At 65.9% G+C, this 114852-nt stretch carries 99 protein-coding genes (1 of these 99 only partly in view); 38 read left to right on the top strand and 61 right to left on the bottom strand.

Translation table 11 applies throughout. The annotated features are described in order from the left end of the window. Nucleotides 1-50: 50 nt before the first annotated feature. The 5 genes from HV681_RS10205 to HV681_RS10225 all read left to right on the top strand — a co-directional run bounded on the left by HV681_RS10205 (nt 51) and on the right by HV681_RS10225 (nt 5296). Nucleotides 51-1265, top strand: coding sequence for an ABC transporter substrate-binding protein (locus HV681_RS10205; protein WP_056568137.1), 1215 nt, complete (start codon nt 51-53; stop codon nt 1263-1265). 99 nt (nt 1266-1364) lie between these two features. Continuing rightward, on the top strand, nt 1365-2252 hold the full coding sequence (locus HV681_RS10210; protein ID WP_175122983.1) for a branched-chain amino acid ABC transporter permease: 888 nt from the start codon (nt 1365-1367) through the stop codon (nt 2250-2252). Further along, complete coding sequence (locus HV681_RS10215) at nt 2249-3232, top strand: branched-chain amino acid ABC transporter permease (protein WP_175122984.1); 984 nt, start codon at nt 2249-2251, stop codon at nt 3230-3232. Before HV681_RS10210 ends, HV681_RS10215 begins: the two co-directional genes overlap by 4 nt. A gap of 110 nt (nt 3233-3342) precedes the next feature. After that, nucleotides 3343-4365, top strand: coding sequence for an ABC transporter substrate-binding protein (locus tag HV681_RS10220; RefSeq protein ID WP_175122985.1), 1023 nt, complete (start codon nt 3343-3345; stop codon nt 4363-4365). Between the two features lie 88 nt (nt 4366-4453). Beyond that, entirely contained in the window at nt 4454-5296 is an 843-nt protein-coding gene (locus tag HV681_RS10225) for a branched-chain amino acid aminotransferase (RefSeq protein WP_175122986.1), read from the top strand. Nucleotides 5297-5395: 99 nt separating this feature from the next. Here HV681_RS10225 and HV681_RS10230 read toward each other — a convergent pair whose 3' ends face one another. The 7 genes from HV681_RS10230 to HV681_RS10260 all read right to left on the bottom strand — a co-directional run bounded on the left by HV681_RS10230 (nt 5396) and on the right by HV681_RS10260 (nt 12512). Further along, entirely contained in the window at nt 5396-6157 is a 762-nt protein-coding gene (locus HV681_RS10230) for an ABC transporter ATP-binding protein (protein ID WP_175122987.1), read from the bottom strand. Beyond that, the gene (locus tag HV681_RS10235; RefSeq protein ID WP_175122988.1) at nt 6157-7992 is read right to left on the bottom strand and encodes a branched-chain amino acid ABC transporter ATP-binding protein/permease; all 1836 of its coding nucleotides are present in this window, start codon (nt 7990-7992) and stop codon (nt 6157-6159) included. The genes HV681_RS10230 and HV681_RS10235 overlap by 1 nt, the downstream gene beginning before the upstream one ends. A gap of 3 nt (nt 7993-7995) precedes the next feature. Then, nucleotides 7996-9033, bottom strand: coding sequence for a branched-chain amino acid ABC transporter permease (locus HV681_RS10240; RefSeq protein WP_105237747.1), 1038 nt, complete (start codon nt 9031-9033; stop codon nt 7996-7998). A 178-nt stretch (nt 9034-9211) separates the two neighbouring features. Beyond that, nucleotides 9212-10375, bottom strand: a complete 1164-nt coding sequence (locus tag HV681_RS10245) for an ABC transporter substrate-binding protein (RefSeq protein WP_175122989.1) — start codon at nt 10373-10375, stop codon at nt 9212-9214. Nucleotides 10376-10646: 271 nt separating this feature from the next. Further along, nucleotides 10647-11204, bottom strand: a complete 558-nt coding sequence (locus HV681_RS10250; protein WP_175122990.1) for a biotin transporter BioY — start codon at nt 11202-11204, stop codon at nt 10647-10649. Nucleotides 11205-11241: 37 nt separating this feature from the next. Then, the gene (locus HV681_RS10255) at nt 11242-11838 is read right to left on the bottom strand and encodes an energy-coupling factor transporter transmembrane component T family protein (protein ID WP_175122991.1); all 597 of its coding nucleotides are present in this window, start codon (nt 11836-11838) and stop codon (nt 11242-11244) included. Then, the gene (locus tag HV681_RS10260) at nt 11835-12512 is read right to left on the bottom strand and encodes an energy-coupling factor ABC transporter ATP-binding protein (RefSeq protein ID WP_175122992.1); all 678 of its coding nucleotides are present in this window, start codon (nt 12510-12512) and stop codon (nt 11835-11837) included. Before HV681_RS10260 ends, HV681_RS10255 begins: the two co-directional genes overlap by 4 nt. A gap of 52 nt (nt 12513-12564) precedes the next feature. On the opposite strand from HV681_RS10260, the gene msrB reads away from it, so the two are divergent. From msrB to HV681_RS10280, 4 genes are read left to right on the top strand one after another with little or no spacing between them, the layout of a single operon-like run. Beyond that, nucleotides 12565-12963 carry a peptide-methionine (R)-S-oxide reductase MsrB gene (msrB, locus tag HV681_RS10265; protein WP_056568221.1) on the top strand — a complete coding sequence of 133 codons (399 nt, stop codon included), beginning with the start codon at nt 12565-12567 and terminating at the stop codon, nt 12961-12963. Then, on the top strand, nt 12963-13547 hold the full coding sequence (locus tag HV681_RS10270) for a septation protein A (protein ID WP_175122993.1): 585 nt from the start codon (nt 12963-12965) through the stop codon (nt 13545-13547). Before msrB ends, HV681_RS10270 begins: the two co-directional genes overlap by 1 nt. 4 nt (nt 13548-13551) lie before the next feature. Beyond that, a complete protein-coding gene (locus HV681_RS10275) occupies nt 13552-13821 on the top strand; it encodes a BolA family protein (RefSeq protein WP_175122994.1) in 270 nt (89 codons plus the stop codon). 17 nt (nt 13822-13838) lie between these two features. Then, complete coding sequence (locus HV681_RS10280; protein WP_175122995.1) at nt 13839-14615, top strand: peptidylprolyl isomerase; 777 nt, start codon at nt 13839-13841, stop codon at nt 14613-14615. A gap of 208 nt (nt 14616-14823) precedes the next feature. Here HV681_RS10280 and ligA read toward each other — a convergent pair whose 3' ends face one another. Genes ligA through smc form a run of 3 tightly spaced genes read right to left on the bottom strand, consistent with a single transcriptional unit; the run spans nt 14824 to nt 21576 of the window. Next, nucleotides 14824-16923, bottom strand: coding sequence for an NAD-dependent DNA ligase LigA (ligA, locus tag HV681_RS10285; RefSeq protein WP_175122996.1), 2100 nt, complete (start codon nt 16921-16923; stop codon nt 14824-14826). Beyond that, nucleotides 16923-17996, bottom strand: a complete 1074-nt coding sequence (locus HV681_RS10290; RefSeq protein ID WP_175122997.1) for a cell division protein ZipA C-terminal FtsZ-binding domain-containing protein — start codon at nt 17994-17996, stop codon at nt 16923-16925. Before HV681_RS10290 ends, ligA begins: the two co-directional genes overlap by 1 nt. 46 nt (nt 17997-18042) lie before the next feature. Continuing rightward, nucleotides 18043-21576 (bottom strand): chromosome segregation protein SMC, encoded by a 3534-nt coding sequence (gene smc / locus HV681_RS10295; protein ID WP_175122998.1) that lies wholly within the window; start codon nt 21574-21576, stop codon nt 18043-18045. 264 nt (nt 21577-21840) lie between these two features. Here smc and lplT point away from each other — a divergent pair, with 264 nt between their 5' ends. Beyond that, nucleotides 21841-23154, top strand: a complete 1314-nt coding sequence (gene lplT / locus HV681_RS10300) for a lysophospholipid transporter LplT (RefSeq protein WP_175122999.1) — start codon at nt 21841-21843, stop codon at nt 23152-23154. A gap of 74 nt (nt 23155-23228) precedes the next feature. On the opposite strand, the gene HV681_RS10305 is transcribed toward lplT, so the two are convergent. Both HV681_RS10305 and tsaB read right to left on the bottom strand, forming a co-directional pair. Next, entirely contained in the window at nt 23229-24248 is a 1020-nt protein-coding gene (locus tag HV681_RS10305) for a uracil-DNA glycosylase (RefSeq protein ID WP_175123000.1), read from the bottom strand. Beyond that, nucleotides 24245-25501, bottom strand: coding sequence for a tRNA (adenosine(37)-N6)-threonylcarbamoyltransferase complex dimerization subunit type 1 TsaB (gene tsaB, locus HV681_RS10310; RefSeq protein ID WP_175123001.1), 1257 nt, complete (start codon nt 25499-25501; stop codon nt 24245-24247). Before tsaB ends, HV681_RS10305 begins: the two co-directional genes overlap by 4 nt. A 131-nt stretch (nt 25502-25632) precedes the next feature. Here tsaB and risA point away from each other — a divergent pair, with 131 nt between their 5' ends. The 4 genes from risA (at nt 25633) to HV681_RS10330 (ending at nt 29003) form a co-directional block, all read left to right on the top strand. Then, complete coding sequence (gene risA, locus HV681_RS10315; RefSeq protein WP_003813882.1) at nt 25633-26367, top strand: response regulator transcription factor RisA; 735 nt, start codon at nt 25633-25635, stop codon at nt 26365-26367. A 34-nt stretch (nt 26368-26401) separates the two neighbouring features. Continuing rightward, complete coding sequence (gene risS / locus HV681_RS10320; protein ID WP_437340380.1) at nt 26402-27799, top strand: sensor histidine kinase RisS; 1398 nt, start codon at nt 26402-26404, stop codon at nt 27797-27799. Between the two features lie 60 nt (nt 27800-27859). Continuing rightward, nucleotides 27860-28408 carry a peroxiredoxin gene (locus HV681_RS10325; RefSeq protein ID WP_006217982.1) on the top strand — a complete coding sequence of 183 codons (549 nt, stop codon included), beginning with the start codon at nt 27860-27862 and terminating at the stop codon, nt 28406-28408. 76 nt (nt 28409-28484) lie between these two features. Then, complete coding sequence (locus tag HV681_RS10330; RefSeq protein ID WP_013392160.1) at nt 28485-29003, top strand: carboxymuconolactone decarboxylase family protein; 519 nt, start codon at nt 28485-28487, stop codon at nt 29001-29003. A gap of 139 nt (nt 29004-29142) precedes the next feature. On the opposite strand, the gene HV681_RS10335 is transcribed toward HV681_RS10330, so the two are convergent. The 3 genes from HV681_RS10335 to ispD all read right to left on the bottom strand — a co-directional run bounded on the left by HV681_RS10335 (nt 29143) and on the right by ispD (nt 32621). Beyond that, nucleotides 29143-31272 carry a DUF4344 domain-containing metallopeptidase gene (locus HV681_RS10335; RefSeq protein WP_175123002.1) on the bottom strand — a complete coding sequence of 710 codons (2130 nt, stop codon included), beginning with the start codon at nt 31270-31272 and terminating at the stop codon, nt 29143-29145. A 177-nt stretch (nt 31273-31449) separates the two neighbouring features. Continuing rightward, the gene (gene ispF / locus HV681_RS10340; RefSeq protein ID WP_175123003.1) at nt 31450-31941 is read right to left on the bottom strand and encodes a 2-C-methyl-D-erythritol 2,4-cyclodiphosphate synthase; all 492 of its coding nucleotides are present in this window, start codon (nt 31939-31941) and stop codon (nt 31450-31452) included. Then, on the bottom strand, nt 31938-32621 hold the full coding sequence (gene ispD, locus HV681_RS10345) for a 2-C-methyl-D-erythritol 4-phosphate cytidylyltransferase (protein ID WP_175123004.1): 684 nt from the start codon (nt 32619-32621) through the stop codon (nt 31938-31940). Before ispD ends, ispF begins: the two co-directional genes overlap by 4 nt. Nucleotides 32622-32650: 29 nt before the next feature. On the opposite strand from ispD, the gene mfd reads away from it, so the two are divergent. Both mfd and serB read left to right on the top strand, forming a co-directional pair. Continuing rightward, nucleotides 32651-36133: a transcription-repair coupling factor gene (gene mfd, locus HV681_RS10350; RefSeq protein WP_175123005.1), complete on the top strand. Its 3483-nt coding sequence runs from the start codon at nt 32651-32653 to the stop codon at nt 36131-36133. A 25-nt stretch (nt 36134-36158) separates the two neighbouring features. After that, nucleotides 36159-37016: a phosphoserine phosphatase SerB gene (gene serB, locus HV681_RS10355; protein ID WP_175123006.1), complete on the top strand. Its 858-nt coding sequence runs from the start codon at nt 36159-36161 to the stop codon at nt 37014-37016. A gap of 110 nt (nt 37017-37126) precedes the next feature. On the opposite strand, the gene HV681_RS10360 is transcribed toward serB, so the two are convergent. From HV681_RS10360 to HV681_RS10440, 17 genes are all read right to left on the bottom strand, one after another. Next, nucleotides 37127-39388, bottom strand: a complete 2262-nt coding sequence (locus tag HV681_RS10360) for a TonB-dependent receptor (RefSeq protein ID WP_175123007.1) — start codon at nt 39386-39388, stop codon at nt 37127-37129. 290 nt (nt 39389-39678) lie between these two features. Beyond that, the gene (locus HV681_RS10365) at nt 39679-40008 is read right to left on the bottom strand and encodes a DUF2818 family protein (RefSeq protein WP_105237731.1); all 330 of its coding nucleotides are present in this window, start codon (nt 40006-40008) and stop codon (nt 39679-39681) included. Between the two features lie 16 nt (nt 40009-40024). Further along, nucleotides 40025-41509, bottom strand: a complete 1485-nt coding sequence (nuoN, locus tag HV681_RS10370) for an NADH-quinone oxidoreductase subunit NuoN (protein WP_175123008.1) — start codon at nt 41507-41509, stop codon at nt 40025-40027. Nucleotides 41510-41518: 9 nt separating this feature from the next. After that, nucleotides 41519-43021: an NADH-quinone oxidoreductase subunit M gene (locus HV681_RS10375; RefSeq protein ID WP_175123009.1), complete on the bottom strand. Its 1503-nt coding sequence runs from the start codon at nt 43019-43021 to the stop codon at nt 41519-41521. After that, the gene (gene nuoL, locus HV681_RS10380) at nt 43018-45063 is read right to left on the bottom strand and encodes an NADH-quinone oxidoreductase subunit L (protein WP_175123010.1); all 2046 of its coding nucleotides are present in this window, start codon (nt 45061-45063) and stop codon (nt 43018-43020) included. The genes HV681_RS10375 and nuoL overlap by 4 nt, the downstream gene beginning before the upstream one ends. Nucleotides 45064-45080: 17 nt before the next feature. Next, nucleotides 45081-45389, bottom strand: a complete 309-nt coding sequence (nuoK, locus tag HV681_RS10385; RefSeq protein WP_006217969.1) for an NADH-quinone oxidoreductase subunit NuoK — start codon at nt 45387-45389, stop codon at nt 45081-45083. After that, nucleotides 45386-46036: an NADH-quinone oxidoreductase subunit J gene (locus HV681_RS10390; protein ID WP_175123011.1), complete on the bottom strand. Its 651-nt coding sequence runs from the start codon at nt 46034-46036 to the stop codon at nt 45386-45388. The genes nuoK and HV681_RS10390 overlap by 4 nt, the downstream gene beginning before the upstream one ends. A 17-nt stretch (nt 46037-46053) precedes the next feature. Continuing rightward, nucleotides 46054-46542 carry an NADH-quinone oxidoreductase subunit NuoI gene (gene nuoI, locus HV681_RS10395; RefSeq protein WP_008161196.1) on the bottom strand — a complete coding sequence of 163 codons (489 nt, stop codon included), beginning with the start codon at nt 46540-46542 and terminating at the stop codon, nt 46054-46056. Between the two features lie 20 nt (nt 46543-46562). Then, nucleotides 46563-47636 carry an NADH-quinone oxidoreductase subunit NuoH gene (nuoH, locus tag HV681_RS10400; protein WP_175123012.1) on the bottom strand — a complete coding sequence of 358 codons (1074 nt, stop codon included), beginning with the start codon at nt 47634-47636 and terminating at the stop codon, nt 46563-46565. Then, nucleotides 47636-49963, bottom strand: a complete 2328-nt coding sequence (nuoG, locus tag HV681_RS10405) for an NADH-quinone oxidoreductase subunit NuoG (RefSeq protein WP_175123013.1) — start codon at nt 49961-49963, stop codon at nt 47636-47638. The genes nuoH and nuoG overlap by 1 nt, the downstream gene beginning before the upstream one ends. A 15-nt stretch (nt 49964-49978) precedes the next feature. Beyond that, nucleotides 49979-51346, bottom strand: a complete 1368-nt coding sequence (nuoF, locus tag HV681_RS10410; protein WP_175123014.1) for an NADH-quinone oxidoreductase subunit NuoF — start codon at nt 51344-51346, stop codon at nt 49979-49981. Continuing rightward, nucleotides 51343-51837, bottom strand: a complete 495-nt coding sequence (gene nuoE / locus HV681_RS10415; protein WP_056321718.1) for an NADH-quinone oxidoreductase subunit NuoE — start codon at nt 51835-51837, stop codon at nt 51343-51345. The genes nuoF and nuoE overlap by 4 nt, the downstream gene beginning before the upstream one ends. 47 nt (nt 51838-51884) lie before the next feature. Next, nucleotides 51885-53141 carry an NADH-quinone oxidoreductase subunit D gene (locus HV681_RS10420; RefSeq protein ID WP_175123015.1) on the bottom strand — a complete coding sequence of 419 codons (1257 nt, stop codon included), beginning with the start codon at nt 53139-53141 and terminating at the stop codon, nt 51885-51887. A 3-nt stretch (nt 53142-53144) separates the two neighbouring features. Beyond that, on the bottom strand, nt 53145-53771 hold the full coding sequence (locus HV681_RS10425; RefSeq protein WP_175123016.1) for an NADH-quinone oxidoreductase subunit C: 627 nt from the start codon (nt 53769-53771) through the stop codon (nt 53145-53147). Nucleotides 53772-53850: 79 nt separating this feature from the next. Then, nucleotides 53851-54327, bottom strand: coding sequence for a NuoB/complex I 20 kDa subunit family protein (locus tag HV681_RS10430; protein WP_006217960.1), 477 nt, complete (start codon nt 54325-54327; stop codon nt 53851-53853). Between the two features lie 39 nt (nt 54328-54366). Next, the gene (locus HV681_RS10435) at nt 54367-54726 is read right to left on the bottom strand and encodes an NADH-quinone oxidoreductase subunit A (protein WP_006217959.1); all 360 of its coding nucleotides are present in this window, start codon (nt 54724-54726) and stop codon (nt 54367-54369) included. A gap of 293 nt (nt 54727-55019) precedes the next feature. After that, the gene (locus HV681_RS10440) at nt 55020-56141 is read right to left on the bottom strand and encodes a porin (RefSeq protein ID WP_175123017.1); all 1122 of its coding nucleotides are present in this window, start codon (nt 56139-56141) and stop codon (nt 55020-55022) included. 456 nt (nt 56142-56597) lie between these two features. Here HV681_RS10440 and HV681_RS10445 point away from each other — a divergent pair, with 456 nt between their 5' ends. Genes HV681_RS10445 through HV681_RS10455 form a run of 3 tightly spaced genes read left to right on the top strand, consistent with a single transcriptional unit; the run spans nt 56598 to nt 58083 of the window. Continuing rightward, nucleotides 56598-57212, top strand: coding sequence for a TetR/AcrR family transcriptional regulator (locus tag HV681_RS10445; RefSeq protein WP_175123018.1), 615 nt, complete (start codon nt 56598-56600; stop codon nt 57210-57212). Beyond that, nucleotides 57209-57652 (top strand): PaaI family thioesterase, encoded by a 444-nt coding sequence (locus HV681_RS10450; protein WP_175123019.1) that lies wholly within the window; start codon nt 57209-57211, stop codon nt 57650-57652. Before HV681_RS10445 ends, HV681_RS10450 begins: the two co-directional genes overlap by 4 nt. Then, complete coding sequence (locus tag HV681_RS10455) at nt 57649-58083, top strand: NAD(P)-binding domain-containing protein (RefSeq protein WP_175123020.1); 435 nt, start codon at nt 57649-57651, stop codon at nt 58081-58083. The genes HV681_RS10450 and HV681_RS10455 overlap by 4 nt, the downstream gene beginning before the upstream one ends. On the opposite strand, the gene HV681_RS10460 is transcribed toward HV681_RS10455, so the two are convergent. From HV681_RS10460 to HV681_RS10515, 12 genes are all read right to left on the bottom strand, one after another. Continuing rightward, a complete protein-coding gene (locus HV681_RS10460) occupies nt 58054-58821 on the bottom strand; it encodes a phosphatase PAP2 family protein (protein WP_175123021.1) in 768 nt (255 codons plus the stop codon). The genes HV681_RS10455 and HV681_RS10460 overlap by 30 nt on opposite strands. 45 nt (nt 58822-58866) lie before the next feature. Continuing rightward, on the bottom strand, nt 58867-59658 hold the full coding sequence (locus tag HV681_RS10465) for a metallophosphoesterase family protein (protein WP_175123022.1): 792 nt from the start codon (nt 59656-59658) through the stop codon (nt 58867-58869). Beyond that, nucleotides 59655-60629 (bottom strand): diacylglycerol/lipid kinase family protein, encoded by a 975-nt coding sequence (locus tag HV681_RS10470; protein ID WP_175123023.1) that lies wholly within the window; start codon nt 60627-60629, stop codon nt 59655-59657. Before HV681_RS10470 ends, HV681_RS10465 begins: the two co-directional genes overlap by 4 nt. Before the next feature lie 81 nt (nt 60630-60710). Beyond that, nucleotides 60711-62510 (bottom strand): gamma-glutamyltransferase family protein, encoded by a 1800-nt coding sequence (locus HV681_RS10475; RefSeq protein ID WP_175123024.1) that lies wholly within the window; start codon nt 62508-62510, stop codon nt 60711-60713. A gap of 160 nt (nt 62511-62670) precedes the next feature. Beyond that, complete coding sequence (locus HV681_RS10480) at nt 62671-64164, bottom strand: ABC transporter substrate-binding protein (protein ID WP_175123025.1); 1494 nt, start codon at nt 64162-64164, stop codon at nt 62671-62673. Nucleotides 64165-64388: 224 nt separating this feature from the next. Beyond that, nucleotides 64389-65288 carry a LysR family transcriptional regulator gene (locus tag HV681_RS10485; RefSeq protein ID WP_175123026.1) on the bottom strand — a complete coding sequence of 300 codons (900 nt, stop codon included), beginning with the start codon at nt 65286-65288 and terminating at the stop codon, nt 64389-64391. Next, nucleotides 65285-65944: a helix-turn-helix transcriptional regulator gene (locus tag HV681_RS10490; RefSeq protein WP_175123027.1), complete on the bottom strand. Its 660-nt coding sequence runs from the start codon at nt 65942-65944 to the stop codon at nt 65285-65287. Before HV681_RS10490 ends, HV681_RS10485 begins: the two co-directional genes overlap by 4 nt. Before the next feature lie 30 nt (nt 65945-65974). Beyond that, the gene (locus HV681_RS10495; RefSeq protein ID WP_175123028.1) at nt 65975-67459 is read right to left on the bottom strand and encodes an efflux transporter outer membrane subunit; all 1485 of its coding nucleotides are present in this window, start codon (nt 67457-67459) and stop codon (nt 65975-65977) included. Between the two features lie 10 nt (nt 67460-67469). Beyond that, nucleotides 67470-70571 carry a MexW/MexI family multidrug efflux RND transporter permease subunit gene (locus HV681_RS10500; RefSeq protein WP_175123029.1) on the bottom strand — a complete coding sequence of 1034 codons (3102 nt, stop codon included), beginning with the start codon at nt 70569-70571 and terminating at the stop codon, nt 67470-67472. A 15-nt stretch (nt 70572-70586) separates the two neighbouring features. Next, nucleotides 70587-71717 (bottom strand): efflux RND transporter periplasmic adaptor subunit, encoded by a 1131-nt coding sequence (locus tag HV681_RS10505; protein WP_175123030.1) that lies wholly within the window; start codon nt 71715-71717, stop codon nt 70587-70589. A gap of 176 nt (nt 71718-71893) precedes the next feature. Further along, nucleotides 71894-73867, bottom strand: coding sequence for a BCCT family transporter (locus tag HV681_RS10510; protein ID WP_175123031.1), 1974 nt, complete (start codon nt 73865-73867; stop codon nt 71894-71896). A gap of 149 nt (nt 73868-74016) precedes the next feature. Then, the gene (locus HV681_RS10515) at nt 74017-74640 is read right to left on the bottom strand and encodes a TetR/AcrR family transcriptional regulator (RefSeq protein WP_175123032.1); all 624 of its coding nucleotides are present in this window, start codon (nt 74638-74640) and stop codon (nt 74017-74019) included. Between the two features lie 232 nt (nt 74641-74872). Here HV681_RS10515 and HV681_RS10520 point away from each other — a divergent pair, with 232 nt between their 5' ends. The 3 genes from HV681_RS10520 to HV681_RS10530 are packed head-to-tail and all read left to right on the top strand — an operon-like array spanning nt 74873 to nt 80609. Next, nucleotides 74873-75964 carry an efflux RND transporter periplasmic adaptor subunit gene (locus HV681_RS10520; RefSeq protein WP_175123033.1) on the top strand — a complete coding sequence of 364 codons (1092 nt, stop codon included), beginning with the start codon at nt 74873-74875 and terminating at the stop codon, nt 75962-75964. Beyond that, nucleotides 75961-79146 (top strand): efflux RND transporter permease subunit, encoded by a 3186-nt coding sequence (locus HV681_RS10525; RefSeq protein WP_175123034.1) that lies wholly within the window; start codon nt 75961-75963, stop codon nt 79144-79146. The genes HV681_RS10520 and HV681_RS10525 overlap by 4 nt, the downstream gene beginning before the upstream one ends. Nucleotides 79147-79148: 2 nt before the next feature. Next, the gene (locus HV681_RS10530; RefSeq protein WP_175123035.1) at nt 79149-80609 is read left to right on the top strand and encodes an efflux transporter outer membrane subunit; all 1461 of its coding nucleotides are present in this window, start codon (nt 79149-79151) and stop codon (nt 80607-80609) included. 119 nt (nt 80610-80728) lie between these two features. On the opposite strand, the gene HV681_RS10535 is transcribed toward HV681_RS10530, so the two are convergent. The 3 genes from HV681_RS10535 to ytfE all read right to left on the bottom strand — a co-directional run bounded on the left by HV681_RS10535 (nt 80729) and on the right by ytfE (nt 82902). Further along, nucleotides 80729-81646 (bottom strand): DUF808 domain-containing protein, encoded by a 918-nt coding sequence (locus tag HV681_RS10535; RefSeq protein WP_175123036.1) that lies wholly within the window; start codon nt 81644-81646, stop codon nt 80729-80731. A 113-nt stretch (nt 81647-81759) separates the two neighbouring features. Continuing rightward, nucleotides 81760-82170 carry a hemerythrin domain-containing protein gene (locus HV681_RS10540; protein ID WP_175123037.1) on the bottom strand — a complete coding sequence of 137 codons (411 nt, stop codon included), beginning with the start codon at nt 82168-82170 and terminating at the stop codon, nt 81760-81762. Between the two features lie 60 nt (nt 82171-82230). After that, nucleotides 82231-82902 (bottom strand): iron-sulfur cluster repair protein YtfE, encoded by a 672-nt coding sequence (gene ytfE, locus HV681_RS10545; RefSeq protein WP_175123038.1) that lies wholly within the window; start codon nt 82900-82902, stop codon nt 82231-82233. Nucleotides 82903-83054: 152 nt separating this feature from the next. Here ytfE and norR point away from each other — a divergent pair, with 152 nt between their 5' ends. Further along, nucleotides 83055-84584, top strand: coding sequence for a nitric oxide reductase transcriptional regulator NorR (gene norR, locus HV681_RS10550; RefSeq protein WP_175123039.1), 1530 nt, complete (start codon nt 83055-83057; stop codon nt 84582-84584). A gap of 169 nt (nt 84585-84753) precedes the next feature. Here norR and HV681_RS10555 read toward each other — a convergent pair whose 3' ends face one another. Together HV681_RS10555 and HV681_RS10560 are read right to left on the bottom strand one after the other, a co-directional pair. After that, nucleotides 84754-85011 (bottom strand): hypothetical protein, encoded by a 258-nt coding sequence (locus HV681_RS10555; protein ID WP_175123040.1) that lies wholly within the window; start codon nt 85009-85011, stop codon nt 84754-84756. Nucleotides 85012-85052: 41 nt separating this feature from the next. Then, the gene (locus tag HV681_RS10560; RefSeq protein WP_129242965.1) at nt 85053-85256 is read right to left on the bottom strand and encodes a cold-shock protein; all 204 of its coding nucleotides are present in this window, start codon (nt 85254-85256) and stop codon (nt 85053-85055) included. A gap of 360 nt (nt 85257-85616) precedes the next feature. Between HV681_RS10560 and HV681_RS10565 the strand changes: the two genes are divergently transcribed. Both HV681_RS10565 and HV681_RS10570 read left to right on the top strand, forming a co-directional pair. Beyond that, on the top strand, nt 85617-86093 hold the full coding sequence (locus HV681_RS10565; protein WP_175123041.1) for a hypothetical protein: 477 nt from the start codon (nt 85617-85619) through the stop codon (nt 86091-86093). A gap of 108 nt (nt 86094-86201) precedes the next feature. Then, a complete protein-coding gene (locus tag HV681_RS10570; protein WP_175123042.1) occupies nt 86202-87488 on the top strand; it encodes a serine/threonine-protein kinase in 1287 nt (428 codons plus the stop codon). 35 nt (nt 87489-87523) lie between these two features. Here the strand turns inward: HV681_RS10570 and HV681_RS10575 are convergent, their stop codons facing one another. Both HV681_RS10575 and HV681_RS10580 read right to left on the bottom strand, forming a co-directional pair. After that, nucleotides 87524-87877, bottom strand: a complete 354-nt coding sequence (locus HV681_RS10575) for a hypothetical protein (protein ID WP_239213093.1) — start codon at nt 87875-87877, stop codon at nt 87524-87526. 75 nt (nt 87878-87952) lie between these two features. Next, nucleotides 87953-88855 carry a LysR family transcriptional regulator gene (locus tag HV681_RS10580; RefSeq protein WP_175123043.1) on the bottom strand — a complete coding sequence of 301 codons (903 nt, stop codon included), beginning with the start codon at nt 88853-88855 and terminating at the stop codon, nt 87953-87955. Between the two features lie 101 nt (nt 88856-88956). Here HV681_RS10580 and HV681_RS10585 point away from each other — a divergent pair, with 101 nt between their 5' ends. From HV681_RS10585 to HV681_RS10595, 3 genes are all read left to right on the top strand, one after another. Beyond that, a complete protein-coding gene (locus HV681_RS10585; RefSeq protein WP_175123044.1) occupies nt 88957-90288 on the top strand; it encodes an arylsulfatase in 1332 nt (443 codons plus the stop codon). A 41-nt stretch (nt 90289-90329) separates the two neighbouring features. After that, a complete protein-coding gene (locus HV681_RS10590) occupies nt 90330-91298 on the top strand; it encodes a tripartite tricarboxylate transporter substrate binding protein (protein WP_175123045.1) in 969 nt (322 codons plus the stop codon). Nucleotides 91299-91374: 76 nt separating this feature from the next. Then, the gene (locus HV681_RS10595; protein ID WP_175123046.1) at nt 91375-91779 is read left to right on the top strand and encodes a GCN5 family acetyltransferase; all 405 of its coding nucleotides are present in this window, start codon (nt 91375-91377) and stop codon (nt 91777-91779) included. Nucleotides 91780-91804: 25 nt separating this feature from the next. On the opposite strand, the gene HV681_RS10600 is transcribed toward HV681_RS10595, so the two are convergent. Both HV681_RS10600 and HV681_RS10605 read right to left on the bottom strand, forming a co-directional pair. Next, nucleotides 91805-92545 (bottom strand): SDR family oxidoreductase, encoded by a 741-nt coding sequence (locus tag HV681_RS10600; protein ID WP_175123047.1) that lies wholly within the window; start codon nt 92543-92545, stop codon nt 91805-91807. A 41-nt stretch (nt 92546-92586) separates the two neighbouring features. Continuing rightward, complete coding sequence (locus HV681_RS10605) at nt 92587-93927, bottom strand: CitMHS family transporter (RefSeq protein WP_175123048.1); 1341 nt, start codon at nt 93925-93927, stop codon at nt 92587-92589. Nucleotides 93928-94168: 241 nt separating this feature from the next. Here HV681_RS10605 and HV681_RS10610 point away from each other — a divergent pair, with 241 nt between their 5' ends. Genes HV681_RS10610 through HV681_RS10620 form a run of 3 tightly spaced genes read left to right on the top strand, consistent with a single transcriptional unit; the run spans nt 94169 to nt 97390 of the window. Next, nucleotides 94169-94873: a response regulator transcription factor gene (locus HV681_RS10610; protein WP_175123049.1), complete on the top strand. Its 705-nt coding sequence runs from the start codon at nt 94169-94171 to the stop codon at nt 94871-94873. A gap of 14 nt (nt 94874-94887) precedes the next feature. After that, a complete protein-coding gene (locus HV681_RS10615) occupies nt 94888-96327 on the top strand; it encodes a sensor histidine kinase (RefSeq protein WP_175123050.1) in 1440 nt (479 codons plus the stop codon). Next, nucleotides 96320-97390 (top strand): ABC transporter substrate-binding protein, encoded by a 1071-nt coding sequence (locus HV681_RS10620; RefSeq protein WP_175123051.1) that lies wholly within the window; start codon nt 96320-96322, stop codon nt 97388-97390. Before HV681_RS10615 ends, HV681_RS10620 begins: the two co-directional genes overlap by 8 nt. Before the next feature lie 19 nt (nt 97391-97409). Here HV681_RS10620 and HV681_RS10625 read toward each other — a convergent pair whose 3' ends face one another. Both HV681_RS10625 and HV681_RS10630 read right to left on the bottom strand, forming a co-directional pair. Continuing rightward, a complete protein-coding gene (locus tag HV681_RS10625; protein ID WP_175123052.1) occupies nt 97410-98186 on the bottom strand; it encodes an SDR family NAD(P)-dependent oxidoreductase in 777 nt (258 codons plus the stop codon). A 25-nt stretch (nt 98187-98211) separates the two neighbouring features. Beyond that, nucleotides 98212-98955, bottom strand: a complete 744-nt coding sequence (locus tag HV681_RS10630) for an SDR family oxidoreductase (RefSeq protein ID WP_175123053.1) — start codon at nt 98953-98955, stop codon at nt 98212-98214. Nucleotides 98956-99120: 165 nt separating this feature from the next. Between HV681_RS10630 and HV681_RS10635 the strand changes: the two genes are divergently transcribed. The 5 genes from HV681_RS10635 (at nt 99121) to HV681_RS10655 (ending at nt 104869) form a co-directional block, all read left to right on the top strand. Continuing rightward, nucleotides 99121-100089, top strand: a complete 969-nt coding sequence (locus HV681_RS10635; protein WP_175123054.1) for an AraC family transcriptional regulator — start codon at nt 99121-99123, stop codon at nt 100087-100089. 62 nt (nt 100090-100151) lie between these two features. Next, nucleotides 100152-101840 carry a DUF6138 family protein gene (locus HV681_RS10640; protein WP_175123055.1) on the top strand — a complete coding sequence of 563 codons (1689 nt, stop codon included), beginning with the start codon at nt 100152-100154 and terminating at the stop codon, nt 101838-101840. Between the two features lie 296 nt (nt 101841-102136). Next, complete coding sequence (locus HV681_RS10645; RefSeq protein ID WP_175123056.1) at nt 102137-103222, top strand: LuxR C-terminal-related transcriptional regulator; 1086 nt, start codon at nt 102137-102139, stop codon at nt 103220-103222. A 284-nt stretch (nt 103223-103506) separates the two neighbouring features. After that, the gene (locus HV681_RS10650; protein WP_175123057.1) at nt 103507-103839 is read left to right on the top strand and encodes a DUF4148 domain-containing protein; all 333 of its coding nucleotides are present in this window, start codon (nt 103507-103509) and stop codon (nt 103837-103839) included. A gap of 208 nt (nt 103840-104047) precedes the next feature. Beyond that, nucleotides 104048-104869 (top strand): hypothetical protein, encoded by an 822-nt coding sequence (locus HV681_RS10655; protein ID WP_175123058.1) that lies wholly within the window; start codon nt 104048-104050, stop codon nt 104867-104869. A 12-nt stretch (nt 104870-104881) separates the two neighbouring features. On the opposite strand, the gene HV681_RS10660 is transcribed toward HV681_RS10655, so the two are convergent. Then, nucleotides 104882-105931, bottom strand: a complete 1050-nt coding sequence (locus HV681_RS10660) for a hypothetical protein (protein WP_175123059.1) — start codon at nt 105929-105931, stop codon at nt 104882-104884. Nucleotides 105932-106259: 328 nt separating this feature from the next. On the opposite strand from HV681_RS10660, the gene HV681_RS10665 reads away from it, so the two are divergent. Continuing rightward, nucleotides 106260-108722, top strand: a complete 2463-nt coding sequence (locus HV681_RS10665) for a penicillin acylase family protein (protein WP_175123060.1) — start codon at nt 106260-106262, stop codon at nt 108720-108722. A 170-nt stretch (nt 108723-108892) separates the two neighbouring features. After that, nucleotides 108893-109336: a CopD family copper resistance protein gene (locus HV681_RS10670; protein ID WP_175123061.1), complete on the top strand. Its 444-nt coding sequence runs from the start codon at nt 108893-108895 to the stop codon at nt 109334-109336. Nucleotides 109337-109415: 79 nt separating this feature from the next. On the opposite strand, the gene HV681_RS10675 is transcribed toward HV681_RS10670, so the two are convergent. The 5 genes from HV681_RS10675 to HV681_RS10695 all read right to left on the bottom strand — a co-directional run. After that, nucleotides 109416-110144, bottom strand: a complete 729-nt coding sequence (locus tag HV681_RS10675) for an META and DUF4377 domain-containing protein (protein ID WP_217467847.1) — start codon at nt 110142-110144, stop codon at nt 109416-109418. Nucleotides 110145-110503: 359 nt separating this feature from the next. Further along, nucleotides 110504-111331 carry a lysozyme inhibitor LprI family protein gene (locus HV681_RS10680; RefSeq protein ID WP_175123063.1) on the bottom strand — a complete coding sequence of 276 codons (828 nt, stop codon included), beginning with the start codon at nt 111329-111331 and terminating at the stop codon, nt 110504-110506. Nucleotides 111332-111458: 127 nt separating this feature from the next. Then, nucleotides 111459-113540 carry a DUF4387 family protein gene (locus HV681_RS10685; protein WP_175123064.1) on the bottom strand — a complete coding sequence of 694 codons (2082 nt, stop codon included), beginning with the start codon at nt 113538-113540 and terminating at the stop codon, nt 111459-111461. 135 nt (nt 113541-113675) lie between these two features. Continuing rightward, a complete protein-coding gene (locus tag HV681_RS10690; protein ID WP_175123065.1) occupies nt 113676-114602 on the bottom strand; it encodes a LysR substrate-binding domain-containing protein in 927 nt (308 codons plus the stop codon). 13 nt (nt 114603-114615) lie between these two features. Beyond that, on the bottom strand, nt 114616-114852 hold the 3' portion of the coding sequence (locus HV681_RS10695) for a VOC family protein (RefSeq protein ID WP_175123066.1). 192 nt of this gene lie beyond the right edge of the window; the window shows 237 of its 429 coding nt (coding positions 193-429); its start codon lies off the right edge, out of view; its stop codon occupies nt 114616-114618.

Genomic DNA, 114852 nt, shown 5'->3' on the forward strand with positions numbered 1-114852 from the left:
TCCGCCGGAACCCCGGCAAACACCACACTGTAGGGAAGAGGAGTCATCCCATGAAGCTGCACACCATCACTGCTGCACTGGCCATGGCGGGCCTGGGATTCGCGGGGGCAACCGCCCACGCTCAAGGTATCTCCGACGATGTCATCCGCATCGGCTTCATCACCGACATGTCGGGCGTGTACTCCGACATCGACGGCAAGGCAGGCCTGGAAGCCGTGCGCATGGCTGTCGAGGACTTCGGCGGCACGGTCAACGGCAAGAAGATCGAAATCGTCTCCGCGGACCACCAGAACAAGGCCGACGTCGCCTCGGCACGCGCCCGCGAATGGTTCGACCAGCAGAAGGTCGACGTCATCATCGCCGGCACCAACTCGGCCACCAGCCTGGCCATGGCAGCGGTTGCCGCTGAAAAGAAGAAGCCCTTCATCGCGGTGGGCGCCGGCTCGTCCGACCTGACCAACGCGCAATGTTCGCCCTACACCGTGCATTACGCCTACGACACCGTGGCGCTGGCGCGCGGCACGGGTTCGGCAGTGGTGAAGGACGGCGGCAAGAGCTGGTTCTTCCTGACTGCCGACTACGCCTTCGGCCACGCGCTCGAGCGCGACACGATGGCGGTCGTCAAGGCCGCGGGCGGCGAAGTGAAGGGCCAGGTGCGCGCACCGCTGGGCGCCTCGGACTTCTCGTCCTTCCTGCTGCAGGCGCAATCGTCCAAGGCGCAGATCCTGGGCATGGCCAACGCCGGCGGCGACACCATCAACACGGTCAAGGCCGCCAACGAATTCGGCGTCACGCAGACCATGAAGCTGGCCGGCCTGCTGGTGTTCATCAACGACGTGCACTCGCTCGGCCTGGATGCCACCAAGGGCATGTACCTGACCGACGGCTGGTACTGGGATCAATCCGACGCCTCGCGCGCCTGGTCCAAGAAGTTCGAGTCCAAGGTCGGCCGCAAGCCGTCCATGCTGCAGGCGGGCGATTACTCGTCGGCGATGTTCTACCTGAACGCCGTCAAGGCCACCGGCTCGGATAACGGCGACGACGTGATGAAGTGGATGAAGTCGAACAAGGTGAACGACTTCTTTGCCCAAGGCGGCGTCGTGCGCGAAGACGGCCGCATGGTCCACGACATGTACCTGATGCAAGTGAAGACCCCGGCCGAATCCAAGGGCCCGTGGGACTACTACAAGGTGGTGGCGACGCTGCCTGGCGACGAGGTCTACACCAAGTTGTCCGAGTCCACCTGCAAGCTGGTCAAGAAATAAACCGGCCACTGTGATCCCGGATGCGGTCCGGGCCGATGGCCCGGCCGCATTCCTCCTGACTAGCTCGCTTCCTTCCGTACCGCGCAGGACTTTCACAAGATGACTGACATTTTCGGCATCCCCATACAGGCCTTGTTCGGCCAGCTGTTACTGGGCCTGGTCAACGGTTCCTTCTATGCAATGCTGTCGCTCGGACTTGCCGTCATCTTCGGGCTGCTGAACGTCATCAACTTCGCCCACGGCGCTCTCTACATGCTGGGCGCCTTCGTCGCATGGATGGGGCTTTCGTACTTTGGCCTGAACTACTGGATCATGCTGATCCTGGCGCCGCTGATCGTGGGGCTGTTCGGCATCATCATTGAAAAACTGCTGCTCAAGCATCTCTACAAGCTCGACCACCTGTACGGGCTGCTGCTGACCTTCGGGCTGACGCTGCTGATCGAGGGGCTGTTCCGCAGCTTCTACGGCGTGTCGGGCCAGCCCTATCCCACGCCCGAGGCCCTGCGCGGCGCCACCAACCTGGGCTTCATGATCCTGCCCAACTATCGCGGCTGGGTCGTGGCGGCGTCCATCATCGTCTGCTTCGCCACGTGGTACGTCATTGAACGCACCCGCCTGGGCGCCCTGCTGCGCGCCGGCACCGAGAACCCGCGCCTCGTGGAATCCTTCGGCGTGAACGTGCCGCGCATGATCACGCTGACCTACGGCTTCGGCGTGGCGCTGGCGGGCTTTGCCGGCGTGCTGGCCGCGCCGGTGCTGCAGATTTCGCCGCTGATGGGCTCGAACCTCATCATCGTCGTATTCGCGGTGGTCGTGATCGGGGGCATGGGGTCCATTTTTGGCGCCATCGTCACCGGGCTGGGCCTGGGCGTAATCGAGGGCCTGACCAAGGTGTTCTGGCCCGAAGCGTCCAGCACGGTCGTCTTCATCATCATGGCCATTGTTCTGTTGATCCGCCCGGCCGGGCTGTTCGGAAAAGAAAAATGAATCGTCAATTCCTGGGCTATGCGGTCCTGGCCATCGTGGTGGCCTTGCTTCCCTTCGCCGGCGTGTATCCGATCTTCGCCATGAAGGTCATGTGCTACGCCCTCTTCGCGTGCGCCTTCAACCTGCTTCTGGGCTTCACGGGGCTGCTGTCCTTCGGCCATGCCGCGTTTCTGGGCAGCGCGGCCTACGCGGCCGGACACAGCATGAAGGTCTGGGGCCTGCCCACCGAACTGGGGCTGCTGTTCGGCGTGGCCGTGGCGGCGCTGCTGGGGCTGGCCATGGGCGCGCTTGCCATCCGTCGCAGCGGCATCTACTTCTCGATGATTACGCTGGCGCTGTCGCAGATGGTGTTCTTCTTCTTCCTGCAGGCCAAGTTCACGGGCGGCGAAGACGGCCTGCAGAGCGTGCCGCGCGGCACCTTGCTGGGACTGGTCGACCTGTCCAAGGACATCAACCTGTACTACCTGGTGATGGCCATCTTCATCATTGGCTACTTCATCATCTGGCGCACGGTGAACTCGCCCTTCGGCCAGGTGCTGCAGGCGCTGCGCGAGAACGAGCCGCGCGCGATCTCGCTGGGTTACGACGTGGACCGCTTCAAGCTGGTGGCCTTCGTGCTGTCGGCCGCGCTGGCCGGCCTGGCGGGCGCCACCAAGACGCTGGTGTTCGTGTCGGCCACGCTGTCGGACGCCACCTGGCAGATGTCCGGGCTGGTGATCCTGATGACGCTGATCGGCGGCCTGGGCACCCTGACCGGCCCCGTGCTGGGCGCGTTCATCGTGGTGCTGCTGGAAAACAAGGTGGGCGACTTCGGCCAGATGATGGCCAACCTGACCGGCGTCGAATGGTTCCTGCGTCTGGGCGAATCGGTCACGATCGTCAGCGGCCTGATCTTCGTGATCTGCGTGCTGGCCTTCCGGCGCGGCATCGTGGGCGAGCTGGGCGCCCTCTTCAACCGCCGCCGCACCGCCCGCGCGTGAGCTGACGCTTCGGTGGATTGACCCTCGGGGCCGCGCATCGCGGCCCCGTTGCATTGGGACGCGCCATCGCCTCGTACAATGGCAGGCACCCCACTACACAGGTGCCGACCATGCGCATCACGCATCTCGTTCCCGGCCTCGGCGCGCTCGCGCTGGCCGCCGCCCTGCTGTCCCCCGCCGCGGCCCAGGCCGCCCCCGCCGCCCCGGCTTGCGAAGTCGACCGGCCTATCCGTTTCAGCGGCCTGAACTGGGAATCCAACCTGGTGCTTGCCGGCATCGAGCGCTACGTGCTCGAACACGGCTACGGCTGCAAAACATCTGTCGAAATCGGCGAAACCCTGCCCATGCTGGCCGCCTTGCAGCGCGGCGACGTCGACATCACGCCCGAAGTCTGGCCCGGTCAGATCGAAGGCGCCTGGAAGAAGGCGCTGGCCAGCGGCAAGGTGCTGGGCGTGGGTCACGTCTATGACGCAGGCGAAGGCTGGTATGTGCCCCGCTACACCGTGGAACGGCATCCCGAGCTCAAGTCCGCCGCCGACCTGGCGCGCTTCAAGGAAGTGTTTGCCGACCCCGAAGACCCGGGCCGCGGCCGCATCTATGGCTGCCCGGCGGGCTGGGCCTGCGGCACGCTGAACGACAACCTGCTGCGCGCCCTGAAGCTGGACAAGGATTACTCCCTGTTCGCCCCCGGCTCCGGCGCCGCGCAAAAGGCGGCGATCGTGTCGGCCTACAAGCGCAAGCGCGATATCGTCTTCTACTACTGGACGCCCACGTCGCTGGTTGGCGCGCTGGACCTGGTCAAGCTGGAACTGCCTGCGTTCGACCAGGCTGCCTACACGTGCATGACCGACCCCAAGTGCGCCAATCCCGTGGCCACGCAGTTCAAGCCCAACCCGGTCGTCACCGGCATGAATGCTGAATTCGCCAAACAGGCGCCGCGCGTGACCGAGTTCCTGACCAAGCTGACGGTGCCGGACGACGCCATCGATGCCACGCTGGGCTGGCTGGAAAACGAGGGCAAGGAACCCGAGGACGCCGCGCGATACTTCCTCAAGCAGTACGCGTCTGTGTGGCGGCAGTGGGTGCCTGCGGATGTCGCCGACCGCGTGCAGGCAGCGCTGGCCAAGGAATAACAGCCCCGCTCATGTATTCTGGCGATTCGGCGTTCCGGACCCGCTCCGCGCCCGATCGCCAACCCGATTCAAGCCAAGGAAAACAATCATGGATGCCTTGTTCTGGCACAACGGTCACTGGACCACTGAAAACCCCAAACTGCTCGGCCCGGCCGACCACGCCTTCTGGATGGCCAGCATGGTCTTCGACGGCGCACGCGCGTTCCGCGGTCTGACGCCCGACCTGGACCTGCATTGCCAGCGCGTCGTGCGCTCGGCGGAAAAGATGCTGATGAAGCCGCAACTGGCCTGGGAAGAAATCCAGGACCTGTGCCTGCAGGCCGTGGCGCGCTTCCCCGAGGGCTCCGAGCTCTACATCAAGCCGATGTTCTTCTGCGCCGATGGCTTCCTGCTGCCCGACGCCGAAAAGACGCAATTCGTACTGCACGTGTTCAAGGTGCCGATGCCGGGCGACCAGGGCTTTTCCGCCTGCTTCTCCAGCTTTGCGCGCTCGTGGCCGAACATGGCGCCCACCGACGCCAAGGCCTCGTGCCTGTACCCCAACGGCCAACGCGCCATCCGCGAAGCCGCCGAAAAGGGCTTTGACAACGCCATCATGCTGGACGGCGCAGGCAACCTGGCCGAGTTCGCCACCAGCAACCTGTGGCTGGCCAAGGACGGCGTCGTCTCCACGCCCGTGGACAACGGCACCTTCCTGAACGGCATCACGCGCCGCCGCGTGCTGGCGCTGCTGAAGGCCGACGGCATTGAAGTGCAGGAACGCAGCCTGACCCGAGCCGACGTCGAAGCGGCCGACGAAGTGTTTTCGTCGGGCAACTACGGCAAGGTGGTGCACGTGAACCGCGTTGAAGACCGCCCGCTGGAATACGGCCCGATCGCGCGCCGTGCGCATCAGCTGTACATGGAATACGCGGAAAGTACGCGTCGTTGATTTGCCGGAACTGGCCAGCTTGCGTCAGCAGCCGCGCCAACGCAAAACGCCGGGGCCTTATCGGCCGCCGGCGTTTTTTTGTCCCATCGGGTGGGTAATTCAGGCCGCCTCGGCGCCCTTGCCCAGACCCAGATAGCTCTCAATCACCTTCGGATCGCCAGCCAATTCGCGCGCCGGGCCGTGCAGGATGACCTCGCCGGTTTCCAGCACATAGCCGTAATCGGCCACCTGCAAGGCCGCGCGGGCGTTCTGCTCGACCAGCAGGATCGCCACGCCGGTCTCGCGCAGGCGCGCAATGATGTGGAAGATCTCGCGCACGATGCGCGGCGCCAGACCCAGGCTGGGCTCGTCCAGCATCAGCAGCGTCGGTTTGGCCATGAGCGCGCGGCCCACGGCCAGCATCTGGCGCTCGCCGCCGGACAAGGTGCCGGCCTGCTGGGCGCGGCGCTCGCGCAGCCGCGGGAACAGATCGAACACTTCATTCAGTGTGTCGCGCCAGCCGCTTTCGCGGGCACGATACCGCCGGAAGCCGCCCAGCAGCAGGTTGTCTTCGACGGACATGGTGCCGAACAGCTCGCGGCGCTCGGGCACCAGTGACATGCCCGCCGCCACGCGGCGTTCGACCATCCAGCCCGACACGTCCGACCCGGCGTAATGCACGGTGCCGGCGGCGTGGCCGGTCTGCGGCAGCGACCCCATGATGGCGTTGAGCATCGTGGACTTGCCGGCGCCGTTGGCGCCGATCACAGTGACGATGCTGCCGGCCGGCACGCTGAGCGTGGCGCCGGCCAGTGCGCCGACCTTGCCGTAGCGGGCCGACAGGTTGCTGACTTCAAGAACGGGGGAATTCGTTGTGCTCATCACACGCCCCCCGCCGACACGGGCTTGGCCTGGTCCGCTTCGGGCAGGTCGTCGTCGATGCCGCCCAGGTAGGCTTCGAGCACCGCCGGGTTCTTTTGCACGTCGGCCGGCACGCCTTCGGCCAGCTTCGTGCCGAAATCCATCACCACGAGGTGGTTGGTCAGGCGCATCACAAAATCCATGTCGTGTTCAACGAGCAGAATGCTCATGCCTTCCGCGCGCAGCTGTTCCAGTACGCGCGCCAGGTCCTGCTTTTCCTTGTAGCGCAGGCCGGCGGCCGGTTCGTCCAGCAGCAGCAGCACGGGATCGCACGCCAGCGCGCGGGCGATTTCCAGGATGCGCTGCTGGCCCAGGGCCAGGTTGCCTGCCTGTTCGTACAGGTATTCGCCAAGGCCCACGCGCTTGAGCTGCTCGGCCGCTTCATGCAGGAGCTGCGCTTCGCGGGCGCGGTCCGAATGCAGCGCGCCCGACAGCACGCCCACGTCCGAACGCAGGTGCGCGCCCAGCGCCACGTTTTCCAGCACCGTCATGCCCGGCAGCAGTTGCACGTGCTGGAACGTGCGGCCCACGCCCATCTTGGCAATCTCGCGCGCCGAGCGGTTGTCGATGCGCTGACCCATGAACGTGACCTGGCCGCGCGTCACTGGCAGCACGCCGCTGATCAGGTTGAAGGTCGTGCTCTTGCCGGCGCCGTTGGGGCCGATGAGGCCCATGATTTCGCCGGAGCTGACCTTGAAGGTGATGTCGTTCACGGCGACCAGGCCGCCGAATTCCTTGCGGATGGCATCCACTTCCAGCACGACCTGACCAGGCTGCGGACGCTCGCGCGTCGGCAGGGCCGGGGCCGCGGCAGGCGGCGCCAGGTTGCGGCGCGAACCATTGGCGCCCGTGATGTTGCCCCACCAGCCCGCCAGGATCGGCCACAGGCCGTTACGCGCGTATTGCAGCATCAGGATCAGCAGCACGCCGAAGACGATCATCTCGAAGTTGGCGTTGGTGTCCAGCAGCTTGGGCAGGAGGTTCTGCAACTGATCCTTCAGCACCAGGATGACGCTGGAGCCCAGCAAGGCGCCCCACACGTAACCCGCGCCGCCGACCACCGCCATGAACAGGTACTCGATGCCGTAGTTCAGGCCGAACGGGCTGGGGCTGACGGCGCGCTGCATGTGCGCATACAGCCAGCCCGACACGCAGGCCAGCAGGGCCGCCCACACGAAGATCACGATCTTGTAGGCAGCGGTGTTGACGCCCATGGACTCGGCCATGCCCGCCCCGCTCTTGAGCGCGCGGATGGCGCGGCCGGGACGCGAGTTGAGCAGGTTGCGCGTGGCCCACAGCGCCAACAGGACGCAGACCCAGATCAGGTAATAGATGTGGCGGCCGTTGGCCAGCGAGATACCGAAGATGCTGATGGGCTCGATGCCGGCGATGCCGTCATGCTTGCCCAGCCAGTCGATATTGCCGAACAGGTAATACAGCGACAGGCCCCAGGCGATGGTGCCCAGCGGCAGGTAGTGGCCCGACAGGCGCAGCGTGATCGCGCCCAGCAGATAGGCCACGACGGCGGTCAGGATCAGCCCCGCAGGCAGCGCCAGCCAGGGCGACACGTCGTACTGCGTCGTCAGGTAGGCGGTGGTGTAGGCGCCCAGGCCGACGAACGCCGCCTGGCCGAAGGACGTCAGGCCGCCGACACCGGTCAGCAGCACGAGGCCCAGCACGACCAGGCTGGCCAGGCCGATGTAGTTCAGTTGCGTCACCCAGAACTCGGGCGTGGCCGACACCATCGGCAGGCCCGCCAGGACGACGAGAAAAACGGCAAGCAGAATGCGGTTCATGGCTTATTCCTCTTCGTCCGCGTGATGGGTGCTGAACGAACGCCAGACCAGAACCGGGATGATCAGGGTGAAGACGATCACTTCCTTGTATGCGCTGGCCCAGAACGACGAGAAGGATTCCAGCACGCCGACCAGCAGCGAGCCGGCCGCGGCGATGGGATAGCTGGCCAGGCCGCCGATGATGGCGCCGACGAAGCCCTTCAGGCCGATCAAAAAGCCCGTGTCGTAATAGACCGTGGTGATGGGCGCGATCAGCATGCCGGACATGGCGCCGATGCCCACGGCCAGCGTGAACGTCAGCGAGCCCGACATGTTGGTGCTGATGCCCACCAGGCGCGCGCCACGGCGGTTGACGGCGGTGGCGCGCAGCGCGCGGCCATACAGCGTCTTGCCGAAGAAAACCCACAAGGCAATGATGAGCAGCGCGCACGTGGCGACCACGAACAGGCTCTGCGCGGACCACGTCATGAAGCCCAGGTCGACCTGCCCGCTCACGAATGCCGGGGTGCGCCAGCCTTCGGCGCCAAAGAACACGAGCGCCAGGCCCATGAGCGCAAAGTGCACGGCGACCGATACGATCAGCAGCACCAGCACGGTGGCTTCGGCGAGCGGCTGGTAGACGATGCGATAGACCATCGGACCCATCGGAATCACCAGGAACAGCGTCAGCAGCATGTTCAGCCACAGCGAGTTCTCGGGACCGGTGTAGCTCTTGGTCAACCAGAACAGCGCCAGCGGCAGCACGACGCACGTGGCGATGGTCTTGGGCAGGGCCGCGGCGCTGCGCGTGCGCACGGCGCGCACCAGCTCAAGCGCCAGGCACACCAGGCCCAGCAACGGCAGCAGATAGGCGGTGCCCGGCACTTTGCCGTCCACCAGCATGGCCAGGGTCAGGGCGCCGAACGCCACAAACTCGCCCTGGGGAATGAAAATGACGCGCGTGACGGCGAAAACCAGCACCAGAGCCATGCCCAGGAGGGCATAGATGGCGCCGTTGACGACACCGTCTTGCAGCAGGATCAGCGCAATTGAGGAATCCATCTAACAACTACCTTGTGGTTTCTTGGTGTCCCGACCCCATCCGGAACACTGATACGACACACCGGCCGGAAAGGCCGGTGCGAAGTCCTGCCGGGCGCGGCGCGGCGGGCGGAGAGCCGCCCCCCGCGCGATCGGGCGCCCGTCATCGGGCGGCCCGCGCTCGGGCGATCCAGGGGATTTACAGATCGGGCTGGTAGACCCACTTGCCGTTTTCCACCTTGACGATGACGCGCGAGCGCTCGTCAAAGCCGGCGTGGTCCGTGGGCGACATGTTGAACACGCCTTGCGACACGGCCAGGTCCTTCACGCCTTCCAGCGCATCGCGCATCGCGGCACGGAACTCAGGCGTGCCGGGCTTGGCGCCCGACTTCAGCGCCACGGGCAGCGCGGCGACGACCAGTTGGCCGGCATCCCACATGTGGCCGCCGAACGTGTTGGTCGAACCGGCGCCGTTGGCCTTCTCATAGGTTTCCACGTAGGCCAGCGCCGACTTCTTGACCGGATTGCTGTCGGGCAGTTGCGCCGCGACCAGCAGCGGGCCGGCCGGCAGGTACATGCCGTTGCAGTCCTTGCCGCAAACGCGCAGCACGTCGTTGTTGGCGGCGCCGTGGGTTTGATAGATGGTTCCGCCGTAGTTGCGGGCCTTCAGTTCCTTTTGCGGCAGCGCGGACGGGGTGCCGGCGCCGGCGATCAGGATGGCGTCGGGCTTGGCGCCGACCAGCTTGAGCACCTGGCCCGTCACGCTGGTGTCGGTGCGGCCATACTTTTCGATAGCGACGATCTCGATGCCCTTGGCCTTGGCGGCCTTCTGCATCACGTCGAGCCAGCCGTCGCCGTAGGCGTCGGCAAAGCCGATGAAGCCCAGCGTCTTGACCTTGGACTTGGCCATCGCGTCGGCCAGGGCGCCAGCCATCAGCGCGTCGTTCTGCGGGGTCTTGAAGACCCAGCGGCGCTTGTCGTCCACGGGTTCGACGATCTTGGCGCTCGCGGCCACGCTGATCATCGGCACCTTGGCTTCGGCAGCCACGTCGACCATTGCCAGCGAGCCCGGCGTGATGGACGTGCCGATCAGCACGTCGACCTTGTCGTCGGAAGCCAGCTTGCGCGAGTTCTTGACGGCCTGCGTGGTGTCCGTGGCGTCGTCCAGCACGATCCATTCGATCTTCTGGCCGGCAACTTCCTTGGGCAGCAAGGCCACGGTGTTGCGCTCGGGGATGCCCAGCGAGGCGGCGGGGCCGGTGCTGGACACCGTCACGCCAACCTTGACCTGTGCGCTCGCCAGAAGCGGCAGAGTCAGGGCTACAGCGGCGGCGGCCGCGGACAAGCCGAAGTGCTTGCGCATGTTTTTGTCTCCTGTGGTTGGCTCTTATGTGCCTCGAACGAGGCGAAGCGAGCCTGTTTAAAGTTATACAGAAAAAAATATTATATGGTTAAAACAGTATCAGATGACGTAGCGCAACTACGGTAATTCCCTGATGTGCTACGTAAATCGTGATTTGGCGAACGCATTTGTTAATGGCGAACTTGTACTTGAAAGGGTCGCGGGCGTCATGTTGGGGGATTCCCTTGGGGCGATTGGGGTCTTTCGCCGTACGGTCTGCGGCCCGCCGTGATCAACGGCCAAGCATGGGCCACACCCGCTCGACGCGCGAAGCGACCCACGCCGCCACCACGGCCTTGACGAGGTCACCCGGCAGGAACACCACGACCGCGCCGGCGGCCTTCGCCATGCCCATCTTCGTCACCGCCGACAGCCAGGGCACACCGAAGGCATACACCACCGCAACGCCGCCAACGACGCAGGCCGCCACATACCCCGCCAGCCCCACCCACGTGCCGGTTCCGCGCGCGGCCAGGCGGCGCGCCAACCAGCCCGTCACGAATGCGCCTGCCACCATGCCGATGAGAAACCCGCCGGTCGGGCCAAAAAACGCCCCCAGCCCGCCGCGCCCGCCCGGCAGCACCGGCAGGCCGATCGCCGCGAGCGCCAGATACAGCAGGCACGCCAGCGCGCCGCGCACGGGGCCAAGCATGGCGCCGGCCAGCATGACGCCGAGCGTCTGCAAGGTGATGGGCACCGGAATGCCGGGCATCGGAATGGGCGGCATCAGGCTGAGCACGACGATCAGCGCCGCAAACAGCGCCACCAGCACCGTATTGTTCGATTTCATGGTCTCCCCTTTTGAATGAGTTCAGGGCGCGCGGCCTTCAGACGCTGCGCGCGTCGATCGCTTCAGAGACTTCCTGGGCCCGCTTCAACGTCAGCACGATCAGCGGCACGATCAGCGCGACCGGATTAGCCCCCAGCCCGCGCGCGGCCTGCGCCTCGCGGATCTCCTGGAAATTGCGCCAGATCTCGGGCACGAAGCGCAGCGTCAGCGCGAGCGCCAGCGCCACCTTTTCGGCATCGACCAGCCCGGTGCGTTCCAGCGGCCGCAATGTCCGCTCGCAGACGGCAATCAGGTCCGACGTGCGGGTCGCCAGCGTGACGGCCAGGGCCAGACCCACCATCGCCGCCACGCGCAGCACGACCGCCAGCGCCTCAAGCGGCCCCTGAAACCAGCCGGTGAAGAGCGCGACGGCCAGCAGCACCCAGAGCAGTCCGCGCACCTGACGCCAGACAGCCGCGGCGGCGACGCCCGTGGACCAGACCAACGCCACCGAAAAGCCAAAGGCGAACGCCAGCCAGAGCGGATCGCGCAGCACGAACAGACCCGCGCCGGCCGCCATCAGCGCCAGCAGTTTCACCCACGCTGGCAGCCGATGCAGCGGCGTGTTGCCCGCAACGTACAGGGGCTCCATCATCCGCAGTGTTCCCGGTACCAGCGCAACGCCGCGGCGGGCGTGTCGTCGGCCGCGATCGCGCCGTCGCGCACGACCAGCACGCGGTCGAAGTCTTCGAGCAATTCCAGGTCATGGCTGACGACGATAGCGTCGTGGGGCAGCCCATCGATGGCGGCGCGCACCCGGTTGCGATTGCGCAGGTCGAGCTGGGTGGTGGGTTCGTCAAAGACGATGAGGGCCGGCTCCATGACCAGCACGGCGGCCAGCGCCACCAGCTGGCGCTCACCGCCGGACAGCGTGTGGCTGCTGCGGTCGGCCAGGTGGCCCACGCCCAGGCGCGACAGTTGGCTGTCGATGCGCGCCTCGCGCTGCTGGCGGTCGGGCGCCAGACGCTTCAGACCAAACGCCAGGTCTTCGCGCACGATGGGAAAGACGATCTGGTTTTCGGGGTTCTGGAACACGAAGCCGACGCGCGCACGCACGGCTTTCAGATCCTGGCGTGTATCCAGCCCGTCCACGCGGACGCTGCCGGAAGACGGCATCACCAGGCCGTTGACCAGGCGCGCCAGCGTACTCTTGCCGGCGCCGTTGGGGCCCACGATGCCGATGCGGCGTTCGGCCAGGGAGACGCTCACCCCGCGCAACACTTCCGCCTGGGGCGTCGACACTACCGCCTGGTCAAACTCGATTAACATGGGGCGGGATTATGCCCGAACCATTTCGGGCATCGCGACTCCAAGAGCTCATATGGAAAAAGTACGCAAAACCGACGCCGAATGGCGCGCCCAGCTTTCCCCCGAAGAATACGTGGTCACCCGTCAAAAAGGTACCGAACGCGCATTCACCGGGCGCTACTGGGATACGTTCACCCCTGGCATCTACCGTTGCGTCGGCTGTGGCACGGCGCTGTTCGCATCCGACACCAAATTCGACGCCGGCTGCGGCTGGCCCAGCTACTTCCAGGCGCTGGACCCCGAACTCGTCCGCGAAGAACGCGACACCACGCACGGCATGGTGCGCACCGAAGTGCTGTGCAACGTCTGCGACGCACACCTGGGCCACGTCTTTCCCGACGGCCCCGAGCCTACCGGCTTGCGCTACTGCATCAATTCCCTGTCGATGACGTTTGAGCCCCTAGAAGACTGATGAAGAAGTTCCTGTTCGACCTCTTTCCGCTGCTCCTGTTCTTCATCGCCTACAGGTACACGGACATCTTCACGGCCACGGGCGTCGCCATGGCGGCTGCCGTGGCGCAGATCGTCTGGCTAAAGGCCACCGGCCGCCCCACCGAAGCCATGCACTGGATCAACCTGACGGTCATCCTGGTGTTCGGCGGCGCGACCATCTGGCTGCACAGCGACGTCTTCATCAAATGGAAGCCCACGGTGCTGTACTGGATGTTCGGCGGCGCGCTGGTCTTTGCCCGCCTGTTGTTCAAGCGCAACCTGATCCGCCGCCTGATGGAAAAGCAGATCCAGCTGCCGGATGCGGCGTGGGACAAGCTCAACCTGATCTGGGCCGCCTTCTTCCTGATCGCCGGCGCGCTCAATCTGTACGTCGCGTTCTCGGGCCACTTCACCGAGTCGCAGTGGGTCAGTTTCAAGGCCTTCGGCCTGATGGGACTGATGATCGTCTTCGTCATTGGCCAGTCGCTGTGGCTGGGCAAGCACATCCAGACCGAAGAAAACACGCCGGCCAATCCGGGCGCCACGCCGCCCGGCAAGCCCTGAACTCATGTCAGAAAACACCGACCGCATCGCCCTGATCCGGGAACGTCTTGCCGCCCTGGAACCCGTCAGTCTGGACATCCTGGACGACTCCCATTTGCATGCCGGCCACGAAGGCAGTAAAAACGGCGCCGGCCACTATCGCGTAATCATCGTAGCGCCTTGCTTTGCGGGGCTCTCCGCCGTTGCGCGACACCGGCTGGTGTATCATCATTTGCAAGATTTGATCCCCTATCCGATTCATGCGCTTGCGCTTGACGCCCAGGCTCCCAAATAGAAAGTCAAAGGATATTCATGAAACGCATCGTCATGCTGGCTGCGGCCTGCGTCATCGCCGTGCCTGCTTTTGCGCAGAACGTGGCTACCGTCAACGGTAAAGCCATTCCGCAAAAGAGCCTGGATCAATTCGTCAAGCTCCTGGTCGGCCAGGGCGCCACCGATTCGCCGCAACTGCGCGAACAGGTCAAGCAGGAAATGATCAACCGTCAGATCTTCGTGCAGGCCGCCGAATCCAGCGGCATCGCCAAGCAGGCTGACGTCCAGACCGAAATCGAACTGGCCCGCCAAGGCATCCTGGTTCGCGCGCTGATGGCCGACTACCTGGCCAAGCACCCGGTCACCGACGCCCAAGTCACCGCCGAATACGAAAAGATCAAGAAGGAACAGGCCGGCAAGATGGAATACAAGGTCCGCCATATCCTCGTCGAAGACGAGAAGAAGGCGAACGACCTGCTGGCACAGTTGCAGAAAAACAAGGGCAAGTTCGACGAACTGGCCAAGAAGAACTCCAAGGACCCCGGCAGCGCCGAAAAGGGTGGCGATCTGGGTTGGGCTCCCCCGACCAACTACGTGCAGCCGTTCGCGCAAGCCGTGACGCAACTGAAGAAGGGCCAACTGGTCGACAAGCCGGTCCAGACCCAATTCGGCTGGCACATCATCATGGTCGACGACACCCGTCCGGTCGAATTCCCGCCGATGGATCAGGTCCGTCCGCAACTGGAAGAAATGCTGCGCCAGCAAACCCTGGCCGACTACCAGAAGCAACTGCGCGAAAAGGCCAAGATTCAATAAGGCCCGCTCTGCTCAGAAAACTGCCCGCCGATCGCGGGCAGTTTTTTTTTGCGCGCTCGGCAACGCGCTCAGGTGTCCGCCCCCTTTAGACGGCCGCGCAGGCTGAAGACGATCTTCACCGGGAGTCCGGCACCGTCCGAAGCCAGCAACAAAAAGGGCTGCGCGCCGATGGCGTGCAGCCCTTCGTTCAACCGCGGCAACGTCCTGACTAGGAAACGCCCAACAGCGCCTTCAGCCCGTCTTCGTCCAGCACCGGCACGCCCAATTCCTGGGCCTTGGTCAGCTTGCTGCCCGAATCCTCGCCCGCCACCAGATAGGCGGTCTTCTTGGACACCGAGCCGCTGACCTTGCCGCCGGCCGCCTGGATGTGCATCGAGGCCTCTTCGCGCGTCCAGTTCGGCAGCGTGCCCGTCAGCACGAAGGTCTTGCCGGCCAGCGTGTCGGCTTGCGGGGCGGCTTCGGCCACCGGGTTCACGCCCTGCGCCTTGAGCTGCCCGATCACGTCGCGGTTGTGCTGTTCGGCAAAGAAATGGCGGATCGACGCGGCCACGACAGGCCCCACGTCGGGCACCGACGACAAGGCGTCTTCATCCGCATCCATGATGGCGTCGATGCTGCCGAAGTGCCGTGCAACGTCGCGGGCCGTGGTCTCGCCCACGTGCCGGATCCCTAGCGCGAACAGCAGGCGGGACAGATTCGGCGAGCGCGCCTTCTCAATGGCGGCCACCAGATTGTCGGCGGACTTCTGGCCCATGCGGTCCAGGCCCACGAGTTCCAGCGGACGCAGGCTGTACAGGTCGGCCAGCGTCTTGACGCGACCGCTGTCCACCAGCTGGTCCACGAGCTTTTCGCCCAGGCCTTCGATATCCAGCGCCTTGCGGCTGGCGGCATGCCACAACGTCTGCTTGCGCTGGGCGCCGCAGAAAAGGCCCCCGGTGCAGCGCGCGATGGTTTCGCCTTCCAGGCGTTCAATGGCCGATCCGCAGACCGGGCATTCCGTCGGCATGACGAATTCGCGTGCGTCCTCGGGCCGCTTTTCCGGGACCGGGCCCAGCACCTCGGGAATCACGTCGCCCGCACGCCGCACGATGACCGTGTCGCCGATGCGCACGTCCTTGCGGCGGATCTCGTCTTCGTTGTGCAACGTGGCGTTGGTGACGGTGACGCCGCCCACGAACACCGGCTTGAGCCGTGCGACCGGGGTGATGGCGCCCGTGCGGCCCACCTGCACTTCGATGTCCACCAGCGTCGTGGTGGCCTCTTCGGCGGCAAACTTGTGCGCCAATGCAAAGCGCGGCGCGCGCGCCACGAAACCCAGCACCTTCTGCGCCGGCAGCGAGTCCACCTTGTAGACCACGCCGTCGATGTCGTAGGGCAGGTTCGCGCGCAAGGCGCCGACCTTGGCGTAGAACGCCATCAGGCCTTCGGCGCCGCTTGCCCGGTGGTTGTGCACGACATTGACCGGCAGCCCTAACGAGGCCAGCCATTCCAGCATGGCGCCGTGGGATTTTTCGGGCAATTGCGAGGCCTGGTCCGCGCCGGCCGAGGCTTCGTCGAACAGCCCGCTTTGCGAACCGGGCAGGCCCTGGACCTCGCCCCAACCGTAGGCAAAGAAACGCAGCGGCCGCTTGGCGGTAATGCGCGGATCGAGCTGGCGCAGGCTGCCCGCCGCCGCATTGCGGGGGTTCACGAAAATCTTCTCGTCGCGCTTGGCCTGCGCCGCATTCAGCTTTTCGAAGTCGGCGCGATTCATCAGCACCTCGCCGCGCACCTCCAGCACCTTCGGGGCCGCGCCCTTCAGTTGCAGCGGAATCGCCTTGATCGTGCGGATGTTGGACGTGACGTCCTCGCCCGTCTGGCCGTCGCCCCGCGTGGCGGCCTGCACCAGGCGGCCGTCCTCGTAGCGCAGGCTGATCGCCAGGCCGTCGAGCTTGAGTTCACAGAAGTAGTCCGGCTGCTGCGCCGGACCCAGCAGGCCAGCACCGCGCAGCGTGTCGGTGACACGACGGTCGAATGCGGCAACCTCTTCTTCGGAAAACGCGTTGTTCAGCGACAGCATCGGCACCACGTGGCGCACGCTGCCAAACGCGGACACCGGCGCCGCGCCCACGCGTTGCGTGGGGGACTCGGGTGTCACCAGTTCCGGGTGCTCGGCCTCCAGGGCCTGCAAATCCCGCATCAGCCCGTCGTACTCGGCATCCGAGACGGAGGGCTCGTCGTAGACGTAATAGCGGACGTTGTGCTGCTCGATCTCGGCGCGCAGCCGCGCGGCGGCTTGCGCCGGATTCTCGCCGGACCCGCTGGCCATCAGGCAAACACGCGCTGGGCGCGCTCGCTGCCGGCGGGCAGGCCCGCTTGTTCAAGCTGGCCGAACAGGACCTGCAGGCGCTCGTCGATGACGGTCTCGGAGCCGTCGGCCAGGGGCTTGCCCTGATCGTCGACAAGTTCAGCGCGCAGGCGCGAGGCCAGGTCGCGGCCCACGTCGACCATGCGGCCAAACGCGCGGGTGTCGGCCGGGCTGCAAGGCACGTCCAGCAGCAGGTACAGGCGCTCGATGCCGCCCATGCCCGCATCGAAAGCAGCACCGTCCGCACGGGCCAGCGTGAAGCGGGCCACGCCGTTCTCGTTAGGCCAGGCCAGTCGGTTGCCGTCGGCGACGAATCCCACGTCGCGCGCCACGGCCATGACTTCGGCCGCCGGCTGGGCCGAGCCGAGCAGCAGGGTCAGGCCGACCTGGGTGTCCAGCGCCGCGCAGGTGTCGTCCAGGCGGGCGCCCTGCTCCAGCACGGCCTGCTGGTCGGGACCTTCAATGGTGGCGTCGAAGCGTTCGGCCATGTCCTGGGCGCGGGCCCAGGCCTGCGACCATTCGATCGCGGTCAGCGGACCGCTGCGGTTGGCCAGCAGCACGGCAAGCTGCATGGACGCATAGGACTCGCCGGCATGGACGCGCGCGCGGTGGCGGCGCTGGTCGGTTTCGGCGAACACGCGCATGGGCTTGCGGCCCACGTTGCGCAGGCTTTGCATGTACGGCAACAGATCCGCGCCGCGCACGGGCTCGGCGAAGTTGACTTCGATGACCACTTCGCAGGCGGGATCGGGTTCTTCGGCGTCGTCGGCATCGCTGCCGGGATCCACCGGCGCGGGCTGGCCGGGCTGGACGCGCGCAGAGTCGCCGCCCATGCCGGGTTCGCGCCGGGAAGCACCGGCGGTGGCGGCGCTGGCGCCCGCCACACCCGCGCCCAGCAGCGGATCCTGTTCGGAGGTGGGGAAATGGCTCTGCATCTTGCGACGGACGCGACGGTCCTGCCACCAGTTGAATCCCAACACCAGCAGTATCAGCAAGACGCCCAGGGCAATCAGCCCGATCTGCAAATCACTCATGTGTAAATCCCGCGCCTGGAAGGCGGCGCCTTTCTCAATATTGGGTTTATGCCGCTTCGGAGGCCATCATCTGGACGGCCGAATCTATGTCTACCGCAACGATACGCGAAACCCCTTGCTCTTGCATGGTTACGCCGATCAATTGCTTTGCCATCTGCATCGCGATCTTGTTGTGCGAGATGAAGAGGAACTGCGTCTGCTCGCTCATGTTGGCGACCAGGTTCGCGTAACGTTCGGTGTTGGCGTCGTCCAGCGGCGCGTCCACCTCGTCCAGCAGGCAGAACGGCGCAGGGTTCAGCTTGAACAGCGCGAACACCAGCGCAGTCGCGGTCAGCGCCTTTTCGCCGCCCGACAGCAGATGGATCGTGCTGTTGCGCTTGCCCGGCGGCTGGGCCATCACCTGCACGCCGGCATCGAGGATTTCCTCGCCCGTCATGCTGAGCTTGGCTTCGCCCCCACCAAAAAGCTTGGGGAAGAGCTCGCCGAAGTGACCGTTGACGATGTTGAACGTCTCTTGGAGCAGTTCGCGCGTCTCGCGGTCGATCTTGCGGATGGCGTCTTCGAGCGTCTCGATGGCGGTCATCAGGTCGGCGTGCTGGGAATCGAGGAAGCCCTTGCGTTCGCGCGAGGTGTTCAGTTCGTCGAGCGCCGCCAGGTTGACCGAACCCAGCGCTTCGATCTGGCGCGAGATGCGGCCGACTTCCTGTTGCAGCCAGTTTGCGCGGCGCCATTCGTCGGGCTGGTTGGCCAGGAACTGAGCGAGTTCCTCGCGGTCGACTTCGCGTGCATTGAGCTGTTCGGTGAACTGCTCTTCGGCCAGGCGCGCGGCCTGCTCCTGCAGTTGCAGTTCCATGATGCGCGCGCGGCGCGGCTCCAGGGTCTGCTCCTGTTGCTGGCGGTCTTCGTCGGCGCCGCGCAGCAGCGCGGCCAGATTTTCGAGTTCCTGGCGGGCGCGCGACAGCGCTTCCTCGCGTTCGGCGCGCGCTTCCAGGGCGTCTTGCAGGCCGGCCTGCGACGCGGATGCGTCCAGCTCGGTCAGGTCGCCCATCAGTTGTTCAAGTTCCACCGCGCCGCGCTGGCTCTGGTCGGCGGCCAGTTGCTGGTTGCGTTGCAGGTCGGTGATGCGCACCTGGATGCCGCGTTCAGCGAATTCCGCTTCCTGGGCGGCGCGTTCGAGTTCGCGCAGGCGGGTGCGGGCCGCCTCGGCTTGCGCCGCCAGCGTCTCGCCATCCATTTCAGCGTCGGCAAACTTGGATTGATGCTCGGCCAGCTCTTCGTCCAACGCCTCGAAGCGGGCCTCGGCCTCTTCGCGGGTGGCTCGCAGGTCTTCCTCGTGCGCCTTGATTTCTTCCAGGTCCTGGCGCAGACGCGAGGCGCGCTCGCCGGACTGTTCCGCCTGCTGCTGCAGCCGCGAGTGTTCCAGCTGAATGTCGTGCACGCGGCGCGTGACTTCGGCCACGCGGGTGCGTGCCGGAGAGATGGCCTGTGACACCTGCTGCCACGCCGCTTCCGCGCGGGCGACCGCGGCGCGCGCCTGGTCGGCGATCAGTTGCTGGGCCTTGATTTCGCGCTGCAGGTTTTCGATTTCCTGCTGGCGGGCCAGCAGCCCGGCCTGTTCGGAATCGGGCGCGTAGAAACGCACGCTGTGCGCGTCGATCAGGTGGCCGGCCTTGACCACGCAGGCGGCCCCGGCGGGCAGGGTCGCGCGCAAGGCCAGGGCCTGGGTCAGGTCATTGGCCGTATAGACGCCGGCGAGCCATTCGTTGAGCAGCGTGCGCAGATCGGGATCGGTGATGCGCAGCAGGCTGGCCAGCGGCGTGAACCCGGCAGGCGCCGTCGGCGCGGGCGCCGCGACGGGCAATTGGTAGAACGCCAGCCGCGCGGGCGGTGCGTCGTCGGCAAAGGCGCGCGCCCAATCCAGGTTGCGCACTTCCATCGACGCCATGCGTTCGCGCAGCGCCGATTCCAGGGCGGTTTCCCAGCCCGGCTCGACGTGCAGCTTTTGCCACAGGCGCGACAGCCCGGCCAGTTCGTGCTTGGCCAGCCACGGTTCCAGCGCGCCCTGCTTCTGCACGTCGTCCTGCAGCTTCACCAGTGCGGACAAGCGGGCTTCCAGGCGGGCCAGGTTCTGGGCTTCGGTCTGGGCGGCGCCCTGGGCGCGGCTGCGCTCGGCGTCGGCTTCGGGCACACGGCCTTCCAGGGTGGCCAGTTCTTCCTGGGCGGCTTCGAGCTGGTCTTCGCCCGCGGCGCGGTCGCCGGCCAACTGTTCCAGGCGTTCGGGGTCGGGGCTGTGCAGTTCGCGCAGTTCCTGCTGGAGGCGCTCGCGGCGCTGGTCCAGGGTCTGCATCTGGCGGTCGGCGTCGCGCTGCGTCTGCGCGACCAGCGCCAGGTTCTGCTCGACGCGGGCGAGCGCCGCGCGCATCTCGTCGCGGCCGGCGGCGGCTTCGCGCACGCGCTGCTCGACCGAGGGCAGGCCGGCCTGCGCGTCTTCCGCAGTGGAGCGCGCCTCTTCGGTGCGGGCGGCGGCGGCGGCCAGGTCGTCTTCGGCCTGGGCGATCTGTTCGGTGCAGTGCTCGCGCTGGCTGGTCCATTCCGCGATCTGCTGCTGGAGCTGGTCGCGGCGCGCCTGAAGGCGGTTGCGGGAATCGACCACGTGCCGGATCTCGGCTTCCAGGCGGCTGACCTGGGCATTGGCCTCGTACAGGGCGCCCTGGGCGGTGTGGACGGCATCGCTGGCGGCGTAATGGGCCTGGCGCCGGGATTCCAGCGCGGCCTCGCCGGCGCGCAGTCCGGCAATGGCGGCTTCCAGTTCGTTCTGAGCCTGCGCCATCTCCTGCGTCTTCTTGGCGCGCTCTTCGCGCGCCCCGGTTTCCTTCAGGAACCACAGCGAATGCTGCTTCTTTTCGCCGTCAGCCTGAAGCTCGCGGTAGCGCGTGGCCACTTCGGCCTGGGCTTCCAGCTTTTCAAGCTGGCTGTTCAGTTCGCGCAGGATGTCTTCAACGCGGGTCAGGTTCTCGCGCGTGTCGGACAGGCGGTTTTCGGTCTCGCGGCGGCGTTCCTTGTAGCGCGACACGCCAGCCGCCTCTTCCAGGAAGACGCGCAGTTCTTCGGGGCGGGCTTCGATCAGGCGGTTGATCATGCCCTGCCCGATGATGGCGTAGCCACGAGCGCCCAGGCCGGTGCCCAGGAAGATGTCGTGGATGTCGCGGCGGCGGACCTGCTGGTTGTTGACGAAATAGCTGCTGGTGCCATCCCGGGTCAGGACCCGGCGCACCGCGATTTCGGCGTAGGTGCTCCACTGGCCGGCGGCCCGCCCCTCGCTGTTGTCGAACACCATTTCGACCGAGGCCCGGGCGGCCGGCTTGCGGTTGCCCGATCCGTTGAAAATGACGTCCTGCATGGACTCGCCGCGCAGTTCAGACGCCTTGGCCTCGCCCAGCACCCAGCGCACGGCGTCGATGATGTTCGACTTTCCGCAGCCATTGGGCCCCACCACGCCGACCAGCTGGCTGGGCACGGGGATGACGGTGGGATCGACGAAGGACTTGAAGCCGGCGAGTTTGAGCTGAGTAAGGCGCACAGTACGATGACGACGGGGTGGGTTGAACGAAAGGCGTTAACGGACCTGCCGCACAGATTGCAAACCGGCCCAAGAAGGGCCGGCTCTCATATGGGTCGTATGATACCGCAGGCGGTCTTTACCCAGACGTTGGGGCCGGACAACCCGCGGGCAAACGCGCAATGGCTGGCCGCAACGCTCCGGCTATACTCCCTGACACTTTTTGGCACGACACATAATTTTCACGCGGACTGGCCAGGCTCTGGCCGAAGAACGGGGACATTCTTGAAACGTGGTTTCTATCTGGTCATGGCGGCGCAGGCCTTCTCGTCATTGGCGGACAACGCGTTGTTCATCGCAGCGATCGCCTTGATTCAGGAGTTGCACGGCCCTGACTGGCTGGCGCCCATGATGAAGTGGTCGTTTGCCTTGGCCTATGTCGTGCTGGCCGCGTTCGTCGGCGCCATCGCGGACTCCTACCCCAAGGGCCGCGTGATGTTCTCCACCAATGCCCTGAAGGTCGCGGGCTGTCTGCTGATGTTCTCGTACGCCAGCATTGGCGTCGCCCCTGAATACCAGACGTGGCTGGTCTGCGCCGCCTACGGCGTGGTGGGCATCGGCGCCGCCGCCTACTCCCCGGCCAAGTACGGCATCGTGACGGAAATGCTGCCGCCGACCATGCTGGTCAAGGGCAATAGCTGGATCGAGGGCCTGACCGTCTTCTCCATCATCCTGGGCACGGTCCTGGGCGGCCTCCTGATTTCCTCGTCGGTGTCCACCGCCCTGCTCAGCCACTCCTTCATCGGCAGCCTGGTCCACACGCCGGCCGAGGCCGCGATCCTGGTCATCGCCTTCGTGTACCTGCTGGCTGCGCTGTGCAACCTGTTGATTCCCCGCACGCACGTGCGCTATCCGCCGCAGCAGAAGAACCCCGTTCGCCTCGTCCGCACGTTCTGGGGCTACGTCTGCGTGCTGTGGAAGGACAAGCTGGGCCAGATTTCCCTCGCTGTCACCACGCTCTTCTGGGGCGCCGGCGCCACGCTGCAGCTGATCGTCATCGAATGGGGCCGCAGCCATCTGGGTTACCAGCTCGACAAGGCGTCGATGCTGATGGGCGTGGCCGCGCTGGGCACGGTGGTGGGGTCGATCCTGGCCGGGCGCATTCCGCTGCGCCGCGCGCTCGCCGTGCTGCCGGTCGGCGCCATGATGGGTCTCGTCGTGCTGCTGATGCCGCTGGTCTACCAGCCCTGGAGCGTCTATCTTCTCCTGCTGCTGACGGGCGGCCTGGCCGGTTTCTTCGTGGTGCCCATGAACGCCCTGCTCCAGCACCGGGGCCACGTGCTCCTGTCGGCCGGCCATTCGATCGCCGTGCAGAACTTCAACGAACAGCTCAACATCCTGCTCATGGTGGCGATGTACACGCTGCTGCTGTGGCTGGAACTGCCGATCAACGTGATCATCGTCATCTTCGGCACCGTGGTGGCCGTGCTGATGGTGGTGTTCATGCGCTGGAGCAAGCGCAACATGCAGGCCAACCCCGACCTGCATGACCAGATCGGCCAGGAAGGCCACGGCCGCGCGCTGGATTCGACGCACTAGGACAAACGCGCCAAGTGCTTGATGCAGCAATGAAAAACCGGGCACTTGCCCGGTTTTTCTTTGACCCCTGCGCCCTATAGCTCGCGGGCGGCCAGCTTCAGGTCCTGCCAGGCGCGCGCCTTCTCGGACGGGCTGCGCAGCAGGTAGGCGGGGTGGTAGCTCACGATGACCGGGATCTGCACGCCTTCGTCCGTCTTCAGATGATGGACGCGGCCACGCAGGTTGCCGATGGTGGCGTCGGTGCCCAGCAGCGTCTGCGCCGCGAACCGGCCCAGCACCAGGATGCGCTCGGGTTTCAGCAACGCAATCTGCCGCATCAGGTACGGGCTGCAGGCCGCGATTTCCTCGGGCTTGGGATTGCGGTTGCCCGGGGGACGGCACTTGATGACATTGGTGATGAAAACATCGCGCTCGCGGCTCATGCCCACCGCTGCCAGCATGGCGTCCAGCAACTGGCCGGACCGTCCCACGAAAGGCTGGCCCTGGCGGTCTTCCTGTTCGCCCGGCGCTTCGCCCACGACGAGCCAGCGGGTGGGCTGGGCGCCCTGCCCGACCACCGCGTGACGGCGCCCCTTGCACAGGCCGCACGCGGCGCACGCCACGACCTGCGCCGCCAACTGCTCCAGATTGGCATCCTTGACGGCCTCGGCCACCGGAATGGGCGGCGGCGCCTCTTCCTGGACCTCGACCTTCGGCGCGGGACGCGGCGGGGGGCCGGTGCGGTTCAGGATCGAAGCCGGAATAGCCGATGCGCGGCCAGAAGCCGGCTCTGCCGGGGCAGTGCGCGCAACGGCGGGCGCGGCGACCGGCGCGGCGTCGGCCACCGGAGCAGCTGTCGGGGCATCGAGCCGCGCTTCGACGGGAGTCGGCGCAACAATGGGGGAATGTGGTGCGGTACTCGGACCGCCAGGAGACGCGGCAGCCGGCGTCTGGCCGGGAGTGGCTCCAGACGCCACGGAACCCGCCTTGGCCACCGGCACGGCAGGCGGCGTGCGCAGCCATAGCCGCTCCATGCCAAGCTCGCGCAACCAGATGCGCTGCAACGGGTTGATGCGGGGCGGCGCCGGGCGCGGCGCGGCGTCCATCGGGCTCATGCCGGTGCTCCGTCGGGTTCGCCGAAGCGTTTCTGCATGACGATGGCGTCCTCGCGACCGCCCTTCTCGGCTGGGTAGTAGGCCCGGCGCATGCCGATCTGCAGATAGCCGTGGCCCTTATAGAAACTGATGGCGGACGTGTTGGACGGCCGCACTTCCAGGAGCAGGCCTTCGAGGCCGCGTTCGCGCGCCTGCTGCTCGCACCAGTCGAGCATCACGCCGCCCAGTCCCTGCCGATGCAGGTCTTGGGCCACCGCGATCACCAGCAGATGCGCCACGTCCGGCGCAAACATCAGAATGCAGAATCCCGCCAGCTTGCCCTCCCGCCGCAACGTCCAGGCGCCATAGCCCGACGCCAGCGCGTCCGCGAAGTTTCCGCGGGTCCAGGGAAAGGCCTGCACTTGCGCCTCCAGCGCCACGACCTCGTCCAGATCGGCATCCGTCATGGGCTGCGGGACCGGCGCGGCAAGCGACGGCTGCGCCTTGGGATTGCCGCCCTCGCCGCGCAGGCGCTCGGCGGTGGTGAAGGCCACCTTGTCGCGCACATAGAGCGGCGCCGCCAGCTCGGGCGCCAGCGTTTCGCCGCGCAGCCAGCCCTGGCGGGCAAGCCGCGCCACGCTGGCGGCCTGGGGCCGCTGGGCTTCGGTGGCCCGGCGCCATTCGGCGGGCGCGGCCATGTCGGCGGCATAGGCTTCCCAGGCATCGCCAGCCAGTAGCGGCGTCAGCGGCTGTCCGGCGCGGGCCGACCAGTTGGGCAGATGGTGCGCCGTCCAGGGCACGACCTCGGCGGCGGCAATCAGCATCGGAGCTTGAAGCGTTTCCCAGACAGATTCCTCGCCCGCGGCGTCGCCGCGGCGGTAGACTGCCAGATAGACCTCGTTCATGCGGGCGTCTAGGGCCACGACGACAGCGTCGGCCGGGGTGCCATCGACGTCGGCTGCCACGGCCTGGTGCGAAACAATAGGCAACACCGGGATCCCAAGCCCCAGGGCCATTCCCTGGGCGACGCCGCATGCCACGCGCAGCCCGGTGAAGCCGCCGGGCCCCTGCCCGAACGCCACGGCATGCAACCCGGACGGCGTGATGCCCGCCTCGGCGAGCAGCGCATCGGCCATAGGCAGTAGGCGCTCGGCGTGTTCCTGGGATCCTTCGTGTTCGCGGACGCTGATCTCCAGACGGCCGTCGACCGCCCGTAAAAGGGCCACGCCACAACGTGACGACGAAGTTTCCAGTGCCAGCAGGTTTAGTTCCATAGATGCAGATTGTACGAAATAAGCCGCTGTTACCCCCGTGTGTAAGGGGGATTTCAACCAGGGATCGCAATGTGTAATATCTTGTGAACGCCCTCTAGCCCCCGGTTCTTGTCACTGTTACATTTCCGGCCATGAATACGCAAAACACCACCCCCACCCGAAAAATCCTCGTCGTTGACGACGATCCGCGCTTGCGCGATCTGCTTCGCCGGTACTTGTCCGAACAGGGTTTCAACGTTTTCGTTGCCGAAGACGCGAAAGAGATGGGCAAACTCTGGCAACGAGAGCATTTTGACCTGCTCGTGCTGGACCTGATGCTGCCCGGCGAAGATGGTTTGTCCATCTGCCGCCGGCTGCGCGGTGGCCACGACAATACCCCCATCATCATGCTCACGGCCAAGGCGGAAGAAATCGACCGCATCGTCGGCCTTGAGATGGGCGCGGACGATTACCTGTCCAAGCCGTTCAATCCCCGCGAACTGCTGGCGCGCATCAATGCGATTCTGCGCCGCCGCGGCACCGAGGAACACCCCGGCGCGCCCAGCCAGGAAAACGAGTCCATCGCCTTCGGCCCCTACGTGCTGAATCTGTCCACCCGCACGCTCACGCGCAACGGCGAACAGGTGCCCATCACCACGGGTGAATTTTCGGTGCTCAAGGTCTTTGCGCGCCATCCGAAGATTCCCCTGTCGCGCGACAAGCTCATGGAACTGGCCCGCGGCCGCGAATACGAAGCCTTCGATCGCAGCCTCGACGTCCAGATCTCGCGTCTGCGCAAGCTGATCGAGCCGAACCCGTCCAAGCCCGTATTCATCCAGACCGTCTGGGGTCTGGGGTACGTGTTCGTTCCGGACGGTGGTAGCTGATCGGCTGGCCCGCCCGGTGCAGGAGCGCAGCGTCGTGCCGCGCTTGCGCAGAACATTCAGGAACCTGACATCCCGTTTGCGGCTCGGCTTGTTCGGCCGCACGTTCCTTTTGCTCGCCGCGCTGATGCTGGTCAGCCTGGGCGCGTGGCTTCAAGTATTTTTCAGCATGGAGCTGGGACCGCGCGCCAATCAAATGGCGCAGCGGGTGATCACGGCCGTCAATATCACGCGCACCGCGCTGATCTATTCGCATAACGGCGAACGCAGCAAGCTCCTCCTGGACCTGGCCACCAACGAAGGCATCCAGGTCTATCCGCGCGAGGTCACCGACTTCGCCGAAGCCCTCCCCGACGACGACTACTGGCAGCGTGTGGCGCAGCATATCCGCACGCGCTTCGGCCCGGAAACGCAGATTGCCTGGGGCGTGAACCAGGTACCTGGCTTCTGGGTCAGTTTCCAGATAGAAAAAGATCTGTACTGGCTGGTGTTCGAGCGTGAGCAGATCGGTCTTACAGGCGGAATCGAGTGGCTGGGCTGGGGCGCCACGGCGCTATTGCTGTCATTGGTCGGCGCGGCGGTCAGCGTGGGCTTCGTCAACCGGCCGCTGTCCAGGTTGGCGCGGGCTGCCCAGGTGCTGTCGCGCGGTGAAACGCCCGCGGCCCTGCCCGAACAAGGCCCACTGGAGATCCGCGACCTGAACGCGTCGTTCAACCGCATGGCCAAGGACTTGCGCCAGGCCGAGGCCGACCGCGAGCTCATGCTGGCGGGCATCTCACATGACCTGCGCACGCCACTTGCCCGGATGCGTCTGGAAATCGAGTTGAGCGGCGTGTCGGAAGACGCGCGGCAGGCCATCGACGAAGACCTGGGCCAGATCGACCACAGTATCGGGCAGCTCATGGAGTACGCCCGTCCCGCCGGCACCCTACCGCAGCTCGCCACCGACATTTCCGCCGTGCTGGCCGAACTGTACGAACGCGAACGCAGCCACACCGCCTCGCTGGGCGGCGAGCTGGACGCGGCGCTGGAACCTGGCCTGCGCGCCCGCATCACCGCGCTGGATCTGAAGCGTATCGTCAGCAACCTGATCGAGAACGCGCGCCGCTACGGCCGCTCACCCGATGACGGCATGGCGCACCTGAACATGACACTGCAGGCCGAAGGCAGCATGATCGTCATCGAGGTATCCGATCGCGGCCCCGGCATCGCGCCGGAAGACGTGGATCGCCTGCTTCGCCCGTTCTCCCGCGGCGAGGCGGCGCGCACCGGCGTCAGCGGCGCGGGACTGGGTCTGGCCATCGTCGAACGCCTGCTCAAACACGTCGGCGGGTCGCTCCGAATGCTGCCCCGAGAGGGCGGCGGACTGACCGCGAGGATAGAGCTGCCCAAAGCCAAGTTTAGGAATTATCAATTAGACAACGATAATCCATAGCGTAGAATTTATGGTTTTGAGGCTTGGCCTCATCTCCACCCAACAACTACGGGAGTAAACATGAAAACTGTTGGCGACAAACTCGAACCCTTCAAGGTCACCGGCGTCAAGCCCGGCTTCAATCAGCACGAAGAAAACGGCGTGTCGGCGTTCGAAGACATCACCGAAAGCTCGTTCCCCGGCAAGTGGAAGGTGATCTACTTCTACCCGAAAGACTTCACGTTTGTGTGCCCGACCGAAATCGTCGGCTTCAACAAGCTGGCCAAGGATTTCGAAGACCGCGACGCCGTCCTGCTGGGCGGTTCGACCGACAACGAATTCGTCAAGCTGGCCTGGCGCCGTGAGCACCCGGACCTGAACAAGCTGGGTCACTACCAATTCGGCGACACCACCGGCGCCCTGATCGACCAACTGGGCGTGCGTGAAAAGGGTGCTGGCGTTGCGCTGCGCGCCACCTTCATCGTTGACCCGGACAACACGATCCAGCACGTTTCGGTGAACAACCTGAACGTCGGCCGTAACCCGGAAGAAGTTCTGCGTCTGCTCGACGGTCTGCAAACCGACGAACTGTGCCCGTGCAACCGTACGGTTGGCGGCGCCACGCTGTAATTTCCAGCCCGGTCCGGACCCTGCCCTGCAGGGGCCCGCGCCGGGCTTTAACTGCGCTAGATTATAGGTAAAAACTATGGAATTTCTTACGACCATTAAGGAACAGCTGCCGGATTGGGCCAAGGACATCCGCCTGAATCTGGACGCCGTGATCGCCCGCTCGACGCTGGCTCCCGAAGACGCCGTGGGCGCCGCCCTGTCCGCCGCCTATGCCGCGCGCAGCCCGGTGCTGGTTGAAGCCTTCAAGAGCGGCCTGTCCGAAGGCGACGCGAACGCCGCCCTGACCGCTTCCGCCCTCATGGGCATGAACAACACCTGGTATCCCTACGTGGAGATGACCGGCGACGCCCAGCTCAAAAGCCTGCCGGCCCAGCTGCGCATGAATGCCTACGCCACCCATGGCGGCGTGGACAAGAAGCGCTTCGAGCTGTTCGCCCTGGTGGCCTCCATCATCGGCAAGTGCCACTTCTGCGTGGCCTCGCATTATGAAAACCTGAAGAACGACGGCCTGTCGACCGAACAGCTGCGCGATGCCGGCCGTATCGCCGCCGTCGTCAACGCCGCCGCGCTGGCGCTGGCCGCGCAAGGCAAGTAAGCGATTCGCCGACCGCAAAAAAGCCCGCCTGCATCATGCAGGCGGGCTTTTGTTTTGGCGGCGACGTTGCGTCGTTTCCGATGACGCGGTTCTGGCCGGCGCCGGGCACGTTGCCGCTGCCCGGCGAGTCACCGCCGGATTACTTGCCCGCGGCGGGTTTCACCGGCGCAGTGGGCAGGCCGTTGGCGGTCCAGGCCTCCATGCCGCCGCGATACCAGTAGGCGCGCCAGCCGAGCGACCCGGCGCGCAACGCGCCGTTGTAGGCCGAGCGGTCATTCATGCCCGCGCCCATGAACACGATGGGCGCGTTGCGCTGCCCGCCGGTCTTCTTCTTCAGCCAGTCGTCCAGCGCGCCTTGCAGATGGTCCGCGACGCTGCCGTCCGACCCGGCATCGGGCAGCGGATAGGCGATGGGCAGCGTGTCCCGCCCCGCGCTGGTGTCGATGATCAGGATGTTCTTCTCGTTATTGATCAGCTTGACCAGGTCGGCCGTGGTGATGACATCGGCGCGTGTGTGCTTGACAGGCGTCGGGCCCCGGTAGGGGGACGAGAACAGCAGGCTGGTCGGCGGCACGCCGAAGTCCTTCAGTTCATCGAAGGCGCCGGCGGGCAGCGCGGGCATGCCCTGCCCCGCCGAGGAGGCTTGCCGCGGCGCCGTCTGCGCCCCGCCACCCTTGTTGGCGACGACCTCGCCACCGACCGTGCCCATTTCAATGTCGGAAATCATCACCGCGATGTTCTCGATCAGCTCGTAGCACATCGTGATCGAGCCCTCGCGCGGGTTGTACCAGGCGTTCAACTGGCCGCAATCCTTGAACGTCACATTGATCGGCCGCGGCAGGACGTAGGTGTTGCCCAGATCCTTGACGCTGTTGGCGACAGCGTTGGAAAGGGCCGTCGCGAACAGGTTGCCGATCTTGCGCTTGGAGGGTTCCAGCACCACGTTGACCGGCGCGCCGGGCGCGTTGGCCGGTTGCTGGCCGTCCGGCGTCCAGGTGCCCACGCGGGTATGGGGCGCCAACAGGTGGCGCCAGGCCCGGTTCTGCTTGTTGAATTCGTCGGTGCAACGCGACTTGGTCCGGTCCTCGAAACCGACGTGCTTGACCACGTTCTCGAAGACGGCGGGATTGCCGCCATACATGATGCAGAGCATGTTGCGGAAGCGTTTCAGGTCGCCGGTGTGCTCGTCCTGCCAGGCCGAGTTCGTCGACGCGCCCCGCTTTTCCGCCAGCATGCCGCTGTAGTACCACTGCAGGGCCGCATACGTGGCGGCCTCGCGGGCCATGACGTTCACGTCCTCGTTGTCGGACGGGTAGATGGTGGGCTCGACGATCCGCAAGGCCGAATACATGTCGACCGCGTCTTCTTCCGCACCCGTCGACGGCAGTTCCAGCTCGCCGATCAGGGCGTGCCCGAACTCGTGCAGGAAGATGCTGCGCATGATGCCGATGTAGACCGCGACGATGCGCAAGGTGTCCCCGCCGAAACGGGGATATGGGCCGGCGCCGGCCAGCGCCGGGCTGTTGTCGGCGGGGGCTTGGGCGGGGGGCGACGCGGCCGACGGCACGCGCGGCGCGCCGGCACTACCCTGTCCGGCACTACCCTGTCCGGCACTACCCCGTCCGGCGCTGCCCTGTCCGGCGGTCCCTTGCGCTCCTACCCCGACCGGCTTGCCGGCCACGTCCGAGACGATCATGAAATCTGCAATGCCGAACGTGCCTTCGTCATAGGCCATGATGCCGATCTCGCTGCCCAGCGCGGCCTCGTCCTCGATATCGCCGATCTTCTGGCCATTGACCAGGAAACGCGCGGCGCCCGGCACCTCTACCACCCGGATGCGGTCGGTGCCGTCCAGCTTGGCGACGTTGGGAACGGACGCGATATCGCGGCGTTTCTGGCCTTCCAGACAGAACAGCAAAATGTTGCGGTCCGCCCGGATCTCCAGCAGGCACAGGCCCTTGCGCGCGTTGTTGTTCAGCGCAATGCCGATGGACGCCTTGGGACTCTTCGAGTTGACCATCACGTTGACGTCGGTGATGCGTCCGCTTTCCGGGGCGGGTCCCGGGTTGATGTAGAACGTCTGCTCGCCGCCCGGGACATCGCTGTTGCGCAGGGTGAACCAGCCGTCCTGCTCGCCGACATGCCAGCCTTGCAAAAGCTGCTGCTTGACCGTGCCGGCCAGTGGACCGAGCTGCTTCTCGTAGGCCGCGTGGGCGGAGGTAGCAAAAGCGGCCAGCACAAAAAGTAGCCCCGCGCCACGTAATCGCATCTGAGTGTCCCTGATTAGTCAGATTTCAAGTCGCGCAGCGTAAGTCAGAACAATGCGGTCCGCTTATTCATTTGTTAAAGATGTATGCCAACGTAAAAGCCGCCCGGCCTGGCGGCTCGGGCGGCTTCGGAATACCGGATAAGCGTGGCGCGAACGCCACGCAGCGCGGCCCGTGCGTCAGTGGTCCGCGCGCGCCAGTAAGGCGACTACGGTGGCCGCGATGCCTTCCTTGCGGCCCAGATAACCCAGGCCCTCGTTGGTCTTGGCCTTGATGTTGACCTCGGATTCGGCCAGGCCGGTGTCGGCGGCGATGTTCTTCACCATGGCAGGGGCGTGCGGGCCAATCTTGGGCGCTTGCGCGTGCAGCGTGGCGTCGATATTGACCGGTGTCCACCCCGCTTTGCGCACGCGCGCCATGGCCTCGCGCAGCAGCACACGGCTGTCGGCGCCCTTGAACGCCGGATCGGTATCCGGAAAGTGCCGGCCGATGTCGCCCAGGCCCGCCGCGCCCAGCAGCGCGTCGGTGATCGCGTGCAGCAGCACGTCCGCATCGGAATGGCCCAAGAGGCCATGGGTATGGGGAATCGTGACCCCGCCGATGATCAGCGGCCGGCCTTCGACCAGCGCGTGCACGTCAAAGCCCTGCCCGACGCGAAAAGGAATGCTCATAGCCATTTTTCCATCAGTTCAAAATCGTCCGGCCACGTCACCTTGAAGTTGCGCATTGAACCGGTGACCAGCAGCGGCGCATAGCCGGCGGCCTCGATGGCCGAGGCCTCGTCGGTGACGGTGATGCCGTTCACGGACGCGGCGGTCAGCGCATCGCGCAGCACGCCCGCGCGGAACATCTGCGGCGTCTGCGCCAGCCAAAGGCCATTGCGGTCCAGCGTGCGTTCCACGCGATCGTGGCCGCCCTTGACCGTGTCGGCCACCGGCAGGGCCAGCAGCCCGCCGACCGGGTCGGCCAGGCACGCGTCGATCAGCCGCCCCAGCGCCGCGGCGGGCAAGCCCGGGCGGGCCGCGTCATGCACCAGCACCCAGGCATCATCCGTGACCTCGCTGTCGGCCAGCGCGCCCGCGACCGTATCGGCGCGCGTGGCGCCGCCGCAGGCACGCCAGACGGTGCGCGGCAAGCCCGCCAGCGCGGCGTCAACCCAGCCGTCGCCCGGCGTGACCGCCACGCGCACCTGCGACACGCGTTCATCGGCCAGCAGCGCGCTTACCGCGTGGCGCAGCATGGGCTGTCCGGCCAATGGACGGTATTGCTTCGGAACGGCCTCGTGCCCGGGCCGGCTGGCGCGGGCGCCGACGCCGGCGGCGGGCACGATTGCGATGATTGAGTCAGACATGGTGCGGAGATTTTATAATCGTTCGCTTGATGTCCGCTTCCAGCCTGATGCCCGCCCCTTCCTCCTCCGCCACGGCCGCACCGCCCGTCCCCGCCACGGTCCCCACCCTGTCCGCGCTGAAGCCCGGCACGCGCTATGCGCAGCCCCGGCCGCCGGGCTCCGGCGACGCCTGGCTGCTGGCCGATCTGGCGCGCCAGGCCAGCGCGCCGCTGGTCATCCTGACCGCCGAGCCCCTTGAAGCGCAGCGGCTGGCCGAGGAAATCCAGCTGTTTGCGCCCAGCCTGCGCGTGCGCCAGTTGCCCGATTGGGAAACGCTGCCCTACGACGCATTCTCACCGCACCAGGACCTGATCTCCGAGCGCCTGAACACGCTGCACTCGCTGATGATGAAGACGGTGGACGTGCTGACGGTGCCCATCACCACGGCGCTGTACCGCGTCGCACCGCCCTCGTTCCTGGCCGCCTACACGTTCTCGTTCAAGCAGAAGGACAGGCTGAACGAAGCGGCGCTGCGCGCCCAACTGACGCTGGCCAATTACAACCACGTCACCCAGGTAACCTCGCCGGGCGAATTCTGCCTGCGGGGTGGCCTGATCGATCTGTTCCCGATGGGCTCGGTGGTGCCGTACCGGCTGGACCTGTTCGACGACGAGATCGAAACCATCCGCAGTTTCGACGTCGACACCCAGCGCAGCCTGTACCCCGTGCGCGAGGTGCAGCTTCTGCCGGGCCGCGAATTCCCGATGGACGAAGACTCGCGCAACCGCTTCCGGGCGCGCTTTCGCGAAGTCTTCGAAGGCGACCCTTCCCGGGCCCTGCCCTATAAAGACATCGGCAACGGCATCCCGTTTGCCGGCGTCGAGTACTACCTGCCGCTGTTCTTCGAAGAAACCGCTACGTTGTTCGACTACGTGGCCGACGGCACGGTCATGGTCACCGTCGGCGACATCGACGACGCGATCCAGCGCTTCAACCAGGACACGACCAGCCGCTACGGCTTCCTGAAAAGCGACCGCGAACGCCCCGTGCTGCCGCCGTCCGCCCTGTTCCTGGACAGCGAATCGCTCTATGGCCGCCTCAAGGCATTCCGCCGCCTGTCGCTGACTGCGGGCCAGCCGCATCCGGACTTCCGGGCCGCGCCCGACGTCAGCGTGGCGCGGCGCGCCGAAGATCCCATCGCCAAGCTGCGCACGCTGGTAGAAAAGCGGCACACCCGCGTGCTGCTGTGCGCCGATTCGGCCGGCCGGCGCGAGACCCTGGTGCAGATGCTGAACGAATTCGGCGTCACGCCGGATGCGCAGCCTGACACCATCGAGGGCTTCCTGGCGTCGGACGCGCATTTCGGCATCGTCGCTTCGCCGGTGGGCATCGGGTTCGAACTGCCCGACGCCAACCTTGCCTTCCTGACCGAAAACGATCTCTACCCCGGATTGGCGACCACCGGCCGCCGCGGCAAGCGCGACCAGGAACGCGCCAGCAACGTCGAAGCCATGGTGCGCGACCTGTCCGAGCTGCGCGAGGGCGACCCCGTCGTCCACGCCCAGCACGGCATCGGCCGCTATCACGGCCTGGTCAACATGGACATGGGCGAAGGCGAGATGGAGTTCCTCCATCTTGAATACGCCAACGGCAGCACGCTGTACGTGCCGGTGTCGCAACTGCACGTGATCGCGCGCTACAGCGGCGCCGACCCGGAAGCCGCACCGTTGCACCAGCTGGGTTCAGGCCAATGGGACAAGGCGCGCCGCAAGGCCGCCAAGCAGGTTCGCGACACCGCCGCCGAATTGCTGGCGCTGTATGCGCAGCGCGCCGCGCGCGAAGGCTTTGCGTTCAACCTGCCGCTGAACGATTACGAGGCGTTTGCCGAGGGCTTCGGTTTTGAAGAGACGGCCGACCAGGCCGCCGCCATCCAGGCCGTGATCAGCGACATGACCTCCGGCCGCCCCATGGACCGGCTGGTCTGCGGCGACGTCGGTTTCGGCAAGACCGAAGTCGCGCTGCGCGCCGCCTTCCTGGCCGTCGCCAACGGCAAACAGGTGGCGCTGCTATGCCCCACCACCCTGCTCGCCGAACAGCACGCGCAGACTTTTACCGACCGCTTTGCCGACTGGCCCGTGCGCGTCGTGGAACTGTCGCGCTTCCGCTCGGCCAAGGAAGTCTCCAGCGCCATCGAAGGCATCAACGACGGCCGGGTCGACATCGTCATCGGCACGCACAAGATCCTGTCTAAGGACGTGAAATTCAAGCGCCTGGGCCTGGTCATCATCGACGAGGAACACCGTTTCGGCGTGCGCCAGAAAGAAGCGCTCAAGTCGCTGCGCGCCGAAGTCGACGTGCTGACACTGACCGCGACGCCCATCCCGCGCACGCTCGGCATGTCGCTCGAAGGCATCCGCGACTTCTCCGTCATTGCCACAGCGCCGCAAAAGCGCCTGGCCATCAAGACCTTCGTGCGGCGCGAGGACGGCAGCACGTTGCGCGAAGCCCTGCTGCGCGAGCTCAAGCGCGGCGGCCAGTGCTACTTCCTGCACAACGAGGTAGAAACCATCCATAACCGCCGCGCGCGCCTGGAAGAGCTGGTGCCCGAGGCCCGGATCGCCGTCGCGCACGGCCAGATGCCCGAGCGCGAACTCGAACAGGTGATGAAGGGCTTCTACCAGCAGCGCTACAACGTCCTGCTGTGCACCACCATCATCGAAACCGGCATCGACGTGCCCAGCGCCAACACCATCGTGATCCACCGCGCTGACCGCTTCGGTCTGGCGCAGCTGCACCAGCTGCGCGGCCGCGTCGGGCGATCGCACCACCAGGCCTACGCCTACCTGCTGACCCCGGGCGAGGACGCGATCACCAGCAACGCCAAGAAGCGGCTGGAAGCCATCCAGGCCATGGAAGAGCTGGGCTCGGGCTTTTACCTGGCCATGCACGACCTCGAAATCCGCGGCACCGGCGAAGTCCTGGGCGACTCGCAGTCGGGCAACATCCAGGAAGTCGGCTTCTCGATGTACAACGAGATGCTCAACGAGGCCGTGCGCGCCCTGCGCGCGGGCGAAGAGCCCGACCTGGACGCGCCCTTCAACCTGGCGTGCGAAGTCAATCTGCACGCCCCGGCGCTGCTGCCGTCCGACTACTGCGCCGACGTGCACGCGCGCCTGGCCATCTACAAGCGATTGGCGCACGCGGCCGACGAAGACGACCTGATCCACATCCAGGAAGAATTGATCGACCGTTTCGGCAAACTGCCGGAGGCGGCGCAGACGCTGCTGGCCACGCACCGCCTGCGCCTCGCCGCCCAACCGCTGGGCATCGTCAAGATCGATGCCAGCGAAGCGCAGGCGCTGATCCAGTTCGGCCCCAAGACCTCGGTCGATCCGGCCCGCATCATCGAGCTTGTCCAGCGGCAGCGGCACATCAAGCTGGCCGGGCAGGACAAGTTGCGCGTCGAGATCAAGGCGCCTCAACTCCCGGCCCGTGCCGACGCCGTGCGCGCCGTTCTGCGCGCCCTGAAGTAATTCCCGACACCCTTACCCATCCGCCATGACTACCCACAATCTCGTCGTCCAATCCCCCGGCCTCGCCATCGAACATGCGGAGCAGCTTGCCGCGCTGGCCCAGGCCCAGGGCGTGGCGCGCATCAGCAACACCGCCGCCCGCCTGCTCGACGTGCAACACGACGACGAGACGCGCGCCGTGGTGGGCGCCTGGGCCGAAGCGCGCGGCGTCGACGCTGCCTTCGTGCCCTCCGGCCTGAAGCTGGCCCACTGCAAGATCCTGGCCATGGACATGGACTCGACCCTGATCAACATCGAGTGCATCGACGAGATCGCGGGCGTGGTGGGCGTGAAGGACAAGGTGTCGGAGATCACCGAAGCCGCCATGCGCGGCGAGATCAAGGATTTCGCGGAAAGCCTGCGCCGCCGGGTTGCGCTGCTCAAGGGCGCGCCCGCTGGCGCGCTGGACGAGGTCTACGAGGAAAAGCTGCGCCTGAATCCGGGCGCCGAGCGTCTGATCACCACGGCCCAGGCCGCCGGCATCAAGGTGCTGCTGGTGTCGGGCGGCTTCACCTTCTTCACCGAGCGCCTGCGCGCCCGGCTGAACCTGGACAGCGCTCATGCCAACACGCTCGAGATCGAAAATGGCGTGCTGACCGGCCGCGTGCTGGGCGACATCCTGGACGCCGACGCCAAGGCCACGCACCTGCGCGAGTTCGCGCGCACGCACGGCGCCTCGACGGACCAGATCATCGCCATGGGCGACGGCGCCAACGACCTGAAGATGCTGGCCAACGCCGGCTTCCCGGTGGCCTACCACGCCAAGCCGCTGGTGCGTCAGCAGACGCGCTATGCGCTCAATGTCTCGGGGCTGGACGGCGTGCTGAACTGGTTCGAAAGCTGATCCTGCGACAGGGTGTCTGACACCGGCCCCTTCCCCAAAGCAAAAGCCACCTCAATAAATGAGGTGGCTTTTTTCATGCAAGTCGGCGCCACGGACGCGGCGCCCTTTGATCAGTACCGCACGCGCAGCGACAGCAGCGCCGCCCGGCCCGTGCCCAGCGCCGCATAGTGCGCGGCATAGGCCTTCGTGTAGTACGTCTCATCGAAGATGTTCAGCACGTTCAACTGCGCCGAGAAGTGCTCGTTGAATTCGTAGCCGGCCATCGCGTCGAAGCGCCAGTACGAAGGCACCCAGCGCGCCTTGGGCGTACCGTCGGCGTTCTTCGTGGCGTCCGAGTTGCCGTACACCTTGTCGACGTAATACGCGCCGCCGCCCACCGTCAGCTTGGGCAGGACCTTGTAGGTCGTCCACAGGCTGAAGGCATTGCGCGGCGTGTTGGGCAGGTCCTGGCCGACGGCGCCGCTGTTGTACGCGCCCTTGGTCATTTCGCTGTCCATGAAGGTGTAGCCGCCGAACACATTCCACTTGGGCGTGATGGCGCCCGAGAATCCGAGTTCGATGCCGCGCACCTTGGCTTCGCCCACCTGCGCCACTTCGGTCGCGGACACGGCAACGCTGGTGTTCTTGCGGATGTCCTGGAACGCCGCGGCCGACAGCGTCAGTTTGTCGTCGAACACCTGCCACTTCGTGCCCAGCTCCACCGTGCGGCTCTTTTCCGGTTCCAGCGAAGACGTCGACAGTGACGTCGCATCGCTGATCGCGCCGCCGGCAATGGCGGACGGCGTGGACGAGGTGCCGTACGTGGCGTAAATGGTGCCGTTGGGCACCGGCTTGTACGCCAGGCCGACCTGGTAGTTGAAGAGGTTGTCCTCGCGGCTCGTGCTGTAGAACGCGGGCGTGCTGGCCGGATCGCTGCGGCCGCGCGCGATGTTGCTGCCGCTGGTGCGGTAGTTGTCCCAGCGCGCGCCCAGGCTCGCCTGCCATTGCTCGTTGAACTTGATGGTGTCAAAGCCGTAGAGCGCCAGCGTGTCCGTGTTGTAGACGGCGGGATTGTTGTTGCGCGTCAGCTTGCCGGTGTAGTCGTCGTGGGGATTCGGATCCCACAGCGACGTGCACAGCGCCGGGTTCGACAGGTCGGTTGCGCTGACCTTGCAGTCCATCGGGCCGCGGGCGATCGTCTGGGTGTAGCTGTCCTTGTCCTGCTTGATGTTGCTGTACTCAAATCCCAGGTCGAACGAGTGCTTCAGGCTGCCGGTCTCGAATTCACCCGTCAGGTCCGTCTGGTTGGCGAAGGTCTTGGTGACGTAGTAGCCGGACTTGAGCGCACGGTACACCAGGCCGTTCGGGATGTTGCCCTTGCTGTCGTCGGGATTGGTCGCTGCAAAGTCGGTCGTGCCGCGGCCATAGCGCGTCACGTTGCGCAGTTGCAGCTTGTCGGAAAAGTCGTGCTGGAAGTCCACCGTGGCGACGTCATCGCGCGTCTTCATGAAGTCGCGCCCGGTCAGGCCGTAGAACGACTTGCGGCTCACGCCCATCGTCTCCGTCACCGGCTGGCCCGACTTCGGGTCATACGGAATGGAGTAGTCGGGCATGCTGTCGTCTTGATAGTGGTAGTAGCTCAGCGTGATGCGGGTCGGCGTGCCCACGCCCAGCATCAGCGACGGCGCAACGCCCCAGCGCTCGAAGTCCACGGCATCATCGCGGCCCGGCGTGTCGCCCTTGTTGCCCATCACGTTCAGGCGGAACGCCGCCTTGTCGCCCAGGCGCCAGTTGCTGTCGATGGTGGCGCGGTAGTTGTTGTCCGTGCCGATCTGCGCCGTGGCTTCGGTGAAGTCCGTGGTCTTGGGCGCCTTGCTGACCATGTTGATGCTGCCGCCCGCGCCGCCCCGGCCCGAGTACACCGAGTCCGGCCCCTTGATGATTTCGACCTGCTCCAGATTGAACGTATCGCGCACCTGGGTGCTGCTGTCGCGGATGCCGTCCAGGAAAATGCTGCCGGCGGAGTTCTGGCCGCGGATGATCGGCAAGTCGCCGCCCGGACGGCCGCCTTCGCCGGCGCCGAACGTGATGCCCGGCGAGTTGCGCAGCACGTCCTGCAAGGTCGACGCGGCCTGATCCTGGATCACCTGCTGCGGCACAACCTGCACCGTCCGCGGCGTGTCCAGCAAAGGCGCGGTCATCTTCGGCGACTGCGCGGTCGAGGTCTGATAGGACGAGCTTTCGCCCTCGACGCGGACAGGCGACAACTGCGTCACGCCGGTGTCGGCGGACTGGGCTGCGGCATAGGGGCTGACGAACAACGCGGGCGCGGCAATGGCGGCGGCCAGCGAGGTGGCGAGCGTATTCAGCGAATACGAATCTTGGGGCTTCAAGCAGACTTCTCCAGAACGTAAATAACAACGATTCTTGTTTTTTTGTTGTTTGCGATTCTGAACGGAGGCGCTGAATGAAACCTGAATGAAAGCCCCTTCCAAATCAAAAGGATAAAAAAACAACAGCTTTGATCTTGCTCAAAATCCTGAACGGATCGGAGATCAAAAAAGGGGCGGATTGCGGCCGGATTTTGCGCGAGGCAAAGTCGACGCGGAGGTTGCTGCACACATAAAAAACGCCCCGATCGGGGCGTCTTGGTGCGTCCATATGCAGGCAGGCTGCTGCGTCGTCAGGTCCGCAGACGCGGATGCCGCTTGAAGAGATACCGGTACACAAACCCGGGATACGCCAGCACCAGAAACAGGCTGAGCGTGATCGCGTAGAACTCCCAGGTCTGGGCGAAGCGGTTGCCCAGCGTGGACTCGAACGCAAAGCCCAGCGCGCCGACGATGGCGTAGAACACCAGCACTTCGATCAGGCGCATCCAGAACGGCTTGACAGCCGCCGCCCCGCCCTGCTTCCAGGGCAGCACGGCAAAGACGCGCTCGGTCAGGAAGGGAAGATTCGCGCTGACAAGCGCCAGCGCGATCAACAGCCATACCGCCAGCGTCTGGTTCATGGCTGCACTCCGTCCGTTAGAGGGTCAGCGACGAGCGGATGGCTTGCACGCACAGCGCCATCAAGCCGCCGGGCAACAGGCCCAGCACCAGGATCAGGGCGCCGTTGATCGACAGCACGCCGCGTTGGCCGGCCGTGGCCACCATCGGGGCAGCGTCGGCCGCCGGCTCGTCAAAGTAGACGACCTTGACCACGCGAAGGTAGTAGAAAGCGCCGATCAGCGAGAACAGCACCGCCACCACCGCCAGCGTGACGTGGCCCGCGGCAACCAGCGACTGCAGCACGGCCAGCTTGGCATAGAAGCCCACCAGCGGCGGGATGCCGGCCAGCGAGAACATCAGCAGCAGCACGATGGCGGCATGCCACGGGCTGCGGCGGTTCAGGCCCTTCAGGTCGTCGATGTGCTCGCACTCGAAGCCCTGGCGCGACAGCAGCAGCACGATGCCGAAGCTGGCGAGCGTGGTCAGCACGTAGGTCAGCATGTAGAACAGCGAGGCGCCGTAGGCGGCCGACGACAGTTCCGGCTTGCCGGCCACCGAGCCCGACATCAGGCCCAGAAGCACGAAGCCCATGTGCGAGATGGTCGAGTAAGCCAGCATGCGCTTGAAGTTGGTCTGGGCAATGGCGGTCAGGTTGCCGATGGCCAGCGACAGCACCGCCAGGATCATCAACATCGGTTGCCAATCCGTGGCCAGGCCGTGCAGACCATCAACCAGCAGACGCAGCGTGATCGCAAAGGCGGCCAGCTTGGGCGCGCCGCCCAGGATCAGCGTGACGGCGGTCGGCGAGCCCTGGTAGACATCCGGCACCCACATGTGGAACGGCACGGCGCCCAGCTTGAACGCCAGACCCGACACGAGGAACACGATGCCGAACACCAGCGCCATCTTCTCGGCCTTGCCGGCGGCGATGACGTTGGACACTTCGGTCAGGTCGAGGTGACCCGTGGCGCCGTAGATCATGGACATGCCGTACAGCAGGAAACCCGAGGCCAGCGCGCCCAGCACGAAGTACTTCATGGCGGCTTCGGTGGCCACGACGTTGTCACGGCGCAGGGCGATAAGCGCGTACAGCGCCAGCGACATCAGTTCCAGGCCCAGGTAGATCGAGATCAGATTCCCGGAGGAAATCATGACCATCTGACCCAGCAGCGCGAACAGCGTCAGCACGTACAGTTCGCCGCCGCGCATCATGTCGCGGACCTGCGCATACACGCGGCCATAGATCAGCGTTACGCCGACGGCAAGATACGAGGCGATCTTGAGCAGGTGCGACAGCTCGTCCGTGACGTACAGGCCGTTGAACGTCGAGCCAGCCACGCCATTCTTCCACTGCACGGCCGACACGACGGTCAGCACGCCCAGGGCAAGCATGGTCAGCAGGAACGTCGGCTTGCGCTCGGGGTGATTGCTGACCGCGTCGATGAGCAAAATAGCCAGGCCGAAAATCAGCAGAAGGATTTCCGGTGTCGCCAGGGCGAAATCGATTTGGGATTGCATCATTGTCTTGTCTTACAGTTTCGAGACGGCAACGTGTTGCAGCAGGGCCTCGACCGACACGTGCATCACGTCGGTGAAGGGCTTGGGATAGATCCCCATGTACAACACGGCGATCGCCATCACGCCAAGAATCACGAATTCGCGGCGATTGATATCGGTCAGCTCGCGCACGTGGTCGTTGGCGACATCGCCCAGGACGACGCGCTTGACCATCCACAGCGAGTACGCCGCGCCCAGGATCAGGGCAGTGGCTGCAAGCAGGCCGATCCAGAAGTTGTGCTCGACCGCGCCCATGATCACCATGAATTCGCCGACGAAGCCGCTGGTGGCCGGCAGGCCGCTGTTGGCCATCGAGAACAGGATGAAGAACGTGGCAAAACGCGGCATCACGTTGACCACGCCGCCGTAGTCGGCGATGCGGCGCGAGTGCATGCGGTCATAGAGAACGCCAATACACATGAACATGGCGCCCGACACGAAGCCGTGCGAGATCATCTGCACGATGGCGCCTTCGACGCCGGCCGTGTTGAAGATGAAGAAGCCCAGCGTGACGAAGCCCATGTGGGCGACCGACGAATAGGCCACCAGCTTCTTCATGTCTTCCTGGACGATCGCGACCAGACCGATGTAGATCACGGCGATCAGCGACAGCGTGATCATCATGCCGGCCAGGCTGTGCGAGGCGTCAGGCGCGATGGGCAGCGAGAAACGCAGGAAACCGTAGGCGCCCAGCTTCAGCATGATCGCGGCCAGCACGATGGAGCCGCCCGTGGGCGCTTCCACGTGGGCGTCCGGCAACCACGTGTGGACCGGCCACATCGGCACCTTGACGGCAAACGCAGCCAGCAGCGCCACAAAGATCAGGATCTGCGGGGTGTAGCCCAGCTTGGTCTGCTGCCAAGTCAGGATGTCGAACGAACCGCCCGACACATTCCAGAGGTAGACGAACGCGATCAGCGTCAGCAGCGAACCCATCAGGGTGTACAGGAAGAACTTGAACGCCGCGTACACGCGGTTTCCGCCGCCCCAGACGCCGATGATGATGTACATCGGGATCAGCGTGGCTTCGAAGAACACGTAGAACAGCATGCCGTCCAGCGCGCAGAACACGCCAACCATAAGACCCGACAGGATCAGGAAGGCGGCCATGTATTGCGCGACGCGGCTCGTGATGACTTCCCAGCCGGCCAGCACCACGATGATGGTGATGAACGCGGTCAGGAGCACGAACCACATCGAGATGCCGTCGATGCCCAGGTGGTAATTGACGTTGAAGGCTTCGATCCAGGAGGCCTTCTCCACGAACTGCATGGCGGCCGTGGAGGAATCAAAACCGGTGTAGAGCGGAATCGTGACTAGGAAGCCGGCGATCGAGCCGACGAGCGACAGGCCGCGCGTCAGGCCGGGACGGTCGTCACGGCCCACCGCCAGCACCAGCAGGCCGAATACGATCGGGACAAAGATCGCAAGCGTAAGCCAGGGAAAAGTGTTGGATGCCATCTCGCTTGCCATCATTGGGGAATCAGCACAAAGAAAGTCACCAGCGCCATGACGCCGATGATCATTGCGAACGCGTAGTGATAGATGAAGCCGGACTGCAGGTGGCGGCTGATGGCTGCCACCCAGCCCACGACGCGGGCACTGCCGTTGATCAGGATGCCGTCGATGATGCCGCGGTCACCGGTCTGCCACAGGCCGCGGCCCAGGCAGCGCAGACCACGCGCAATGATCTGCTCGTTCACCCAATCCACGTAGTACTTGTTCTCGAGGATCTTGTTCACGCCCGACAGGTTGGCCTTGATGGCGGCCGGCACCTTCGGGTTGATCAGGTAGCAGTACCAGGAGATCACGAAACCAGCCACGACCAGCCAGAACGGCAGGGTCTGGAAGGCATGCAGGCCATAGGCGACCCAGCCGTGCCATTCCTCGCTCAGCACGTGCATCGCGGGATGCTGCTGCGGCAGGACCTTGATGACGCCGTCGAAGAACTTGCCGAACAGCATGGGATCGACCGCCCAGGCTCCGATGAACACCGACGGAATCGCCAGCAGGATCAGCGGCAGCGTGACCACCCAGGGCGACTCGTGCGGCTTGCCGCCGTGATGGCCGTGACCGTGGTCGTCGTGACCATGGTCGTCATGGCCATGCGCGTCGTGACCGTGGCCGTGGCCGTGATCGCTGGTGTCGAAGCGTTCCTTGCCGTGGAAGACCAGGAAGTACACGCGGAACGAATACAGCGAGGTGACGAACACGCCGATCAGGACGGCATAGTAGGCAAAGCTCGCGCCCCAGACGTTGGCCTGGCCGGCGGCTTCGATGATGTTTTCCTTCGAGTAGAAACCCGAGAAGAACGGCGTGCCGACGAGCGCCAGCGTACCCAGCAGGAAGGTGATCCAGGTGATGGGCATGTACTTGCGCAGGCCGCCCATGTTGCGGATGTCCTGGTCGTGGTGCATGCCAATGATGACCGAACCAGCGCCCAGGAACAGCAGCGCCTTGAAGAACGCGTGGGTCATCAGGTGGAAGATCGCGACCGAGTAGGCCGACGCACCCAGCGCCACGGTCATGTAACCCAGCTGCGACAGCGTGGAGTACGCGACGACGCGCTTGATGTCGTTCTGGATGATGCCCAGGATGCCCAGGAACAGCGCGCCGATGGCGCCGATCACGATGATGAACGACAGCGCGGTGTCCGACAGTTCGAACAGCGGCGAGAAACGCGCGACCATGAAGATGCCGGCCGTCACCATGGTGGCGGCGTGGATCAGCGCGGAGATCGGGGTCGGGCCTTCCATCGAGTCGGGCAGCCAGGCGTGCAGCGGAACCTGGGCCGATTTGCCCATGGCGCCGATGAACAGGCAGATACACGCGACGGTCAGCAGCATCCAGTCGGAACCGGGCAGCGTCATGGCGGCCAGCTTGTCGGCCTGCGCGAAGACTTCACCGTAGTGCATGGTGCCGGCGTAAGCGAACAGCAGGCCGATGCCGAGCACGAAGCCGAAGTCGCCGACGCGGTTGATCAGGAACGCCTTCATGTTGGCGAAGATCGCCGTCGGACGGGTGTACCAGAAACCGATCAGGAGGTAGGACACCAGACCCACCGCTTCCCAGCCGAAGAACAGCTGCACCATGTTGTTCGACATCACCAGCATCAGCATGGAGAACGTGAACAGCGAGATGTACGAGAAGAAGCGCTGGTAGCCGGGATCGTCAGCCATGTAGCCGATGGTGTAGATGTGCACCATCAGCGACACGGAAGTCACCACGACCATCATCATGGCCGACAGCGGATCGATCAGGAAGCCGATTTCCAGCTTGGTCTGGCCGATGAGGCTCCAGGTGTAGACGGCGCCGTCGAAACGCAGACCGTTCAGCACGTCGCCCAGCACCACCACCGAACCGATGGCGGAGATGAGCACGCCCAGGATGGTGATGACGTGCGAGGCGCGGCGGCCGATGGGCCGGCCGAGGAACCCGGTGCCGAAGAGGCCCGCGAGAATTGCTCCGGCCAGCGGCGCCAGCGCGATGAGCAGGTAGAGATTGGGTGAGCTAGACATTTTCTTCCAATACCCCGTCAGCCCTTCAGGCGATCGAGTTCGTCAACGTTGATCGTGTTCAGGTTGCGGAACAGCAGCACCAAAATGGCCAGGCCGATCGCCGCTTCAGCGGCGGCCACGGTCAGGATGAAGAACACGAACACCTGGCCGGCGGTGTCGCCGAACCAGCTGGAGAACGCCACGAAGTTCATGTTGACGGCCAGGAGCACCAGCTCGATGGACATCAGGAGAATGATCAGGTTGCGGCGGTTCAGGAAGATGCCGAAGATCCCGATCGCGAACAGGATCGCGCCAAGGATCAGATAGTGGGCCAGCGTCAGCGTCATTGTTTTTCTCCTTGGGGCGCGGCACCGTTCGAGGCGTCACGCTTGGCCTGGGCGCGCTCGCTCTGGGCGGGCATGCTCACCATGCGGAAGCGGTCCTTCGAACGCACGCGGACAGCGGCGACCGGGTCGTTGTACTTGACGTCGCGGCGGCGGCGCAGGGTCAGCGCAATCGCGGCAACCATGCCAACCAGCAGCAACGCAGCGCCGACTTCAATGGCGTAGATGTATTGCGTGTACATCGCTTCGCCGAGCGCGCGGGCGTTGTTGTAGTCGGCGGGCAGTTGCGCCTGGGGACCGGAACCGTACCAGATGGTGCCCAGCACGAAGGACACTTCCAGCACGAGCACGACGCCGATGACCAGGCCGAGCGGCAGGTAGGTCTTCATGCCCTGGCGCAGGGTGTCCATGCGGATGTCGAGCATCATCACGACAAAGAGGAAGAGCACCATCACGGCGCCCACGTACACCAGCACCAGCAGCAGCGCCAGGAACTCGGCGCCCAGCAGCATCCACAGCATGGCCGCGTTGGCGAACGCCAGGATCAGATGCAGAACGGCGGTGACCGCGCTGCGCGCGGTGATCACGCGGAACGCCGCGATCACCAGCACGGCGGCCAGTATGTAGAAAAGGACAGTGGTAAAAGTCATGGATCAGACCCTGGGCTTCAGCGGTAAGGCGCGTCTTCGGCCCGGCGGCGGGCGATGTCGGCTTCGTAGCGGTCGCCCACGGCGAGCAGCATGTCTTTGGTGAAATACAGGTCGCCGCGCTTTTCGCCGTGGTATTCGTGGATGTGCGTTTCCACGATGGAGTCCACGGGGCAGCTTTCCTCACAGAAGCCGCAGAAAATGCATTTGGTCAGATCGATGTCGTAGCGCGTCGTGCGGCGGGTGCCGTCGTCGCGCTGGTCGGACTCGATCGTGATCGCCAACGCCGGGCACACGGCTTCGCACAGCTTGCACGCGATGCAGCGCTCTTCCCCGTTGGGGTAGCGGCGCAGCGCGTGCAGGCCGCGGAAACGCGGCGACGCAGGGGTCTTTTCCTGGGGGTAGCGCAAGGTGACCTTGCGCTTGAAAAAATACTTGCCCGTGAGGCGCATGCCCTTGAGCAACTCGGTCAGCATCAGGCTGCCGAAGAAATCCTTGATCGCTTCCATATCCTGCCTCTGCTTGGCGCTTAGCGCCAAATGTTCCAGGGCGTCTGCATCCAGATCGCCACCACGACCAGCCAGACGCCGGTCAGCGGGATGAAGATTTTCCAACCCAAGCGCATGATCTGGTCATAGCGGTAGCGCGGGAACGAGGCCCGGAACCACACGAACAACGAGACCACGAAGAACGTCTTGAGACCCAGCCAGATCCAACCCGGAATCCAGGTCAGCGGCGCGATATCGATCGGGGAAGCCCAGCCGCCCAGGAACATGATCGATGCCATGCACGACAGCAGGATCATGTTGGCGTATTCGCCCAGGAAGAACAGCGCGAATGCCATGCCCGAGTATTCGACCATGTGGCCGGCCACGATTTCGGATTCGCCTTCCACGACGTCGAACGGGTGACGGTTGGTTTCGGCAACGGCCGAGATCACGTAGATCACGAACAGCGGCAGCAGCGGCAGCCAGTTCCACGACATGAACGTCAGACCCTTTTCGGCAAACCAGCCGCGGTTCTGCACGTGCACGATCTCGGACATGTTCAGGCTGCCCGACACCAGCAGCACCGTCACCAGCACGAAGCCGATGGCCAATTCATACGACAGCATCTGGGCCGAGGCGCGCAGTGCGCCCAGGAACGCGTACTTGGAGTTGGATGCCCAGCCGGCGACGATCACGCCGTACACGCCGATGGACGTGATGGCCATGATGTACAGCAGGCCGGCGTTGACGTTGGCCAGCACGACGTCGGGACCGAAGGGCACGACAGCCCAGGCCGCCAGCGCCGGCATCAGCGTGACCACGGGGGCCACGATGAACAGCACCTTGTTGGCCTGACTGGGGACCACGACTTCCTTGGTCAGCAGCTTGAAGACGTCGGCAAACGGCTGCAGCAGCCCCTTGAAACCGACGCGGTTGGGGCCCATGCGCACGTGCATGGCGCCGATCATCTTGCGTTCCCAGTACGTCAGGTAGGCCACGCACAGGATGATGGGCACCGCAATGATGACGATCTTGACGAGGGTCCAGAGGACCATCCAGACCGTCGGACCCAGCAACGCCTGACCGTGGCTTTCAAGAACATTGAGCCATTCCATCAGGCACGCTCCACGCTGATTTGACCAAATGCGCCACCCAGGGCAGCGGTAGTTTCGAAGGCGGCGGAAATGCGCACGGCGCGATCGGCCACGGCATCATCCTGCACGGTTTCCAGTTCGACGGCGCCCTGCCCGGCCGACACGCGCACCTTGACCCCGGCCGTCAGGCCCAGGCTGGTGAGGGTGCGGCCGTTCATGGCGGCGGCGGGCTTCTTCGAAGCCGGCGCGGCCTGCAGCGGTTCCGAACGGCGCACCATGGCGTCCGTGCGGTAGATCGGCACATCGGCGACGCGTTCCAGGCCGGTGAGCGCCTGGCCCAGACCCAGCGGGGCCTTGACGTCGTTGGACAGACGGCCTTCGACGCCGCTGGCCAGCACGGCGTCGCGCACGGACTCGGAGGTCTCGTCATCGAAGCCGGCCAGGTGCAGGACGTTGCCCAGCACGCGCAGAACCTTCCAGCCCGGACGGGTCTGGCCGAACGGCGTGACCGTGCCCTTGAAGCTCTGGGCCAGGCCTTGGGCGTTGACGAACGTGCCCGAGGTTTCCGTGAACGGCGACACCGGCAGCATCACGTCGGCCCATTCAGCGGCGGCCGAACGGTAAGGCGTGAGCGCGACGGCGAACTGCGCGCCGCGCAGCGCGGCGATGGCTTGCTGGCCGTTGTCGGCGTCGAGCAGCGGTTCGGCGTGCAGGACGATGTAGGCCTTGAGCGGTTCGGCGAGCATGGCCGCGGCGGTCTTGCCGCCCTTGCCCGGGATGGCGCCGGCGAGGTAACCGCCGACCGTGTTGCCGCCCGAGGTCAGGAAGCCGAACTTGCCGCCGGACAGGTCCGCCACGGCACGGCCGTTGGCGGCCAGCGTGGTGGCCTGGGCGCTGGCGACAGCCAGGTTGCCCATCAGCACGGCGGTGTTGGCGCCGGACGCAAGGCTGGCGGCGATGAGCTTGGCGTTTTCGCCCGGCGTGACCGAGGCGAACTCGGCCGGCACGGCCTGTTCCTTGGCCTGGGCCAGCGCGACGACCACTTCGGCCAGCGCGCGCGCCAGTTCCGACGGGGCCACGGTGATGCGCGCCGTGACGGGCATCAGAGGATCGTCGGCGGCGCTGTCGACCATCAGGATCTGCGTGCCACGCTTGGCGGCTTGACGCAGACGCTGAGCCATCAGCGGATGGTCCTTGCGCAGGAACGAGCCGACGACCAGGACGCGGTCCAGGTTGTCGAGTTCGGCGATGGGCATGCCCAGCCACGGCGCGCCGGTCAGCGCGGCGTCAAAGGCCGGGTCGGTCTGGCGCAGACGGAAGTCGATGTTCTCGGAACCCAGCGAGCGGACCAGGCGGCCCAGCAGCGCGTATTCCTCGGTGGTGGCGTATTCGGACGCCAGCGCGCCGATCTGGCCGGCGCCGAAGCTGTCACGCACGCGCGACAGGCCTTGGGCCACGGCTTGCAGGGCGTCGGCCCACGAGGCTTCCTGCCACTTGCCATCGGTGCCCTTGATCATCGGGGCGGACAGGCGGTCGTCGCTGTTCAGGCCTTCGTACGAGAAGCGGTCGCGGTCGCTGATCCAGCATTCGTTGACGGCTTCGTCTTCGAACGGGACCACGCGCATCACGCGGTCGCCCTTGACCTGGACGACAAGGTTGGCGCCCAGGCTGTCGTGCGGGCTGACCGAACGGCGGCGAGCCAGTTCCCAGGTGCGGGCGCTGTAGCGGAAGGGCTTGGAGGTCAGCGCGCCCACCGGACAGATGTCGATCATGTTGCCCGACAGTTCGGACTCGATCGAACGGCCCACGAAGGTGGTGATTTCGGAGTGCTCGCCACGGCCCAGCATGCCCAGTTCCATGACGCCGGCGATTTCCTGGCCGAAGCGCACACAGCGGGTGCAGTGGATGCAGCGCGACATTTCCTCGGCGGAAACCAGCGGGCCCAGGTCCTTGTGGAACACGACGCGCTTTTCTTCCTGGTAACGCGAGGAAGATCCGCCGTAGCCCACGGCCAGATCCTGCAGCTGGCATTCGCCGCCCTGATCGCAGATCGGGCAGTCGAGGGGGTGATTGATGAGCAAGAATTCCATCACCGACTTCTGAGCGGCGCGAGCCTTCTCAGAGCAGGTGTGGACGACCATGCCGTTGGTCACGGGCGTGGCGCAGGCGGGCAGCGCCTTGGGCGCTTTTTCCACTTCAACCAGGCACATCCGGCAGTTGGCCGCGATGGACAGTTTCTTGTGGTAGCAGAAATGCGGCACGTAAAGCCCGACTTTCTGGGCGGCATGCATGACCATGCTGCCTTCGGGCACTTCGACCTTGTTGCCGTCGACGGTTAGTTCAACCATTGCTGTTCCTGAGACCTACAGATATTGCGGGACCACACAAGACTTGTGCTCGATGTGGTGCGCGAATTCGTCGCGAAAATGCTTGAGGAAGCCACGGACGGGCATGGCGGCGGCGTCACCGAGGGCGCAGATGGTGCGGCCCATGATGTTGAGGGCCACGTTGTCCAGCAGCTCCAGATCTTCCGGACGGCCTTGACCGTTTTCGATGCGGTGCACCATGCGGTAGAGCCAGCCGGTGCCTTCGCGGCACGGCGTGCACTGGCCGCAGCTTTCCTCGAAATAGAAGTACGACAGACGCAGCAGCGACTTCACCATGCAGCGCGTCTCGTCCATGACGATCACAGCGCCAGAGCCGAGCATCGAGCCGGCCTTGGCGATGGAGTCATAGTCCATCGTGCATTCCATCATGATGTCGGCGGGCAGGACCGGGGCGCTCGAGCCGCCGGGGATGACCGCCTTCAGCTTCTTGCCGCCGCGCATGCCGCCAGCCAGTTCCAGCAGCGTCGAGAATGGGGTGCCCAGCGGGATCTCGTAGTTGCCGGGACGCTCGACGTCGCCGGTGATCGAGAACAGCTTGGTGCCGCCGTTGTTCGGCTTGCCGACTTCCAGGTAGGCCTGGCCGCCGTTGCGGATGATCCACGGCACCGCCGCGAACGTTTCCGTGTTGTTGATGGTGGTGGGCTTGCCGTACAGGCCGAAGCTGGCCGGGAACGGCGGCTTGAAGCGCGGTTGGCCCTTCTTGCCTTCCAGCGATTCCAGCAGCGCGGTTTCTTCGCCGCAGATGTAGGCGCCGTAACCGTGGAAAGCGTGGAGCTGGAAGCTGAAGTCGGAACCGAACAGGCGGTCACCCAGGAAGCCGGCGGCACGCGCCTCTTCCAGCGCTTCTTCGAAGCGCTCGTAGACTTCGAAGATTTCGCCGTGGATGTAGTTGTAGCCGACGCTGATGCCCATGGCGTAGGCCGCGATCGCCATGCCTTCAATCACGATGTGCGGATTGAAGCGCAGGATGTCGCGGTCCTTGAACGTGCCGGGCTCGCCTTCGTCGGAGTTGCAGACGAGGTACTTCTGGCCCGGGAAGGCGCGCGGCATGAAGCTCCACTTCAGACCGGTCGGGAAGCCCGCGCCGCCACGGCCGCGCAGACCCGACGCCTTGACTTCGGCGATCACGTCTTCCGGCTTCATGCCGGTGGTCAGGATCTTTTTCAGGGCTTCGTAGCCGCCGCGCTTGACGTAGTCGGCCAGGCGCCAGTTGGCGCCGTCGACGTCGGCCATGATCTGCGGCTGCAGGTGGCGGCCGTGCAGGGCCATCGAGTTGGACAGGTCGTTCAGGGGGTTGGGATCCAGCCCCTGCGCGAACTGCTTGTACAGGTCAGGCGCGTTCATGCCGACTCTCCTTGCTGCTTGAGGGCCGCGACCAGCGCGTCCAGCTTCTCGTCGGTCATGCGCACGCACATATGCTTGTTGTTCACGATCAGCACGGGGGAGTCGCCGCAGGCGCCCATGCACTCGCCTTCGACCAGCGTGAACTGGCCGTCTTCGGTGGTCTGGCGATAGTCGACGCCCAGCTTGCGCTTGAGGTATTCGCCGGCGCGGTCGCCGTCGCGCAAGGCACAGGGCAGGTTCGTGCAGACGGCGATCTTGTTCTTGCCGACGGGCTTGACGTCGAACATGTTGTAGAACGTGGCGACTTCCTGGACCGCGATGGGCGGAACGCCAATGTAGTTGGCCACGTCTTCGATGACTTCGGTAGCCAACCAGCCCTTCTCTTCTTGCGCGATGGCAAGCGAGGCCATGATGGCGGACTGCCGCTGGTCGGCCGGGAACTTGGCCAGTTCACGGTCGATTTTCTGGTAGGCCTGTTCGGAAAGCAGCATAGTTTGAATCCGGGTTATGCGGGCGTGCTCGTGACTGTCTGGGCGGATCAGCGATCGATCTCGCCGAAAACGATGTCCTGCGTGCCAATGATGGTGACGGCGTCGGCGATCATGTGGCCACGCGACATTTCATCCAGCGCTTGCAGGTGGACAAAGCCAGGCGCCCGAATCTTCAGGCGGTAAGGCTTGTTGGCGCCGTCGGACACCAGATAGATGCCGAATTCGCCCTTCGGGTGCTCCACCGAGGCGAACGCCTCGCCCGGGGGCACGTGGAAACCTTCAGTGAAGAGCTTGAAGTGATGGATCAGCTCTTCCATGTTGGTCTTCATGGCGGTACGCGACGGCGGGGCGATCTTGTGGTTCTCGATCATGACCGGGCCGGGATTGTTGCGCAGCCATTCCACGCACTGGCGGATGATGCGATTGCTTTGGCGCATCTCGGCGATGCGGACCAGGTAGCGGTCGTAGCAGTCGCCGTTGACACCCACGGGGATGTCGAAATCAAGCAGATCGTAGACTTCGTAGGGCTGCGTCTTGCGCAGGTCCCAGGCGACGCCCGAACCGCGCAGCATCGGGCCGGTAAAGCCCAGCGCCTTGGCGCGCTCGGGATCGACCACGCCGATGCCGACCAGACGCTGCTTCCAGATGCGGTTGTCGGTGAGCAGGGTTTCGTACTCGTCGACGCAGCCGGGGAAGCGGTTGGTGAAGTCTTCGATGAAGTCCAGCAGCGAACCCGAACGCGCTTCGTTCATGACGCGCATTTCCTTGTCGCCACGGAACTTGCTGGAGTCGCCGTACTGCGGCATGGAATCCGGCAGGTCGCGATAGACGCCACCCGGCCGGTAGTAGGCCGCGTGCATGCGCGCGCCCGAGACCGCTTCGTAGCAGTCCATCAGGTCTTCGCGTTCACGGAAGGCGTACAGGAACACCGCCATCGCGCCCACGTCCAGGGCGTGCGAGCCCAGCGACATCAGGTGGTTCAGCAGACGCGTGATTTCATCGAACATCACGCGGATGTACTGCGCGCGCAGCGGGGCTTCGACGCCCAGCAGCTTTTCGATGGCCATGACGTAGGCGTGCTCATTGCACATCATGGACACGTAGTCCAGGCGGTCCATGTAGGGCAGCGCCTGGATGTAGGTCTTGTGCTCGGCCAGTTTTTCAGTGGCGCGGTGCAGCAGGCCGATGTGCGGATCGGCGCGCTGGATGACTTCGCCGTCAAGCTCGAGCACCAGGCGCAGCACGCCGTGCGCGGCCGGGTGTTGAGGACCGAAGTTCAGGGTGTAGTTCTTGATGTCTGCCATGATTCAACGCCCCATGCCGTAGGTGTCTTCGCGGACCACGCGCGGGGTGATCTCGCGCGGATCGATCGTGACCGGCTGGTAAATGACGCGCCGCTGCTCGGGGTCGTAGCGCATTTCGACGGTGCCCGACAGCGGGAAGTCCTTGCGGAACGGATGGCCGATGAAGCCGTAGTCGGTGAGGATGCGGCGCAGGTCCGGATGGCCTTCAAAGACGATGCCGTACAGATCGAAGGCTTCGCGCTCGAACCAGCCGACCGTGGGCCAGCATTCCATCAGCGAGGCGACCATCGGGAACTCGTCGTCAGGCGCCCACGTGCGCACGCGCAGCCGCCAGTTGTTCTCGAGGGAGAGCAGGTGCGCCACCACGGCATAACGCGAGCGGTGGATGCGGACGTTGGTTTCCTCGGGCATCTGGCGCGTGCCGTTGCCCCAGGTCAGGTAGTCGACGCCGCAGAGGTCGATACAGGTTTCAAAGCGCAGGCCGGCTTCGGTGCGCAGCTTGTTGCAGACGGAGAACCACTGCTCCGCGGGCACTTCGAGCGTCAGCTCGCCCAGCGCCTCGGTCAGCGCAATGTCCGCGCCGAGGGTGGTCTGCAAATTGTTTTTCAGGGATTCGAGCCTGGTCATCATCTTGTACGCTTAGGTGAACCGATACGCTGGTTTCGCAGGTTCGAGGCGGCTGAGGCCTGCCATCGGACCTGACGAAGCATCAGCGCGCAATCGTGTTGGTCAGACGGATCTTGTTCTGCATTTGCAGCAAGCCGTAGACCAGCGCCTCGGCCGTGGGCGGGCAGCCCGGCACGTAGACGTCTACCGGTACGATGCGATCACAGCCACGCACCACCGAATACGAGTAGTGGTAGTAGCCGCCGCCATTGGCACAGGAGCCCATGGAAACCACCCAGCGCGGCTCGGGCATCTGGTCGTAGACCTTGCGCAGCGCGGGCGCCATCTTGTTGCACAGCGTGCCGGCAACGATCATAAGATCGGACTGGCGCGGGCTGGGCCGGAAGATGATGCCGAATTGGTCCAGGTCATAGCGGGCTGCGCCCGCGTGCATCATCTCAACCGCGCAACAGGCCAGACCGAAGGTCATGGGCCACATCGAACCGGTCTTCGCCCAGTTCAGGAACTTGTCGGCGCTGGTGGTGATGAACCCTTGCTTGAGAATGCCGTCTATAGCCATATTCGTCTCTGATAACGTGCTGTGAAATGAACCCGAAGGTCACTCCCAATCCAGCGCGCCCTTTTTCCATTCGTAGATGAAGCCGACGGTCAACACGGCGAGGAAAACCATGACCGTCCAGAAACCGACGAGTCCGACGGTGCCCTGGGCAATGGCCCACGGGAACAGGAACGCGATTTCCAGGTCGAAAAGAATGAACAGAATCGCCACGAGGTAGTAGCGCACGTCAAACTTCATGCGTGCATCTTCAAACGCTTCGAAGCCGCACTCGTAAGGCGAGAGCTTCTCAGCGTAAGGACGCCGCGGGCCAAGGAGGGAGCCGGCCGTTAGAAGCGCGAACCCGATAAGGGTGGCCACTACGATAAACAGCAGGACGGGAAAATACTGTTGCAGGTTCATTCAGGCGTCCGTCAAATGCGCAAACCTTAGGATTGTAGCATTCGCGCGGTTACTTCCGGCTGAACTCTGTAGCTTGAATAGCAGGCGAAAGACTGCATTCCTCAAATGGAACAATTGCAGCTTTCGTCGGTGCATGTCGAGCATGTGCGGCTCGAACGACACGAAGCCGTAGTATGCCTGAATTCAGTGCGCAGACGAAAAAAAACCACCCCCAAAAGGGTGGTTCATGCGAACGGGCCGAGGCCCGTTCGCTTTTGCTTTAAATCCACACAGGGCTTGCGCCCTGCATTGGATTAGAAGCGGTGACGCACACCGATGCCGACGGCGGTCGACTTGACGTCGTCCAGGAAGGCGTAGTTGGTGGCGTACGAACCGTAGGCGTACAGGTTGGTACGCTTGGACAGGTCGTAGGTGTAGCCCAGCGAGTAGATGTTCATGTTGGCATCGTCGCCCGTCAGCTTGTCGTTCGACGGGTCAACACGCTGCCACGAACCGAAGACGTTCGAAGCGCCACCGATGGGGGCCGACAGGCCGACCAGGTAGGAGTTGGCCTTGAAGCCGTCAGCGAACACGTTGCTGATGCCGCTGGCGGTTGCCGACAGGATCGAGTTGCCGTTCACGCCGGGGCCAGCGAACCAGCCATCGGTGGTGCGGCCGTAGACCAGGGCCAGCTTGACCACTTCGAAGTCATACGAACCACCGATCATGTACGAACGCGGGGTAGCGTCGGTAGCTTCGGTCGTCAGACGGTTCGAGGCGTTCAGTTGGTCGTACGACAGAGCGACGTTCAACGGGCCGTTGACGTAGCGCAGACCAGCGGTGATGGCGCGGGTGTTGTCGGCGGTCTTGAAGCCGGTTTCGGTCGTCTTCGTGTCGTCGGCGCTGAACGAGTAGCCGGCGCCGAATTGGAAGCCGCTGAACGACGGGGTTTGGTACATGACCATGTTGTCGTAGCGCTGCGTGTTGGCGGCGCTCAGACCGGTACCGATGTTAGCTTGACCGAAGCCAGCGCCGAACGGATCGATCGAACCGAAGTACTTCGAAGCGATGTTGGTTTGACGACCGAAGTCCAGTTGGCCCCAGCTGTCGCTGGCCAGACCGACGGTGGCTTGACGACCGAACAGACGGCCACCTTGAGCCGAACGGCCGTTACCCGAGTCAAAGCCCGATTCCAGTTGGAAAACAGCGCGCAGGCCGTCACCCAGATCTTCCGAACCACGCAGACCCCAGCGCGAACCGTTTTGGACGCCGTTGATCATGCCGAAGCGGCTGCCGTTAACAGCATCGCCAGCACCGCTGATACGGTTGTAGCCGAGGCCCGTGTCGATGATACCGTACAGGGTGACAGACGTTTCTGCCTGGGCGACACCGGCGAAACCGGCGAGCAGGGCGGCAGCGAGCAGAGTCTTTTTCATTTAAGAAATCTCCGTTGATTTGAGTGACAAGAGCAGCAATCCAGCAAACCAGCCTGCCGCCCCCCTAACTCCGCGAAGGGAAGTTGACGCTATTGCATCAAAAATCGGGGGGACTGGCTATGGTCGGCATCAGAAAAGTGCAGGTTTGCGACAGGCTTGTTGGGAAGTTGCAACATCCCGCTGATGCTTGCCGCGCAACGCTAGGGCTTTCCCTTACCGAACTGCCCGAGCGCGCAACCATGCGACTTTCGGCCCTGCCCCCAATTTTCCGGGCAATTCCAAAACCCATTTATCACGCTACTTTCTTCGCGGCTCCGGCTGCCATGCAGCGCTAAACCGGAGCGGCCGGGATGATGCCGGCACTGAAGATCATCGTAATCACGTGCGGCGCTAATAACGTTGTTATTAATAAAAATCGTCGATATGATCGTTGGCACCGTATAGCCGCTGAGCGCCATGTCCACCCCTTCCCCTCGTGCCGACCGCAACGAACGCCTGAGCGCCCTGCGCAGGCAGATCATCCTGGACGCCGCGCAGCGCGTGTTTGAACGGGATGGTCTGGAAAAGACGACGATCCGGGCCATCGCCAAAGAGGCAGGTTGCACGACGGGCGCCATTTATCCCTGGTTCTCCGGCAAGGAGGCGCTTTACGGGGAACTGCTGGACGGATCGCTGCAACGGCTGCACGCGCATCTGGCGCAGGCGGGCAATGCCGAGACGCCGCAGTCGGCCGCGCGCGGCGTGATCGGGGCGTTTTTTGCGTACTACGCGCAGCGGCGCACGGATTTTTCGCTGGGGATGTATCTGTTCCAGGGACTGGGTCCGCGGGGGCTGGGCCGGGATATGGACGAAAAGCTCAATGGCCGGTTGCGGCAATGTATCGATCTGATCGGCCAGGCGCTGTCGCGCACAAAAGGCTGGCGGGACGAGACCGTTCAGGCCGAGCAGATGAACGTGTTCACCTATTTGATGGGACTGTTGCTGCTGGTGCACACCCGCCGCCTCAAGTCGCTGGGCCAGCAGGCCGATGCGCTGCTGGACAACTATTGCCACGCCCTGGAACAACGATGACCGCAACCGCCCTCGCCGCCGATGCGCGCGCGCCGCAGATCAGCCTTGCCGACTTTCACGTGCTGCTTGCCGACCAGCATCCGTTCTCGATGCTGCTGGGGATCGATGTGCTGCACATCGGCCACGGCACGGCGCACGCCGTGCTGCCCGCCCGGGACACGCACCAGCGGCTGGGCGGCATTGTTGCCGGACCGATGCTGATGGGACTGGCCGACCTGGCCATGTATGCGGCAGTCGTGGGCGCCACCGGGCAGGCCCACGCGGTCACGGCCAGCCTGACCATCAATTTCCTGCGCAAAAGTCCGGCAGGCGCCATCCATGCGCATGCCCGGCTGCTCAAGGTAGGCCGGCTTTCCGCGGGCGAAGTCGTGCTGACCGGCGAAGGCTCGGACGAGCCGGTCGCGCATATCGTGAGCACGTGGTCGGTGCCCAAGCCATGAGTCCGCGCGTCAGCATCGTCGGCATGGGCAGGATCGGCACGATGGCCGCGCGGCGGCTGCTGGCCGCCGAGCCCGACATTGCGCTGACCCTCTATGACATCGAGGCGGAGCGGTGCGAAGATTTCCGTGGCAACGCGACGCTGGCGACCTCGGCGCGCGAAGCCCTGGCGGAGTCAGACACCATCGTGCTGGCCCTGCCCCGGGAGCGCGAGATCGATCGCACGCTGGAACGCTTCAGCGACGGACAGGTCACTGCGCCCATTGCCGGCAAGTTGATCATCGATCTGGACCCGCCACCCGCCGACCGGATGCGGCAGCTTGACCGCGCGATCGCCTGCGCGGGCGGGCGCTACACCTGCGCGCCCATGCAGGCGCCCGCCGCGGACGGCATCGAGGCGCGCCTACTGGACGCGCTGAACCGTCCTGCCTGACACGTGCAGCCGTTCGACGGCCGCCACGCACAGGACCAGCCATCCCAGGCTGACCGCGAACCCGGCTACGACATCGCTCGCAAAATGCACCTGCAGCAGGATGCGGCTGAGACCGATGGCCATGATGAGCGCGGCCATGAACGCCACGCAGGGCAGACGCCACGCGGGTGGCGCGAATCGCCACATCAGGTAGCAGGCCGTGCCGTACACAGCCATTGCCGCCGAAGAGTGGCCGCTGGGGAAGCTCCAACCGGTCGCCATGGCGTAGCCGTGATCGTGGTCGGGCCGCACGCGCTCGAACGTGTGTTTGAACAGCCAGTTCAGCGCGCCGTTCAGGCCGGTCGCGACCGCGCAGAAGAGCGCGAGCTGCCACGACCCGCTCCATAGCAGCGCAAGCGTCATCAACACGGCGACGACCGTGAGCAGGTTGCGGTCACCTAGATACGTGATCCAGGACAGCAGCCAAAGCATGGACGTCGACATGGACATGCTGAGCGCATTGGCGAGCGCGCTGTCGAACGCCACGATCGTCCCGCGGCTTTCGACGGCCAGGGCCAGCGCCAGAAACAACGCAAAGGATATGCCCGCCGTCGCGGCGAAGAGCGCGGCACGGCCGTTGCCGGACAGGCGGCCATGGCAGCGCATGAAGAGCAGCGCCACGCCGCCCGCGACCAGCGGCAGCGCGACAAACAAAGAGAGGGCATGGGCTGCGGCCCATGCCGCGTAGACATCGGTCATGTATGCGCCATCAAAAAGAAAGGTGCGCGGGGGCCGCGCCCCCTGCTACAACGAGACCAGGGTCTTGTCGACCGGCGCGAAGGCATGCGCGCCCGCCGCGTAATCCCACCGCTCGACGTGGCAGACCTGCTGGCCTTCCTCTTCAGAGCGGGTGATCACGCCCAGCGAGTTGGGCACGGTGCCCCGCACCCGGTGCGAGCAGGTCGTCCCGGCCTGGACGATCCAGCCGGCCGGTCCGGTGGGCGCGGTCAGCGGCAGCACGTAGGGCAAGTGTATGTGACCGCCCAGCACCAGGTCGACACCCGCCTGGGCCCAGGCCGACAGCGCACGCTCCCGGCCGATCAGCAGATTGGACAGGTCCGATTCGACCTTGGCGCGCACCGGGTGGTGTGCCACGACGAGGCGCAACTGGCCCGGCCGGGCCTGGCGCAGCCGCTGGGCGACGCGAGCGATCTGCGCATCGGAGATCTCGCCATCCTTGTGGCGTTTTGGCCGCGTGGTGTTCACCCCGATGGCGAGCACGCCATCGTTTTCGAACACGGGCTCGAGGATCGGGCCCAGCGCGCGCTTGTAGTTGCCGTAGGGATTGAGGGCGCGTGCGAATACGTTGTACAGCGGGATGTCGTGATTGCCGGGTACCGCCAGCACGGGCAGCGCCAGACGCTCGATGAACCGGCGTGCGGCGGCGAATTGGCTGCGGCGCGCGCGCTGGGTGATGTCGCCGCTGAGCACCACCAGATCGGGCGACAACTGCCGCGCCAGGTCCAGCACGGCTTCGACGACCGCCTTGCGTTCCGTGCCGAAATGGGTGTCCGACAAATGCAGGATCCGCGTCATGAGCGATCCAGAAGCTCGGGGTCCGCCGGCACCACCAGGGGCAGGCGATCGCTCGCCACCTTGAATTCAAGCGGCGTGTCCATCCAGGATATCTCGCCGTCCATCGCCACCTTGACCCGGCGGCGCCCGCGCACACCGACCGTCAGCTTGTCGAAGGCGAAGCTGATGACGTTCTCGGCGTCGCCCATCCGGCTGAGCAAACCGCGCACCAGCAGACCGTACAGGGCCAGCGTGCCCACCGGCCGCGCCGCCATGGCGATCAGCCGGTTGCGGTCGAGCTCGTCGTTCTCGATGCCGATGTGTTCCAGTTGCAGCTTGTTGTTGCCCACGACCAGCGTCGGCGACCGCAGACTGCGCGACTTGCCCTCGAATTCGAGCTGCAACCCCAGCTGGCGCGGCTGGCGCCAGAGCGTGACCAGGCCTGACCACAGCGCAACCCAGCGCCTGCGCCCGTAGCGTTGCTTGTAGGCCTCGCGGTCTTCGAGCAGTTGCGGATACAGGCCGAGGCTGGCGTTGACGAGAAACAGTCGGCCGTTCAGCAGGCCGACCTGAACGGGCCGGATGGTGCCTTGCAGGAAGCCGCGCAGCGCCACCTCGGTTTCTTGCGAAATGCCGTAGGTGCGGCCGAAGTAGTTGAAGGTGCCTTGCGGCAGGATGCCGAACGGCACGCCCTGTCCCAGCACCGTGGACGCAACGGCATTGAGCGTGCCGTCGCCGCCCGCGGCGATGACGACGCCCTGCTCGTCCTGGGCGCGCTTGACCGCCTGGCGCGCCAAGTCCGTCAGCCGCGACGGATCGCCGACCGGCATGAGTTCGTAGCGCCGCCCGGCCTCGTTAAGGATTGTCCGGATGGTGTCCTGCAAGACCTGCGCGTCGCCGCGCCCCGATCCTTTATTGAGGACGATGAATAACGGTTCTTTTCCCGTAAGGGGTCGAGCCGCTGGTGCCGGGCTCTGCTCGGATGGCGTCATGCGACAAACATACCCTAAGCGGGTAAACCGCCGCAAGACGCCGCACGGCGCACGCTTTGTAAGAAAGCGTGCGCCGTCCGTTCAACGGCCGACGGCGTACGCCTGCATCAGGCGCGGCGTGGCGGCCGCATGCAGCAGTCCGTCCGCGTCACGCGAGGCGGCGGTCAGCCGGCCGACCGACCACTCGGGCAGTTCTTCGATCTGGTGGCCGCGCTGGCGCAGCGCCGCAATGACCTCGGCGCCGAAGCTGGCCTCCAGCGCCAGATGACCGGGTTTGCGGTCGCGCGGGTAGAAGGAAGTGGGAAAGTGCATGGTGTGCGACATGGGCAGGTCAATGGCTTCCTGCAGATTCAGGCCGTGGTGCACGTGACGCAGGAAGAACAGCAGTTGCCATTGTTCCTGCTGGTCGCCGCCCGGCGTGCCGAAGGCCAGGTACGGCTTGCCGTCGCGCAGCGCGAGCGACGGGGTCAGCGTGGTGCGCGGGCGCTTGCCCGGCGCCAGCGTGCCGGGCAGGCCTTCTTCAAGCCAGAACATCTGGGCCCGGGTGTTCAGGCCGAAGCCCAATTCCGGAATGACCGGCGAGGACTGGAACCAGCCGCCGGACGGCGTGGCCGAGATCATGTTGCCCCAGCGGTCGATCACGTCCACGTGTGTGGTGTCGCCGCGCTTGGCCGACGCGCGCATATCGGCAAGGGTCGGTTCGTTCGTGGCGCTGCCGGGCGCGGTGACGGGCGACAGGCGCTCGAGCGTGTCCATGACGCGCGCGACCTGCGCCTCGAAGCCGGGCACCTGGCCGGGCAGCAGGTCGTGCGACGCGCCCTCCCCGATCAGTTGGCGGCGTTCGGCGTTGTAAGCGTCGGACAGCAGATGGGCGAGCGGCACGTCGATGAAGGCGGGGTCGCCGTAATAGGCTTCGCGGTCGGCAAAGGCGAGCTTCATGGCCTCGGTCACCCGGTGGATGAATTCGGCGCTGGTGGGACTGACGCCCGCCAGGTCCATGTCTCTCAGGATGGCGAGTGTCTGCAGGAAGACCGGGCCCTGGCTCCAGGCGCCGGCCTTGGCGACCGTGTAGCCGTGATAGTCATAGGTCAGCGGTTCGTCGTAGCTGGCGGACCAGCCGGCCAGGTCGTCGGCCGTGATGACGCCGCGATGGGTGGCGCCGCTTTCGTCCATGACGTCGGTGTTGCGGGCGAAGCGGTCGATCTCGTCGGCGATGAAACCTCGGTAGAACGCGTCGCGCGCGGCCTCGATCTGGCGCTCGCGGTCGGCGCCGGCGCCTTCGGCGGCTTGCAGCACGCGGGTCCAGGTGCGGGCCAATGCCGGATTCCGGAACAGCTTGCGGGCCTGCGGCACCTGCCCACCCGGCACGTAGACCTGGGCGGTCGTCGGCCAGTGGGTTTCGAAGAAGTCCTTCAGGCCGGCAATGGTGTTGGAGATGCGCGGCATCAGCGCATGGCCGTGTTCCGCGTAATAGATGGCGGGTTCGAGCACGTCGCGCACGCGCATCGTGCCGTGGTCGCGCAGTAGCAGCATCCAGGCATCGAACGCGCCGGGGATCACGGTGGCGAGCAGGCCGTTGCCGGGAATGAGCTTCAGGCCTTCGGCGCGGTAGCGTTCCAGCGTGGCCGCGGCGGGCGTAGTGCCCTGCCCGCACAAGACCTCGACCTTGCCGGTGCGGGCCGAATAGAACACGGCCGGCACTTCGCCGGCCGGGCCGACCAGATGGGGTTCGACCACCTGCAGCACGAACGCCGAGGCGACGCAGGCATCGAACGCATTGCCGCCGCGCTCCAGCAGCGACATGCCGGCCGAACTGGCCAGCCAATGGGTGGACGTCACGACACCGAAGGTGCCGAGGATTTCCGGGCGAGTCGTAAACATGGTGGGTCCTGATGTTGGGATGTAAGACCGATTCGGGTGTCTGACACCGAGACGCCCCACAGCAGCAAGTGACGCCATCCGGGACACCGCGGATCCGGCTCCGCCGGTCCGCTGGTGTCGCCCCCTTGAGGGGGCCCGCGTCAGCGGGTACGGGGTGGGCTTATTTCTTTACGCCCTTTAGACGGATCAGACCGTCGGGGTACGGGACGAAACCGTCCACCTTGGCCTGCACGCCGAACGTCCAGGGCAGGTAGAACAAATAGATAATCGGACGCTGGTCCTGCATCGCGGCCAGGACCTGGTCGTACATGGCGCGGCGCTTGGTCGTGTCGGCTTCGGCGCGGGCGTCGTTGAGCAGTTTGTCGACGGCGGGGTCGCAGAATTTGCCGTCGTTCAGGTTGCCCTTGCAGCTCAGGTACTGGTGGATGTTGCCGCTGGGATCGACACGGCCCGACCAGCCGCTCTGGCCGATCTGGAAGTCGCCGCGGGCCAGCGAGGATTGCAGCGAGGCGAACTCGACTGGGCGCAGCGAGATGTCGAAGCCTGCTTCGGCGCCCATGGCCTGCACCAGTTCGAAGACCTGCTGCATGGTGGTGTTGTTGCCGAAGGTGATTTCGACCTTCACGCGGTCGTAGCCGGCTTCCTTCAGCAGCGCCTGCGCCTTCTTGGGGTCGCGGCCCGGGCGGTCGAAGGACTTGTTGTACGCAAAGCTGGCGGGCGGGAACGGCTGGTGGGCGGGCTGGAACATGCCTTCGCCGATCACCTGGTTCAGGACGTCGCGATCGATGGCCAGATCCAGCGCCTGGCGCACGCGCTTGTCCTTGGCGAGCGGATGATCGGCGCGCGCGCCGTTGGCCAGGTTCACGGAGATGGACTGGAAGCCCAGGCCCGTGACCGGCGCCAGACGCAGGCTGGCGTCATCCTTGACGGCCTTGGCGTCGCTGGGCGCCACGCGTTCGATGATGTCCAGGTCCCCGGCGCGCAGGTTGTTCAGGCGCACGGTGTTGTCCGGAATCGGCGTGTAGACGAGGCGGTCGAAGTGGTAATTGGCCGCGTCCCAGTACTTGGGGAATTTCTCGAGCACGATGCGATCGTTCTGCACGCGCTCCTTGAATTGGTACGGGCCCGAGCACACGGGCTTGCCGCCGGGGTCCTTGTCGAAGCTGGCAGGCGAAATCATCATGCCGGCGCGGTCGGACAGCTGCGACAGCAGCGAGGCATCCGGCTCCGACAGGTTCAGCACCACGGTGTGCTCGTCGGGCGCGTCCACGCTGGCAACGGTGGCCAGCTCGCTCTTGCGGTTGCTGTCGGGCAGCGTGCGGGCGCGGTCGAGGTTGGCCTTGACGGCGGCGGCGTTGATGGGGGTGCCATCGTGGAACACGGCATCCGTGCGCAGCTTGAAGGTCAGCGTCTTGTTGTCCGGGCCGACGGTCCAGGATTGCGCAAGCTGCGGCACGATCTTCAGGTCGGGGGTGATGTCGACCAGCCTGTCGCACAACGAGGCGAACACGATGCGGCCGACAAAGGTGCGGGCGCGCGCCGGGTCCAGCACGTCCGGGTCGTCCTGCAGACCGATACGCAGCGTGGACTGGGCGTTCGCCAATCCGGTGGCCAGCATTCCCGCCATGGCCATGGCGAGGCAAAGTTTACGCATGAATGATCTCCGTCGATTCCGTCAAGATCTGTCGTCTCGTGCGCGGAGGCACCGCCTGGCTGGGAGCAACAGACCCCGGGACGCGCCGCATCGCCGGGCCCATCCCCCTCGTGCGCACGCTGTTTGTTGTTGGATTCTGCGCCAGGCGCGCGGCGATTGTATAGACCGGCGGGTGACGCGCCGCCCACTATACGCCCGTGGCGGCCGCCTTGCGGACGAATGGCTCAGGGCAGGCGGCAAGGGGCCGAGAAATCGGCCGACGCGGCGACCGTGTCGCGCAGCATGGCGACCAGCGGCCGGGCGTCGTCGCGCCGGTACTGGAAGGCGTAGGGCAAGGCGGCCAGTTCGGGCTCGCCGTGCAGGACGCGCAGGCTGCCTTCGGCCTGGAGCTTTTCGGCCCAATGGCTGGGCAGCAACCCCACGCCCGTGCCCTCGATCAGCAGCCCGACGATGGCGCCCCAGTTGTTGCAGCACAGGCGCTCGCCCGCGGATTCGCGTCCGCCGAGCCAGTCGTCGATGATGCGCGTGGTGCCCGCGCCTTCGGGCAGCGTGACGAGCGGCAGCCTGGCCAGCAAGGCCATCGTCATGCCGGTGTCGGCCGGTTGCAGCACCGAGGGCGCGGCGACCCAGGAGAAGTGCGCCTCGCCGATGGGCGATGACGCAATGCCGGCGCGGGAAGACCGGCCGGCGATCACGGCAAAATCCAGCTCGCCGTCCGCGACGCGCTGTTCCAGCACCTGGCCGATGTCCACGTACGGCTCCAGCACCAGCTCCGGGTAGGCCGCGCGCACGGCGCGTATCAACCCCGGCAGCCAGGTCAGCGCCGTCAGCTCGCCGACGCCGAAGCGGCAACGGCCTCGCAGACCCGGCATTTCGGTCATGGAGGCGCGGATCTGGTCGGCCGTGGCAAGCAGCCCGCGCGCTTGCGGCAGCAGGCGCTGGCCTGCGTCGGTCAGCACGGCCTTGTGGCCGCTGCGGTCAAAGAGGGGCTGGCCCAGCCCCTCTTCCAGTTCCGTGATGCGCTTGGACAGCGAAGACACCGACAGATGCAGCCGCTCGGCCGCCACGGCGAAACTGGCGCAGGTGGCGGCCCAGTAGAAGGCCTCGAGCTGCTTGAGCGTCATGGCCGCTGGCTGACGCGGTAGGCGCAGCGCCGCGCGCCGGCCAGGATGTGTTCTTCGCGGTCGACCTGCACGCCCTCGCCCAGCACCTTGCGGAAGAGTTCCAGCTCGCTGCGGCAAAAGCCCATACAGGCCTTGGCCGCGAAACAGATGGGGCAGTGGTTCTCGATGAAGACGAAATCCGCGCCGTCTTCACGCAGTTCCGCCATGTAGCCCTCGGCGCTGCGCACGTCGACCAGGCGCGCGAGCCGTGTCTTCAAGTCCGGCGCGTCCTGCATCGCCTGCTGGTAGACATTCAGCATGGCGCCTTCGCGCACCTGCACCAGCTTGTCGATGCCGTCATCGCCGAACACCTGACGCACCGCCGCGATCATCTGCACCGTCATCTCGGCGTGCGTGTCCGGGAAGCGCCCATGGCCGGCCTGGGTCAGGAACCAGATCTGGGTGGGCCGGCCGCGGCCCGCGCTTTGGCTTTCGAAGTCGACCAGCCCGTCGGCATGCAGGCGCGTCATCTGCTGGCGCACCGCCTCGGCCGTCACGTCCATGGCGCGCGCGATGACCGCGATGGATTGCGGTCCGCGCGTCTTCAGGGTCATGAGCACGCGGTCCGCAGGCTGGTGCGGTGTCGCGGCGGCCGGGTGGGACAAGCTGTCAGACATGAGAGGTATCGATGCTCCGGAAGAAGGTTCCTATGGTGCCACGGACGGCTCGCCCGGGTCAGCCGGCGCGGGGAAAACCGCCGCCACCGCAGCAGCGGGCTGGGCCTGCCATCCGCCACCCAGCGCCTTGTATAGCGCAATGAGGCGCGTGTAGGACTCGGCTTCGGCGACGGCCACGGCGTCCTGGGCGCGCAAAAGCGTACGCTGCGCGTCCAGCACGGTCAAATAAGGCGTGCTGCCTTCGCGGTAGCGCAGCCGGGCCAGTTCCGCGGCCCGTCCGCTGTGCGCGGCGGCCTGCGCCAGGCTGCCCAGGCGCTGCTGCGTCTGCCCGTACTCGGCCAGGGCCTCCTCCACCTCCTGCACCGCCCGCAGCACCGCCTGCTCGTAGCGCGCCGCCTCGCCTTCCAGACGCGCCTGGGTGCCGCGCTTGCGGGCCAGCGCCGTAGGCAGATGGAAGGCGGGCCAGCCCGCGTCGGCCGCCACGCTGAACCCGCGGCTGGCCGCCGAGCCGAAGTCCGCGCCGCGTAGCGCGACGAATCCCAGGAATCCGCCCAGGTCGATGCGCGGGTAGAGCTCGGCCGTGGCCACGCCCACGTCGGCATTGGCGGCGGCCAGGTTGCGTTCGGCGGCCAGCACGTCCGGACGCCGCGACAGCAAGGCGCCCACATCGCCGATGGGCAGCCGCGCCGTCAGCGGCGCGAGCGGCGTCGCGGCATCCAGCGCACCCAGTTCCACCGGGCGCAGGGCCGCCAGCACCGCGATCCGGTACAGCGCCAGCCGGCGCGCGGTCTCCTGCACGGGGATGCTGGCCTGCACGGTCTCCAGCTCCGCCCGCGCGCTGGCCAGGTCGCCTTCGTCGCCGCGGCCAGCCGACACCATGGCCTGGGTCACGCGCAGGCTGTCCTCTTGGCTGGCGAGGTTGGCGCGCGCCACGGCCAGCCGCTGCTCGGCGCCGCGCAGCTCGAAATAGTTGCGCGCGACCTCGGCCGCCACCACGATGCGCGCCTGCGCCAGGTCGGCCGCCTGCGCCTCGCTGCGGGCAGCCGCGCCCTCGGCCGCGCGGCGCAGCCGGCCAAACAGATCCAGCTCCCAGGTCGCGTCGAAGCCTGCGCGATAGCTTTCGGCCAGATTGCGCTGGCCGGCGACGCCGGGGTTCGCCTGCGACAGGCTGCGCGCGTAACCGCCGCCCAGGGTCACGGCGGGCAGTTTGTCCAGTTCCTTTTCGTCCAGTACCGCGCGCGATTCGGCAAGGCGCGCCTGGGCGATGCGGATATCCAGGTTGCGGGCGAGCGCCATGTCGATCAAGCGATCGAGCTGCGGGTCCTGCAATTGCTTCCACCAGTCGCGCTGGACCTGGTCGGTGGAAAAGAGCGCCTGCTCGGGGCTGGCCAGGACGACGGGCGCCGGGTTCGGCTGTTGGTAATCCGGCCCGACGGCGCAGCCGGCCAAGGCCAGGGCAGCCAGCAGCACGACGGCACTGCGGCTCAGCCGGGGATAGCGGTGCAGCTTATTCATGTTCGATTCCTCAATGCGAGGCCGCGGCGCGCGCGTCCTCGGCGTCAGCCTGCGCCAGTTCACGGGCACGCGGCGTGTCGTTGGCCGCCCGGTGATCGCGGGCAAACACGGTGTAGACGGTGGGCAGCACGAACAGCGTGAACAGCGTGCCGACCAGCAGGCCCACCACGATTACCAGCCCCAGGCTGTAGCGGCTGTGCGCGCCGGCGCCGGTGGCGAACAGCAGCGGGATCAGCCCCATGACCATGGCGGCGGTGGTCATCAGGATGGGACGCAGGCGGATGCGAGCGGCCTGCTCCATCGCGGCCCGCCGGTCCAGCCCGTGGCTGACCTGCATTTCGTTGGCAAACTCCACCATCAGGATGCCGTGTTTGCTGATCAGCCCGATGAGCGTCACCAGCCCGATCTGCGTGTAGATGTTGACGGTGGCCATGCCCAGCGCCAGCGGAATCAGCGCGCCGCAGATCGACATGGGCACGCTCACCAGGATGATGAACGGATCGCGCAGGCTTTCGTACTGCGCGGCCAGCACCAGGTAAATGACGATGATGGCGAAGATGAAGGTGATCATCAGCGCCGAGCCTTCCTGCGTGAACTGGCGCGCGTCGGACTGCCAGTCGTAGCTGAAGCCTGCCGGCAGCAATTGCGCCTCACGCGTCAGGAACCGCACCGCATCGCCCATGGTGACGCCCGGCATGGGAATGGCCTGGAACGTGGCGGCGTTCAACTGGTTGAACTGCGTGAGCTTGTTGGGCTCCACGCCCATCGACACCGACACCAGATTGGACAGCGGCACCTGCGCGCCCGAGGCGCTCTTCACGTGGTACTGCGCCAGCGCCTGCGGCGAGATGCGCTGCTCGCGCAGGCTTTGCGGAATGACGTCATACGAACGCCCGTCCATGCCGAAGCGGTTGACGTAGTTTTCGCCCACCAGCACCGCCAGCGTGTCGCCGATGGCTTTCATGGTGACGCCCAGGCTGTTCGCCTTGCTGCGGTCCACCTTCAACTGCACAACCGGATTGTTGTAGTCCAGGTCGCTGTCCACCACCATGAAAAGGCCGCTTTCGCGCGCGGCCTTCTTCAGGCTCTCCATGGCGTCATAGACCACGGCATAGTCCGACGCGCTCATCAGCACCATCTGCACGGGCAGCCCGCCGGTGGAGCCGGGCAAGGACGGCAGCTGGAACGCGAAGATGTTGCTGCCTTCCACGCCATTCGCCATCGCCTGCATGTCGGCCTGGATCTCGTCGGCCGAGCGCTTGCGGTCCTGCCAGTCCACGAAGTTCACGCCGCCGATGCTGTTGGACACGCCGTCGGAACCATTGATCAGCCAGCGTCCGTTCTGCTCGGGCAGCGTCTTCATGACGTCGTCCCACTTCTTGCCGAACTTCTCGACGTAGTCGATGTTGGCCTGCTGCGGCGACTTGATGGCGGTGAGCACCGTGGACTGGTCCTCGACCGGCGCCAGTTCCTGCTGCGCGGCGTTGTACAGGAAGGGCAGGCTGGCCAATACGGCCACGGCCAGCACGCCGGTGACCCAGCGATGATGCAGCGACACGTCCAGCACGCGGCCATAGGCATCGCCCAAGCGGCCGAAGAAGTGTTCCGCCTTGCGGGCCATCCAGCCGTCGGCCACCCGGCCGTTCAAGAGAAACGAACTCATCACCGGCGACAGCGTCAGCGCGATCACGCCCGACACCACCACCGCGCCGGCCAGCGTGAATGCGAACTCCTTGAAGAGCGAGCCGGTCAGTCCGCCCATCAGCCCGATCGGCGCATAGACCGCCGCCAGCGTGATAGTCATGGCGATCACCGGCCCCGCGACCTCGCGCGCGCCGATCAGCGCCGCTCGCACGGGCGACTTGCCCTCTTCAATATGGCGGTGCACGTTCTCGACCACGACGATGGCGTCGTCCACCACCAGGCCGATGGCCAGCACCATCGCCAGCAGCGTCAAGAGGTTCACGCTGAACCCGAACAGGGCCATGATGGCCGCGCCGCCCAGCATCGACAGCGGTATGGTCACCACCGGAATCAGCACTGCGCGCAGCGAGCCCAGACACAGGAAGATCACCGCCACCACGATGACGATGGCCTCCAGCAGCGTCTGCGTCACGCCGTCGATGGACGCGCTGATGAAGCGGGCCAGCTCGAACGGCACCTGCACGCTGGTGCCGGGCGGCAGATTCTGCTTGATGTTGGGCAACAGCTCGTTCAGGCGCTTCACGATGACCAGCGGATTGCCGACGGGCGTGGCGTTCAGGCCGAAGTACACGGCCGGTTCGCCGTCCATCAGACCGCTTGAATCCGTGGACGCCGCGCCCAGTTCCACCGTGGCCACGTCGCCCAGCCGGACAATGGCGCCGCCCTCCTGCTTGATGACGAGATCGCGGAATTCGGCCACATTGACGAGATCGGTGTTGACCTGGATGTTGGACACCACGTACAGGCCCTTTGCCTGTCCGGGCGCCGCCTGCACGTTGTTCTGGCGCAGCGCGTCGGCCAGCTCGCCGGCGGAAATGCCGCGCGCCGCCATGCGGTCCGGGTCCAGCCACACGCGCATCGCCAGCTTCTGCCCGCCGTACAGCTCGACACTTGCGACGCCGTCGATGGACGAGAGCTGCGGCTGCACCACGCGCGACAGATAGTCGGTCAGCGCGGCCAGCGACAGGTTCGTGCTGGAAAAGCCCACGTAGGCCACGGCCGTCGCCTCGCCCGCGGACTTGACCAGCACCGGATCGTAGACGTCCTGCGGCAGGCGGTACTTGACCTCGTTGACCTTGGCCATCACCTCGGTCATGGCCTTGTTGGAATCGGCGTTCAGCTTCATCCGCACGGTAATCACGCTGCGGCCCTGCGTGGACGACGACGACAGGTAATCGATGCCTTCGACCGTGGCGACGGACTGCGCGATCGGCTGGGTCACGAAGCCCTGCATCAGGTCGGGCGAGGCGCCCGGGTACTGCGTGGTGATGGTGATGGTGGTGCTTTCGGTCAGCGGGTACTGCCGGACGGGCAGCCCGCTCAGCGCCTTGACGCCCAGCAGCAGGATGAGCGTGCTGACCACCAGCGCCAGCACGGGGCGGCGCACGAAAAGATCGGTGAACTTCATGGGAGCCTCCGTGCCTTACCGGGCTTGCGCCACGGTCTGCCCCGGCGCGGTCAGCGCCACGGTGTCGTCCGGCAGGATCTCGACGGCCGCGCCGTTATGCAGCCTCAGTTGGCCCGACGTGACGACCTGGTCGCCGGCCTTGAGCCCTTCGGTCACCACCACGCGGCCCCGCAGGCGTTCGCCCGTCTTCACATAGGCCTGGCGGACGGTGGGTGCCGCGCCGGCCGTGCCGGATTCCGGCGCGGCCACGACATAGACCGAATCGCCATAGGCGCTGTAGCTCACGGCCGTCTCCGGCACGGTGATGACGTTCGGGCGGTCGGGCAGGCTGATCCTGCCCTGCGCATACATGCCGGCGGACAGCGCGCCGTCCGGATTGGCCAGCAACGCCTGCACGCGGACCGTGCGCGTGCCCGGGTCGACCTGCGGTTCCACGGTGGTGACCTTGCCCTGGAAGACACGGCCGGCGTGGGCGTCCACCGTCACGGCCACCGGCTGGCCCACGCGCAGCGTGCCCAGCGCCTGCTCGGGCAGCGTGAGATTGGCGAACATGGAGGACGCATCCGTCAGCGACACCAGCGGATCGCCGGCGCGGGCAAACTGGCCCAGGTTCACGCGGCGCACGCCCAGCACCCCATCGAATGGCGCCTTGATGCGCTTCTGGTCGATCAGCGCCTGCACGCGCCGCACATCGGCGGCGGCCTGCTCATGATCGGCCTGCGCCTGATCGAGCTGTTCGCGCGTTGCGGCCTGCAGCGGCACCAGCCGGCGCGTGCGGTCCAGCAAGGCCCGCGCGTTGCGCGCCTGCGCTTGCAGCCGCGCCAGCTCGCCCTGCTCGGGCGCGTCATTCAACTGCACGAGCAACTGCCCGGCCTTCACGGACTCGCCCGGCGTGAACAGGATCTGCGCGACACGACCGTCCACCTCTGCGGGCACCAGCACCTGGCGCGTGGCTTCCAGCGAGCCGATGCCGGCCAGGACGACCGGAAAATCCGCCTGCACTGCGGCGGCCACGGCGACCTTGGCGGGCGGCATCGACCATCCGCCGCCCTGCGTTGCCGCTTTGGATTTCCAGTACATCGCCCCGCCGGCCACCGCCGCCACGGCCAGGGCGACAACCGCCCATGCTCCTGCCTTCGCCTTCATTTTTCGCTCACTTTTTATTTAAACAAGAATTTGCTTGGATAATCCACGAATCGGGGGGATTCGTCAAAGCAGCGAAAGCAATGAAGGGGATAGCGGCGGCCTATGGGCGAAAAAAAGGCCACGCGATGCGCGTGGCCTAAGGGGAAAAACGGAACGGGTGGATCAGCGCAATCGGCTCAACCGCGAACCATGTGCAGGTAATGACGATGCCGCTCGTATTGATCCAGGATGTCACCGATCACCGCGTCGCGGCTCCAACCCATGATGTCGTAGTCCTGGCCGCCTTCGCGCAGATGGACCTCGGCGCGGAAATACTTGCGCTCGTCTTCGTCGGCCGCCTCGTCTGGCGTCAGGCTGGGCCGCACGAAGGCCTGCGGCTGGACGGCGTAGGAAAAGTCCAGATGTTCGCCGTGCGAGACTTCCAGGATCGCGCCGCCGTCAACTTCGTCTTCGCGCACCTCAACCGCGTAGCCCTGCTTGCGCAATTCATCGGCCACGTCTTCCAGGGCCGGCCGCACCACGTCCGAGATGAAGCGCAGCACGTGGGCGCGGCGCGGCATCATGACCATGTTGCGCAGGCGGCGTTCCCAGGACTGGCCGCCGCGCGCCGGCCGGGAAAGCGTGAGCGACTGGTAGCGGATGCCCCGCTTGGTCGCGTCAAGCTTGAGCGCCTTGAACAGCCCCCATAGCGACAGCAGCAGGATGATCGAGAACGGCAGCGCGCTGGCGATGGTGGCGGTCTGCAGCGCGGTCAGGCCGTCGGCCAGCAGCAGCGCAATCGCCACCGCCCCCATGGACAGCGACCAGAAGATCCGCTGCCACACCGGCGTGCGGTCCGCGCCGCCCGAGGCCAGCAGGTCCACGACCAGCGCTCCGGAGTCGGCGGACGTGACGAAGAACACGGCCACCATTGCGATGGCAAAGACCGATATCACGCTGCTCCAGGGCAATAACTCAAGAAATGCGAAGAGCGCCAGCGAACTGTCCTTATCCACCGCCTGCGCCAGGCCCTGGTCGCCGCCAACCAGTATGTAATAGATGGCCGTGTCGCCAAACACCGTCATCCAGAACAGCGTGAAGCCGGCTGGGACCAGCAGCACGCCGCAGACGAACTCACGGATGGTGCGGCCGCGCGAGATGCGGGCGATGAACAGCCCCACGAAGGGCGACCACGCGATCCACCAGCCCCAATAGAACAGCGTCCAGCCGCCCAGCCAATCGGTCGGTTCGTAGGCGTACAGGTTGAAGGTCTTGTTGACGATGTCGGACAGGTAGGCGCCGGTGTTCTGCACAAAGGTCTGGAACAGGAACACCGTGGGGCCGGCAATCAGCACGAACAGCAGCAGGATCACGGCCAGCACCATGTTGGCTTCCGACAGGATGCGGATGCCCTTGTCCAGCCCGCTGGCCACCGACATCGTCGCCAGGCTGCAGGTGATGACGATCAGGATGATCTGCGGCACCACGCCGACCGGAATGCCGAACAGGTGATTCAGCCCGCTATTCATCTGCGCCACGCCCAGGCCCAGCGACGTCGCGACGCCCAGCACGGTGCCAATGATGGCGAAGATGTCCACCGCATGGCCGATCGGGCCATGGATGCGGTTGCCAATCAGCGGATACAGCGCGGACCGCAGGGTCAGCGGCAGTCCGTGACGGAAACTGAAGAATGCGAGCGTTAACGCCACCGCCGCGTAGATCGCCCAGGCGTGCAGGCCCCAATGGAAGAAGGTGATCTTCATGGACTCGCGCGCCGCCTCGACCGTGCCGCCCTCGCCCACCGGTGGCGACACGAAGTGCATGACGGGCTCGGCCACGCCGAAGAACATCAGCCCGATGCCCATGCCGGCGGAGAACAGCATGGCGAACCAGGTGAAATTTCGGTAATCGGGCTCGCTGTGGTCCGGGCCCAGCTTGATGTCGCCGTACCGGCTGATGGCCAGGAACGCGACCGAGAGCAGAATGATCGCGACGACCAGGATGTAGAACCAGCTGGCGTTGCTGATGATCCAGGCCTGCATCGCGCCGAAGAGGTCCTGCGCCGCCTTGGGCGCAATGATGGCGAAGGCGACGAGCAGCACGGTGAATAGGGCTGCGGAAAAGAAGACGGGCCGATGGATGGTTGTGCCGGGTCGGGATTCCGAAGTCATGGATGCACTCCTTGCGCCCGAGGGTCGCGGAACATGGCGCTGGCCCCCTCAGCACGACCGGTGCACCGCCGGTATTACTATCACGGGCGCACCCAAGCTGACAATCACCTGAGTCAGGAATCGGAAGTTTTCAGATCGGCGCCGCGGTCTTATTCGGGCTTTGCGTCGCCGAAGACCACGCGGCGGAAGAACCCGGCCAGCACGGCCTCGGTCATCTCGGGCGTGACGGCCTGGGGATCGAAGGCATAGCTGAACTGCATGCCGTCGGACAGAGCCAGGAGGCCCAGCGCAAGCTGCTCGGCCGGCAGCGGCAGCGGTGTGCCGACGAGAGCCGAAAACTGGCGGATGTATTCGGTGGTGGCGGCGCGCAGTTCGCGCAGACAGGCGATGAACCCCACGCGGAAGTCCGGATCGCGCGCGGCCTGCAGCTTGCCTTCCATCCACAGCAGGAAACAGTCGTTTTCGCGATAGTGCGTGCTGTAGTAATCGAGCACGCGCGCTTCCATCTGTTGCCGGGTCTCGCCGGCTTCGAAGATGGCGCGCATGTCGGCCATGACGTTTTCATGGTCGCGCTTGAGCAGTTGCAGAAACAGTTCGGACTTGCTGCCGAAGTTGCTGTAGAACGCCCCGCGCGTATAGCCCGCCTGCTCGGCGATGTCTTCGACGCTGGCCGCCACGAAACCCTTGGACAGAAAAATCGACTGGGCAGCGTCGAGCAGGCGCTGACGCGTCTGGTCACGGCTCTGCTCTCGGGTTAGGCGGACTTTTGACATGGGCGGAGTTTAGCATCGGCGACGGTTTCAGATTCAACATTGAATCCGGATACATGACTGTATTAGAATCCAGTCCGTATCGAGTCCGACTCGCCCTTTTCCTGCCCTTTTCCGCGCCGCGAGGTGTTTCGTGAATTGTCTTGGCCCGGCCGTGCGTTCCACCGCGCGCCACGCCGCTGCGGATGCAGCGCCGCTACCTCCCGTTTCCCTGCCCCACCGCCTGACACGCCTGATGGCAATGTCTGCCGTGCTTGCCCTGGCTGCCGCCGTGGCCGGCTGCGGCCGCGAGGAGGCGCCCGCCCCGGCGCCGCGTCCCGTGGTCGCCATGCCCGCGCAGGCGGACGAAGCCCTGCCCGCCTGGACATTGCCCGGCGAAGTCCAGGCCCGCTACAGCACGCCGCTGTCGTTCCGCGTGGGCGGCAAGATCATCGAACGCAAGGTGCGGCTGGGCGACACCGTCGCGCCCGGCCAGGTCCTCGCCAAGCTGGATCCGGCCGACGCGGCCAAGAACGCCGCGGCGGCGCGCGCGTCGCTGTCCGCGGCGCAGCACCAGCTGGACTACGCGCGGCAGCAGTTGGACCGCGACCGCGCCCAGGCACGTGAAAACCTGATTGCCGCGACGCAGCTTGAACAAACCCGCAACGCCTATGCCTCCGCGCTTGCGCAGCGGGACCAGGCCGCGCAGCAGGCGGCGCTGGCGGCCGACCAGCTCAACTACACCACCCTCACGGCCGACCACGCTGGCGTGATCACGGCAGAACAGGCCGACACCGGACAGAACGTGGCGGCGGGCACCCCGGTCTACCAACTGGCCTGGTCGGGCGACATCGACGCACTGTGCGACGTGCCCGAAAGCGTGCTGGCGGGATTGGCGATCGGCCAACGCGCCAGCGTCACGCTGGGTCCGTTGCCCGGCCAGACCTTCACGGCAGTGCTGCGCGAGATTGCGCCGGCCGCCGATCCGCAAAGCCGCACCTACCGCGCCAAGCTCACGCTGGAATCGCCCTCGCCCGACGTCCGGCTGGGCATGACGGCCAACATCAGCTTCGACAACCGCTCGGCCAACGGGCAGACCACCTTTACCGTGCCGGCCACCGCCCTGTTCCATGAAGGCCGGGAGCCCGCGGTGTGGATCGTCAAGCCCGATGCCGACACGCTGGAACTGCGCCGCGTGCAGGTGCTTCGATACGACGCGCGCACCGTCACGCTGTCGCAAGGCCTGCAGGCCGGCGAGCGCGTGGTGTGGCAAGGCGTGCATACGGTGTCGGCGGGCGAGAAGGTGCGCCCGGTGCCGCCGCTGCATCCCGAGGACTTCGCGTCATGAGCGCCCCCGGCCAGGAAGGGGGCAAGCAAGCCGGCCAGGACGCCCACCGCCACGAGGAAGGCCGGTTCAACCTGTCGGCCTGGGCGCTGCGGCATCAGCCGCTGGTGATCTTCATCATCACGCTCGTCACGCTGTTCGGCGTGCTGTCGTATTCGCGGCTGGCGCAGTCCGAAGACCCGCCCTTCACCTTCCGTGTCATGGTGATCCAGACCCTGTGGCCGGGCGCCACCGCGCAGCAGGTGCAGGAGCAGGTCACCGACCGCATCGCCAAGAAACTCCAGGAAACCGCCAATACGGACTTCCTGCGCAGCTACTCGCGGCCCGGCGAATCGCTGATCTTCTACACGATGAAGGACTCGGCCCCCGCCAACACGGTGGCCGACCAGTGGTACCAGGTGCGCAAGAAGGTGGGCGACATGCGGGCCACGCTGCCGCAAGGGGTGCAGGGCCCTTTCTTCAATGACGAGTTCGGCGACGTCTACACCAACATCTACACCTTGCAGGGCGACGGCTTTTCGCCGGCGCAGCTGCACGACTACGCGGACAAGCTGCGCACGGTGCTGCTGCGCGTGCCCGGCGTGGCCAAGGTGGATTACTTCGGGGATCAGCCCGAACACATCTACATCGAGATCACGAACACGCAGCTCACCCGGCTGGGCGTGTCGCCGCAACAGATCGCGCAGGCCATCAACAGCCAGAACGCCGTGCAGGGCGCGGGCACGCTGACCACGGCCGACGACCGCATCTTCGTGCGGCCTTCTGGGCAGTTTCCCAACAGCCGGGCGCTGGCGGACACGCTGATCCGCGTGAACGACAAGTCGATCCGGCTGGGCGACATCGCCACCATTCATCGCGGCTATGACGATCCGCCCGCGCAGCAGATGCGGTTCAGCGGAGAAACGGTGCTGGGCATCGGCATCACCATGCAGCCGAATCAGGACGTGGTGCGCCTGGGCAAGTCGCTGGACGCGAAGTTCAAGGAAATGCAGGCCCAACTGCCTGCGGGCCTCACGCTGAAGGAAGTCTCCAGCATGCCCACGGCGGTGTCGCATTCGGTTGACGAATTCCTGCGCTCCGTCGCGGAAGCCGTGGCGATCGTGCTGGCCGTGAGCCTGGTGTCGCTGGGCTTGCGCACGGGCATGGTGGTGGTGATTTCCATCCCCGTGGTGCTGGCCATCACGGCGCTGTTCATGGAGATGTTCGGCATCGGCCTGCACAAGGTGTCGCTGGGCACGCTGGTGCTGGCGCTGGGCCTGCTCGTGGACGACGCCATCATTGCGGTCGAGATGATGTCGGTGAAGCTGGAACAAGGCTGGAACCGCACACGCGCCGCCGCGTTCGCCTACACCAGCACCGCGTTTCCGATGCTGACCGGCACGCTGGTCACCGTGGCGGGCTTTCTGCCGATTGCGCTGGCCAAGTCCGCCACGGGCGAATACACGCGCTCGATCTTCCAGGTGTCCGCCATTGCGCTGATCACCTCGTGGTTCGCGGCCGTGGTGCTGATTCCGTTGCTGGGCTACCGCCTCTTGCCCGAGCGCAAGCGCGAGGCGCATCTGCCGCACGACCACGAACACGACATCTACAACACACGCTTCTACCAGCGCCTGCGCGGCTGGGTGGCGTGGTGCGTGGACCGCCGCTTTCTGGTGCTGACCGGCACGGTAATTGTTTTTGCCGTGGCCATGGCGGGCTTCAAGTTCGTGCCGCAGCAGTTCTTTCCGAGCTCGGACCGCAGCGAGCTGCTGGTCGACGTGCGGCTGCAGGAAGGCGCGTCGTTTGCGGCGACGCTGCGCCAGGTCGAGCGTCTGGAAAAGGCGATCGAGGGCCGGCCCGAAATCGCGCATTCGGTCAGCTTTGTGGGCACGGGCGCCCCGCGCTTCTACCTGCCGCTGGACCAGCAGTTGGCGACGCCCAACTTCGCCCAGCTCGTCATCACGACACATTCGGTGGAAGATCGCGAAAAGCTTGCGCAGTGGATGGAGCCGATGCTGCGCAGCGACTTCCCCGCCATCCGCAGCCGCCTGTCGCGGCTGGAGAACGGACCGCCGGTCGGCTATCAGGTGCAGTTCCGCGTCAGCGGCGACAAGATCCCGGACGTGCGAGCGGTGGCCGAGAAGGTGGCCGCCGAAGTCCGCGCCGACACACGTTCGGCCAACGTGCAGTTCGACTGGGACGAGCCTTCCGAGCGCTCGGTCCGCTTCGAAGTCGACCAGCAGAAGGCGCGCGAACTGGGCATCAGCTCCAGCGACATCTCGGACTTCCTGGCGATGACGCTGTCGGGCTACACCGTGACGCAGTACCGCGAACGCGACAAGCTCATCAACGTCAGCCTGCGCGCCCCGCGCGAAGAGCGCGTCGACCCCGCCCGCCTTGCCACGCTGGCAATGCCCACGGCGAACGGTCCCGTGCCGCTGGGCAGCATCGGCCAGGTGAAGTACGACCTGGAGTACGGCGTCATCTGGGAACGCGACCGCCAACCCACGATCACCGTCCAGGCCGACGTGATCGGCGGCGCGCAAGGCATCGACGTCACGCGCGCCATCGACAAGAAGCTGGACACGCTGCGCGCCGAGCTGCCGGTCGGTTTCCGCATCGAAGTCGGCGGCCCGGTGGAGGAAAGCGCCAAGGGCCAGACGTCCATCAACGCGCAGATGCCGCTGATGGCGGTGGCCGTGCTGACGCTGCTGATGGTGCAGCTGCAAAGCTTCGCCCGCGTGCTGATGGTGGTGCTGACCGCGCCGCTGGGGCTGATCGGCGTGGTGGCCGCCCTGCTGCTGTTCGGCAAGCCCTTCGGTTTTGTCGCGATGCTGGGCGTGATTGCCATGTTCGGCATCATCATGCGCAACTCGGTCATCCTGGTGGATCAGATCGATCAGGACATCAGCGCGGGCCACAAACGCGTGGACGCCATCGTCGGCGCGACGGTCCGGCGCTTCCGGCCGATCACGCTGACGGCGGCTGCCGCCGTGCTGGCGCTGATTCCGCTGTTGCGCAGCAACTTCTTCGGCCCCATGGCGACGGCCCTGATGGGCGGCATCACCAGCGCCACGGTGCTGACGCTGTTCTTCCTGCCGGCCCTGTATGCCGCGTGGTTCCGCGTGAAGCACGACGAGCGCGACGAACCTGAAGGCGTGCCGCCCGGCGCCAACGCGGGCGACACGGTGGAACGAGGAGCCTGACGATGCAACATTCCATCCCTTCCGTCTGCCTGCGATTTGCCGCGCTGCCGCTGGTGCTGGCGCTGGGCGCCTGCGCTTTTGCGCCGGACAGCAGGCCGCCCGCGATGGCCGAACCCGCGCAATACGGGGTCGAGGCCGCCCCTGCCGCCGGCGCCGCCGCGCAGGGCGTGGCGCAACGCTTCGAACGCGGCGCGCACCCGGTCCCGCAATGGTGGACGCGTTACCAGTCCGACGCGCTGAATGCGCTGGTCGAAGAAGGCCTGGCCAACAGCCCGGACCTGGCCGCCGCCGAACGCAATCTGGCCGGTGCGCGCGAGCAATTGCGCGGACAGGTCAATTCGTCGCTGCTGCCCACGGTGGACGCGGGCGTCAGCGCCACGCGCAACCGTGCGCTGACGATGCCCAACCTGCCGCAGCCCACTGCGCTCTTCAATGTCTTCACAGGTCAGGTGCAGGCCAGCTACAACCTGGACCTCTTTGGCGCGGCGCGCTTTGCCAACACGTCGCTCGCCGCGCAGGTGGAACAGCAGGCCTATCAGCTGGAAGCCGCGCGGCGTTCGCTGGCGGCCAACATCGTCACGGGTGCGATCACCTCGGCCTCGCTGGCCGAACAGGTGGCGCTGACGGAAAAGCAGGTGGTGCTGTTGCGGCAGGTCGCGCGCGATACGCTGCGCCGGTACGAACTGGGCGCGGCGTCGCAGAACGACGCGCTGGACGCGGATCAGGATGCCGCCACGCTGGAGGCATCGCTGCCCGGCCTGCGCGCGCGGTGGCATGCGACGCGTCACGCGCTGGCCGTGCTGCTGGGCCGCAGTCCCGATCAGGCGCCGCCGGATCTGGCTTTCAGCACGATCGCCGTGCCCGATACGGTGCCGGTGGTGGTGCCGTCGGAACTCCTGGCTTCCCGCCCGGACGTGCTGGTTGCCGAGGCGGCGCTGGTGGCCGCAGCCGCCGACGTAGGCCTGGCCACCGCGCAGCTCTTTCCGAGCCTGTCGCTGACGGCCTCCATGGGCAAGGGCGGGTTTGCGTGGGCGGATGCCTTGTCGGGCGCCGGCTCCATCTGGGCCATCGGCGCGTCGCTGACGCAGCCGATCTTCCACGGCGGGCAGTTGCTTGCCGAGCGCAGCGCCGCCAAGGCGCGTTATGAGGCTGCCGTGTTGCAGTACAAGCAAACCGTGCTGACCGCATTCCGCGACGTGGCCGACACGCTGTCACGTCTGGATGCCGGCGGTCAGGCGCTGGCATCAGCCGAAGCCTCGCGGCGCTCGGCGGAGCTGTCCTATCAGAACACGGCCAAGCGCGTTCGGCTGGGTGCGCTGGCGCCTTACACCCAGTACGCGTCCGAACAGCATTACGTGGCGGCGCGCCTGCGAGAACTGGAATACGCCAACGCCCGCATGACGGAAACGGCGGCGTTGTTTCAGGCGATGGGCTCGCCGGCCAGCGCCGCGCTGCAGCAGTAGCGGTAGCCGTAGCGGTAGCCGTAGCGGTACGCCAGGGCCTTTTCGGCGTGGCGGTCTTCCGGGCGCCCCCCGTTGCCCGGTCACCCCCGCCTGCCCGGCGCGCCGGGCCCCGCTGCCTGTCAGCCCTTCTTGAACAGGCGCTTGACGAGGCTGACCACGCCCAGCACCACCGCGCCGGCGACGATGCCGAACAAGGCATTGAGCAGCGTGGACACCAGCGCGTGAACGACGCCGCCCCCGCCAACCGCCGCAGCGGCGTGTTCGACGGCCGCATGCACCGGCGGGATGCCGTGGGTCAGGATGGCGCCGCCGACCATGAACATCGCGGCCGTGCCCACCACCGACAACGTCTTCATCAGATAAGGCGCCGCGGCCACGATGCGCTCGCCCATCCAGGCCAGCGCGCGCGACGATTTCTGGCTGAGATACAGGCCCAGGTCATCCAGCTTGACGATGCCGGCAACCAGGCCGTAGACGCCCACCGTCATCCCGATGGCAATGATGGACAGCACTGCGACCTGCCGCGTGAAGTCGGCGCCGGCCACGGCCCCCAGGCTGATGACGATGATTTCCGCCGACAGGATGAAGTCGGTGCGCACCGCGCCTTTGATCTTGGTCTTTTCGAACGCCACCATGTCGACCGACTGGTTCTGCAGCGCCTCGGCGCGCGCGGCGTGGTGGCCTTCGGGGGATTCGCCGTGAGACAGGTACTTGTGCGCCAGTTTCTCGACGCCCTCGTAGCAGAGGAACGCGCCGCCCAGCATCAGGAGCGGCGTGATGGCCCAGGGCGCGAATGCGCTGATGAGCAGCGCCGCGGGCACGAGGATCAGCTTGTTGATGAAGGAGCCCTTGGCCACCGCCCAGACCACGGGAAGCTCGCGGTTGACCGGCACGCCGCTGACCTGCTGGGCATTGAGCGCCAGGTCGTCGCCCAGCACGCCCGCCGTCTTCTTGGCAGCCACCTTCGTCATGACGGAAACGTCATCCAGGATGGTGGCGATATCGTCGAACAACGCGAAGAAACTGCTTCCGGCCATCAAGAACCCCTGTCGCCCTGTAAGGTGTTCCGAGTGTACAGGCGGCGGTCGCCGGTTTCATGCAACGGAGATGGCGCTTTTCATTCCTTTTGTGTCCGGCCCGGGCCGGTTTGCTACATCGCCTCGATGCGCGGGTAAAGATCGCGGTTTTCGCGCTGCATGCGCTCGTGGACGCGGCGCAGCACGGTGTTGGCGTCGTCCCGGAAACCGCGCTCGTCCAGTTCCAGGTTGCGCGCGTTGTTCCAGCGCTTGGCAAAGCCTTCATAGGCGGCGGCGATGGCGTCCATCTCTTCCTGGAATTCCCGCCCCTTGCGCGCCAGTTCGGCGTCGGCGCTGCGCGCCACGGCCGGGTACAGCGCCCGGTCCTCGACCGCCAGATGCAGCTTGATGGTGGCGCTCATGGCCACGATGCCCTGGGCGATTTCGGCCGCGTTGCGGGCCACGCCCGCCAGGGCCAGCCTGCGCAGCGTCGCGATCCCTTCCAGGATATCCACGTGCTGCTGCTTGAATTTGTCGATGTTCATACAAACCTTCCCTGCTGATGCCGCGGGGCCGGCGGGCCCCGCCCTTCCTTGCCGCGCCCGTCAGGCCGGCGCGCGCGCGCCTGCGTTTTCAAAGAGGATGTTGTTCTCCAGGTGGATGTGCGCCATCAGGTCTTCCTTGAACTGCCGGATGCCCAGGTACAGCGCGCGCCAGGTATTGCAGGCGGCGCGCGGCAGCGTCACGTTGTTTGTCAGCGCCATCAGGCGTTCGAGCGCGACGCCGTGGTCGTCGTGTTCCATGCGCATCACCATGATCGGCATGGTCGCCATGGCGCCGTGACCGCGGGCCAGCATGGGGAATAGCACCTGTTCCTCTTTCTGCATGTGGCTTTCCAGTTCCTGCTGCATGGTGCGCAGGTGGTCGGCCAGGCCGGCCGGGCAGTCCGGGCTGTCGGCATGCACCTGTTCAACCTTCAGGGCCAGACGGATGAGTTCCGGAAATTGCTGGCGATGCACCTCGTGGTAGCGCGCCAGGATGTGGTCGACCAGTTCTGCCGGCGAAGCCAGCCCCCAGTCGGTTTCGTGTTGCGGATTCTGCGCCAGGGCCTCCAGACGGGCCTCGATCTGCGCTGGGTCCAGCGAACGCTGGGCCGCCGCCTCGGCCAGGCTCTTCTTGCCGCCACAGCAGAAGTCCAGATCGAACTCGTGAAACACCTGCGTGGCGCCGGGAATGCTGCGGGCCAACTGGCCCAGGGATTGCTCAACCATGCTCATCGCGTCTCTCCAAAGATCATTGCGGTGCTTCTCTACTTGCGAAATCCGTGCCAGGAAAAACTTGCGATTTATCAACCACCTGCGATTTAAAGGGTAGATATCACCCTTCAACAGGAGGGTTCTATTCACCTTGCAACGGTAGAATTCACCCCATGCAAAATCTCCTGCTCGCGGACCTGGTCGCCGACCTGCCGCCCGCCATCCGGCTTCAGCGACTGGTCTCCAGCCTTCGCACCCATTTCCGTTGCGGCGCGGTCGCGCTCTTGCAGCTTGAAGAGGACCATCTGCGCCCCATCGCGGTGGACGGCCTGACCCAGGACGCGCTGGGCCGCCGCTTCGCCGTGCAGCAGCATCCGCGGCTGGCGGCCATCCTGGGACGGCGCGGCGTCACCTGCTTTCACCACGACAGCACGTTGCCGGATCCCTACGATGGACTCATCAATGGCATGGCGGGCGAACCGCTGCCGGTGCACGACTGCATGGGCACCAGCCTGCACATCGAGGGCAAGACCTGGGGCGTGCTGACGCTGGACGCGCTGGAGGTCGGCACGTTCGACATGGAGGCGCAGGCCGACCTGCGCGATTACATCGTGCTGCTCGAAGCGGCGCTCCGCACCACGCGCCTTGAAGCCGAGATCCGTGCCCTGCGCGTGGCGCGCGGGCAGGCGCCGGCGGACAGCGCCGCTCCGGCCAGCAGCGACATCCTGGGCCAAAGCGAATCCATCGGCCGGCTGCTGCACGAGATCGAAGTCGTGGCCGATTCAGAGCTGCCCATCCTGCTGCTGGGCGAGACTGGCGTGGGCAAGGAGCTGTTCGCGCATCGCGTGCACGGGTTGTCGCGCCGCCGCGACCGGCCGCTGGTGCATGTGAACTGCGCCGCGCTGCCCGAATCGCTGGCCGAAAGCGAGCTGTTTGGCCACGCCAAGGGCGCATTCTCCGGCGCCGTCGCTGACCGCCCCGGCCGCTTCGAAGCCGCCAATGGCGGCACCCTGTTCCTGGACGAAGTCGGCGAACTGCCGCTGCTGGTGCAGGCCAAGCTGCTGCGCACCCTGCAGAACGGCGAGATCCAGCGGCTGGGCGACGACCGCCCGCGCACCGTGGACGTGCGTATCGTGGCGGCCACCAACCGCAGCCTGCGCGACCTGGTGCGCGCGGGCGACTTCCGCGCCGACCTCTATCATCGGCTGTCGGTCTATCCCATTCCCATCCCGCCCCTGCGCGACCGCGGCAACGACATCCTGCTGCTGGCCGGACGCTATCTGGAACTGAACCGCGCGCGGCTCGGTCTGCGCAGCCTGCGGCTATCGCCCGAGGCCGAGGAAATGATGCGGCGCTACCGCTGGCCGGGCAACGTGCGCGAACTGGAACACGTCATCAGCCGCGCCGCCATCAAGGCCGTCAGCCACGGCGCCAGCCGCAACGAAATTGTCACGCTGGGGGCCAAGCTGCTGGATTTGTCCGATGGCGACATGCCCGCGTCGCTGGAGGATGATGCGGCCGAGGCGCCCGATGCAAGCGCACCCTTGCAATCGCTGCGGGACGCGGTGGACGCCTGCCAGCGTCAGGTCATCCGGCGCGCGCTGGATGTCAATCAGGGCAACTGGGCGGTGGCGGCGCGGGCGCTGGATGTGGATCCGAGCAACCTGCATAAGTTGGCAAGACGGCTGGGACTGAAAGCCTGAGGCGGTTCACCGGAATGTTGTGCTGCAGCCGGTATGCCGATCAGAAATTCGTGAAACCAGCGCTACCCAAAATGAAATGGGCCGCCTCGCGTAACGCGGGCGGCCCGGTCTGGCTATTGCGCCGATCATGGGCAACGATTCGCGCTGCCCGGCGGCGCGCATCGCGCCGTCAATCTACCCGGGAATGCGCATCCACCATCAGGCGGCCGTGCGTGATCGCGGCATCGACCGCCATGCCGGGCGTGGCGACGAACCCGCCGGACACGAAAAGCGGCACGGGATGCAGCTCGCCGAGCCGGTCCCGATCACCCGCCAATTCCACGGCCACGGTTGCGGTAAAGGCCGGACGGCGCGCATTGCCGACCGGAACCCGGGACACGCTCGCCGTCAGCCGATAACCCTTGTAGACCATATTGTTATGAAACATGGGACCTCCAATATCTGACCGAAAGGCCTCGCGGCCACCGGTCACAATGCGCGGATCTGCGTTGCGTGCGGACCCTTGGCGCCTTGCGCGGTCACGTAGCTGACGCGCTGATTCTCAACGAGCACCTTGTGACCGTCACTGACGATCTCCGAGAAGTGCGCAAACAGATCCTTGCCGCCGTCCTCGGGCATGATGAAGCCAAAACCTTTGGCATCGTTGAACCACTTCACAATTCCGGTTTCCATTGACGCTTTCCTTTAAATGCGGGCAAACCCGCGAAATGAGGCCAGTCAAGGAAAGGATCGCGAACAATTAGGCGCCCCGCGGAGGGTGCAAGACCGGACGAAAATCACGATGCTCGAAAAGACTCCAGGTCACTATGGGCGGCGTGCGGGGGGAAGTCAACGCGCTTTGTGCTTAATGAGTAACCAATCCACTCAGCGCGCAAGCCGGCTGACAAAAGCGCGTATGCTGGCCGCTTGGTGCTTGAACGCGCGTCGCCTCGCCGTATCGCCATATGAGGAACAACTCGTGGTCATTCAGCGCCAACCCCGGCCGCCAGCCCCCCGCCCCGTCGATCTTCCCGCGATAACGGCGGGCGCTGCGTGAGCGTTTTCAGCAGATCCATCGCCCGATTCGCCAATGCGTGCATCAAGCGCCTTCCTTCGAAGCCACGGCCGCCCGGAGGCCATGGCGACATCCGGCGCGATCCCCGGAGCACCCCGGGTTGCGACCCCGGGTGCGATCCCTATCCCATTCACGCCGCCATTTCGTCGCCATGGCGCATTTACCGCATTTATGCCCGCCCCGGCCATCTGCTACTGCGCAACGAGCAAGGCCACATCCTGAATTTGGGCGTTATGAAAGGCGCTGAACCCAATCTGCGTTACCGGCTGTTCGCGCGCGACCTGCAGGGCCGGGGATTCGCCACGCGAACGCAATTGCTGGACGACATTGCGCGGCGTATCGAAGCGGGCGAAGTCAACCAGGAGTTGCGGACCCTGCCCGCATGGGACAGGCCGCTTGGCGCGGATCTGGACCGCGGCACGCACACGGACGTGTCGACGAAGCTGTCACGATAGCGCGGGCCCGGCACAGCGCCCCTGGGTCCGGCCGCGGCCTGCGCCTCCGGTCCGCGGCAAGCGATGCCATCGGATATCCTCCCCGCTCGATCAATTCTGGACCGGCCGATGAAAACCGCCACCGAGATTCTTGACGCCTATGAGCGCCTGGGCTGGAAGAACAACGACCCCATGGCGCAAATGCTGCAATTGCGGCGGGATGCGCCCGCCGCGTTGGCCGATCTGGTCCTGCAGGCACTGGACAGGCCGATCAAGCACGCCACCGTCATTGACGCCGCGCTCGACCTGATGGACGACGCGGCCTACGTGGCCACGGTTGGCGAAGTCTGGCGGCGCGGCGCCGATTCCGAACTGGCGCGCGCGGTCCTGGATTCCGCAGCGGTCCAGCACCCTGAAGCCTTTGCCCGAGACTGGGAGCGGCTGCTGACCGCCGTGCAGGACGACGACGGCGGTCCGGAATACGCGGCCGATCTCGCATGGCGCGCCCTGGACGACGCCACGCTGCTCGACTGGCTGCACCGGCTGGACGACGACCTCGCCGAAGGCAGTCCAGGACGCGCGCGCGCCGTCGCGTTGCTGCGGTCGCGCCGGCCGCAGACGGTATACGCGGCCTGGCGTCGCCTGTTTCCCGAGGCCGACGCCCCCGATGCCGCATCGTGGTTGCAGCAAGCGGGCTATGCGGAACACGGAGGGGGCTTGCGCGCGTTGCACGGCGAACAGCCGCTGCACATCGGTTTTAGCGCTGCGCAAAGAAAATCCATGCTGGCGCAACAGCCGGCATGGCGGCGCGAGATGCAGCGCGCGCATCCCACCTGGAACCCCGAATCAACGGACCGCGCGCAAGCGCGCATGGGCGGCACGTCGGCAAACCGCTGCGGCCTGTGCCACGGCCCCTTGCACCGGCTGCTGGCGATTCAGGATGCCGCCGCAGCAGGCATCGATAATCACAGCGCCATCGAATTCGCGACCTGCCTGTCGTGCCAGGGTTGGGAAACCGACGGCGCCCTTTTCTTTCGCCACGCCGAGGACGGCGCGCCGCTTATGCACCCCAGCCAGCAGCGCGACGCCCCCTTGAAGCCGGACTTCGTCGCGATTCCGCTGCTGGAAGCCGGCGTGACGCTGTTCAAGGCGCCGGCGCGCTGGCATTGGCAGGACTGGGGCGAGTCCAATGGCCGCCAGAACCTCAGCCGGGTCGGCGGCGCACCGAGCTGGGTGCAATCCGCCGACTACCCGGCGTGTCCCGACTGCGGCGAGGACATGCCTCTGGCCATGCAGTTGGACTCCGGCCTGCCGCAAGAGGACGGTGGTGAATGGCTGTGGGGCAGCGGCGGCTGCAACTACACCTTCTGGTGCGCCGCCTGCCGCGTCAGCGGGCACCTCTGGCAGTGCACCTGACGCGCGCTCGGCAACTGCATTCCGCATTAGGGCCGTCAGCCCTTGGGCATTTCGCGCTTCAAGCAGGCATTGACCACATCGGTCACGCCCTTGCTCAGCCTTTCGCTGTCCGGCGTGGCGCTCTTGGTCGCCAGCAGCTGATCCAACTGCTTGAATTCCTCGTAGGGCACGGACTTCTGCAAGCCGTCGACCATGCAATTGCAATAACTGGCGGCCTTCGCGTCGACTTCCGGCGACGCCTGGACCCTGGATTTAAAACCGGCGACGCACGAGCTGTAGGTCTCGCGCTGGACCTCGGGCGGATAGGCGTCTTTCTTGCCGCACGCGGCAAGCGCCGCCAGCGACAGCAGCCCCACGCCCGCCGCAACCCGCAATGACGTTCCAGCCATGAACCCCGCTCCTGATGATTTGAAAGCGGACCATTGTGGCACAGCCGAAAACCGCCGTTGCGCCAGTCGCCGTGCTCAGGCCATGCCCGCTGCGCAATCCAGAATGGCGCGCCGGAATTCATGCATCAGCGGCGACCAGGCGGTCCCCTGCCGGGAAATCAGCGCAATGGCGCGCGGCAGCGGCCGGCCAAGCGCCACCGGTAGCGCGACGACGTCCGCCCCAGTCTCAAGCGCGCTTTGCGGCAGCAGCGCCAGCAGATCCGTCTGCGCCAGCAGCTCGAGCGTGCCCTTGGAAAAGTGCTCGACCTCCAGCGCCGCGGCGGGCAACGGCAGGCTGCTTTCCGCGTACCGCGAATCCAGGGCCTTGCGGGCAATCGAGGAAGGCTTGGGCAGAATCCACCGCAGGTCCGCCAGATCGCGCAATGCCAGTTTGCGGCGCGTGGCCAGCGGATGGTGGCGGCTGGCCGCCACGCAAAGGCGGTCTTCCATGATCGGTTCATGGTGCAGGGTCGAAGGCACGTCCGCATAGATGGGCGTCACGGCCAGGTCCAGCTTGCCGCTGGCGACCTGCTCGTTCAGGTCATCCGATAACCCCTGCGTCAATTGCACCCGCAACGCCGGTCGGCGCGGCAGCAGGTGCCGCATCGCGGGCATCGCCACGCTGTCGACGGTCGCGCCCGTTACCCCCACGCGCAGCAATCCCGCCTGGCCCACCCGCAATTCCGCCGCGTGGCGCATGGCGTCCCGGTACTCGGCCCAAAGCCGTTTGGCATGCTCCAGGAACACCAGCCCGGCGGACGTCAGGCGCAGTCCACGGCCGCTGCGGTCCAGCAACGCCAGCCCCGTATCAGCCTCCAGCCGCTGCAGCGATTTCGACAATGCCGGCTGGCTGACGCCGAACGACGCCGCGGCGCGTTCCAGGTTGCCGTACTCGACGGCGGCAAGGAAATACTCAATATCCCGCAGCGACAGATTCATAACCAAAGTTCATTCATTTACGTACTTTCGGGAATATAACGGCGACCTCGCCCTCCTAGAATCCTGGGATCAACCCGAGCATTCACCGAGGCGAGAGCACAATGGAACACAAGCCGAACATCGTCTTGATCGTGGCCGACAATCTGGGATGGGGAGAACTTGGCTGTTACGGCGGCGGCGCCCTGCGCGGCGCACCCACCCCGAACATCGACCGCCTGGCCACCGAGGGCCTGCTGCTGCAGAACTTCAACGTGGAAAGCGACTGCGTGCCCACGCGCTCGGCGCTGATGAGCGGGCGTCACCCCATCCGCACGGGCTGCCTGCAATCCGTCCCGCCCGGCCTGCCGCAAGGGCTTACGCGCGACGAGATCACGCTGGCGCAACAACTGTCGGGCCAGGGCTACGCCACCGCGCATTTCGGCAAATGGCATCTGGGCGACATCCCCGGCCGGTATCCCAGCGACCGGGGTTTTGACGAGTGGTACGGCATCCCGCGCACCACCGACGAAAGCCAGTTCACGTCGTCGATCGGCTTCGATCCCACGGTGGCGGACATTCCGCACATCATGCAAGGCGAAGCCGGCGGGCCGTCGGAGAACGTCAAGGTCTACGATCTGGACACGCGGCGCGGCATCGACGCCGAACTGGTGGACCGGTCCATCGGATTCATGCGCAAGCATGCCGAGGCGGCGCGCCCGTTCTTCCTGTATCTGCCGCTGGTGCATCTGCACTTTCCCACCCTGCCGCACCCCGACTTTGCCGGGCGCACGGGCGCGGGCGACTTCGCGGACTCCATGGTCGAAATGGACCATCGCGTCGGCCAGATCGTGCAGGCCGTAGACGAGCTGAACCTGCGCGAGGACACCGTGTTCATCTTCTGCAGCGACAACGGTCCCGAATACCGCAAGCCGTACCGCGGCACGGCGGGTCCCTGGAGCGGCACCTACCATACCGCCATGGAAGGCAGCCTGCGCGTGCCCTTCATCATCCGCTGGCCCGGCCGCGTACAGCCGGGTCAGGTGTCCAACGAGATGGTCCACGTGACCGATCTGTACACGACGCTGTCCCGCATCGGCGGCGCCGACATTCCGCGGGACCGGCCCATCGACGGCATCGACCAGACCGACTTCTTTACCGGAGCCAGCGCGAAATCCCTGCGTGAGGGATTCCTGTTCTACATCAAGGGCGACCTGCGCGCCGTGAAATGGCGCGACTGGAAGCTGCACTTCTACTGGGAGCCCGAGGTCAACGAGGGCAAGGGCAAACTGGAATCCCCGTACCTGTTCAATCTGCTACAGGACCCCAAGGAGGAGAGCGACATTCTCATCTTCAATACGTGGGTGCTCGGCCCCATCCTGAAAATGGTGCAGGCGTTCAACCAGTCGTGCGCCGAACATCCGAACACGCCGCCCGGCAAGCGGGATCCCGGCTGAGCGAAAGACGAATCACCGATAGCAGAAATCAAGGGGAAAACATGAAATTCGCTATCCAATGCTGCGCGATGCTTCTAAGCATCGCCATGCCCGCCGCGGCCGCCACGGCGGCCGACAGCAATACTCAATGGCCGGCCAAACAGATCACGTGGGTGGTGGGCTTCGTGCCCGGCGGCACGGCGGACGTGCTGACCCGCATCGCGGCGCAGGAGCTGGCGCGCCAGACCGGCCTGAACGTCATCGTGGAGAACCGTCCCGGGGCCTCGGGTGCGATCGCCCTTCAACTGGTCGCGCGCAGCAAGGCCGCCGACGGCTATCTGCTCACCGTGCCGGGACCGCTCATCTACCCGACGCCGCAACCCGACATCGGCCGCGAGCTGGCCCCCGTGATGCTGATGGCGCAGGGCCCCATGGTCATCGTGGGCCCTGCCCGCAACGCCAAGAACAGCCTGCAGGACGTGCTGGCCGATGCCCGCCGCCAACCCGAAGCCTGGAGCTATGGCAGCTCGGGCAACGGCACGTCGCAGAACCTGGCGGGCGAGTTGCTGAATCAATACGCCGGCACCCGCATCGTGCATGTGCCGTACAAGGGCGGCGGCCAGGCGGTGGCGGACGTTGCCGGCGGACAGATTCCGCTGGCCATCCTGGGATCCGCGCCGGTCATGCCGCAGATCAAGTCCGGCGCACTGAAGGCTTACGCCGTGACCACGCCCTATCGCCTGGACAGCCTGCCCGACTTGCCCACGGTGGAAGAATCAGGATTCAAAGGCTACGCCGCGACGCAATGGTTTTCGGTGGCGGCCAGCAATGCCATCACGAGCGACCAGCTTGAACCCATCAACGCCGCGCTGCGCGCCGCCGTCGCCACGCCCGCGTTCAAGGCGGCGGTCGACAACGCCGGCATGCTGGCCGGCGGCGGTTCGCGGGAAGACCTGCTGAAATTCATCCAGGCGGACAACGCCAAATGGAAGGCCCTGATCGACAGCGGCGCGGTGAAGCTGGCGAATTGAGCGGCGTGGCGCCTGAATGCGCTAAGGTGTCGGCCTGCCACAATCCGCAGCGCTTCAACCTTATCCGCCGCTCACCATGACGCCACCTCTTTCCTCCGCCCACCCCGTCGCCATCGATCCTGATCAGGTGGGCGAATACCCCGCCATGACCAAATCGGGCGGCGGCTATTTCTACGACGACGTCCTGGAATATCGCGTGTGGGTGCACCCGCATGCGGGCGGCGAAGACCTGCATGAGGGCGACGATTACTACTACGCCTTTGACACCTTCGAAGACGCCGCGGCGTTTTCGCAAGACACGCCGGGCGCGGAACAACCATTGGTGCTGGTGCGGCAGCTGGAGTCCATCAACGAGCCTACGCCGGGCGTCTTTGAACACCACACCGCAGAACGCATCACCGAATGGCGCGTGGAATGGCTGGCCGACAGCAAGCGCACCGCGACCTCCATCGCCGACTTCCTGAAAAGCCGCAGCGTCTGACCTGCGCGGGCCTGACGCCTCGGCATCAGCTCATGTACACGCCACCGTTGATGGCGTAGTTGGCGCCGGTGACAAACGCGGCCTCGTCAGACGCCAGCCACACGCACAACCCGGCCAGGTCCTGCGCGGTGCCCAGCCTGCCCACCGGCACGCTTTCCACGATGCGGTCCAGCAGCGCCGGCGGGAACGCGCGGACCGTGTCGTCGGCGATGAAGCCCGGCGACACCAGGTTCACCGTCACGCCGCGCGCCGCCACTTCCTGCGCGAGCGAGCGCGTGAAACCAATGACTGCACCCTTGGCGGTCGCAAAGTTGATCTGGCCGATCTGGCCTTTCTCGGCTGCCACCGATCCGATGTTGATGATGCGCCCCCAGCCGCGGTCCGCCATGCTGTCGACGACCTGCTTGGTGCTGTTGAAGAGCGTATCCAGATTGCTGCGCAGGACGGCCGACCAGTCGGCGTGGCTCATCTGCCGAAAACGCATGTCCAGCATGGAGCCGGCGTTGTTGACCAGCACGTCGATCTGGCCGACTTCGCGCCGGACCTTGGCAAAGGCCGCCTCGGTCGACGCCCAGTCGGTGGCGTCGCCTTCCGAGGCGATGAAGTCGTAACCCAGCGACTTCTGTTCCTTCAGCCAGTGGTCCTTGCGGGACGAGCGCGGACCGCAGCCGGCGACCACGCGATGGCCGGCGCGATGCAGCGCCTGGCAGATCGCGGTGCCGGTGTGGCCCATGCCGCTGGTGACGTAAGCGATGCGCAAAGCCATGGTGCTTCCTTTCAAAGTCATGCGGCTGGCGCCGCGGGGAATCAGGCGGCCGCGCCCACCAGGGGGAACAGGCCGAACGCCAGGGCGGCCGCCAGCATCACCATGCAGACCATCGTGGCCCACTTCAGCGCATAACGCTGGTGGTCGCCGAACTCCACGCCGGCCAGGCCGACGAGCAAGTAGGTGGACGGCACGAGCGGGCTGAGCAGGTGGACGGGCTGGCCGATCAGCGAGGCGCGCGCCATCTCGACGGGCGTGATGCCGTAGCCTTGCGCGGCTTCGCTCAGGATGGGCAGCACGCCGAAGTAGAAGGCGTCGTTCGACATGAAGAACGTGAACGGCAGGCTGACCAGCGCGGTGATGCCCGCCAGATACGGTCCCAGCGCGTCGGGAATGACGGCGAGCAGGCTGCGCGACATGGCTTCGACCATGCCGGTGCCGGACAGGATGCCGGTGAAGATGCCCGCCGCGAAGATCAGCGACACCACCGACAGCACGTTGCCGGCATGCTGCGCCACGCGGCGGCGCTGCTCGGCCAGGTTCGGGTAGTTGATGATCAGCGCGATGGCGAAGGCGATCATGAACAGCACGGGCAGCGGCAGCACGCCCAGCACCAGGCTCACCATCAGCGCCAGCGTCAGGCCGGCGTTCACCCACAGCAGCTTGGGGCGGCGCAGGTCGTGGTCGACCTCGATCTCGGGCAGGTTCTTCGGACCATCTTCGTCGTAGCCCGCATGCAGCGACGCGCCCTCCGGCAGCGCCAGCACGCCCAGACGGCGGCGCTCGCGCAGGCCCAGGAAGAACGCCAGGATCAGGATCGCCACGATGGACACGCCCATCACCGGCACCAGCGGCACGAAGATGTCGCCCGCGTCCACGTGCAGGGCGCTGGCGGCGCGCGCCGTGGGTCCGCCCCACGGCGTGAGATTCATGACGCCGCTGGCCAGCATCGCCAGGCAGGTCATGGACAGCGCGTTCATCTTCAGGCGGCGGTACAGCGGCAGCATCGACGCCACCACGATCATGTAGGTGGTGGACCCGTCGCCGTCCAGCGAGATCACCAGCGCCAGCACGGTCGTGCCCACCACGATCTTCAGCGGATCGCCCTTCACCGCGCGCAGGATGCGGCCGACGATGGGGTCAAACAGGCCCGCGTCGATCATCACGCCGAAGTACAGGATGGCGAACATCAGCATCACGCCGGTCGGCGCGATCTTGCGGATGCCGTCCAGCATCATCTTGTCGATGCCCGCGCCAAAACCGCCCAGCAGCGCAAAGATAATGGGGACAAGGATGAGGGCGACAAGCGGCGACAGGCGCTTGGTCATGATCAGCGTCATGAACGTGATCACCATGCCGAAGCCAAGCAGGGTCAGAAGCATGAGGGTTATCTCCAGCTAGTCGTTGTTATGTGTGCCTGCCTCCGGCTGGGGAAGCGGGTACGCAAGACTAGGAAGAAAAGCTGTCTGGAACCTGTCGTTTTTGTTGGCCGCGGAGACGCATTCGCGGCATGGGGGCCCTTTTCCCGCCGGGCCGCCCCAAGGGAAAAGCGCCCCCCCGGGGGGCATCTAGCGTGCGAAGCGCGCGCGGCGTGGGGGCTGTCCATCATGCGACAATCGCCGCATGCGCATCCTGGTAATCGAAGACGATGAGGATTTGTCCGACGCACTTGTGCGCCGGCTGCGCCGTCTCGGCCATGCCGTCGACAGCCAGAACGACGGGCTGAACGCCGACGGCGTGCTGCAGTACGAGACCTTCGATCTCGTCATCCTGGACATCGGCCTGCCGCGCATGTCGGGCTTTGACATCCTGCACCGGCTGCGCGATCGCGGCAGCAAGACGCCCGTCCTGGCGCTGACCGCGCGCATCGACATCGAAGACCGCGTGCACGCCCTGGATACCGGCGCGGACGACTACCTGGCCAAGCCCTTCGATTTCCGTGAACTGGAAGCCCGCTGCCGCGCGCTGCTGCGCCGTCCCAGCCCGCAAGCCACCGGCACCCTGCGGTTTGGCGACCTAGTCATCGACAGCGCGGCGCGGCAGGTCACGCTGGCCGGCCGGCGCATCGACCTGCCCAAGCGCGAATTCAGCCTGCTTGAAATTTTGCTGGCCGGCATGAACCGCGCCGTCAGCAAGTCGGAGATCGCAAACAAGCTGTTCGCGTTTGACGACGACGCCGCGCCCAACGCCATCGAGGTCTACATCGCCCGGCTGCGCCGCAAGCTGGAAGGCTCGCCGCTGCGCATCGAGACGCAGCGCGGCACCGGCTACCTGCTGACCGCAGCCGACGGCGCGGACGGCGAGCCCTCGGCCCCGCCGCTTCCGTAGCGGCCCGCCACGCCATGAACCGGCCGCGTTCCGAGCTGCCCCGCCGCATTTCCGTGCGCCGCCGGCTGCTGACCGTGCTCGGCGCGCTGTTCGCGGTGGGACTGGGCGCGATCTACCTGCTGGTGCGCGGCTATGCGCACCAGACCGCCGACACCACCTACGACCAACTGCTGCGCGCGTCCGTGCTGTCCATGGCCGACAGCCTGCAGCTCGTGCAGGGCGAGTGGCAGATGGACATGCCCTACGCGGCGCTGGCGTTGCTGGAGCAGGCGCCGCGCGACCGGGTGTTCTACCGGGTGGCCTCGGCGCGCGGTGCGCTGATCTCCGGATACGGCGACCTGCCCGCACCGCCCGCGCGAGGCAGCGGCGACGCCAGCACGCCGCAGCTTTACGCCGCCGAATACCAGGGCGAACCGGTGCGCGTCGCCTGGATGGAACGCAAGGTAGCCGGTCCGCAAGAGACCGAGACCGCGATCATCCAGGTCGCCCAGACGCGCGAGGCGCGCAACGCGCTGGCCGACCGCATCCTGTGGCAAGGCACGCTGGCGTTAATCGGTTTTACCGCCGCCGCGCTGGCGCTGGCGTATTGGGGATTGCAGCGGTCGCTGTCGCCCATTCAGCGGGTCGAGCGCGAACTGGCCGGCCGCACCGCATCGGACCTGCATCCCATCGCTGCGCCGGTGCCCGAGGAACTGGACATGCTGGTTCACTCGCTGGATGGCTTCATGGGCCGGCTGTCGGAAAACCTGGACACCCTGCGCCTGTTCATCGCCGAGGCCGCGCACCAGCTACGCACCCCGCTGGCCGCGCTGCACGCGCAGATGGAGCTTGCACTGGACGAGGACGATCCAGCCGAGCAGCGGCGCAGCCTGCTGGCCGTGCTGCGCAACGCCGAAAAGCTGTCGCGCCTGGTCAACCAGCTGCTCAGCGACGCCAGCGTCATCCACCGCAGCAATGTCCGGCAGTTCCAGCCGGTCGACGTGGCCGAGCTGCTGAGCCAGGCCGTGTACGACACCGTCCCGCAGGCGGACCCGCAGCCTGATGTCCGGCTGCATCTGCCGTCCGCCAACGGCGGCAATCCGCCGCGCGTCATGGGCGACAACCTGATGCTGCGCGAGGCCTTCAAGAACCTCATCGACAACGCCTTGCGGCACGGTGCCAATGACGATGGCCACATCGACGTGCGGCTGGATCCGCACGACGGTGGCTGGCGCGTCACGGTGTCCGATCAGGGGCCGGGGATTCCGCCGGCCCTGGCCAACACGGCCTTCGAACGGTTTGCGCGCGGCCCCAATCCCCGCTCGCCAGGCGCCGGCCTGGGTCTGTCCATCATCAAGCGCGTCGTCGACATCCACGGCGGCACGCTCAGCCTGAGCAACCGCGTGGGCGGCGGGCTGGACGCCGTCATCACGTTGCCCGCAACCGCTTTGCCCGCGAAAGCCGATCATGCGTGACGCCCGCTCCATCCTGCGCGGCCTGGCCGCGATCGCCGCGCTGACGCTGTCCGCGATCAGCCACGCCGCCGAAGTGAGCGGCAGCGGTCTCACGCTGGGACCGGCCGGCAGCAGCAACGTGCTGGTCGTTCACGCGTCCAACAGCGTGCAGGTGTTTCGCGGCGTGCTGGAAGACTTCAGCAGGTTGAACCCATCTGTCCGGCTGGAATACACCGAGCTGTCGACGCAGGATCTCTACAGCGACACCGTGGCCCGCGCAGCCACAGCGCCCGGCGTCCCGTCAGGGCCGGACATCGTCATCAGCAGCGCCATGGACCTGCAGACCAAGCTGGTCAACGACGGCTACGCGCGCGTGCACATATCGCCGCAGACGCGCGCCCTGCCCGGCTGGGCCAACTGGCGCGATGAGGTCTTCAGCATCGGCACCGACCCCATCGTGATGGTCTACAACACGCGCAAGCTTGATGCCGCACGCGTGCCGCACACCCGCCGCGAACTGCTGTCGCTGCTGCAGGCGCCCGACCAGCCGCTCGCCGGCCGCATCTCCACCTACGACGTGCAGGGCAGCGGCATCGGCTATCTGGCGGCTACGCAGGACACGCGGCTGGACAGCATGGCGGGCGCGCTGCTTGGCGCCTTCGGCCGCAACGGCGTGTCCATCCACGAGTCCACCGAACACGCGCTGGACAAGCTGGAAAGCGGCGACGTCACGCTGGCCTACAACCTGCTGGAGTCCTATACCCGGCACCGCATCGACAACGGCGCGCCGCTCGCCATCATCTACCCGCAGGACTACACGCTGATGCTGTCGCGCTCGGCCATCATTCCGAAGCAAGCGCCGCGCGGCGACCTGGGCGCGCTGTTCCTGGACTATCTGCTGTCGGCGCGCGGGCAGGATGCGCTGGCACGCGAGTCCGGCATGCGGCCGGTCAGCGCATCGGTCGTGCCCGCAGCCGGCGTGCGGCCCGTGGCATTGGGCGTCGGCCTGCTGGTGTATCTGGACCCGCTGAAAAAGCGCCACTTCCTGGACCTGTGGCGCGCGGCGATCTTTCCGCCGCTTTAAGGCCGCACGCACTCTGCGCCTAGCGCAGCGCCACGCTCATGCCGCCGTCGGCCATCACCACCGCGCCGACGATATAGCTGGCTTTGTCGGATGCCAGGAACGCAATCACCTCCGCGATCTCGCGCGGCTCGGCCGCGCGCCGGATCGGCGCGTTCTTGCCGTGCTCGGCCAGGAAGCCCGGACCGTCCGCATGGATGTGGTTGGTGATGTTGGTGACCACGTCGCCCGACCCCACGGCGTTCACCCGGATGCCGTGCTCGATGGCCTCCAGCGACAACGCGCGCGTCAGCTGCGCCAGCGCGCCTTTGGACGCCGCGTAGGCCGCAATGGTCGGAAAGGCCTGGTAGCAGGCGTACGAGCCGACGTTGACGATCGCGCCACGGCCCGCCGGCACCATCACGCGCATCGCTTCACGGGAAAACAGGAAGGCGCCCGTGGCGTTCACGGCAAGAATGCCTTCCCAGTCGTCCAGCGTCATGTCGATCACCGGCTTGTTGATGATGACGCCCGCGTTGTTCACCAGGATGTCCAGCCTGCCGAAGCGGTCCATCGCGGTCTTGACCGCCTTTTCGGCGCTGTCTTCCCGCGAGATATCGGCCACCAGGGGCTCGACGCCGGGCCGCGCCAGCGCGCGCACGGCTTCGTCCCGGTCCACCGCCACGACGCGGGCGCCCTGCGCGTGCAGGAGTTCCAGGGTGGCCAGGCCGATGCCGCTGGCGGCGCCGGTCACGATGGCCGTCCGGCCGGAAAAGGGTTGGTCTGAAGCGGGTTGGTCAGAAATAGTCGTTGCCGTCATGGTTCGATTCCTTAGGGTTGCAGGTTCAATGCGGGCTGGCCGTCGGGCGCACCACCACTTCGCTGACGTCCACGTCGTCAGGCTGTTCGATGGCGTAGGCAATGGCGCGGGCGATGGCGTCCGGGTGCAGGGCCACGCGGCGGAACGACTGCATCGCCACGCGCGCGGTGTCGTCGGTAATCGTGTCGGCCAGCTCCGATTCAACGACGCCGGGGCAGACCACCGTCACGCGAATCTTGTTGGTCTCCTGGCGCAAGCCGTCCGAGATCGCGCGAACCGCAAACTTGGTCGCGCAGTACACCGCCGCCGTCGGCGACACGGCGAGCCCGCCGATGGAAGACACGTTGATCACCTGTCCGTGTCCCTGGCGCTCCATGCCCGGCAACACGGCGGCGATGCCGTGCAGCACGCCGCGGATGTTCACGTCGATCATCCGGTCCCACTCGTCCACCTTCAGAGAATTCAGCGGCGACAGCGGCATCACGCCCGCGTTGTTGACGATCACGTCCACCTGCCCGTAGGCCGCCTCGGCGCCGCGCACGAAGTCCCGCATGTCCTCGGCCGACGTGACGTCCAGCGCGCGAAACGCTGCCGTACCGCCGTTTGCCCGAATCTCTTGCACCAGTGTTTCCAGCCGGTCCGTGCGGCGCGCCCCGACGTACACGCGGTGGCCCTGCGCGGCCAGCAGCCGCGCCGTCGCCTCGCCGATGCCGCTGCTGGCGCCGGTGATCAGCACCACTTTGGATTGCCGCTTCTGTGTTGCAGTCATGGTCATTTCTCCAAGTCGTTGACGTGACTGAAATGCTAAGGATTGCGGCCCCGCGCGCGAATACCTGCGTCTATCGCACCCTTGCCCATTCCTATTGCGCACCCTGTTCCGCCCCGATGGACGCCGGTAGAATGTCCACCACCGGAACCGAACCACGGATGCCCCATGACGCTGCCGTCCAATCCGCTGTCGCGCGAAATGATTGCCCTCATCGACCGCCTGGCGCCCAACGAGGGCTACAGCCTGTCCGCGCTGGACGGCGTGCGCTTCATGCGCTCGGACCGGCCGCTGGGCCGAACGCCGGTGCTTTACGAGCCCGGCATCGTCATCGTGTGCCAGGGCCGCAAGCTTGGCTTTCTGGGCGACGAGACCTACGTCTACGACGCGCAGCACTTTCTGGTGCTGTCCGTGCCCCTGCCCTTTTCCACGGAGACGCAGGCCAGCAAGGAAGAGCCCATGCTCGCGGTGTCCATCCGGATGGATCTGGCGACCGTGGCCGATCTGGTGGTGGCGATCGATAACCGCTCGGGCGAAGGTCCCGAAGCCGCAGCGGGCGCCCACAACGGCGACGCGCCGCTCGGCATCGCCTCGACCCCCCTGTCCCCTGAACTGGCCGACGCCACCGTGCGCCTCTTGCGCGCGCTGTGCCATCCGCTCGATGCCGAGATCCTCGGCCCGGCGCTGGTGCGCGAAATTTGCTTTCGCGTCCTGAGCGGCGAGCAAGGCGGCGCCTTGCGCGCCGCCCTCGCGCATCCGGGCCGCTTCGGCCGCGTTGCCCGCGCGCTGCGCCGCATCCATACGGACTATTCCCAGCCGCTGGACGTGACGCACCTGGCGCAGGAAGCCGGCATGAGCGTCCCCGCGTTTCACGTCAATTTCAAGGCGGTGACGCAGACCTCGCCCATTCAGTACATCAAGTCCACGCGGCTGCATCAGGCCCGGCTCATGATGATCCGCGACGGCCTGACCGCCGCGTCGGCCTCGGCCCGCGTCGGCTACGAAAGCGCATCGCAATTCAGCCGCGAGTTCAAGCGATTCTTTGGCCGCACGCCTGTGGAGGAAGTGCGCGATATGAAGGCGTCGTTCGCGCTGTCGCCCGCGGCCGCCATCGGCGATTTCGCGTCCCGGCACTGACGCGGGCGCGGCGCCTCATCGTGTAGCATTCGGCGCACCTGTTGCCACCCTCACGAATCACGATGTCCCACGAGTCCCGCGCCATTGGCCTGCATCACAAGACCGCCCAGCAGATCCAGGATGAAACGCTTGCCGCCATCCATGGCTGGTTCGACAAGCTGGAAGCGCGCGACGACATCGACGCGATCGTGGCCCGCACACCGCTGCAGGCCGGCATCCACAGCGAGATCCTGCTGGAGTACGAGCCCTCGCGCATCATGTTCGACGTCATGCCCAGCTGGGAGCCCGACGACGAAGACGGCCTGCGCGCCGAAGGCCGTAACGGCCCGCTCAGTCCCGATGCCGTCCACGAATCGCTGGCGCCCGTGCTGCGCGAGGCCGTGCTTGAACGCATCGCCCGGCTTGCCGGCAAACCGCACCTGGACCACCACTTCCGCTTTCGCGCGCAGTTCCCCACCACCGAGGGCCGGCTGCGCCTGACGCTGGTGGACCACACCGACGAGGCCAAGCAGCAAGGCCTGCGCGAACGCGTCGCGCAATACGTAGACCAGGAAGTGCTGAACGGCGCCCAACCCACAGGCCGCCTGCACATCAGCCTGCTGTGCCGCCATCTGCTGAACGAACGCCTGTTTCCCAAGTTCGATTACCCCTGGCTGATTGCCGTCTTCACGCGCGTGCTGGCGCTGAACGCGGGCCAGGAGTCGCTGGCCGAGCAGCGGGGCTCCATCATCCACGCGCTGCGCCGCTGGTCCGAGGAACAGTATCTGCCGCGTTATTTCGACGTGTCGCAGAACGCCTTCCGCACGAACACCTACAAGCTCAAGCCCGGCGCAACGCTGGATGCCAACGACCGCGGCATCGACCTGCTGCTGTATGCGGCAACGCTGATCCTGCGCTTTGAACCCGGCTATGCGCGGCCGCTCGGCCTGACCTTTCTGGAACTGGCGCGCGATGTCGGCAGCGCGCGCGCCGAAACCATGCTGGCCAGCGGCAGCGGCGCCATTCCCGCCGATTGCACGCGCCTGGCGACCGACACCGTCACCTGCGCCGCCAACGACGTACTGGCCACCGTGTCCATTGCGATCCGGCAGGAGTCGCCGGCGGCCTACTGCCTGGCGCTGGACTTCCTCGCCAGCCTGTTGCGCGCGGGCTTTCCGGCCGGCTACCGCATCGAACTGAAAAGCCGTGCACGCCACTACCTGCCCATCAAGGGCCTGGCCAAGTCCGACACGCATCGCTTTTTTGCCAACGCCGCGCAGTATCCCGAGGCGCACGATGCGCTGGCGCGCTATGCGCACGCCGCCATCCAGCCCTACGAGTGGTATTCGGATGCGGAGGCAGAAAAGGCCTGCCTGTCCGGCACGTATGCGGCGTTTGCGCTGGGTCTGGCCGACGCCAGCCACTTTGCGCTGCTGCGCCACTACATGGATCTGGTGGACGACGAACATCAGTCAGTGCAGGACCGCTACACCACCGTGTTCCTCGAACAGCATGGGCTGACGCCGCAGACCCTTGCCACCGTCGTGGCATGCCTGTCCGTCTGCACCGACGGCTTCAAACCGCCCGCGGGGTTCACGATTGAAGATGCGCCATTGCTTGCGCTGCTGGCTGACGCACTGGCCGCACTGCCCGAGCACCTGAGGGCGCATGTGCGCGAACGGCTGTTCGGATCCGACAAGAAGCTGGCGGCACTGGCGCGCAAGGCGGACGAACCGAAAAAGGCGCTGCTGCTGCAACTGCTGGCGCAATAAGCGCGGCGGTGTCAGGCGGCGATATGCAGGGGTTTCGCGCCAGTTGAATTTTCCTGGTATCGCCGCATCAACACGCCATTTTCCTTGCGGGAAAGCACAGCAAAATCATCATCGCCCGCAAATTTGCGACGATAATCTGCGCTGGGCCCGCCGCTATCCCTGTACGCTCCCTGCGACGCGCTCTCCGCTTTGATCCGCAGCAGCGGTGCGCCGCCATGTCTTGCCGGCCGGCGCCACCTACCACCATCTGTGACACGTAGCAGCGATTACGTTTGAACCAGAGTTGGAGGCTCGCCATGCCCGATCATCGAATCGCATTGCGCCGCGCCGTCGAGGCCGTCGACCACCTGACCGACCCCGAACCGCCGTGGCGCGACATCCTGGGCACCGCCCGCGATCTTGTCGGGGCCGACAGCGGCGCGCTCATCGTGTTCGACGCCAGGAACAAGCTGCTGACCCTGACCGCCATCGGCTTTTCCGACGCGTGCGTCTCGGATTACCAGGAGCACTACTGCAACTGCGACATCGTTGAGCAGGAGGGGCGCAATGCCCCCGCCGGCACCTGGCTGGACACCACGCGGATGTACGAACCCGCGCAGTTGCAGCGCACCGAGTTCTATGCGGACTTCATGGCCCGGCATCGCATGGCGCAGGTGCTGTCGCTCATCATCGAATCGAACACCGTGCTGCACGCCGCGATCGGCTTTCAGCGTTCGTCCATCGACGCGAAGGCCAGCGACCGGCTGCAATCCGGCGACTACGCCCGCTACTTCCGCGCGCTGCGCCACCACTTGTCGCAACGCGAGCGCAACCGCGCAATCGGATGGAAGTCGCTGGAAAGCGCGTTTTCCGATGTCAACGAAGCCGTGCTGCTGATCAGCGTGGATTGCATCGTCGACAAACTGTCGCCGTTGGCCGTGGGCTTCCTGGACGACGTCAACGGCTGGACGCTGCACGGCCGCCGGCTGCGCCATGCGGACGCCAAGGTGCAGCGGCTGTTGGATGCGCACTGTGCCGCCGTCGCGCGTGACGGCCAGATGCGGTCGATGGCCACGGCTTCGGGTTGGGGCGAGCTGTTCTGGGTCGACATCAGCGCCGCGCCGCCTGCGCTCAGCCTCATCGGCGGCCGGATGCTGCTGATGCGAATGCGCAAGAAGAGCGCGTTCGCGATGCCGGACGTCACCAAGCTCCAATCGGTGTTCTCCATCACGCATGCCGAAGCCGCGGTGCTGGCCGGACTGGCCGCCGGTCACAGCGTCGAGGAAGTGGCCACGCTGCGCCACGCCTCGGTCCTGACGGTGCGCAAGCAGGTGGCGTCTCTGCTGACCAAGATGGAGTGCAGCCGCCAATCCGAACTGGTCCGCCTGGCGTCGTTGTTGTAGGCCTGTGCGCCGCTTGGTGTACTCAGATTTGAGTATGCGGCCTGCACCCATGCGGCTCTACGATGAGCACGAAGGCATGAGACCCGGGCCTCCAAGCGCCTGTCGGGTCACCACCCCGTCTGCGCTCGCGATCTGCAGGCCCGCAAACCGGCGCCTGAGCCCGCCGGACCATGACTCCGCCCATCCGGTCCCGCAGCTGCCCTCGGCCGCGTAGCGCTATCGCGCGCGCCCCGAACGGCACCGGTCCCAACGCTGCGCCCCCACGCACCCCCAAGGAGCCCTTCATGAACCCTGTCCTGCCATTCCGCGCCCTTATCCCCGCTGCGCTGGCGGCATTTGCCCTGCTGTCCAGCCCCGCGGGTGCGCAATCCGCCTCAACCGCGCCGGCGACCGCGGCGCCTTCCTCGGACTTCACGCCCACCCGGGCCGACGTCGAACGCGACCTGGCCGCATGGCGCGAAGCCGGGCTGGAAGAACAATGGGCTGGCGAGGAAAGCCCGAACGTCAACTCGCCCACGTACATCGAGGACTACAAGAAATACGAATCCACCGTCCGGACCGGCGGCATGGGCCAGTCGGCAGCGCAGCCCACAAGCGGGTCGGAGCGCAGGTGGTGATGTCTGCAACACGATGACCTCGCGCGGCGACGGGGCTGCCCTACCCCGCCGCGCGACGCCATTTGGCAAATAATCGGCGGATCGGTTTGCATCTGGTAACGAGGGGGATACCATCCCCCTTTATCCTCTGCGGGACACGCTGCGGGCCTGATCCTCCGCCGCCCGCTCGGCCCGCGCCGGCTCCTGCGGCGCGGCCACGACCGACACCATGACCGCCATCACCCACGCCCAGGCGCTGAAGAAACTCGCCGCCGACATCCTGGTCCAGACGCTGGACGAAGACCTTGCGCGCCTGCTGGCAGACACCATGGCGCGCGCCCGCCATGACGCCGCCATTGCGGCCAACCCATCGGACAGCGTACTGACGCGCCTGCTGCGCCGCTGGCACTGCGTGCTGCAGGCGGGCGACGACGCGGCTTCGCCGCTGTATCGCCACAAGACCGCCGTGGCGCTGGCCATCCTGCTGCACAAGTACGGCATCGCCGACGCCGGCATCGCGGACCGCGCGGATGCCGCCATCGACGCCCTGAACGAGGCCGTAGCCCTGAGCGACGATTTTCATCGCAAGACCGCCGCGATCAAGGCCGCCTTCCTGCACACGCCGCCCGCACCGCTCAAGCGCGCGCCCGGCCTGCCCGACAGCCTGACGTTCTACCGGGCGGGCGACGTGGTGTCATACCAGCTCGACGGCCGCTATCACGCAGCGTATGTCCACCACTGCGCGCAGACCAACCAGAGTCCGGTCATCGAGTTCTACGACGCCGTCTTCGACCATGTGCCCGCCATCGACGAGGTTCGCGACAAGCCCGCGCGCGGCCGCCGCTACAACGATGGCAGCGTACGGATCGAACGGATGTCGGTCGCCGGCATGAAGTTCATGCCGGATCCGGCCGGCCAGTTCGTGCTGATCAAGGCCTGCGTGGAAACGCCGCCGGACACCAGCCGACTGGGCAAGCCGGTGGGCCTGTATGCCGTGTCGGACGTCTTCGACCTGCAAGACAGCGTGGACGGGTTGTTCGGACGCAGCTGAACCTGCGCCGGTTCACGCCAGATACGACGCCACTTCCTCCGGCGTCAGATAGCGCTTGAACGTCATCGACGGCTGCTGCGCCTCGTGGATCGCGCCGTTGAAACCCGACCAGTTGCGCTTGGTGCCCTCGTCCGTTTCCAACGCGATCAGCACGCGCTTTCCGTGGCGGGACGGATGGTCGCGCAGCGCGGCTTCGCCCCATGCCCACTTCAGCATGTTCTTCAGCTCGCCTCCGGCATACGCGCCGGCCTGCAACCACTGGAAGTCGGCCGTGTCGCCATCCATGTCCGGCGTGCGCGAGGCGATGTCCCGCTGCACGCGCAGCGCCTGCGCGTGTTCGCCGATCAGGATCTGCAGCAGCGTGAGGGCGTGAAAGGTGTTGTTGATGGCGTGGGCCTCGGCGATGAAACCCGTTCCGGACGCCGGCAGCACGACCACCAGTTCGTCTTCGTAGCTGACGCGCGATGCCAGCCACAGGAAATGCAGCTGGTCGAACGGCAGGCTGTCGTTGAGCGAGGTCATGGCATACAGCAAGGCCATCAGCGCGTCGTCGGCGATGAACGCCTGATGATTGCCACGGTGGCGCAAGAGCATGGTCATCATCGGCAGCACCAGCACGTCCACGGCCGCTTGCAGGGCTTCGACCTCCCAGAATGCGTCCTGCGGCACCGCTGCCAACCTGGCCTGCGCGTCCGTCCAAGCCTGGCGGTCGGTCTCTTCGACCTCCTCGTCGTCCTCTTCGACTTCCTGCGCGCAGAACGGTCGCAGGCGTTGCAGCCAATCGCGCAGCAGTGCGTGCAGCGTGGGAAACAGAATGGCGGGATCGGCGCCGCCCTCCACCAGCGATCCGCCCATCAGCGCAAGCGCCGCAGCATGGGAAGGATGCAGTTGCGGCAGAAGAAGGGCGCAATCCCGCAGGGCCGCAGCAGTGTTCGCCGGGTTGCGGGCATGGGTCCAGAAGGCGCCAACCTCGGGCCGACTGAAGAACTGCTCCATCGACTCCAGGTCATCGGCGGCGAGGATGGGACGGGACAGGCTGCGTGCGAGGTCGGAGATCGGCATGAGGTACGGCAATGGGTGAGGACGGCGAACAGCAAGCGCGCCCGCGGTATTCAGGGCGCCCGAGTTTACCGGCCGGCGCGCGATGTCGTGACCAAAAATTTCATGCCTGATCGCGTCATTAGACGACGTGATGTCAGCCAGGTGCGCTTTCCCCTAGTGGCCAGACTTCAACGAAGCGTTACAAGTCCTGCCAGATCTAATCAAATAAAACAGTTCTCCCCACGCTTCTGCTTTAGTTCTAGTCGCTGCATGGTGTTGCGTTCGGCGCGGCTTCCAGCGTTTGACGTACTGCCGGCAAAGAAAAGATCAACAACCGGAGGAGAAGTCTATGCGTACGTTCAAGCGCAGGGCCGCCGCATTCCTGGCAAGCGGCCTGATCGCAGTGCTGGCGGGTTGCGCCTCGCCAGGCGGCAAGAAGGACACGATTGCCATGCCGGGGCTCTCTCAGCCCGTGGAAATCGTCAGGGACAAGCACGGCGTGTCTCACATCTACGCCAAGAACCAGGCGGACCTGTTCTTTGCCCAGGGCTTTTCGGCCGCGCGCGACCGTCTGTGGCAACTGGACCTGTGGCGCCGCCAGGGCGAAGGCAAGATGGCCGAACAGTTCGGCCCGCGCTTCATCGAGCAGGATCGCGCCGCGCGCCTCTTCCTGTACCGCGGCGACATGCAGGCGGAATTCGCCAGCTACCACCCCGAAGGTCAGGCCATCCTCACCGCATTCGCCAACGGCATCAATGCCTACGTGAACTGGGTCAAGGCCAATCCCGACCAGCTTCCGCCGGAGTTCAAGCTGACCGGCACCGAGCCGGGCTACTGGAGTCCGGAGACGTCCCTGATCCGCATCTACGGCCTGACGCGCAACGTCAGCGAGGAAGTGCGGATGTCCGAGCAGATCGCCGCATTGGGCCTGAACAACGTGCAGGGGCTGAGCACCTTCGAGCCGCCGTTGGCGCTGCAGGTGCCTGCCGGCCTGGACGTGCGCCAGATCAACAAGTCCGTCCTGACCACCTACCGGCTGGCGCGTGACGGCCAGAAGTTCGAGGCGGGCGACTTCCCGCGCAGCCCGCTTGCCGCGGATGAACGCGCCAAGCTGGCGAGCGCGTTGTCCGAGGGGCGGCTTGCGTCGCTGGACCCGGCCTTCGATCCGCTGGCGCCGCGCTACGAAAGCAACAACTGGACGCTGAGCGGCGAACGCACCGCCACCGGCAAGCCCATCCTGGCAGGCGACCCGCACCGGTCCATCACGATGCCGTCGCTGCGCTACATGGTCCACCTGAATGCGCCGGGCTGGAACGTGATCGGCGCGGGCGAACCGGCATTGCCCGGGGTGTCGATGGGCCACAACGACCGCATCGCGTTCGGCCTGACGATCTTCGCGTTCGGCGACGAGGAAGACCTGTACGTCTACGACACCAACCCCGCGAACCCCGGCGAATACCGCTACCAGGGCCGCTGGGAAAAGATGCGCCAGATCGACGAGAGCATTCCGGTGCGCGGCGCGTCGCCTGCCATGCGCAGCCTGAAGTTCACGCGTCATGGTCCGGTTATCCACGAAGACCCGGTGCGCCGCAAGGCCTACGCCCTGCGCGCCGCCTACCTGGAATTCCCGGGTACGGCCGCCTATCTGGCCAGCCTGCGCTTGAATCAGGCCCAGAACTGGAACGAGTTCGTGGCCGGCATGGAAAAGCACTACACGCCCAGCGAGAACATGGTCTACGCGGACGTGGACGGCAACATCGGCTGGTTCGGCGGCAGCATCGCGCCCATCCGTCCGCGCAACGACTGGTCCGGCATGCTGCCCGTGCCGGGCAATGGCGACTTCGAATGGCGCGGCGTGCTGCCCGGCAACGCCCTGCCCCGCGTCTTCAATCCGCCCGAAGGCTATGTCGCCACGGCCAATGAGTACAACCTGCCCGCCAACTATCCGTACAAGGACATGTCGGCGCGCACCTGGGCCGAACCCTTCCGCATCCAGCGAATCCGCGAGGTGGTGGCTGACGGCAAGGGGCTGACCGTGCAGCAGTCGCAGGACCTGCAGTTCGACAATCTGTCGATTCCTGCCCGCACGCTGGGTGGCTATGCCAAGTCGTTGAACTCGGCGGACGCGAAGGTCGGCGAAGCGCTGAGCCTGTTGAAGGACTGGGACTACCGCATGGCCACGGACTCCCGGGCCGCCACCGTCTATGCGTTCTGGCTGCCCGAGGTCGTCAAACGCGTAACCGACCTGTATGTGCCGGCAAACGGGCGCGCGGCATTCGGCGAGCTTTCCACCCGCAAGACACTGGAAAAGCTGGCCACGCCCGATGCCGCCTTTGGTCCTCGTCCGGACCAGGGCCGCGACGCCCTGCTGTTGCAGGCGCTGGCCGATGGCCTCACGAAGCTCACCGCGAAGATGGGGCCGGACTCGAAGCAGTGGCAGTGGGGCAAGCTGCACCACATCCAGTTCGATCACAGCCTGGCCAGCCTGCTGCCGCCCGACACCGCCAAGGCGTGGGGCACGCCGCGCTATCCGGTCGGCGGCGACAACGACACGGTGCATCGCGCGACGTTCCGCAAGAGCGACTACCGCGTGACCAGCGGCGCGTCGTACCGCCAGGTGATCGACGTGTCCGACTGGGACAACTCGCGCGTGCAGAACGTGCCGGGCCAATCGGCGGATCCGCGCAGCCCGCATTACCAGGACCTGATCAAGGGCTGGGCGACGGGCGAGTATTTCCCGATGGCCTTCAGCCGGGCCAAGGTGGATAGCCAGCGGTCGGATACGCTGACGCTGCAGCCGGCGGGCAAGTGACCTGAGTTCCGGGGATGGACAAGCCGGGCTGCGACTCCCTGCGAGGGAGCGCGGCCCGGCTTTTTTATCGGGCTGCTCGCTTGGGTCGATGATGCGCTGGACTCAACCCGGACCTTGCACCCTTGATGTTTGTCATTTCGCGCCGCGATCCGCGGGCGGAGAATGCCCTCATGACCCTCTACCCCGTGCTGCTCATCCTGCACCTGCTTGCCGCCTTCCTGTTCGTCGGCACTGTCACGTTCGAGGTGCTGTTTCTTGAACCGGTGCACCGGCGCCTGCCGTCCGACGTGCGCAAGGCGCTGGGCAGCCAGCTCGGGCCGCGCGTGCGTTCGGTGGTGCCGTGGTCGGTGGTGGTGTTGTACCTGGCGGGGTTGGGGCTGGCGTGGCAGCACCGCGGCGCCCTGTCCGCGCCGCTGGCCTCATCGTTCGGCCTGCTGCTGTCCATCAAGATCGCGCTGGCCATCAGCGTGCTGATTCATGTGGCGACCGCGCTGGTGCTGGCCAGGCAGCGCAAGCTCACCGGCGCGCTGCAAGGGCGTCTGCACCTGAGCGTGTTCTGCCACATGCTGGCCATCGTCGTGCTGGCCAAGGCGATGTTCTACGTCACCTGGTGACCGGGCCAAGGGCGCTAACCGCGAACAGGACGATAACCGCGCGGATCGCGCTAACGCCCCTCCACGCGCCCCTCCCCGTTTACTTGCGCTTGCCCGAGGCGTCCTGCTCCACCACCATGTCCAGCACGTAGACCTTGGAGGGCGCATCGGCGGGCGGGTTCTTCCAGTCGTAGCGCTTGACGCGCAGCACGGTGCGCACGCCCTCCTGATGCTCAAACCCTTCGATCGACTGGTACAGCGGCTGCCACTTGTCCGGCGCCGGCAGCGCGATGCCCGCGTCATTGAACTTGCGTTCGCGCACCATCAGGCACTGGTAGTGCGGAATCATCGGATGGCTGCATTCGGCGCGCTTGGCCGCCACTTCCAGGAACATGATCTGGCCCGCGCTGCCGTACAGCGTTTCCGGCGTGGGTTCACCCACGAACTTCAGCACGCTGCCGTCCTGCGTCGTGAGGTCCAGCGTCGGCTCGGCCTTGTCGCCCGACATCGTCACGCGCAGATCGCCCTTCAGGCGCTGGGCGATCTCGGCATCGAGCTGCATCAGGCTTTGTTCGCAGGCCTTCATCGTCGACGCGAGGTTCGCGATGGTCAGCACGCCGTTCTTGTACGTGTACCCGCCAAATTGCGCATTGCAGCCGCCGCGGATGTTCACGCCGTCGTCCTTGAAGGTCAGGCGCACCTGATGCTCGACACCCTTTTGCAGCGCCGCGATGGACTTGCCCGCGGCATCGGTGGCGGCGGTCAGGCGCCAGTGGTAGGCGCTCAGGCCGGCCTGAGTTTCGGCGGACATGGTGGCGGAATCAGGCATGGACGATCCTTCGCGGGGTGAGGTCGTGGGCGCGCAGGCAGACAGCAGCGCCGCGCAGACGGATGCAAGAAGGATGGTTTTTTTCATGATTGGTTCCTGACGGCCGCGTGGCATTGACGAAAAGCGGGATTCTACGTCCGTGCCGTGGACGAAATTACCGCTGCGCGGCGCAGTCCGTTTCCAAATCTTGCGGCCGTCCAGCCCAGGGCGGCGTGATCAACTCGTCCGCGCGCCGTGTGCCCCGCTTGGGAAATGTTCATCCGGCGGGCGCGGTCCAGCCCTCACGGCCAGCGCGGGCGCGATTACAGTCTGACACCTTCCCCGTCAGGCCCACGCGCGGCCGCGCAGGCCTGAACGCGCTACTTGGCAGCGGGATACACCGGGCTTGCCAGGCAAGCCTGCGCCCATTCGTAGTCGTCGGTATCGAAGATTTCGCCGTCGATCTTCGGCAGAGGCTTGTCGGCATAACTGAAATCGGGCGCTGCCGGCGACCGGTTCCAGTGGGTCTTGCCATTGCCGTCGTCGCACGCCTCGTCGGCGCTGCTGAACGAGCACGACGCGATGACCTTGGGCTTGCCGTTCACCACGCTGGCCACGTACCGCTTTGTGTAGACGCCGCCGGACGCCCAATACTCGTCCACCGAGCAGACGCGGTCATTGTGCTGGTAATGGCGGGTCGCGAAGCAGGAATAGTTGTTGTAGTCGGGCGGCAGCACGTCGCACGACGACGCAAACCCGGCAAACGGACCGCCGGTGAACTGCGCCCGGAACTTGCGCTGATCCAGCGCCCGCGCGATCAGGACCGGCGTATCAGACCCCTTGGCCTTTTCCTTGAACTGGGCGCTGCGCGCCTGGATCAGGCTGCGCGCGGCCTGCGCGGGGGTCTTGCCGTCGGGCAGGAGGTCGGGCGACTCGATCAATCTTTCCAGTGCGTTGTCGCGCGCTGCGAGCCAACGCTTCTGGCCGTCGATCAGCATGGTGCGGATCTCGGCATCGGGCGCGGCTTTCAACAGTGCGCTGTAGCTGCGATTCAATTCCGCGTCGGCGGACACCGCGCCGCGGTCGGCGCAGATCAGCTTCTCGACGCCGGTGGATGCCTTCTTGCAATCGATGGCCAGCGCGGGCGCGGACAAGGCGAACAAGCCAGCCAGGGACAACAACCGTAGGGCGGGAATTCCAGGTTTCATCGGCTTCTTCTCGGGTTCGATGGCGGTTGAACAGCCCGCAATTCTGGCACGAAACCGGGGACGACCCCACAAACGCACGCCGCCGATCGCCCTTCCCGTTCGCGATCGGCGGCGGCCTCAACACGCGCTACAGCGCCGAGGCCATCGCCAGCCGCTCCGCGTAATGCGGTATCGACAGACGCTCGATGACGGCCTGCTGCTGCGCCCCGAACACGTCGCGCTCATCCGGCGAAGCAGAAATGTTCGGACGGTCGATGGTCAGCTTGATGGCGTTGCAGCTATCCACGAAGAACGTGCCAACCACGCGCTCGGGCGCCACGCCCAGCACCTGCGCCACATTGGCCGGGCAGAACACGTTCGAGCGCAACGCGGCCTCGTAGTCGGCGGCCGAGTTGAACACGATGTCGAACGTCAGCCGGTTGATGCCCGCGTCCTTGCTGCGGACCACCACGGCCATGTCGAGCAGCGGTTGTTCGCGCTGGGGCGCGCCTTCAGGCGGCACGTCGGCGATCAGGGACAGCGTCCGGTCGTCCAGATTGCCCTGGTAGTCCGTGATGCCGATGTCGTAGTACCGCGGCCGGCCGGATCCGCTTTCCGTCCACGCCTTGCCGTTGGCGCGGAAGTAGGTGATCGGGAACATGCGGTTCTTGATGATGTCTTCGTTCTGCAGCAGGTGGTACAGCGTCCATTCGTAGGCATCGCCGGCATCCATGTCCATCCGCGAGCCGTCGCGCGCGGCGGCCAGCGACAGCAGGCGTTGCAACTCGGCGCGATGGCGGTCGGCGAGCACACGGGGATCGCGGTCGATGGTGCGCACGAGCGCGACCGGATGGCTCGCGTCGGCCTCATGGATTTTCCAGGTGGCGGCGCGCAGCGCGTCCGGAAATTCCGCCTGAACCAGCGTGATGACCGCGTCCTTGATCATCGGGTAATTGGCCTGGAACACCGGATCGCGCGTGCCGCTGGGAACCACCGCGCCGTACTGCCCATCTTCACGCCGGAAGCTCACCAGATTGGGCGACAGCGGATAGGCAATGTTGCCGGCGGTGGCCTTGCGCCCCGCATAGCCGTAGTGGATCAAATAGTGGGTCAGCAGACTGGCCAGCGTTTCGGCCGCCTGCGGCGTCGCCGCGCACGTTTCCACGATCAGACCCAGCTCCTTTTCGCCCTCGCGCAGCGGCACGGCCTGGACGCCGTTGCGGCCATAGACCAGCACGTCGCCAGGCACACGCGGCAGGTCCGCGGGATCCAGATGAACCAGCGACACCTTGCGTTTGCCCAGCCGCCGCGCGCCTTCCAGCTTGATGCTCCACGGCCATGGCTTGCCCGCATGCACGAATTGGCTGTTGCGGATGCCGGCGGTGCGGGCGTCGCGCGCGAAGAATTCCGTGTGTTCCATCGCCAGGATGCCTTCGGGATAGAACTGCAGTTGCGGATGGCTTTCCTCGTACAGCGAATGCGCCGCAATCGAATACGGCGTGCAGCGCCGTCCAGAGTCCGGCGCCACGAAAAGCGCCGTGCCGTCGTCGTAGATTTCGGCGATCAGGCAATCCGACGGCGAGCCCGGGTCGCAGGCCAGCGCGCCGCATTCCAGCACGTGGCCCACGTGGTACGCCAGACCCGGATCGATACCGCGGCGGATCATGTCGGACGCGAACAGTGCAATGTCGCACGAGCGGCCTGCCAGCACGTACTTCGCGCCGCTTTCCAGCGCCGTGATGAGCGGATGCACGCCCATCTGACCCACGATGGTGCTCTCTTCGAGCGCCGCTGCATCCAGCTCCGGCCCGGCGCCCGTAGGCCGAAGCGCACCCGCGCGGAATTCGCGGATCACGCTGGCCGGGTCCAGTTCAGACCGGATGACCGCCACGGCGCGGTCCTTCACGCCCAGCTCGTCAAACACTTCCTTGGCGACGTCGATCATCCAGTCCAGGTTGCGGTTGCCGCCCGCCATGCCGCAGCTTCCCAGGATGACCGGACCCTCGATGCGTTCGCCCGCCTCGACCATGTGGCGAAAGTCCGCCTTCACGGCCTCGCGTTCGAAGTATTCGGTTCCCGTGCCCAGGTAATAGGGGCCGGCGTCCATCGATCCAGCATCCGAGATCACGGCGTCGATCCGCCCTTCCAGCGCCTTTTGCAGCGATTCACGGGGAAATCCATATCCCAACGCGCCGCACGCGGACACCACGCGATAAACCAGCTTTGCCATCATCACTCTCCAGTTCTGCAGGCCGCAGACATTGCGGTTGCTGCATGAGCGTGAAGATTGCGCCTGCCGGCGAAGCTGGAAAAATACTATGTCGATATGCGGGTATCGGCCGCGGATATGGCCTTTAGCGGCGCGTCAGGAAGGCAGCGGCTCCGCGCCGGCCAGTCCTTTTTCCTGCACCTGCTGCATCACGAACTCGCTGAGCAGCGTGCGCACCGCCTCGGCGGGCGGCGCCAGCGGCACGTCGCTGGACGCGATGACTGCCGCCGTCAGATAGACGGGCGGCTCGATCAGCACGGCGGACACCATCGCGTTTCCCGGCTGCCCCGAAAAATCGCCCAGCGGCAGGATGGTATGGCCGATGCCCGCCTGCACCGCCGACAGCATGCCGGAAAAGACCTCGGTTTCCGCCACCACCTGCGGCGCGATGCCGGCCTCGGCAAACAGCCGGTCCAGCAGATTGCGTGTCATGTTGGGATGCGCGGGCAGGATGAGCGGCATGTCCGCCAGTTGCTCGAAGCGCATGGCGGACGGCCGGCGCCCGGGCTTGCGCGGGCTGATCACGAAAAGACGTTGCCGGAACAGCGCTTGGCGCGCAAAACCCGTGGTCGGTTCGTCCTCGAACACCAGCGCCAGATCCAGCGAGCTGTCGCGGATGCGGGCGCCCAGCTGGCCGCTGGCATCGCTGCTGAAACGCAGGCTGATCTTGGGCAGCGCCGCCCGGCATTTTTCCATCAGTTCGCCCGCCAGAAACGACGCCAGCGTCGACGACATGCCGATGCGCACGACGCCCTGGATGTCGCCGCTGAGCGAGCGCACGATCTGCGGAATGCGCTCCATGCGGCTCAGGATGGATGCGGCTTCCGTGTAGAGCGCGGCGCCCGCGGCCGTGGGACGCGCGCCCCGCGCACTGCGATGCAGCAGCGTCACGCCCAGCTCTTCTTCCAATGCCGCGATCTGCTGGCTGAGCGCCGGCTGCGCCACCGGAATGAGCGCCGCCGCGCGGGAAAAACTGCCCGCCTCGACGATCTTCACGAAGTACCGGAGATGGCGCAGTTGCACGGAAACGCTCCGGTCAGAACGTCACCTTGACTGACGGCGCGCTGCGCCGGGCTTCGCCATGAAACACGGCTTCGATGTTGTTGCCGTCCGGATCCAAAACGAAGGCGCCGTAGTAGCCGGGATGGTATTCGCGGAATCCCGGCGCGCCGTTGTCCTTGCCGCCGTGAGCCAGCGCCGCTTTGTAAAACGCGTCGACCATCGCCTGATCTCGCGCCTGGAACGCCAGATGGTGGCGTCCCGTCAACTGGCC

Source organism: Achromobacter animicus, from assembly GCF_902859585.1.
In the GTDB taxonomy this organism is placed as follows: domain Bacteria; phylum Pseudomonadota; class Gammaproteobacteria; order Burkholderiales; family Burkholderiaceae_B; genus Achromobacter; species Achromobacter animicus.

What these genes read in the sequence shown, in the direction of transcription:
- HV681_RS10210 (WP_175122983.1), top strand. Translation starts at nt 1,365, where the DNA reads ATGACTGACATTTTCGGCATCCCCATACAGGCCTTGTTCGGCCAGCTG.
- HV681_RS10335 (WP_175123002.1), bottom strand. Translation starts at nt 31,272, where the DNA reads ATGCGATTACGTGGCGCGGGGCTACTTTTTGTGCTGGCCGCTTTTGCT.
- HV681_RS10375 (WP_175123009.1), bottom strand. Translation starts at nt 43,021, where the DNA reads ATGATGGCAAGCGAGATGGCATCCAACACTTTTCCCTGGCTTACGCTT.
- HV681_RS10630 (WP_175123053.1), bottom strand. Translation starts at nt 98,955, where the DNA reads ATGACTGCAACACAGAAGCGGCAATCCAAAGTGGTGCTGATCACCGGC.
- HV681_RS10425 (WP_175123016.1), bottom strand. Translation starts at nt 53,771, where the DNA reads ATGATGACCAGGCTCGAATCCCTGAAAAACAATTTGCAGACCACCCTC.
- HV681_RS10225 (WP_175122986.1), top strand. Translation starts at nt 4,454, where the DNA reads ATGGATGCCTTGTTCTGGCACAACGGTCACTGGACCACTGAAAACCCC.
- HV681_RS10590 (WP_175123045.1), top strand. Translation starts at nt 90,330, where the DNA reads ATGAAATTCGCTATCCAATGCTGCGCGATGCTTCTAAGCATCGCCATG.
- HV681_RS10290 (WP_175122997.1), bottom strand. Translation starts at nt 17,996, where the DNA reads ATGAGTGATTTGCAGATCGGGCTGATTGCCCTGGGCGTCTTGCTGATA.
- HV681_RS10460 (WP_175123021.1), bottom strand. Translation starts at nt 58,821, where the DNA reads ATGACCGATGTCTACGCGGCATGGGCCGCAGCCCATGCCCTCTCTTTG.
- HV681_RS10445 (WP_175123018.1), top strand. Translation starts at nt 56,598, where the DNA reads ATGTCCACCCCTTCCCCTCGTGCCGACCGCAACGAACGCCTGAGCGCC.
- HV681_RS10685 (WP_175123064.1), bottom strand. Translation starts at nt 113,540, where the DNA reads ATGGCAAAGCTGGTTTATCGCGTGGTGTCCGCGTGCGGCGCGTTGGGA.
- nuoE (WP_056321718.1), bottom strand. Translation starts at nt 51,837, where the DNA reads ATGCTGCTTTCCGAACAGGCCTACCAGAAAATCGACCGTGAACTGGCC.
- HV681_RS10600 (WP_175123047.1), bottom strand. Translation starts at nt 92,545, where the DNA reads ATGGCTTTGCGCATCGCTTACGTCACCAGCGGCATGGGCCACACCGGC.
- HV681_RS10485 (WP_175123026.1), bottom strand. Translation starts at nt 65,288, where the DNA reads ATGACGCTCAAGCAGCTCGAGGCCTTCTACTGGGCCGCCACCTGCGCC.
- HV681_RS10530 (WP_175123035.1), top strand. Translation starts at nt 79,149, where the DNA reads ATGCAACATTCCATCCCTTCCGTCTGCCTGCGATTTGCCGCGCTGCCG.
- nuoG (WP_175123013.1), bottom strand. Translation starts at nt 49,963, where the DNA reads ATGGTTGAACTAACCGTCGACGGCAACAAGGTCGAAGTGCCCGAAGGC.
- HV681_RS10665 (WP_175123060.1), top strand. Translation starts at nt 106,260, where the DNA reads ATGCGTACGTTCAAGCGCAGGGCCGCCGCATTCCTGGCAAGCGGCCTG.
- HV681_RS10325 (WP_006217982.1), top strand. Translation starts at nt 27,860, where the DNA reads ATGAAAACTGTTGGCGACAAACTCGAACCCTTCAAGGTCACCGGCGTC.
- mfd (WP_175123005.1), top strand. Translation starts at nt 32,651, where the DNA reads ATGTCCGCTTCCAGCCTGATGCCCGCCCCTTCCTCCTCCGCCACGGCC.
- HV681_RS10365 (WP_105237731.1), bottom strand. Translation starts at nt 40,008, where the DNA reads ATGAACCAGACGCTGGCGGTATGGCTGTTGATCGCGCTGGCGCTTGTC.
- risA (WP_003813882.1), top strand. Translation starts at nt 25,633, where the DNA reads ATGAATACGCAAAACACCACCCCCACCCGAAAAATCCTCGTCGTTGAC.
- HV681_RS10450 (WP_175123019.1), top strand. Translation starts at nt 57,209, where the DNA reads ATGACCGCAACCGCCCTCGCCGCCGATGCGCGCGCGCCGCAGATCAGC.
- HV681_RS10475 (WP_175123024.1), bottom strand. Translation starts at nt 62,510, where the DNA reads ATGTTTACGACTCGCCCGGAAATCCTCGGCACCTTCGGTGTCGTGACG.
- HV681_RS10535 (WP_175123036.1), bottom strand. Translation starts at nt 81,646, where the DNA reads ATGGCCGGAAGCAGTTTCTTCGCGTTGTTCGACGATATCGCCACCATC.
- HV681_RS10645 (WP_175123056.1), top strand. Translation starts at nt 102,137, where the DNA reads ATGCCCGATCATCGAATCGCATTGCGCCGCGCCGTCGAGGCCGTCGAC.
- HV681_RS10215 (WP_175122984.1), top strand. Translation starts at nt 2,249, where the DNA reads ATGAATCGTCAATTCCTGGGCTATGCGGTCCTGGCCATCGTGGTGGCC.
- HV681_RS10275 (WP_175122994.1), top strand. Translation starts at nt 13,552, where the DNA reads ATGTCAGAAAACACCGACCGCATCGCCCTGATCCGGGAACGTCTTGCC.
- HV681_RS10585 (WP_175123044.1), top strand. Translation starts at nt 88,957, where the DNA reads ATGGAACACAAGCCGAACATCGTCTTGATCGTGGCCGACAATCTGGGA.
- HV681_RS10675 (WP_217467847.1), bottom strand. Translation starts at nt 110,144, where the DNA reads ATGCCTGATTCCGCCACCATGTCCGCCGAAACTCAGGCCGGCCTGAGC.
- HV681_RS10625 (WP_175123052.1), bottom strand. Translation starts at nt 98,186, where the DNA reads ATGACGGCAACGACTATTTCTGACCAACCCGCTTCAGACCAACCCTTT.
- HV681_RS10455 (WP_175123020.1), top strand. Translation starts at nt 57,649, where the DNA reads ATGAGTCCGCGCGTCAGCATCGTCGGCATGGGCAGGATCGGCACGATG.
- HV681_RS10230 (WP_175122987.1), bottom strand. Translation starts at nt 6,157, where the DNA reads ATGAGCACAACGAATTCCCCCGTTCTTGAAGTCAGCAACCTGTCGGCC.
- ispF (WP_175123003.1), bottom strand. Translation starts at nt 31,941, where the DNA reads ATGAGCATTCCTTTTCGCGTCGGGCAGGGCTTTGACGTGCACGCGCTG.
- HV681_RS10420 (WP_175123015.1), bottom strand. Translation starts at nt 53,141, where the DNA reads ATGGCAGACATCAAGAACTACACCCTGAACTTCGGTCCTCAACACCCG.
- HV681_RS10430 (WP_006217960.1), bottom strand. Translation starts at nt 54,327, where the DNA reads ATGGCTATAGACGGCATTCTCAAGCAAGGGTTCATCACCACCAGCGCC.
- HV681_RS10635 (WP_175123054.1), top strand. Translation starts at nt 99,121, where the DNA reads ATGACGCTGCCGTCCAATCCGCTGTCGCGCGAAATGATTGCCCTCATC.
- HV681_RS10620 (WP_175123051.1), top strand. Translation starts at nt 96,320, where the DNA reads ATGCGTGACGCCCGCTCCATCCTGCGCGGCCTGGCCGCGATCGCCGCG.
- HV681_RS10245 (WP_175122989.1), bottom strand. Translation starts at nt 10,375, where the DNA reads ATGCGCAAGCACTTCGGCTTGTCCGCGGCCGCCGCCGCTGTAGCCCTG.
- HV681_RS10615 (WP_175123050.1), top strand. Translation starts at nt 94,888, where the DNA reads ATGAACCGGCCGCGTTCCGAGCTGCCCCGCCGCATTTCCGTGCGCCGC.
- tsaB (WP_175123001.1), bottom strand. Translation starts at nt 25,501, where the DNA reads ATGGAACTAAACCTGCTGGCACTGGAAACTTCGTCGTCACGTTGTGGC.
- HV681_RS10240 (WP_105237747.1), bottom strand. Translation starts at nt 9,033, where the DNA reads ATGGATTCCTCAATTGCGCTGATCCTGCTGCAAGACGGTGTCGTCAAC.
- nuoL (WP_175123010.1), bottom strand. Translation starts at nt 45,063, where the DNA reads ATGTCTAGCTCACCCAATCTCTACCTGCTCATCGCGCTGGCGCCGCTG.
- HV681_RS10650 (WP_175123057.1), top strand. Translation starts at nt 103,507, where the DNA reads ATGAACCCTGTCCTGCCATTCCGCGCCCTTATCCCCGCTGCGCTGGCG.
- HV681_RS10605 (WP_175123048.1), bottom strand. Translation starts at nt 93,927, where the DNA reads ATGCTTCTGACCCTGCTTGGCTTCGGCATGGTGATCACGTTCATGACG.
- HV681_RS10490 (WP_175123027.1), bottom strand. Translation starts at nt 65,944, where the DNA reads ATGTCTGACAGCTTGTCCCACCCGGCCGCCGCGACACCGCACCAGCCT.
- HV681_RS10465 (WP_175123022.1), bottom strand. Translation starts at nt 59,658, where the DNA reads ATGACGCGGATCCTGCATTTGTCGGACACCCATTTCGGCACGGAACGC.
- nuoI (WP_008161196.1), bottom strand. Translation starts at nt 46,542, where the DNA reads ATGGAAGCGATCAAGGATTTCTTCGGCAGCCTGATGCTGACCGAGTTG.
- nuoN (WP_175123008.1), bottom strand. Translation starts at nt 41,509, where the DNA reads ATGATGCAATCCCAAATCGATTTCGCCCTGGCGACACCGGAAATCCTT.
- ligA (WP_175122996.1), bottom strand. Translation starts at nt 16,923, where the DNA reads ATGGCCAGCGGGTCCGGCGAGAATCCGGCGCAAGCCGCCGCGCGGCTG.
- HV681_RS10655 (WP_175123058.1), top strand. Translation starts at nt 104,048, where the DNA reads ATGACCGCCATCACCCACGCCCAGGCGCTGAAGAAACTCGCCGCCGAC.
- HV681_RS10500 (WP_175123029.1), bottom strand. Translation starts at nt 70,571, where the DNA reads ATGAAGTTCACCGATCTTTTCGTGCGCCGCCCCGTGCTGGCGCTGGTG.
- HV681_RS10610 (WP_175123049.1), top strand. Translation starts at nt 94,169, where the DNA reads ATGCGCATCCTGGTAATCGAAGACGATGAGGATTTGTCCGACGCACTT.
- HV681_RS10510 (WP_175123031.1), bottom strand. Translation starts at nt 73,867, where the DNA reads ATGACTTCGGAATCCCGACCCGGCACAACCATCCATCGGCCCGTCTTC.
- HV681_RS10595 (WP_175123046.1), top strand. Translation starts at nt 91,375, where the DNA reads ATGACGCCACCTCTTTCCTCCGCCCACCCCGTCGCCATCGATCCTGAT.
- HV681_RS10680 (WP_175123063.1), bottom strand. Translation starts at nt 111,331, where the DNA reads ATGAAACCTGGAATTCCCGCCCTACGGTTGTTGTCCCTGGCTGGCTTG.
- nuoF (WP_175123014.1), bottom strand. Translation starts at nt 51,346, where the DNA reads ATGAACGCGCCTGACCTGTACAAGCAGTTCGCGCAGGGGCTGGATCCC.
- HV681_RS10205 (WP_056568137.1), top strand. Translation starts at nt 51, where the DNA reads ATGAAGCTGCACACCATCACTGCTGCACTGGCCATGGCGGGCCTGGGA.
- HV681_RS10255 (WP_175122991.1), bottom strand. Translation starts at nt 11,838, where the DNA reads ATGATGGAGCCCCTGTACGTTGCGGGCAACACGCCGCTGCATCGGCTG.
- norR (WP_175123039.1), top strand. Translation starts at nt 83,055, where the DNA reads ATGCAAAATCTCCTGCTCGCGGACCTGGTCGCCGACCTGCCGCCCGCC.
- HV681_RS10235 (WP_175122988.1), bottom strand. Translation starts at nt 7,992, where the DNA reads ATGAACCGCATTCTGCTTGCCGTTTTTCTCGTCGTCCTGGCGGGCCTG.
- HV681_RS10575 (WP_239213093.1), bottom strand. Translation starts at nt 87,877, where the DNA reads ATGGCTGGAACGTCATTGCGGGTTGCGGCGGGCGTGGGGCTGCTGTCG.
- HV681_RS10390 (WP_175123011.1), bottom strand. Translation starts at nt 46,036, where the DNA reads ATGACTTTTACCACTGTCCTTTTCTACATACTGGCCGCCGTGCTGGTG.
- nuoK (WP_006217969.1), bottom strand. Translation starts at nt 45,389, where the DNA reads ATGACGCTGACGCTGGCCCACTATCTGATCCTTGGCGCGATCCTGTTC.
- HV681_RS10660 (WP_175123059.1), bottom strand. Translation starts at nt 105,931, where the DNA reads ATGCCGATCTCCGACCTCGCACGCAGCCTGTCCCGTCCCATCCTCGCC.
- HV681_RS10305 (WP_175123000.1), bottom strand. Translation starts at nt 24,248, where the DNA reads ATGAGCCCGATGGACGCCGCGCCGCGCCCGGCGCCGCCCCGCATCAAC.
- HV681_RS10480 (WP_175123025.1), bottom strand. Translation starts at nt 64,164, where the DNA reads ATGCGTAAACTTTGCCTCGCCATGGCCATGGCGGGAATGCTGGCCACC.
- HV681_RS10330 (WP_013392160.1), top strand. Translation starts at nt 28,485, where the DNA reads ATGGAATTTCTTACGACCATTAAGGAACAGCTGCCGGATTGGGCCAAG.
- HV681_RS10640 (WP_175123055.1), top strand. Translation starts at nt 100,152, where the DNA reads ATGTCCCACGAGTCCCGCGCCATTGGCCTGCATCACAAGACCGCCCAG.
- HV681_RS10495 (WP_175123028.1), bottom strand. Translation starts at nt 67,459, where the DNA reads ATGAATAAGCTGCACCGCTATCCCCGGCTGAGCCGCAGTGCCGTCGTG.
- HV681_RS10440 (WP_175123017.1), bottom strand. Translation starts at nt 56,141, where the DNA reads ATGAAAAAGACTCTGCTCGCTGCCGCCCTGCTCGCCGGTTTCGCCGGT.
- serB (WP_175123006.1), top strand. Translation starts at nt 36,159, where the DNA reads ATGACTACCCACAATCTCGTCGTCCAATCCCCCGGCCTCGCCATCGAA.
- HV681_RS10580 (WP_175123043.1), bottom strand. Translation starts at nt 88,855, where the DNA reads ATGAATCTGTCGCTGCGGGATATTGAGTATTTCCTTGCCGCCGTCGAG.
- HV681_RS10670 (WP_175123061.1), top strand. Translation starts at nt 108,893, where the DNA reads ATGACCCTCTACCCCGTGCTGCTCATCCTGCACCTGCTTGCCGCCTTC.
- HV681_RS10560 (WP_129242965.1), bottom strand. Translation starts at nt 85,256, where the DNA reads ATGGAAACCGGAATTGTGAAGTGGTTCAACGATGCCAAAGGTTTTGGC.
- ytfE (WP_175123038.1), bottom strand. Translation starts at nt 82,902, where the DNA reads ATGAGCATGGTTGAGCAATCCCTGGGCCAGTTGGCCCGCAGCATTCCC.
- HV681_RS10435 (WP_006217959.1), bottom strand. Translation starts at nt 54,726, where the DNA reads ATGAACCTGCAACAGTATTTTCCCGTCCTGCTGTTTATCGTAGTGGCC.
- HV681_RS10260 (WP_175122992.1), bottom strand. Translation starts at nt 12,512, where the DNA reads ATGTTAATCGAGTTTGACCAGGCGGTAGTGTCGACGCCCCAGGCGGAA.
- ispD (WP_175123004.1), bottom strand. Translation starts at nt 32,621, where the DNA reads ATGTCTGACTCAATCATCGCAATCGTGCCCGCCGCCGGCGTCGGCGCC.
- HV681_RS10520 (WP_175123033.1), top strand. Translation starts at nt 74,873, where the DNA reads ATGGCAATGTCTGCCGTGCTTGCCCTGGCTGCCGCCGTGGCCGGCTGC.
- nuoH (WP_175123012.1), bottom strand. Translation starts at nt 47,636, where the DNA reads ATGGAATGGCTCAATGTTCTTGAAAGCCACGGTCAGGCGTTGCTGGGT.
- HV681_RS10250 (WP_175122990.1), bottom strand. Translation starts at nt 11,204, where the DNA reads ATGAAATCGAACAATACGGTGCTGGTGGCGCTGTTTGCGGCGCTGATC.
- HV681_RS10280 (WP_175122995.1), top strand. Translation starts at nt 13,839, where the DNA reads ATGAAACGCATCGTCATGCTGGCTGCGGCCTGCGTCATCGCCGTGCCT.
- msrB (WP_056568221.1), top strand. Translation starts at nt 12,565, where the DNA reads ATGGAAAAAGTACGCAAAACCGACGCCGAATGGCGCGCCCAGCTTTCC.
- HV681_RS10270 (WP_175122993.1), top strand. Translation starts at nt 12,963, where the DNA reads ATGAAGAAGTTCCTGTTCGACCTCTTTCCGCTGCTCCTGTTCTTCATC.
- HV681_RS10555 (WP_175123040.1), bottom strand. Translation starts at nt 85,011, where the DNA reads ATGTTTCATAACAATATGGTCTACAAGGGTTATCGGCTGACGGCGAGC.
- HV681_RS10470 (WP_175123023.1), bottom strand. Translation starts at nt 60,629, where the DNA reads ATGACGCCATCCGAGCAGAGCCCGGCACCAGCGGCTCGACCCCTTACG.
- HV681_RS10220 (WP_175122985.1), top strand. Translation starts at nt 3,343, where the DNA reads ATGCGCATCACGCATCTCGTTCCCGGCCTCGGCGCGCTCGCGCTGGCC.
- HV681_RS10505 (WP_175123030.1), bottom strand. Translation starts at nt 71,717, where the DNA reads ATGAAGGCGAAGGCAGGAGCATGGGCGGTTGTCGCCCTGGCCGTGGCG.
- HV681_RS10540 (WP_175123037.1), bottom strand. Translation starts at nt 82,170, where the DNA reads ATGAACATCGACAAATTCAAGCAGCAGCACGTGGATATCCTGGAAGGG.
- HV681_RS10570 (WP_175123042.1), top strand. Translation starts at nt 86,202, where the DNA reads ATGAAAACCGCCACCGAGATTCTTGACGCCTATGAGCGCCTGGGCTGG.
- HV681_RS10515 (WP_175123032.1), bottom strand. Translation starts at nt 74,640, where the DNA reads ATGTCAAAAGTCCGCCTAACCCGAGAGCAGAGCCGTGACCAGACGCGT.
- HV681_RS10525 (WP_175123034.1), top strand. Translation starts at nt 75,961, where the DNA reads ATGAGCGCCCCCGGCCAGGAAGGGGGCAAGCAAGCCGGCCAGGACGCC.